Source organism: Nocardia terpenica (genome assembly GCF_013186535.1).
GTDB classification, from domain to species: Bacteria; Actinomycetota; Actinomycetes; order Mycobacteriales; family Mycobacteriaceae; genus Nocardia; species Nocardia terpenica.
On record NZ_JABMCZ010000001.1, the window covers coordinates 2000523 to 2114805 of the forward strand.

A 114283-nucleotide genomic window follows, 5' to 3' on the forward strand; every position below is an offset into this window, starting at 1 on the left:
GCCTTCGCGCCCGCGGGGCTGATGCTCATGTCCACCTTCACCGGCCTGCGCGACGCGGCCCGCGCGGTGTACCCGTTCCTGCCGTGGCCGGTGGTGCCCAACGCCTTTCCGAGCCTGGATCGGCTGCGCACGGTGCGCGCGCCCGTGCTGATCATGCACGGTGACGACGACGAACTGCTGCCGGTGCGCATGGCCCACGCCCTCTACGCCGCCGCCCCCGAACCCAAGCGGCTGAAGATCTTCCCCGGCGGCAAGCACAACGACCTGATCATGAAGCCGGACTGGATCACGACGGTGTCCGGCTGGGCGGGTCCGGTGCTGAGCCGGACGCACGCCGCGGCCGAGGAGTAGCGCGAGCGCCGCCGTGCCGGAGCGGGCGTGCGTAGCCTGGATCCATGTCGGATATCAGCGATATGGCGGCGCTGCTGGCGAGTCTGAAGGATGAGGACCTGCTGGCGGTCGTGGTGACGGCCACCACCGGGAAGCCCTCGCTCGAACAGCTGCACCTGGTGGCCGTGGAACTCAGTGCGCAAAGCGGTCATACGGTGCTGGAGCCCGATGTGAGTTCCGCCACCGAGCCGTCCGGCGGTGGCGGCGGCCACTCGCTTCCCGGCGCATACGGGCAGGTAGCCCCGGTCACCGGGATACCGGTACCGCCGACGGGTATCGGCGGGGTGGGCGGCTATACCGATTCCGGCGTCCCTACTTTCGAGTCAGTTCGCGATAAGGTCGAGCAGCGCTTCGGTACCGCGCAGGGGATGGGCGAGCTCGACCGCGACACCCCGGCGGGCCGCAGCGCCGACGAACAGTGGGAGGCGCGGCAGAAGTCCGCGCGGGAACGCCTGGATCGAATCCGGAAGTCGATGCGCCGCAACGACTCGGGATGATCGGGGCCCTCCGGGACGAACTGAGGGTGGATATCGATGACCGAGCCGCGGGAGATCGCAGAGCGACTGCTCGATGCCCAGGTGGATTTTCTGCTCGCCGAGGTGACCGGGGATCGGTTTGCCGAGGTGGTTGCCCGTGATGTGGAGGCGCTGATCGGTGTCGGCGACACCATCGTCTTCCGGGACGTGGTGACCGTCGAGCAGGCGCGGGAGACGGTGCGAAAGGTGGTGGACCGCAGTGGCGGCAGCCCGCTGCTGCGGGATCTGGTGGGCGTGCTGTCGGATGCGCTGTACGACCACATCGCCGCCAACGAGGATTACACGCTCGGTGAGGTGGTGGAGCGGGAGCCGGTCGAGGCGCTGCTGGAGAAGATCCTCGGCATGTACGGCGCGCAGGAGCGGCTGCTCGATCGGCTGAGCGAGGCGCCGCTGGCCGGGCCGGTGGCCTCCAAGTTCGCGGACATGCTCATCGACGACATCCTCGAGGCCAACAAGAAGATCGCCGGGCGGGTCCCCGGCATGTCCTCGCTCATGACGCTCGGCCAGTCGGCGGTGAAGTCGGCGAAGAAGGCCGCCGAGGGCAGTTTCGTCGGCAGCATGGCCGACCGGGGCACGCTGTACGCGCTGAAGCGGGTCACCAACGCCATTCGGGAAACGTTGCGCGAGGCCCCGGTTCACGGTGCGGCCCTCCAGTTCTGGGACCTGCACGCCGGAGAGCCGGTGAGCGGCCTGCGCGACTACCTGACCCAGGCCGACCTGCGAGAGCTGGTGCTGATCGTGCACCGCATCGTGGTCACCACGCGCAACAAGGAGTACGTGGGCCTGCTGCTGGACGAGGCGGTGGAGGTGTTCTTCGCCAAATACGGCGACCACACCCTGTCCGCCCTGCTGCCCGAACTGAACGTGACCCCGGACGATATCGCGGAGGAAATCCTGCGCTACGGGCCCGCGGTAATCGAGTCGGCCAAGCGGAACGGGGTGCTGGCGAAGCTGATTCGGGAGCGACTGGAGCCGTTTTATCTGTCGGATGAGGTACTGGGGATTCTGGCGGGGTGAGGGGGTTCCGGCTAGAAGCATGCCGGAATGACGAATGAGCCCGACCCTGTGCCGGAATGACGAAAGGGTCCCACCCTGTGCCGCAATGACGAAAGGGTCCTACCCTTCACCGTGATCCCGGCAAGCTTTCCTTCACCATGATCCCGGCGTGCTTTTGGCCGGGATCGCCCGGGAGATCCCGGCCAAAAGCACGCCGGGATCATGGTGGTTGCGAGCCGGGATCATGGTGGTTGCGAGCCGGGATCATGGTGGTTGCGAGCCGGGATCATGGTGGTTGCGAGCCGGGGTGATGGAAGGGGCTGGGCGGCAACCTCAGTCGACGATGGCGATGCCGTCGATTTCGACCAGCATTTCCTCGCGGGGCAGGCCGGTGAAAACCGTTGTGCGCGAGGGGAGGGCGCCATTGGTGGTGTTGGCCTCCACGAAGGCGCCGTAGGCGTCGTTCATGAGGGCGAAATCCTCGCGCTTGGTGAGGTAGACGCGCAGCATCACCACGTCGTCGAATGTGGCGCCGGAGGCTTCGACGATGGCCTTCACGTTCTGCAGGGTGCGGGTGGTCTGGGCGGCCACGTCGCCGGGGTGGAGGTATTCGTTGGTGGCGGGGTCGACCGGGCCCTGGCCGGATACCTGGACGAAGGGGCCCTTGCGCACGCCCTGGGAGAAGGTGTGGGCGGGTGCCGGGGCGTCGGTGGTGCGGACGGCGATCTTATCGGTCATGGTGGGCCTTTCGGGTGTCGGGGCTCGGGTTCCAGCCCAGCTCGGTGGAGACGGCGTCGGCGGTCGCGCGCACGCGCGGGAGCAGGCCGAGCACCTGGTCGTGGTCGAGCAGCATGTCCGGCACCGACACCGACACCGCGGCGACGACCGTTCCGGTGCCGTTGCGGATCGGGGCGGCGATGCAGTTGACGAAGCTCTCGTGCTCCTCGTTGTCCTCCGCGAAATCCTGGGCCGCAACGGTTTCCAGCTCGGCCAGGTAACGCTCGGGGGTGCGGATGGTGCGGTCGGTGAACGGGTGGTAGTCCAGCTTCTCGGCGATCGCGCGCCACTGCGTGCGCGGCTGCGCGGACACCAGCACCTTGCCGACCGCCGTGCAGTGCAGCGGCGCGGGCCGCCCGACCCGCGAATACATCCGCACGCTCTGGGTGGCGTCCAGCTTGTCGATGTAGATGGCCTCCCCGGACTCGTAGGTGGCCAGGTGCACGGTCTGCCCGGTGGCGGCATTGAGCGCCTCCAGGTGCCGCCGCGCCACGGTGCGCACGTCCCTTCGCTCCAGCGACCGGTTGGCCAGCTCGAACAGCCGCGCGCCCAGCGTGTACCGATGCCCGCTGTCGTGGGTGACGAACCGCTGCGCCTCCATGGTCTGCAGCAGCCGCAACACCGTCGACTTGTGCACGCCGAGCCGGGTCGCCAGCTGGTCCAGGGTCTTCGCGTCCTCGCCGAGCTCGACCAGGATCGTCAGCGCGCGCTGCAAACTCTGACTCATGCGGTCCCCTCTGTCATGACGCCACGTCCTCGGCGATCGCCGGGTATCGTATGCGCGCCCACTCCGAAGCCGGTGCGGCGGCACGGGATTCGAGGCGGGGCAGCGGCGGCAGCTCGGCGATGTCGCCGGTGCCGGTCAGCGCCGCGGCCGCGCACAGGTGGCCGAAGCGCAGCAGCTGCTCGTGCGGGCGGCTCAGCAGCAGGGCGCCGAGATAGCCGCCCGCGAAGGCGTCGCCCGCGCCGATCGCCTCGGTCACCTCGAGGCGCAGGGCCGGGACCTCCCGCTGCTGCGCGCCCAGGAATCCGGTGACCGAATGTCCCGCGTTCTTCACCACCAGATGCCGTGGCTGCGGGAACATCTCGCGCAGCCGCGCGGGATCGCCGCTGCCGAAGACCGTTTCGGCCTCGTCCGCGCCCAGGAACACCACGTCGCTGCCGCGCACCTGCCGGGCCAGGATGTCGGCGGCCGACTCCTCGCGCCGAAGCCACAGCGCCGCACGGTAATTGAGGTCGAAGCTGACCAGGCGGCCGCGGCGCGGCAGGGCCACCAGCGCGTCGGTGAGCGCGGTGGCGGTGGGGGACAGGGCGGTGGTGATGCCGCTGTAATGGATCAGCTCGCAGTGCCGGAGCACCTCGTCGGCGGCGATCAGATCCTCCGGCGCGAGCGCGCTCGCCGCGGAACCGGCGCGGTAGTAGAGCATCCGGCTGGCCCCGGCCGCGAGATCGGTTGCCGCGGTGGACCCGCCGCCGCGCTCCTTGACATAGATTCCGGTGGGCCGGGCGGGATCGGTGTGCACGGCCGTGGTGTCCACGCCGCGCTCGCGCAGCTGTCGCACCAGGTAGCGGCCGAAGCCGTCGTCGCCGACGCGGGAGATCCACGCCGCCGCCACGCCCAGCTGGGCCAGCACGACGGCGACATTCGCCTCGGCGCCGCCTGCGGTGCGTTCGAAGGCCGGGGAGTCCTCGAGCGGGCCGGGGCGCGCGACCAGCACCGCGAGCCCCTCGCCGACGGTCACCGCGCGCGGATGAGCCCGCGTCGGGCAGGTCACACCAACCTCCTTCGAATGCTTGCGGCTATCGGTCATCCCGTGCAGAATAACCACGGCAAACACAATACGCAATCGACGTTGCGAAATATGCAATAGACTTCGAACATGGATGACGCCGTCATGCGTATGTCGGTGAGACGGAGGAGAGGAGCGCCGTGGCCATCGACAGCGACGGGAACGCGGACCTGGCCGAGGGAATCGACACCGAGGCCGTGGCCGCCCTCGACGATTTGGTGCTGGGGCCGCAGCACAAATCCCTCCCGCCCACGGCGTGGGGCCGCACCGCGCGCGAATTCCTCGCCACCGCACCGTCTCTCGACGATCTGCAGACGCCGTTGCTGACGCTCGACCGCGCGGCACTGGATTCCAATCGCGCGGTGATGGCCGACTGGGCTGCGGCGGCGGGTGTTCGGCTGGCTCCGCACGGTAAGACGACGATGGCCCCGCAGCTGTGGGCCGAGCAGCTGGCCGCCGGAGCATGGGGCATCACGGTGGCGACGGGCTGGCAGGCGCAGGTGGCGCGGTCGTTCGGGGTGGCCCGCATTCTGCTCGCCAATGCGCTGGTCGATCCGGTCGGAGTGCGGTGGGTGGCGGCGGAATCCGCGCGCGATCCGGGGTTCGAATTCCTCAGCTGGGTCGACAGCGTCGCCACCGTCGAGCGGATGGAGCGGGCGCTCGCCGACGAGCCCGCGGGGGTGCGGCTGACGGTGCTCGTGGAACTCGGTGGGGCACACGGGCGTACCGGTGCGCGCGGGATCGACGCGGCGCTCGCGGTCGCCGAGGCGGTGCTGCGCTCGCCGCGGCTGGAATTGGCCGGTGTCGCCGGATACGAGGGGGCGTTCGCGCACGATCGCAGCCCCGAAGCCGTTGCCGCCGTGCGCGGTTACGTCGACGAGCTGGTGCGGCTGCATCGGGCGCTCACGGGCAGGTATCCGCGCGGCGCGGTGGTCACCTGCGGTGGCAGCTCGTTCCCGGACCTGGTGGTCGAGCAGCTGGCCGCGCTGGCGGACGAGGACGGCGCGCGCGGCGTTCCGACGACGGTGGTGCTGCGGTCCGGCGCCTACCTCGCCCACGACGACGGCTTCTACGCCGGGATCTCACCGCTGGCCGCCCCGCGCGCCCGGCGGCCGCTGCGCTCGGCCATGCACGGCTGGGCGCGTGCGATCTCGCATCCGGAGCCGGGGCTGGCGCTGCTCGACGCCGGCAAGCGGGACCTGCCGTTCGATGAGGGACTGCCGGTGCCGCAACGTCTTTCGGGAGCCGCGGACGCGGTGCCGGTCGGCGCGCACGTGTCGGCGCTCGCGGACCAGCACACCTTCCTGCGGCTCCCGGAGGGCGGGGAGGTACCGGTCGGCAGCGTGGTGCGCCTGGGTCTGTCGCACCCGTGCACGGCCTTCGACAAATGGCGGCTCGTCCCGGTGATCGACGACGCCGACGCCGCCCGGCCGCGGGTCGTCGGCCTCGTGCACACGTTCTTCTGAGACGGCGGACGGCATGAGACGCTTACTGTTTCGCGGAGTCGACATCGTCGACGGCTCCGGTGCGCCCCGCTACCGCGGCGATGTGGTGGTCGCGGACGGCCGCATCGCCGAGATCGCCGGGCCGGGTGTGATTTCCGGCGCCGACCGCGTCATCGACGGCGAAAATCTGGTGCTGGCACCGGGTTTCATCGATATGCACGCACATTCGGATCTGCATCTGCTCACCGAGCCCGGTCACTTCGCCAAGCTCAGCCAGGGCGTGACCACCGAGGTGATCGGCCAGGACGGCCTGTCCTACGCGCCGATCGACGAGCCGACCCTGGCCCTGGTGCGCCGCCAGATCGCGGGCTGGAACGGCAATCCCACCGATCTGGACTTCTCCTGGCGCAGCGTCGCCGACTACCTGGACCGGCTGGACCGGGGCATCACCCCGAACGCGGCGTACCTGGTGCCGCAGGGCACGCTGCGGCTGCTGGTCGTCGGCCCGGAGCAGCGCCCGGCCACCGCCGACGAGATCGCGCGCATGCGCGAACTTCTCGCGCGGGGACTGTCCGAGGGCGCGGTGGGCATGTCCAGCGGGCTCACCTACACGCCCGGAATGTACGCCGACACAGGGGAATTGGCGGCACTGTGCGAGGTGGTGGCGCAGTACGGCGGCTTCTACGCCCCGCACCACCGCTCCTACGGCGCGGGCGCGCTGGCCGCCTACGCGGAGATGATCGAGCTCGCCCGCACCACCGGCTGCGCCGTGCACCTGACCCACGCCACCCTGAACTTCGGCGAAAACCGCGGGCGCGCACCGGAACTGCTCGCCATGATCGACGCCGCGCTCGCCGACGGCTGCGATATCAGCCTGGACACCTACCCGTATCTGCCCGGCTCGACCACGCTGTCGGCGCTGCTGCCGAGCTGGGCGCACTCGGGCGGGCCCGAGGCCGCGCTGGCCCGGCTGGCCGATCCCGCCGAGCGGGCGCGCATCGCGCTCGACGTCGACGTCAACGGCTCCGACGGCTGTCACGGCGTGACCGTCGACTGGGAGACCATTCAGATCGGCGGCGTCGGCAATCCGGAGCTGAACTTCGCGGCCGGGCGCAGGATCACCGAACTCGCCGCGGCACAGGGCATTCCGCCGGTCGAGGTGTTCTTCGACCTGCTGCGCCGCGATCAGCTGGCCACCACCATCCTGCAGCACGTCGGGCACGAGGAGAACGTGCGCGCCATCATGCGGCACCCGCGGCACATGGGCGGCAGCGACGCCATCCTGGTCGGCGCGCGGCCGCACCCGCGGGCCTGGGGTACCTTCCCGCGCTATCTCGGCCACTACGTGCGCGAGCTCGGGGTGCTGGGCCTGGAGGACTGCGTCCACCATCTGACCGGCCGTCCCGCGTGGCGGCTGCGGCTGCGCGAGCGCGGGCTGATCCGCGTCGGCTACGCCGCCGACCTGGTGCTGTTCGATCCCGCGACCATTGCCGACACCGCCACCTTCGACGACCCGAAGCGGCAGGCGCACGGCATCGTGCACGTGCTCGTCAACGGCGAATTCGCGCTGGACGATGGCGCGCCCACCGGTCGGCTGGCCGGTCGCGCCCTACGCTTGGACCCCGCCCGGAAGGAGACCCGTTGACCACCGCACTGGATGTGATCCGTGCCGACCGCGTGCTGACCGTGGTGCGCGCCCCCCGCATTCCCGACCCGCTCGCCCTGGCCGAGGCGCTGGCCGGATCCGGAATCCGCACGGTGGAACTGACTTTCACCACGCCGGGCGTGCTCGACGCGCTGCGGGCGGCCTCGGGATCGGCGCGGGCCGTGCTGGGCGCCGGGACCGTGCTCACCGGCGATCAGGCCGCCGCCGCCATCGACAGCGGCGCGCGCTTCCTGGTCACCCCGGGCATCCGGGCCGAGGTCGCCGCGGTGGCGCTGCGGCGCGACATTCCGGTCGTCATGGGCGCTTTCACGCCCAGCGAGGTCATGCAGGCGCTGGACCTGGGTGCGGCGGCGGTGAAGATCTTCCCCGCCCGCGCGCTGGGACCGGGCTATCTGAAGGATCTGCTCGGGCCGTTCCCCGACACCGCGTTCATTCCCTCCGGCGGCGTGAACGCCGCCAACGCCGCCGACTTCCTCGCGCACGGCGCGGTGGCCGTCACCGCGGGCACCGATGTGGTGGCGCCCGCCGCCGTCGCCTCGGGCCGGTGGCCCGAGATCGCCGCGCGCGCAGCGGCATTCGTTCGATCCATGAATTGAGGTACCGCCATGGCCGTCAGCGTCGACTGGCTGCGCACGACCACCCCCGGGCTGCTGGTGCTGTGCGGTCTCGCGATCGCCGTCCTGCTGGTCGCGATCATTCGGTTCAAGCTCGAGCCGTTCATCGCGCTACTGCTCACCGGCCTGCTGCTGGCCCTGGCCGCCGGGCTGCCGGTGAACACCATCGTCGGCACCGCCCTGAAATCCGGTGACTCCCTGCTGGAAACCGGATTCGGCGGCATTCTCGGCCATATCGCGGTGATCATCGGACTGGGCACCGTGCTGGGCGCCATCCTCGAACGGTCCGGCGGCGCCGACGTTCTGACCGAGCGGCTGCTGAAACTGTTCGGCCCCAAGGGCGCTCCGGTGGCGATGGGTCTGCTGGGACTCATCTTCGGCATTCCGGTGTTCTTCGATATCGGTATCTTCGTGCTCGCGCCGCTGATCTGGGTGACCGCCAAGCGCGGCGGGCGGTCGCTGGTGCTGTACGCGCTGCCGATGGTGGCGGGCCTGTCGATGACGCACGCGTTCCTGCCGCCGCACCCGGGGCCGGTGTCGCTGGGCGGGCTGCTCGGGGTGAGCCTGGGGTGGCTGATCGTGATGGGATTGGTCTGCGGGCTACCGGGATTCGTCGTCGCCGGTCTGGTGTGGGGCAACTTCATCGGCAAGCGGATTCATATCGAGGTGCCCGAGGAGTTCCTGGTGCGCCCGGCCGACGAGGGCCGCGGAAACAGCCCGGTGCCCCGGGCCGGGCTGATCGAGACGGACGAGTCGGCGGCGAAGACCGACACGGGATCGACTGCGACGCTGGAGAAGTCGCTGCCCTCGGTCGGCACCATCGCGGTGATCATCGGCATCCCGCTGATCCTGATCCTGGGCGCCACCTTCGGCAGCCAGGCGCTGGCGAAGAACTCGACACTGCTGCAGGTGCTGACCTTTCTGGGCACGCCCGCCGTGGCGCTGCTGATCGCGGTGCTGGTGGCGTTCTACGTGCTGGGCATGCGGCGCGGCTCGACGGTGCAGGAGCTCGGCGCGATCACCGCCGAATCGCTGCGGCCGGTGGGCATGCTGCTGCTGGTGGTCGGCGCGGGCGCGTTCTTCGGCAAGGTCATCTCCGCCACCGGCATCGGAACGGCGTTGGCGCACACCATGTCCGAGGCCGGGCTGCCGGTGATCTTCCTCGCCTACCTGATCAGCTGCGGCCTGCGCATCGCCCAGGGCTCGGCCACCGTCGCCATCGTCACCACCGGCGGCATCGTGGCTCCCCTGCTCCCCGAACACCATTACTCACAGATGTCGCTGGCCCTGATCGCCATGGCCATCGCCGCCGGGTCCATCGTCCTCAGCCACGTCAACGACGGCGGCTTCTGGATGATCTCGAAGTTCTTCAACCTCACGGTGAAACAGACCCTGCAATCGTGGAGCGTGCTGGAAACCGTTCTGTCGGTGGTGAGCTTCGCGGTGGCGGCGGTGCTGTTCGCCCTCGTGAGCTGACGCGGCTCACGAATCGGTCACCAGGGCTTGCACATCCGCGTAGCTCGGGATGCCCGGCGGCAGCGAACCGCCGTCGCGGACGGCGCGGGCGGTGTCCACCGCCGCCGCGAGGGCGGCGCGGAAAGGCAAGCCACCCGTACTGATTCGGCGCACACCCAGTGCGGCGTATTCGGCCACCGAGGGGCCGCCGGGCAGGTACAGCATGTTGACGGGCAACGGCACCGCGGCCACCACCTCGCGGATGCGCTCCGGGTCGCGCACGCCGGGCACGAAAATGCCGTCCGCACCGGCCTTTCGGTACGCCCGCATCCGGTCCAGGGTCGAGGCGTGGTCGACATCGAGCCAGTAGGTGTCGACCCGGGCGTTGACGAACAGATCCGGCGCGCGCTCCTTGACGGCGGTGATCAGCTCCGCCTGGGCGGCCGGGTCGTGCAGCGTGTTGCCCGATCGGCCGTCCTCCAGATTGATTCCGGCGACACCGATGTCCGCGAGCGTCGCGGCGACCTCGGCCACCGCCCGCGCGTCCGCGCCGAAACCGGCCTCGATATCGACCGTGACCGGCACCGGCAGCCGGACCAGCAGGCGCGCCACGGCGAGCGTGACGTCGCGGGCGAGACCGGCGGCGTCCGCCAGCCCGGCCGCCGCGCTGACGCCCAGGCTGGTGGTGCCGATGGCGGGGAAACCGGCGGCGACCAGCGCCGCGGCGGAGGCGAAATCCCAGGCGTTGGGCAGCACGAGCGGTCGATCGCCGTGGTGCAGGCTGCGGAACAGGTCGGTGGCGGTCATCGCGATCCTTCGAGTATTCCGGCGGCCAGGGCGAGCGCGTGCTCGCGGCCGGGGCACGCGTGCGGGCCCGCCCCGAACGGTAGTCCGACGGCGGCGAGATCGAGTTCGGTTATCGCGCCGTCGATTACGCGGCGGGTGCGCACCGGCGGGGGATCGGTGGCGAGGACGCGATCGAGCACTTCCCCGGCGGAGCCCGTTGCGTCCGTGTTCCGGGCACGCTCGAGCAATGCGGTCGTGGCCGCGCAGGATTGGAGCAGCACCGCGATCCGCGCCGCCGTCACATCGTCGGCGCTCCCGCCGCAGGCGGCGACGAGTTCGCCGACGGCCCGGTCGGTCTCGGGAGTTAGGGGTGCGGGCGGCAGATACCCGGTTGCGGCGGTGGCCACCACTTCCGGCGAGATATTCTGCAACCCAAGTGATTCGGCGAGGATACGGACATGAGCGAGCGGTTGGTGGGCCACGGCGCGCACGCGCTCGCGCAGGTCTGCGGGCGAGACCCGGCGCAGCTCGGCCTCGATCAGCTCGCGCCGCCGGGTGTGCTCGGGGCCATGGCTGAAGCGAGCGACCCGGGACCGCAGCCACGCCATGCCCACCGCCGCCGCGGGCACCGGGGGCACCGGGGCCGTGTCGAGGGCGGCGCGGACCGCGATCGGATCGGACAGCACGGCCCGGGTCGGGCCGGTCACCGGAGGGGGACTGTCATGCATGCCCCGACCATAGGATTCGAATACTTCGGCGGGCGCCGAACAATTCCCGTTGGCAGGACAGGTGAACTCTCGAGGTCGACTTGCCCACCCGTGTGTGAATGAGCTTGCACGATCGTGCATAATCATCACATGGCGGATGCGAGTGGGCCCGGAGTCCGGGTCGCGGTGGCCGGTGCGAGCGGATACGCGGGCGGTGAGGTCCTGCGCCTGCTGCTGGGGCACCCGGCCCACCGATCCGGGCGCCTCGAGATCGGGGCGCTGACCGCGGGCTCCAACGCCGGTTCCCTCCTGGGCGAGCTGCAACCACACCTGCTGCCGCTGGCCGATCGCGTGCTCGCCGAGACCACCCCCGAGGCCCTCGCCGGGCACGATGTGGTGTTCCTGGGCCTGCCGCACGGCCAGTCCGCGGCCATCGCGCGGGCGCTGCCGGAATCGACCGTGATCATCGACTGCGGCGCCGACTTCCGGCTCACCGACGCCGCCGCCTGGGAGAAGTACTACCGGACCCCGCACGCGGGCAGCTGGCCCTACGGGCTGCCGGAGCTGCCGGGCGGGCGGGAGGCCCTGCGCGGCGCGACCCGGATCGCGGTCCCCGGCTGCTACCCGACCGTGTCGAGCCTGGCGCTGGCCCCGGCCGTCGCGGCGGGCATCGTCGAGCCGACCGTGCATGTGGTCGCCGTCAGCGGCACCTCCGGCGCGGGCCGCAAACTCGATGTGGGTCTGCTGGGTTCGGAGGTGATGGGCTCGGCGCGCGCCTACGGCATCGCCGGGGCACACCGGCACACCCCGGAGATCGCGCAGAATCTGACGGCGGCCGCCGGTACCGACGTGACGGTCTCGTTCACCCCGGTGCTCGCGCCGATGGCGCGCGGCATCCTCGCCACCTGCACCGCTCCCGTGCGCGTGGACGCCGCGCAGGCCCGCGCGGTGTACGAGAAGGCCTACGCCGACGAGCCTTTCGTGCATCTGCTGCCGGAAGGCGTACTGCCGCAGACCGGTTCGGTGCTCGGCTCCAATGCCGTCACCCTGCAGGTGGCCGTGGACGCCGCGGCCGGGCTGCTCGTGGTGGTCGGCGCGATCGACAATCTCACCAAGGGCACCGCGGGCGCCGCGGTGCAATCGATGAACCTGGCGCTCGGCTTCGACGAGACCGCCGGCCTTTCCACCGTAGGAGTGGCACCGTGACATCCACCGACAGCCCGGCAGACAGACTGGTGCGCAGCCAGGGCGTGACCGCCCCGCTCGGCTTCCGCGCCGCGGGCCTCGCCGCCGGTATCAAGAAGAGCGGAAAGCCCGATCTCGCACTGGTTTTCAACGAGGGCCCGGAGTACGCCGCGGCGGGCGTGTTCACCCGTAACAAGGTCAAGGCGGCGCCGGTGCTGTGGTCGCAGCAGGTGCTGTCCGGCGGGCACGTGCGCGCGGTGATCCTCAACTCCGGCGGCGCCAACGCCTGCACCGGACCGGGCGGGTTCCAGGACACCCACGCCACCGCCGAGGAGCTGGCGAAGGCGTTGAGCAACTGGGGCACCGAGACCGGCGCGGGCGAAATCGCCGTCTGCTCAACGGGTCTGATCGGCGACCGGCTGCCCATGGACAAGCTGCTGCCCGCCGTCAGCGAGATCGTGCACGAGATGGGCGGCGGGCTGTCCGGCGGCACCGACGCCGCGCACGCCATCATGACCACCGACACGGTGCCGAAGGAGGCCGCCTTCCACCACCGCGCCAAATGGAACGTGGGCGGGATGGCCAAGGGCGCGGGCATGCTGGCGCCGTCGCTGGCCACCATGCTGGTGGTGCTCACCACCGACGCCGTCGCGACCTCCGCGCAGCTGGATATCGCGCTGCGCCGGGCGACCCGGCTCACCTTCGACCGGCTCGACGTGGACGGCTCCTGCTCCACCAACGACACCGTGCTGCTGCTGGCCAACGGCGCCAGCGCGGTCGCGCCCACCCAGCAGGAGCTCGACGCCGCGGTGCTGGCGGTGTGCGACGATCTGGCCGCGCAGCTGATGGCCGACGCCGAGGGCGTCACCAAGCGGGTGCTGGTCACGGTCACCGGCGCGGTCAGCGAGGACGAGGCGCTGATCGGCGCCCGGGTCGTCGCGCGTGACTCGCTGGTGAAGACGGCGCTGTTCGGCTCCGACCCGAACTGGGGCCGGGTGCTGGCCGCGATCGGCATCGCGCCGATCGAGCTGGACCCCGACCGCATCTCGGTGTCGTTCAACGGAAATCCGGTGTGCGTCAACGGTGTCGGCGCACCCGGCGCCCGCGAGGTCGACCTGTCCGGCGCGGATATCCAGGTGCTCGTCGACCTCGGCCTGGGCGAGGGCTCGGCCACCATCCGCACCACCGACCTGTCGCACGGGTACGTGGAAGAGAATTCGGCCTACAGCTCATGAACTACGCACAGCGGCAATCACTGTCGGAGCTCGACGTGACGCTGCGGCTGTCGGCGGTGGACAAGGCGCACGTCCTGGCCGACGCGCTGCCGTGGTTGCAGAAGTTCCGCGACAAGGTCGTGGTCGTCAAGTACGGCGGCAACGCCATGGTCGACGACACGCTGAAGCGGGCGTTCGCCGCGGACATGGCCTTCCTGCGCACCGTCGGCGTGCATCCGGTGGTGGTGCACGGCGGCGGCCCGCAGATCACGGCGATGCTCGACAAGCTGGGCCTGCGCGGCGAATTCCGCGGCGGCTTCCGGGTCACCACGCCCGAGGTGATGGACGTGGTGCGGATGGTGCTGTTCGGTCAGGTCGGCCGCGAACTGGTGGGCCTGATCAACGCGCACGGTCCGTACGCGGTCGGCATCTCCGGCGAGGACGCGCGCCTGTTCACCGCCACCCGCCGCACCGTGCTCGTCGACGGCGCGCCCACCGACATCGGCCTGGTCGGCGACGTCACCTCGGTGAATCCGGAGGCGGTGCTGGATCTCATCGGCGCGGGCCGCATTCCGGTGGTCTCCACCATCGCGCCCGACGCCGACGGCGTGGTGCACAACATCAACGCCGACACCGCCGCCGCGGCCCTGGCCCAGGGCATCGGCGCGGAGAAGCTGGTGATGCTCACCGACGTCGAGGGCCTGTACACCCGCTGGCCCGACCGCTCCTCGCTCGTCACCCGAATCGACGCCGCGGCGCTGGCGGCCCTGCTGCCCAGCCTGGACGCGGGCATGGTGCCCAAGATGGAGGCATGCCTGCGCGCCGTCACCGACGGCGTCCCGACCGCCCACGTCATCGACGGCCGCATCCCGCACTCGGTGCTGCTGGAGATGTTCACCGGGGAGGGTATCGGCACGATGGTGACCCCGGCCGCCGATCAACAACCGCGTACCGCCACAGGAACGAGAACACCATGAGCACAAGCGAATTGCAGCAGCGCTGGGAGTCGGCGCTGATGAACAACTACGGCACGCCCAAGCTGGCGCTGGTGCGCGGTTCCGGCGCGGTGGTGTGGGACGCCGACGGCAAGCAGTACCTCGACTTCCTCGGCGGTATCGCCGTGAACATCCTGGGGCACGCGCATCCGGCGATCCTGGCGGCGGTGGCCGAGCAGCTCGGCACGCTCGGGCACACCTCGAATCTGTATGTGAACGAGCGGACCGTCGAACTGGCCGAACGGCTGCTGGCCCACTTCGGCAACGGCGACGGGCGGGCGTTCTTCTGCAACTCCGGCACCGAGGCCAACGAGGCGGCGTTCAAGATCGCGCGGCTGACCGGGCGGCGCAAGATCGTCGCCTGCGAGGAGGCGTTCCACGGCCGCACCATGGGCTCGCTCGCGCTGACCGGGCAGGCGTCCAAGCGGGTGCCGTTCGATCCGATGCCGCCCGGTGTGGTGCACGTGCCCTACGGCGACGCCGACGCGCTGGCCGCCGTGGTCGACGAGGACACCGCCGCGGTGTTCCTGGAACCGATCATGGGCGAGAGCGGCGTGGTGGTGCCGCCGCCGGACTATCTGGCGAAGGCCCGCGCCCTCACCGCCGACAAGGGCGCGCTGCTGGTGCTGGACGAGGTGCAGACCGGGATCGGGCGCACCGGACACTTCTACGCGCATCAGGCCACGGGCATCGTGCCGGATGTGATCACCCTGGCCAAGGGGCTGGGCGGCGGGCTGCCGATCGGCGCGACGCTGGCGAACGGCCGTGCGGCCCAACTGCTCACGCCCGGCCTGCACGGCACCACCTTCGGCGGCAACCCGGTCTGCGCGGCCGCGGCGCTGGCGGTGCTGCGCACCATCGACGAGTCCGACCTGCTGGCGCACGTGCAGGCGCTCGGCAAGACGCTGGTCGACGGCATTACCGACCTGGGGCATCCGCTGGTCGATCACGCACGCGGCGCGGGCCTGCTCATCGGTATCCAACTGACACAGGATGTTTCGGCGCGGGTGGAGGAATCCGCCCGGGCGGCAGGATATCTGGTGAACCCGGCCAAGCCGAATGTGATCCGGCTGGCGCCGCCGCTGAACCTCACCGAGGAGCAGGCGCAGCGCTTGCTGTCCGACCTTCCCGGCATCCTCGATGCCTCGACCCCCGAGGATGACCAATGACCGTCCGCCACTTTCTCCGCGACGACGACCTGTCCCCGGCCGAACAGGCCGAGGTCCTCACGCTGGCAGCGGAATTGAAGGCCGCCCCGTTCGCGCACCGCCCCCTGGCGGGGCCCCGCGGGATCGGGGTGATCTTCGAGAAGAACTCCACCCGGACGCGGTTCTCCTTCGAGATGGGTATCGCGCAGCTCGGCGGGCACGCCGTGGTGGTGGATGGCCGCGATACTCAGCTGGGGCGGGAGGAGACGCTGGCCGATACCGGGCGGGTGCTGTCGCGCTATGTGGACGCGATCGTATGGCGGACGTTCGAGCAGTACCGGCTCGATGAAATGTCTTCGGCCGCAACGGTTCCGGTGGTCAATGCGCTGTCCAACGAGTTTCATCCGTGCCAGGTGCTGGCGGATCTGCTGACGCTGAAGGAGCGTCTAGGTGACCTCACCGGCCGCACTCTGGCCTACTTCGGCGACGGCGCCAACAATATGGCGCATTCGCTGCTGCTGGGCGGCGTGACGGCCGGGTTGAACGTAACCATTGCCGCGCCAACGGGTTTCGAGCCTTACGACTGGGTGGTCGAGGCTGCTCGCAAGCGTGCGGCCGAGACGGGAGCGACGGTCACCGTCACCGACGATCCCCATTCCGCCGCTACCGGTGCGGACGCATTGGTCACCGATGCCTGGACATCGATGGGCCAGGAGAACGACGGCCTGGACCGCGTCGGCCCGTTCCGCCCCTTCCAGGTGAACGGCGACCTGCTGTCCCGCGCCGCCTCCGATGCCGCCGTGCTGCATTGCCTTCCGGCTCATCGCGGCGACGAGATCACCGACGAGGTGCTCGACGGCCCGCACAGCGTGGTGTGGGACGAGGCGGAGAACCGGCTACACGCGCAGAAAGCGCTACTGGTGTGGTTGCTGCGCAAGAGCGAAGGCGAGGCGGCGTGAGCAACGCCGGAAGTTCGACACCGGGCACGGGCAAATCCGGCCCGGTGATCGCCCGCACCCGCGCCGGCCGCCAGCAGCGAATCGTAGAGCTGTTGTCCGCCAACGCGGTTCGAAGCCAGACGGAGCTGGCCGCACTGCTGGCGGCGGAGGGGATCGAGACTACCCAGGCCACCTTGTCTCGGGATCTCGATGAGCTGGGGGCGGTGAAGCTGCGGGCTGCCGACGGGGGTGTGGGGATCTATGTGGTTCCGGAGGATGGGAGCCCGGTTCGGGGGGTGACCGGTGGGACCGGGCGTCTTTCCAAGCTTTTGGGTGATCTCTTGGTATCGACCGATCACAGCGGGAATATCGCGGTCCTGCGGACGCCGCCGGGGGCGGCGCATTTTCTGGCTAGTGCGTTGGATCGGGCTTCGCTGCCGGAGATTGTGGGGACTATTGCGGGGGACGACACTATTGCCGTCATCGCGCGGGAACCGCTGACGGGGGCGGAACTGGCCGCCAAGATTGAGGACTTGGCTTAGGGGCTCGGTTGGTCGGGTACGCGGCTCATTGAGATTCACTGGGCTGCAACCTCATCGGCGCGCGGACTGCCGAGATGCGTAATGGGCAGCAATGCGCCGAGAACGCCAAGGCCCGCAACGGGTATGAGATCCAGCGAGTCGACGGCCGATAACACACTCGCTACTGGCGCGACTGGGCTCCACCATGGCAGCCCCCGTGCCCGAACGAGCAGCACCGCCAGCACGATCAAGCCGAACCGACCGGATGTCGTGGTAGAACTCGCTCATGCGGGCGTCGCTGCCCGCCAGGGCGGCGGCTATATCGACACCGAATTGAATAACGGAGGCGCGACCTTCGTGTAATTTTCGTCGCTCCACGCATCCATCGCCTCGCGCATCCGCTCGGCCGCCGATTGGGCCAGTTGTCGGCCGTCGCGGTCCCATGGCGCTATTGCCGCTGGTGTCCTCTTCACTGGTTCTGGAGGCGTGACGTTGTGTCCACCATGGTCCCCGGCCGCCGATCAGCCGGGCCATGCTGCCCGGGCTCATCCTCCCTGCTGGCATACGGGATGCGCGCCCAATGGGCGGGTTGCCACCGCTTGCCCGGGTGGTGCGACGTGAGTCCGTCGTGGTAGAAAGTTGAACGATAGATCCATTTGTTTTCGCGGACGTCCGGACGCCGCACGTCATCCTGAGGAACGGGTTATCAATGCCAAACCCCTATCGCGAGATCTTCACCGCTCCGGGCGCCAAAGGGTTCAGCGCCGCGGGGCTCATCGCTCGGCTTCCCCTGCCCATGACGCATATGGGCATCCTGACGATGCTGTCGGAACTGACCGGCGCATATACGCTTTCGGGCTTGGTGGCAGGCACCTTCACGTTCTCCATGGCCTTCCTGGGACCGCAGGTCTCCCGGGCCGTGGACCGGCACGGACAAAGCCGGGTGCTACCGATCGCCGCTGGTCTCGGCGTGGTCGCACTCGGCGCGCTGATCCTGTGTGCGCACTCCGGGGCTCCCGCGTGGACACTGTTCCTCTTCGCGCTGTTGTCCGGGCTGATGCCGAGCATGGGGGCAATGGTCAGGGCTCGATGGACAGCGATCTACCGCGGAAAGCCCCAGCTCAATACCGCGTTTTCGATGGAGTCGGTGGTCGACGAGCTGACCTACGTCGTCAGCCCGGCGCTAGCGGTAGCGCTGTCCACCACGCTGTTTCCGCAGGCCGCCCCGATGGTCGCCGGTTTGCTCCTGGTTATCGGCGTCGCGCTGTTCGTTCCGCAGAGGAGCACTGAACCGCGGGTCAAACCGCTGGCGGATGGCATGCGTGCGGGGTCGGCGCTACGGTCCGGGCCGGTGTCCATGCTGGCGCTGACCCTCCTGTTCGGAGGCGGCATCGCAGGGACTGTGGACACGATGGGCCTGGCCTTCGCCGAGCAGCAGGGCAACAAGGTGCTGGCAGGGGTGGTCTTCGCCGTGTACGCGATCGGGTCCGGTATTTCGGGGCTCGCCTTCGGCGCGCTCGACGTGCGGGTTCCCCTTCCCACACTGCTGATCGTCGGGGTCGGTGGATCGACCCTGACCACGCTGCCGTTCCTGTTGGCCGATACCGTTGCGACGTTGGCAGCGGCGGTGTTCTTCGCCGGCGTGTTCTTCGCGCCGACCATGGTCGTGATCATGCGGATGGTCGAGCAGACCACTCCCGCACACGGTCTCACCGAGGCCATGACCTGGATGATCGCCGGACTGCAGAGCGGTGTCGCTCTCGGCGCCGCCATCACCGGAGTCGTCTTCGACCATTACGGCACGCGAGCGGGCTTCAGCGTGGCCGTCGTGTCGGGCGCCGTCGCCCTGATCCTCGCTCTGGCAAGCCTTCCCAAGCTGCGTTCGCACCTGCGGTATGCACGTCAGGCAACAGGGTCCGAGGCCGCGCCGCAGGGCGAGTGCATCGTCTGCTGATCGAGTCGTGAGGTATCCGACGGCCGCCGGTTCGTGGGCGGCCGGTCGGGAACGTCACGCAGGATCGGGCAACAATTCGCGCAGCATGAGCTCGAACTCGTCGACCGTGGCAGGCTCGTCGGACAGCAGACCTTGCAGTAACAATCCGTCGTAAGCGTTGACGAACAGCTTGACGCGTATCGGATCATCGGTGAACAAGCAGGCGAAATCGGCGAGTGTCTTCGTCCACCGGCGAGTGGATCGGCGTAGCTCCGGTTTCCGTACGGCCAGGAGGCACAGTTCGAACTCCGCCAGTAATCGGCCGGAGCCATCGATGGCCGCCGCCATCATCGCCGCCATCATCCTGCGTTTGTCGCTACCGTCGTCCGCCGCGAGGGTGAGTCGACGGATGCGCTCGATATCCTCGTCCATGCAGCTGACCAGCGCCGCGGTCAGCAATGCGTCGACACTGTCGAAGTAGTACGTTGCGGCGGTGTTGGGAACACCCGCCTCCCTGGCGACGGTGCGATGAGTAACGCCAGAGGCGCCATCGCGTTGAATAACGCGCACCGTGGCTTCGATCAACGCCTGCCGCCGACGTTCACCCTTCGCCCGACGGCCATCGGTAACCGGTACGTTCAGTGTGGCTCTCCCCTTTGTCCGAACCTGCCACAATCACGATAACAACCACGATTCGCCGGATACGGCCCCCTCCGCCGGATGTCGAGCAGGGCGGAGTTTTTTCCGGCGACTTGCGGCCACGGCGTCGGTGTAAAGCTCGCTCGTGAACTGATCGGGCGATACGCCGAGTGTGGTCAGGACGGTACGGAGATCGGCGAGTGCGCCATCGAGCGGTAGTCGAGTCGAGTGATGATCTGCTCCACCATGTCTCGTTGATCAACGTCCGTCCTCGGGCTTCGACCCGCTCTCAGGCTCGACTGCCGGACCCTTGAATGTAAGGAGGTGGCGAGTGAAACCGTCCTCACTGCGGATCGTCCAACCGCGTCGCCGTGTATGACGCACGGTGCAGCCGGTTCGGTCGGTTCATCGTGCTTCCGCTGTAGTTTTCTGTAGTGATCCAGGAACTCAGATGCCACCAGGTCACAGGCCGGTCGTCAACCACCGTCGGCTGCGGAAACGAGTCCACCGACTGTACTGTCGCAATACCGGATCGGTTGAGCCACTGTGAGATTCGAAGTCCGCGTTGGGCGGTCTCGAAGCTGTGCGGTCTACCGATCCTGGCCACGATCCTCCCCGGCAGCTCATGGACGGCATGGGAGCCGTCGCGGATCGTCACGGCACCTTCGGAGTCGATGCCGCTGAGTTTCGCCGCTCGGGTGAGCACTTCACGGGTTATAGCGGTCGGTCCTATGTGGTTCACGCCGGTTCCTCGAGATCTGTCAGGACGCTCATCCACCATCCTGGCGATTCTCCCAAGTCGCGGAGTCGGCAGGAACCACTGGCAGGTGCGGAGCTGGCCGCCAAGATCGACGACCGCGCTTGACCGCGGGAACCGAACAGGGTCCGTGCCCGTCTGCCACAATGCTCGCTATGTGCGCGGAGTACGTCGGACTCGTCGTCTGGGATGTCGATGGCACGCTGATTCCCGCCGACTTGCGTTGGCTCCGAAGGGCTGTCGCTCGGACGTATGCCATCCAGGAAGGCGAAATCGTGTTCCCGACGGCGCGCGTGCACGGCTACACGGACGAGTCCATCGTGGTGGATACGGCCGTTGCGTCGGGTGTTTCTCCGGATGAGGCGGAGCATGGGGTTACACGGTTTCATGAGGTGCTGGCGTCGGTGATGGCTGAAGGGGAGCAAGAGCTCGCACGGGACCAGCCTGCGTATCCGGGCGCGGCCGAGGCGATTGCTGCCTTGGACGACCATGGGTTCGTCCAGACGGTGCTGACGGGAAACCTCCGCACGGCTGCCGAATTCAAACTCAGGGTCGCCGGGCTGGACTCGCGCCTGGATCTGACTATCGGCGGTTTCGGTTCGGATGCGCGAGATAGGTTCGAGCTTCCTGCCGTAGTTGCCGAGCGCTTCGCCGCTCGGTACAGCGAGCCACTCGATGCCGGACGAGCGGTCGTCATCGGTGACGCGGCCAACGACATCGCCTGTGCCAGGCACGGCGGCTTTCGCGTCATCGCGGTTGCACATCGGCTCACTCGTGACGAGTTGGCTCAACACTCGCCGGATGCGATTCTGGATGACCTGGAACCGAATACGGTGGTCGCCACTGTGGAATCGCTGATCGGCGGCGATCATTGAGAATCCAGGCTCTCGATCCGCTCCCCGAGCTCGCGAACTGGTAGTTCGGTTTTCCAGCGGTCGAGCCGTCCGATTGCTTGCCGGGCACGCTCGATGCCTCGCTGGTTCCCCATTGCCGCCGAGCTGCCGTATGTGTCCCCGAGAATTCGGCAGCCCTCCTCCAGTTCGCCAGCTGATACATAGGCGCTGCCAAGGTCCACGCGTGCCGCGAGAGTGACATTCTGATTTCCTTCATCAGTCGCGCCCAATGCTTCATTAAGCGCTACAACCGCCTTCTGCGGCTCACCAAGGAACAGCCAGCACGTACCTTCATACACAAAGAGCCGCGTTGAGCTCCAATCGCTGAACAATCCGGTCCTGTCCGCATCATCGACCGACTCTATGTCCTGGCGTGCGCGCGTGAGCGCCTTGCGGCATTCTCTCGGTAGGTCCAGGACTGCGTACGCTTGGGCTTGCTCTGCGGCTATGCGAGCGCGAGCGGTGGGCGGCAGCAGGTCGGCGACGGCGGCCGCTTGGCCGAGCATTCGAAGCCCGTCCACGACATCGCCATCCGAGCTGATCAACGTGACGGCGTCCGAGCGGAGATTGCTCTCGAAAATGCATGCCATCCCGCCGAGTACGGGATTATTGATAACGCCTGCGAGTCGACGGGCGAACGCACAATTCGCGAGGGCCATCGCGCGGTCGCCTACTGCACTCCAGAGCCGACTGGCGACGATCGAGGTCTCGCCGAGCAGGAAGCCGAGTTGATTCTTGATACTCTCGTCCTGCGCGGACCGAAAGAGTGTCGCCACGGAATCTCGATGCGCCGCAATGAGGTTGAGAAGCGCGTCTGGTGCGATGTATTGTCTTTGACTCGCCAACAGTCTGGTCACGGCCATGAAGCTTGCAATCGCCCGGTCGGATATCGATTGCGAACGAACAAGTGCGCCAACGGGGTCAGTGTCTTGGAAAAGCCCGGGGTCGACCATGACCTGTCTGTCAGCTTCGATGGCTGCCGCACCGACAATACGTGGGTCCAGCGGCACCGGCAGTATCCGCCCGTTGATCACAACCGGCAGGACAACTGGACTGCCGCCCGAGGTTTTTGAGTCTGGTATGGCCGAAGGAGACGGTAGGCGAGTCCCTTGCAGATCGGCTTTTGCTTGAGCGCGGAGCGCGACCAGCGCACCGTCCGCGCCGAGCGCGCTGTCGATGGCGGCCACCAATTCTTTTGAGGGAAGGGTGGCGTCCTCCCATTCAGCCATCGAGACATACTGACGCGAATATTTGATTCTGGCAGCCAGTTCACGCTGGCTCAGACCAGCATCGAGTCTCCGCCGCTTGATCTCGCGCGCCAAGCGGTCGACAACGGTCTCTGGATGCCGTTCAGGTTCGGTGGCCGGGTTGTTCATCGGTGCCCCCTGCGCATGTGTTCATTCTTGCCCACAAGAAGGGTGTGGCAACGGACCTTTTCCACGACTTGCCAGCTCAATCGGGCCACCGACCCTATGCTGCCGAAAGTCAAGCCGCACACCTTCAACATGCTGAGAATCTTGGATGGGCGCGGTCTGACCAATCATGTTCTGGTGATCACCCGGTGGCGGATCGAGCCTGAGGACTGTGTGGTGCTGAACTCGATCAAGAATCTGAAAGTTACAGTGCTGGTTACGCATTCGGGTATCGAGGCTCCTCGCGTCGAGCCGGTGGATTCCGGCATCGCGGCTCGCTCGCTGGCAACAGCGTTCGGGAATGCCGACCGTTACCGAGCGGTGTTGTACTGGCGACCGATTGTGCCGGGCCTCAACGACTCCGGATTGCACCTGCGGCGAGCCCTGGAGCTGAGTCGCCATGTTCACGCAACGGTTTTCACCGGTCTGTTCTTCAAAGACCAGATCCGTGACTACTACCGGGCGCACGGCCTGCCCGAACCGTATCCCGAGGGTGCTCGCCGCAAGGTGCTTCCCGAGTCGCTCGAGTAACGAATTCTCCACGCCGCCAGCGTTGGTCGGCTGGGCTCACCGTTGTTCCGCAAGACCAGTTGCGCCGTTGCCTACGTTCATGCGCTCGCCGACTACAACGGCCATTACGGTGTCCGGGATTTGTGCGACATCTGCCCCTCGACTCAGGTGCGGCGGTGCGCGCGGGCGTGGCAGCGTCCGGACGAACGGCATGTCGCCGAGCTAGCGCGGGGAGCTGGGCGGCACGCTCGTAGAGGTCAACGACCGAGCCGTTGTCGTGGTTGGGCTCGATGAGCAGTGCCGCTACTACCTGCAACACGGCCACGGCTACCAGATCCACGACATCGACAAGCCGCACCACTTCCACCGACATGGCCGCGCCGATCTCGGCTGGCCCACCATCAACAAGGAGGCACGATGTCCGCTGCACTGCCTTTCCCGAACGCTCTGCACGACCGTCGGCTCGTCGTGGTCGATGTGGAAGGAAACGGACAGAATCCGCCCGAGATCATCGAAATCGCAGTCTTGCCGGTCGACGGACCGACGACACCTATCGCCTTGCGTTCATGGCTGATCAAGCCGAAGCAGCCGGTGACGTCGTTGGTTACGCGCAAAGTGCACGGTATCAAGAACGCCGACCTCGCCCACTGCCCGTCCTGGCACGAAGTCGCCGACGATATCGAGAAGGAGCTGAGCGGGCGTGTGCTGGTAGCCCACAACGCCACCGTCGAACGCCGGGTCCTCGCGGCGCATCTTCCGGACTGGAATCCGCCGCTGATCCTCGACACATTGCGACTGGCGAAATCCGTTTGGCGAGGACTTGATTCGTATGCGCTGGACAAGCTCATCGAGCGAGGCCAGCTGGACACCGACGCTGTGGCGGGACAGGGCTACCACCGTGCCGGATACGACGCCTGGGCGGCCTGGCAACTGTTGTGCGCTTTGATCACCGACGGGGACCTGGATTGGCCCGGTGTGGTCGAGGCGGCCGGGTTGTCGGAGTTCTTGTCGACGCCGGAACCGGAAGGCGGTCTGTGGTGAGTGTCGTCGAACAGCCGGTCACGATCGCGATAGTCGGCACCCATTCGACCGGTAAGAGTACGTTTCTCGCGCGGTTGGCCCATGAGTTGCGCAAATGCGGGCTTCAGGTGGCGACGGTGGCGGACCTCGGCGAGCAGGCACAGCGGATGGGGCTACCGATTCTCTGGAACCACACATGGATGTCCACGCTGTGGATCATCACGCGCGGGATCAGCAACGAACTGGAGGCCTGGCCGCATGGGGATGTCGTCCTGGTCGACCGCGCCGTCCCCGACGCGCTCGGCTACTACCGTGCGGCGCTTGAATATCGAGGCGAGACAGCCGATCCCAATGCGTGGGCCTATCTGGAAATGCTGACCCGGGCGCACAGCGACTGTTACAATTTGATCTTCCGAACTCAACTGAATCCGCAGATCCCGCTGGGCACCAATAAAATTCGAGATGGGAATCAGAGGTTCCGTGCTCTCGCCGACCACCATGTCGAGGCGATGTTGCGCGAGCTGGCCTTGCCATGGCTACCTCTATCTGCTGACGGACACAACACTGCCGTTGCCTTGGCTTGTGATTTCGTCGCCGGGCGACTGGGCGACTGTGCAGTATCCGATGAGGGTTTGTGGTCATGATGAAAATGCAAGCGATAGAGGTGGATGGACCACGGAGCGACATGCCGAAGGCTGTCGGCTTCGTGCGACCCGACGTGTCCGGGCTCGCAGCACCCCGGCACGTGACCGCAGTGATCGATCACGCCCAAGCGCGTGGATATCAGTACATCTACACGGTGCGCCCGCCGCACGATACCTCCGACCCGATTGGATACGTCCTGGGCATTGCCGCCGGGTTGGATGTCGAGGCAATCGTTGTCTACGACCTCGCGCACGAAGACAATCAACCGGCACGAATATGTGAGGACTTCGATCTCGAGACTGTGTGCCCCGCAACCACATGGGCGCGGGCCAGGTTTCAGTCACCACCAGGCGCCGTCGTCGGCGCGGCGGCTCCGCTCCTCTAAAATCCAATGCGTACCAGTGCCGAGATCGGAAGGGTCTGGTTCCGTCGAATATGCCGGGCCAAGACGCTTCGCGTCTGTAGCAGACCAAGAGAGCCGATCCCAGACGGGTCTTCGAGCACACTTGTATGCATCGACGTAGGGCGGCTCAATCGCCGTAGTGGCCGCGGCAGGCGATGATGATCACGCTGTTGTCGTCGGCGCGATAGACGATACGATGTTCGTGGTCGATGCGGCGCGACCACCACCCGGTCAGATTCTGGCGCAACGGCTCGGGTTTGCCTATGCCTTCGGCGTTTCCGTTACGTCTGATGTCATCGATGAGTCGGTTCAGCTTCTTCAGCGTTGGTCTGTCTTGCTGCCAGCTCAGATAGTCGGTCCATCCGGTGTCGGTGAAGGTGAGTTTGCGGCTCACGCGTCGGGGTCCTCGGTGACGTCGTCAGTGTCGATGAGTTCACGTGTCTCTGTCTGCCCAGCCTCTGCCTGGGCGATTCCCTTGGCGAGCCACGCCGCGTTGGCGGCGTTGGACAGCAGGTAGGCGGTTTCCTTCATTGCCTCCCACTCGCGCAGGCTGATGACGACGGCGGCTTCTTTGCCGCCGCTGCGTGTGATGACCACTTCGTCGTTGTCTTCGGTGGCGGCGTCGAGGACTGCGGCGAAGTTGGCGCGGGCCTCGCTGGCATGCATAGCTCGCATTGTCACCTCCAGGTTTCTGCTTCTACCGGCCCAGTCAACACCAAGTATACGACATCGCGTACGTCATCGAGTACGCGATTGGGGCCAGTGATCGGCTCCGATCAATCGTTCGGTTCCGCTGAGCGGAAGGTTTGGGTCATTTTGCCGATGTCTTCTACTTCCAGGTCGACTACGTCGCCGGGCTTCAGGTAGGGGTAGCGGCCCGAGAGGGCTACTCCTTCCGGGGTGCCGGTGTTGAGGATGTCGCCGGGTTCTAGGACGGCGAATTGGGATAGATGCCAGATCAAGTACGCCACGTCGAAGATCAAGTCGGCGGTTGAGGAGTCCTGGCGAGGGTCGCCGTTGACGAAGGAGCGGAGGTGGAGATTCTTCGAGTCCAGTTCCTTGGCGGGGATCAGGGACGGGCCCAGGGGGTTGAAGGTTTCGCAGCATTTGCCCTTGGACCATTGGCCGCCGGACAGCTCTAGCTGGAACTCTCGTTCCGAGACGTCGTTGGAGATGGTGTATCCCGCAACGTATTTCATTGCCTCGTCGGGGGAAGGGAGGTAGCGGGCGCGGCGGGCGATCACTACTGCCAGTTCTACCTCCCAGTCGGTGCGGGTGGAGCCACGGGGGATCAGGACGTCGTCGTACGGGCCGACGATCGTGTTCGGTGTCTTGAAGAACACCACCGGTTCTTGCGGTGGGGCGGAGCCGGATTCGGCGGCGTGGGCGGCGTAGTTCATGCCTATGCACCACACCGCTTGGGGGCGGGCTACCGGTGGGCCGATGCGTTGACCGGCGATGTCGATGGGGGACAGGCGGTCTGCGGTGAGCTCTGTTGCCACTCGCGAAAGGCCGTCTGCCGCAAGGAAATCACCGTCGATATCCCGGGTCAGTGGCGACAGGTCGTAAGCCTGGTCGCCGTTCACCACGATCGGCCGCTCCGCGCCGGGCTCGCCGATTCACTGAATCTTCACGTACTTTCTCCTTCACTGCGGGGGTGCCGAACGGTCGCGTCGGACAGCCGATACACGCGCCGGGCCGTGCCGGACAGCACGCGCTCGCGGTCGGCGGGGGACAGGTTCGTCAAGGTGCCCAGCGTCGTCCGCCACACTTCGCGGTACGAGGCGGCCGTCAGTGTGAACGGCCAGTCGCCGCCGAGCATCAGCCGGTCGGGGCCGAACACCGACAGGGCATGCTCCACATAAGGCTGCCAGTCCGACGCTGTGAAACCGGGCGCGGAAACCGTTGCCAGGCCGGAGATCTTGGCTACCACATTGGGTTGTTCGGCCGCCGAGGCCAGCAGGTCCGCCCACGGTTGCCAGCCCCGCTCGGCGATCGGTGGCTTGCCCAAATGATCGAGCACGACGGTGAGCGTCGGATGCGCGGCGGCGATCACCGGCACCTGTGCCAGCAGTTCCGGCCGCTCCGCCACTGCATCGAAACTCAGTCCCGCCCTTGCCAATTGATCCAGACTCTGCGAAACCTCCGGCCGCAGCAGCCAAGCCGGATCCGGATCGCGGTGGATCATGTGCCGCACGCCGACGAAGCCGGGATGCCGCAGCCGGGGCAGCAGGGTGGCCACCCGCTCCGGCTCGTGCAGCGGCAGCCAGCCGACCACCGTTGCCGGGCACGGGGCGCGTTGCGCGGCGTCGAGCAGGGCCTGGTTCTCGGCGAGCGAGTCCGATGCCTGCACCAGCACCAGCGCGCCCACCCCGTGCTCGGCCAACCGGGGCTCCAGTTGGTCGAGCGTATAGGTCTGGTATAAGACATCGGATGTATCCGTGAGCCAGTCGTATTCGACGTGGAATTTTCCACCGCCGATGTCCCAGATGTGGACGTGAGCGTCTACAGTCATCGGAGGCATGTGTTCACATCCTCGAGGGTGAAGGAAATTGGGTTGTCGGTCACGGACGATGCGATAGCGAAGATCAAGTCGATGATCGTGTCCGGCGAGCTCGAGCCCGGGTCGCGGCTGCCGCGGGAGGCCGATCTCGCCGCGGCGCTGGGGGTGTCGCGGAATTCGCTGCGGGAGGCGGTGCGGGCGCTGTCGCTGGTGCGGATCTTGGATGTGCGGCAGGGGGACGGTACGTATGTGGCCAGCCTGGAACCGAATTCGCTGCTGGATGCGATGAGTTTCCTGCTGGAGTTCCACCAGGACGACTCCGTGCTCGACATTCTCGGCGTGCGACGGATTCTGGAACCGGCCGCCACCGCGCTGGCCGCGCGGCATATGACAGACGCGGAATTGGTCCACCTGCGCACGCTGGTGGAGCCCGGCGGCACCACCGTGGCCGACCTGGTCGCGGTCGACCTGAGCTTCCATGCCGCCATCGCGGCCGCCTCGGGTAACAAAGTGCTTGCCTCCCTGCTGGATTCGCTGTCGATGCCGACGACGCGGGCGCGGCTGTGGCGCGGCGTCACCGAGGAGGGCGCGTTCGACCGCACCATTGCCGAGCATCGCGGCATCTGCGACGCGCTCGCCGCCCGCGATCCGGAACTGGCGCACGCGCGGGCGCTGGCGCATGTGGCCGGGGTGATGGAGTGGCTGGCGCGCGCCGCCGGGTGATTCACCACAGCGCGCGGTCCGCCAGCTCGGCCCAGAGTTCCTCCGGCACTTCGATATTCAGCATGGCCACGCTGTCCGCGATCTCGGCGCGGGTGCCGGAGCCGAGCACCACCCCGGCCACCGCCGGGTGCCGGGCCGGGAACTGCATGGCCGCCGCCCGTAGCGGCACACCGTATTTCGCGCACGTCCACTCCATGGCGCGGGCCCGCGCGACGACGGCGGGCGCGGCCGCGCGGTAGTCGAAGGTGGCCTGCCGCAACGGATCCGCCAGCACACCGCTGTTGAGCACGCCCGCGACCAGCACTCGCACGCCACGGCGCGCGCAGGCGGGCAGGAGCTCGGTCTCGGCCCGCCGGTCCAGCAGCGTGTACCGCCCGGCGATGAGCACGTGATCGATATCGGTGTCGCGCACGAACCGCAGCGCCACGCCGACATCGTTGACGCCCACGCCGATTCCGGTGGTCAGCCCCTCCGAACGCAGCCGCTCCAGGGCGGGCACCGCCTCGTCGAGGGCCTGGGCCATGTGCTCGTCGGGATCGTGGATGAGCAGGGTGTCGACCCGATCCACGCCGAGCCGGTCCAGCGATTCCAGCAGCGATCGGCGCACGCCCGCGGCCGAATAGTCCCGCCGCCGTGAGCGTTTCGGCGCACCGTAGAAGCCTTCCGCGCCGTCGGGGGCGTCCGGGTCGTCGTAGAGCAGGCGGCCGACCTTGGTGGACACGGTGAATTCGGCGCGCGGGCGGGTGCGCAGGAAGCGGCCGAGCCGTTCCTCACTGAGCCCGCCGCCGTAGTGCGGCGCGGTATCGAACTCGCGAATGCCCAGGTCCCACGCGGTGCCGAGAGCCGTTGCAGCCGAAGCCTCGTCGACCGCGCGGTACAGGCCCGCGTATCCGGCCCCGCCGAGCACCACGGACGCCGCGCCGCCGTCGTCCGCACCCGCGGCGGCCCGGCCACGGTGCGGGCTCGTCCGACCGCGGCGTCGGCCCGCCGAATGCTCCGCCGCGGCGGTCGAATCGGGACCCGGGGCATCGGATCCCGCGCGCAGTTCACGCATCGGGCTCCTCGTGCGCGGGATTCAGCTCCCAGACCACCGGCAGCGCGGCATCGGCCGCCGAATAGTCGTGCGGCACGGCCAGATACGTATCCATCCGCTGCTGCCACGCGATATTCACCGGCAGGCCGGAAAGCTGTTCCAGCAGGGCATGATACGAGTGGCACTCGATGACGTGGAACAGATCCGGTCCGCTGCGCCAGATCGTCCAGTCGGTGGCGCCCGCGGCGCGAATGGCGGCCTCGAGCTCCGGCGGCACCTCCCGGTGCGCCTGCCGATACTCCTCCGCCATGCCCGGTTTCAGCCTGGTGTGCAAGGCGATTCGCATGATCACTCCTGTCGGCGCCCGCTGGCGATTCGGGTGATGACGAGGGCGACGAGAATGAGCGCCCCATTGATGAACTTCAACGAGTCCGCGCTGACCCCGCCGTAGGACAGCAGCTTCTGGATCAGGGTGAGGATCAGGATGCCGAAGAACGCGCCCACCACCGAGCCGCGCCCGCCGTTGAGCGAGACGCCGCCGATCACGCAGGCGGCGAACACATTGAAGATCATGCCGTCGCCCTGGCTGACCTGGACGCTGGCGAACTGCCCGGTGTAGATGAGCCCGCCGATCGCGGCCAGCAACCCCGCGATCACCAGCACCGCGATCACCACGGTGTCGGTGCGGATACCGGCGGCCCGCGCCGCACCCTCGTTGCCGCCCACCGCGTACAGCGCCCGCCCGGCCGTGGTGTAGTTCAGCACCAGATAGCCGATCGCGAACAGCGCCAGGCAGAGCACGATGTTCACCGGCACTCCCAGCACCCGCGAATTGCCCAGCCACTCCACCGAATTCGGGATCCGGGTGAGGGTGAACCCACCGGTGAGGAACGTCAGCAGCCCGCGCAGCGCGATCAGCATGGCGAGCGTCACGATGAACCCGTTGAGGCCGAAGCGCACGATCAGTAATCCGTTCACCGCGCCGACCGCCAGCCCGGCCAGCAGCGCGAGCGGGATCGTCATCCACGGCGAGGCCCAGGTGAAGGCGCCCACCTTGGCGGTGCCCATGGTCGCCCAGATCGCCACGCCCGGCGCCAGCCCGAACGTCGACTCCAGCGACAGATCCATCCGCCCCACCACCAGCACCAGCACCTCGGCCAGCACCAGCAGCGAAATTCCGCTCATGGTGGTCAGCACATTGGTGAGATTGGCGGGCGAGACGAAACTCGCGTCGATGAAATAGCCCACCACCAGCACCAGCAGGATCGGCGGCACCAGCAGGAAGTCCCGGAATGTGGCCCAGCGCACCGGAACTCGCGCGCGCGGGACCGCAGCGGTGCCGGATCCGGTGACGGTCGGTGTCATGTCAGTCCTTCCATGGCGGCGACGAGTTCCCGGTCGTCCCAACCCTTGTCGTAGGTGGTAGTCAGTGCGCCCTGGACCATGACCAGCACTCGGTCGCAGTCGCGGAGGTCGTCGAGTTCGTCGGAGACGACCAGGATCGCGGTGCCGCGGTCGGCAGCGGCGCGGACCACGGCGCGCAGGGTTTCCTTGGAGCGCACGTCGACTCCGGCGGTGGGGGTGATGAGGACCAGGACAGCGGGATCGGTGGCCAGCGCCCGCGCGAAGACCACCTTCTGCTGATTGCCGCCGGACAGCTCGGCGACACCCTGATCGGGTCCGCCGGTCTTGATATCGAGCTCGCCGATCGCGGTGCGCACCAGCGTGTTCCGGGTGCGGCGCGACAGCAGGCCGAAGCGGCCGAGTTTGCGGGGCACGGTGAGGGTGGCATTGTCGGCCACGCTCATCGACAGCACCAGGCCCTCGTCGTGCCGGTCGCGCGGGACGAATCCGATACCGGCCTGGCGGGCGGCGCGAACACCGCTGCGGCGCACCGGAGCCCCGGACACCAGCACCGAACCCGCTGCCGCCCGGCGCAATCCGACAATGGTCTCGGCGACCTCGATCCGGCCGCTGCTGCCGCCACCGGCCAGCCCGACGATCTCCCCGCCCCACACGTCCAGCCCGATGTCGGTGAATTCGCCGGGGCGGGTGAGGTTTTCCACCCGCAGCACCGGGGCCGGGCCGCGATCGGGCGCCGTTCGTGGCGCCGCGGTCTCCAGCGCGACGGAATCGCCGGTCATGGCCGCGATGAGCTCCGGCTTGCCCAGCTCCGCCGCGGGCGCGGTGACGATGTGCCGGGCGTCGCGGAAAACCGTGATGTCGGAACAGATCTCGTAGGTCTCGTCCAGATGGTGCGAGATGAACAGGAAGGTCACGCCCTGCGCCTGGAGATCGCGGATGCGGGCGAACAGCCGTTTGATCGCGGGGCCGTCCAGCTGCGCGGTCGGCTCGTCCAGGATGATGAAGCGGGTGCCGTGCGACAGCGAGCGGGCGATCTCCACCAGCTGCCGATGCTCCACCGACAGCTCCCGGGCCACGGTGTCCACATCGACCGGCACCGACCAGGTGTCGAGCAGTTCCCGCGCCCGGGCGCGCAGGGTGTGCCAGCGGATCACGCGCCCGCCCAGGCCCTGCCGGTTCACGAACAGGTTCTCGGCCACCGACAGCTCGGGAATGATGGTCGAATGCTGGTACACGCACGCCACCCGGGAGCGCCAGCCGTCGCGGTCCGCGGGCGCCGGGGCGGGCTCGCCCTGGAATCGCACCTCGCCCTCGTCCGGAGTCGCGAGTCCGGTCAGGATCGACACCAGCGTGGACTTTCCCGCGCCGTTGCGACCCACCAGCGCGTGGGTGCGGCCCGCGGTGACCCGCAGCCCGACCCGGTCGAGTGCGGTGGTGCGGCCGAAGCGTTTGGTGACGCCGATCGCCTCGGCGATCGGGGTATCGGCCGGAATGTGTTCGGGCGCTGAGGTTTCGGTCACGATCGCTCCGCTCTCAGTGGGCGCGGCCCCACAGCCCGGGGTCGCCGCTCGCCACGGTGTCCAGGTCGCCGACCTTGCCGCCGGAGCGGGTGACCACCGGGGCGGGCAGCTGATCCTCGAGCTGGCCCGCGGTGCCGGTGTCGACGATGACCGAGCCGTGGTCGGTCGGGCCGGGCGTGAATTTCCGTCCCTCCGTGGCCGCCTTGGCGTAATAGGCCGCGTATTGCGCGTAGAGGTCGGCGGGCTGGGAGACCGTCGCATCGATGTCGCCGGAGTCGATCGCGTCCAGCTCGGCCCTGATGCCATCGTTGGACACGATCGTAATGTGGCCCGGCCGACCGGCTTTCACGAGTTTGCCGGTGCGGCGCAGCAGCGCCAGCGTCGGTTGCAGGAAGATGCCGCCCGCCTGCATGTAGATGCCGTTGATATCGGGATCGGTGAGCAGCTTGTCCTGCAGGCCGGACACCGCCTTGTCGCCCTGCCAGTCGGTCGGGATCTCGATCACCTTGATACCCGGGTACTTCGACCGCATGCAGTCGGCGAACGCCTCGGAGCGGTCGCGGCCGTTGATCGAGGCCAGATCGCCCTGGAACTCCACGACCTTGCCTGTGCCGTGCAGGGTTTCACCGAGATAGGTGCAGGACTTGGTGCCGTAGGCGCGATTGTCCGCGCGCACCACCATATATGCGCCGCCGCTGTCGGGGCGGGTGTCGACGGTGACCACCGGCACGGCGCGGGCGGTCGCGGCGGCGATCGCCGGTTTGACCGCGGCGGTGTCCTGCGGGGCGATGATGAGCGCCCGGACGTTCTTCGACAGCAGCGTGTCCACATTGGATTTGAGCCGGTTGGCATCGTTGTCGGAGGAGGTGTTCTCCAGCTTGATCCCGGCCGCGGCGGCCTTCGGACCGAGGTAGGCGGCGTAGGCGCTCCAGAAGTCGGAGTCCGAGCGCGGCTGATCCGCGCCGACGAGGACGCCGTTCGCGGCCCCGCCGCCGACGCTCGGCGCCGGGGCCGAACCGCGGCCCGGCAGCGGTTCGCGTGCGCACCCGGCCGAGGCGGTGACGAGGAGCGCCGCGGCCACCGTCGTGCCGATCATCCTGGTGTTCATGAGTTTTCCTGCTCCTTCGCGGAAAGCTGCGCTAGTGTCGCCGAACCCTGCCAGGCGGCGCCGGTGGGATAGGTGTGGTCGCGCAGCGACGCGGGCAGCAGCTCGGCGCTGAAACCCGGTGCGCGCGGGGCCAGATAGCGCCCGCCGACCACCCGCACCGGATCGCGGAAGTGCTCGTGCAGGTGGTCGACGAACTCGATGGCGCGACCCTCCTGGGTGCCCGAGATCGCCACGTAGTCGATCATCGCCAGATGCTGGACCAGCTCGCACAGCCCGACCCCGCCCGCGTGCGGGATCACCGGCACCCCGAACTTGGCCGCCAGCAACAGGATTGCCAGATTCTCGTTGACGCCGCCGACCCGCGCGGCGTCGATCTGCAGCACGTCCACCGCTCCGGCCTGCAGCAGCTGCTTGAACAGGATGCGATTGTGCCCGTGCTCGCCGGTGGAGATGCGCACCGGCGCCACCCGGCGGCGGATCTCGGCGTGCCCGAGGATGTCGTCGGGGCTGGTGGGCTCCTCCACCCAGGACAGCCGGGCCGGGGCCAGGCGCGAAATCCATTCCGCCGCTTCGTGAACGCCCCAGCGCTGATTGGCGTCCACGGCCAGGCCGACATTCGGGCCGATGGCCTCGCGGGCGATCGTCACCCGGCGCAGATCCTCGTCCACATCGCGGCCGACCTTGATCTTGATCACGGCGAAGCCGTCGGCGACCGCCTGCCGGGACAGCCGCGCCAGCTTGGCATCGGAATAGCCGAGCCAGCCCGGCGAGGTGGTGTAGGCCGGGTAGCCGGAGGTCAGCAGGTGCGCGGTGCGCTCGGCGCGGCCGGGGGCGGCGCGGCGCAGCATGGTCAGCGCCTCGTCCGGGGTGAGGGCGTCGGTGAGATAGCGGAAGTCGACCAGCGCGACGATCTGTTCCGGCGTGAGCTCGGACACCAACCGCCACACCGGTTTTCCCGCGCGCTTGGCCGCCAGGTCCCAGGCGGCGTTGATCACCGCGCCGATCGCCATGTGCATGACGCCCTTCTCCGGGCCCAGCCAGCGCAGCTGCGAGTCGTCGGTGAGCGCGCGGGCGAAACCGCCCAGGTCGCCGGTGATCTCGTCGACGGTGCGGCCCACCACCAGGTGCGCGAGCGCGTGAATGGCGGTGCGCTGCACGTCGTTGCCGCGACCGATGGTGAAGGCGAAGCCGTGCCCGTCGGGGGCGTGCGGATCGTCGGTGCGCAGGATCGCGTAGGCGGCCGAGTAGTCGGGGTCGGGGTTCATCGCGTCCGAGCCGTCCAGGTGTGCCGACGTCGGGAACCGGACATCGAACGTGTCGAGCGCGGTGATGTATGCCATGGGCGGTCCTCGTTCCCAGCAGTGATCTGGGTCACGACTATACATCCGATGTCTGGGAGCGCAAGAGGTCTGCGGGATCCGGTCAATTCCGGGCAATGCGAGCGAATCTCGCGTGCGGGCGGCGCGGTGATGCTATCTTCGCGACCGGTAAACATCGGATCAGTGCGGAGGGCGAGGCCGGATGGGGCACGGGGAGTTGGACGGGCTGGCGGCGGTGGTCACCGGCGGTGGGTCGGGTATCGGAAAGGCCGTGGCCGCAGCGTTTCTGGCCGCGGGCGCGCGGGTGGCGGTGCTGGACCTGCGGCCGGGCGCCGCGCCGGAGCCGGGTGGCCTCGCCCTGGAATGCGATGTGTGCGACGACGATTCGGTGCGGGCCGCGATCGCGGCGGCGGCCGCGGGGTTCGGGCGGCTCGACATCGTGGTCAACAACGCGGGCATCGGCGCGCAGGGCACCGTGGAGGACAACTCCGACGACGAGTGGCGGCGCGTGCTGGAGGTGAATGTGCTGGGCGCGGTGCGGGTTTCGCGCGCCGCGCTGCCGCACCTGCGCCGCTCCCCGGCCGCCGCCATCGTCAACACCTGCTCGATCGCGGCCACCACCGGCCTGCCCGACCGCGCCGCCTACAGCGCCAGCAAGGGCGCCATCCTCGCCCTCACCCGCGCCATGGCCGCCGACCACCTCCCCGAGGGCATCCGGGTGAACTGCGTCAACCCCGGCACCGTCGACACCCCCTGGGTGCAGCGCCTGCTGGCCGCCAGCGACAACCCCACCGCCGAACTGTCCGCCCTGCGCGCCCGCCAGCCCCACGGCCGCCTGGTGACCGCGGACGAGGTAGCCGCGGCCGTCCTGTATCTGGCCGGGCCACACGCCTCCTCGACCGCAGGCACCATGCTGGAGGTCGACGCGGGCATGCACTCCCTGCGCCTGCGCCCGGCCGAGAAGTAAGGAATGGTGTTTCGATGACGACTCGCCGAATTCCCAAGCCACGAGATCTGGCCCCGCTCATGAAGTTCGAGCGGCCGTTCGGGGGGCGGGGGCGGAAATTGGCTCGGGCGCAGACTATTTGGGATTTGCGGGAGATGGCGCGGCGGCGGACGCCCAGGGTTGCGTTCGATTACACCGATGGGGCCGCGGATGGGGAGGTGAGTCTGGGGCGGGCTCGGGAGGCGTTTCGGGATATCGAGTTTCGGCCCGCGATCTTGCGGAATGTGGCGGAGGTCGAGGTGGGGACCACGGTGCTCGGGAAGGCCGTGCGGCTGCCGTTCGGGATCGCGCCCACCGGGTTCACCCGCATGATGCATACGGCGGGGGAGATCGCGGGGGCGCGGGCCGCCGAGCGGGCCGGGATTCCGTTCACGCTGTCCACCATGGGCACGACCGCGATCGAGGATCTTGCCGCGGCCACCGGTGCGGGGGCGCGCAATTGGTTTCAGCTGTACATGTGGAAGGACCGGGACCGGTCGATGGCGCTGGTGGATCGGGCCGCGAAGGCCGGATTCGACACGCTGGTGGTCACCGTCGACGTGCCCGTGGCCGGAAATCGGTTGCGCGATGTCCGCAATGGCATGACGGTCCCGCCCTCGATCACGCTCGGCGGGGCGCTGGACGCGCTGCGCCGCCCCTGGTGGTGGTGGGACTTCCTGACCACCGAGCCGCTGTCGTTCGCCTCGCTGGACCGCTGGTCGGGCACCGTCGCCGCGATGCTCGACTCCATGTTCGACCCGACCGTCGACTTCGACGACCTGGCCTGGATCCGGTCGCGCTGGCCGGGGCAGGTGCTGGTCAAGGGCGTGCAGACCGTCGACGACGCCAAACTGCTGGCGAGCGTGGGCGTGGACGGCATCGTGCTGTCCAATCACGGTGGCCGCCAGCTGGATCGGGCGCCGGTGCCGCTGCATCTGCTGCCCTCGGTGGTGCGCGCGGTCGGCGACGACCTCGAGATCCACCTCGACACCGGCATCATGCACGGCGCGGACATCGTCGCCGCGCTGGCCCTGGGCGCGCGGTTCACCCTGATCGGCCGCGCGTATCTGTACGGCCTGATGGCGGGCGGCGAGGCGGGCGTGGACCGCGCCGTCGAGATCCTGCGCGACCAGATCGTGCGGACCGTCAAACTGCTCGGCGTCTCGTCGCTGGACGAGCTCGAGCCTGCCCATGTCCGGCTGCTGGAGCGCTACCGGCCGCACTGACTCCTGCCGCGCGACGGGTTTCGCTCGAGCGAATTGCGCATTCTCGCCCCCCGCTGCGCATTACTCGATAAAAATGCGCGGTATGTGCTCGTGGTGCTCGTTTCATCCCGTAAATCGAGCAGCCGCGATGCGCATTTCCACAGCGCGGAAGAACAGCAAAATTTGCCTCCGCGTATTTGTTTCGGATCGAATGTCCAGCCCTGCGATCCCGTTCGCTTGTAAGTTTTCCGAAACGTCCGCAAACGCCGTTCCGCGGCAATACCGAGATGCTATTTTCACTGCGTCGCTAGCGCACGAGGGCCCTGGTTATACACGCCTGATGAGGGGAAACCACGTGTTCAAGTCGTCTCTGCGGATATTGTTGTTCGTTTCTTCGGTCGCCGTCGCGACCGTGCTGGGTGGCGTCGCGAAAGAATCCGTCGCGAGCCCACCCGGCGTATCGCCCCCGCCGCAGCGAGCTACCGCGGCCGCGTTCTCGCCCTATGCCGACACCTCGATGTACCCGGCCTTCGATCTGCTGGCCGCGTCCTCGGCGAGCGGGGTCAACCATTTCAATCTGGCCTTCATCATCGAGGGCGGCCAGTGCGATCCGAAATGGGGCGGCACCACCGATCTGGGGCAGAACCCGACCGCGAATCAAATCGGCGCGCTGCGCGCGGCCGGCGGTGATGTGCGAATCTCGTTCGGTGGCGAGGCCGGTATCGAACTGGCCCAGTCGTGCGGTTCGGTGGCCGACCTGAAGGCGGCCTACGAAAAGGTGATCACCTCGACCGGCGTGCAGTCGCTCGACTTCGATATCGAGGGCGCGGCCGTCGCCGATCAGGCGTCGAACACCAAACGCAACCAGGCCATCGCGCAGATGCAGCGGGATTATCCCGGCCTGCAGGTGTCGTTCACGCTGCCGGTCATGCCCGAGGGATTGACCCAGGACGGGGTGAATCTGCTGAGCGACGCGGTGAGCAACGGCGTCAAGTTCACCGCCGTGAACATCATGACGATGGATTACGGCGGCGGCTACACCGGCGATATGGGCGCCTACGCCACCCAGGCGGCGACCGCGTCGCAGGCGCAGGTGGCGCAGGTGCTCGGCACCTCCGACGCCTGGGCCGAGATCGCGATGACCCCGATGATCGGCGTCAACGACGTGGCCGGTGAGACCTTCACCCTCGACGACGCGGCGACCGTGGCCGGTTTCGCGAGCTCGCACGGCCTGGCCTGGACCTCGATGTGGTCGGCCGGACGCGACAAGCAGTGCCCCAGCGGCATGGCCGCCTCGCCGTCCTGCTCGGGCGTGCCCCAGGACCCGTGGGCGTTCTCCAAGGCGTTCTCCGCCGCGGGGAGGCAATAGGACGGGGCGGGATGGGCCCGAAGCGCGGCGAGCCCACCCCGCTCACGGCTGTGCACCCGTTCTCCCCGGGACGGGTGCACAGCACTGCGCTCAACCCAGCGGATACTGCCCCGGCGGATACGCCCCGCCGCCGCCACCTCCGCTGCCCATGCCGATGATGTCGGAGATGAGCTGGATGAACGACTGCGCGATGGACAGCACGTCTTGGCCGATCGTGCCGAAGTAGGTTCCGTACATCGAATACCCCGTCCTTGGTCGTCGCCCACATGCCTGATCCTTCAAGGCTCCCACATCTGCCCGCTGGAAACGCCGCAATATCGTTGACCCCCTTGGGGTTTCGCGGCAATTGTCCAGATTTCCGGGTGTGCCCACCCCTTACGGCGCCGCAGATCGCTTCCCCCGGTTATGAATGAGCTTGCATCGTCATGCATAATCATTTGGAACGGGCTGCGGGGACGCGCACCGACACATCACCACACGTTGAGGAGCTACAGACATGGCCGAACGCGTCGTACTCGCCTACTCCGGCGGGTTGGACACCTCCGTCGCCATCAGCTGGATCGGCAAGGAGACCGGCGCCGAGGTGGTCGCGGTCGCGATCGACCTGGGGCAGGGCGGCGAGGACATGAACGTCGTGCGCCAGCGCGCCCTGGACTGCGGCGCCGTCGAGGCGATCGTGGTGGACGCCCGCGACGAGTTCGCCGATCAGTACTGCCTGCCGACCGTGCAGGCCAACGCCCTCTACATGGGCCGCTACCCGCTGGTCTCGGCCATCAGCCGCCCGCTCATCGTCAAGCATCTGGTCGACGCCGCCGAGTACCACAACGCCGACACCGTCGCGCACGGTTGCACCGGCAAGGGCAACGACCAGGTCCGCTTCGAGGTCGGCATCGGCGCGCTCGCCCCCGACCTGAAGGTGATCGCGCCGGTCCGCGACTATGCCTGGACCCGCGAGAAGGCCATCGTCTTCGCCGAGGAGAACCGTCTCCCGATCACCGTCTCCAAGAAGTCGCCGTTCTCCATCGACCAGAACCTGTGGGGCCGCGCGGTCGAGACCGGCTTCCTCGAGGACCTGTGGAACGCGCCGACCAAGGACGTCTACGACTACACCGTCGACCCCACGGTCAACTTCGAGGCCCCCGACGAGCTCATCGTCACCTTCGACAAGGGCGTCCCGATCGCCATCGACGGCCGCCCGGTGAGCGTGCTCGAGGCCATCACCGAGCTGAACACGCGGGCCGGACGGCAGGGCGTGGGCCGCCTCGACATGGTCGAGGACCGGCTGGTCGGCATCAAGAGCCGCGAGATCTACGAGGCGCCGGGCGCCATCGCCCTCATCGCCGCGCATCAGGAGCTGGAGGCCGTCACCATCGAGCGCGAACTCGGCCGGTACAAGCGGCAGGTCGAGCAGCGCTGGGGCGAGCTGGTCTACGACGGCCTGTGGTTCTCCCCGCTGAAGCGGGCGCTGGACGCGTTCGTGCAGTCCACCCAGGAGCACGTGTCCGGCGAGATCCGGATGGTGCTGCACGGCGGCAACGTGGTCGTCAACGGCCGCCGCAGCGAGGAGTCGCTGTACGACTTCAACCTGGCCACCTACGACGAGGGCGACACCTTCGACCAGTCGCTGGCCAAGGGCTTCGTGCAGATCCACGGCCTGTCGTCCAAGGTTGCCGCGCGCCGGGACCTGGGGAAGAAGAACTAGTAGCCTGCGGGGCATGCGAACCGACGACGACAGCTGGGACATCACCGAGAGTGTGGGCGCCACCGCCGTCGGCGTGGCGGCCATGCGGGCGGCGGAAACCCGCCGCCCGGACGCGCTGTTCCAGGACCCGTACGCGCAGAAGCTGGTGGACGCCGTCGGGTCGGGATGGAGTCGCCTCGCCCGGGGCGAGGTGACCGCGGCGCAGGCCCACAGCAGCGTGTACGGGCCGGTGGGCAGCTTCATGACCGCGCGCACCGTCTATTTCGACGATTACTTCCGGGCGGCGGCCGCCGACGGCATCCGGCAGATCGTGATCCTGGCGGCCGGGCTGGACGCGCGCGCCTATCGGCTCGAATGGCCTTCGGGCACCGTGATTTTCGAGCTCGATCAGCCCAAGGTGCTGGAGTTCAAGGCCACGGTCCTCGCCGACGACGTCCCGGCCGCCGACCGCCGCGAGGTGGCGGTGGACCTGCGCCAGGACTGGCCGAAGGCATTGCGGGACAGCGGTTTCGACCCCGCCGCGCCGACGGCCTGGCTGGCCGAGGGCCTGCTGCGCTACCTGCCGCATCAGGCGCAGGACCTGCTGTTCGAGAACATCGTGGCCGCCAGCGCGCCCCGCAGCCGGATCGCGCTGAACCTCGGGCTGGGGCAGCGGTACGCGACGGCGGAGACCAGGGCCGCGCGGGCGGACATCCTGGCACAGGCCGGGATCCGGGTCGACGCGGAGAGCCTGTGGTACCCCACCGAGGGCCGCGCCGATCCGCGCGAATGGTTCGCCGAGCACGGCTGGACCGTGACGCCGGGTGACGCCGTGGCCGTGCTGACCGGGCACGGCCGCGAGGTGCCCGAAACGGCTGTGCCCGAACTGAACCGACACATTCTGATGACCGCGACGCGAGGAGAAGACGACCGATGAGCCAGGGCGGCAGCACCAATCAGGGCGCGCTGTGGGGCGGGCGATTCGCGTCCGGTCCCGCCGCGGCGATGGCGGCGCTGAGCAAGTCGACCCACTTCGACTGGGCGTTGGCTCCCTACGACATTCGCGCGTCCAAGGCGCACGCCCGGGTGCTGCACAAGGCCGGGCTGCTGTCGGACGGCGACCTGTCGGACATGCTCGCCGGGCTGGATCGCCTTGCCGCGGACGTGGATTCGGGCGCGTTCGGGCCCGAGGACGCCGACGAGGACGTGCACGGCGCGCTGGAGCGCGGGCTGATCGAGCGGGTCGGCGCCGAACTGGGCGGGCGGCTGCGGGCGGGCCGCTCCCGCAACGACCAGGTCGCCACGCTGTTCCGGATGTGGCTGCGGGACGCGGCGCGGCGCGTGGCGGCCGGGGTGCTGGACGTGGTGGACGCGCTGGTCGCCCAGGCGGCCGCGCATCCGGACGCGGTCATGCCGGGCAAGACCCATCTGCAGGCGGCGCAGCCGGTGCTGCTGGCGCATCATCTGCTCGCGCACGCGCATCCGCTGCTGCGCGATATCGACCGGCTGCGCGACTTCGACAAGCGGGCCGCGGTGTCGCCCTACGGTTCCGGCGCGCTGGCGGGCTCCTCGCTGGGCCTGGATCCGGAGGCCATCGCGGCCGACCTGGATTTCGATGCGGCCGCGGCCAATTCGATCGACGCCACCTCCGCCCGCGACTTCGCCGCCGAGGCCGCCTTCGTGTTCGCCATGATCGCGGTCGACCTGTCGCGCATGGCCGAGGAGGTGATCATCTGGAGCACACCGGAATTCGGCTACGTCACGCTCGCCGACGCCTGGTCCACCGGCTCGTCGATCATGCCGCAGAAGAAGAACCCGGACGTCTCGGAGCTGACCCGCGGCAAGGCGGGCCGCCTGATCGGCAACCTCACCGGCCTGCTGGCCACCCTCAAGGCGCAGCCGCTGGCCTACAACCGCGACCTGCAGGAGGACAAGGAGCCGCTGTTCGACTCGGTGGCCCAGCTGGAGCTGCTGCTGCCCGCCATCGCCGGTCTGGTCGCGACCCTCACCTTCCACACCGACCGGATGGCCGCCCTGGCCCCCGCCGGGTACACCCTCGCCACCGATATCGCCGAATGGCTGGTCCGCCAGGGTGTTCCGTTCCGCGTCGCGCACGAGGCCGCCGGTGCGTGCGTGCGCGCCGCCGAGGCCCGCGGCGTCGGCCTGGACGAGCTCACCGACGCCGAATTCGCGGCCGTCGACCCGGCGCTGACCCCCGCCGTCCGCGAGGTGCTCACCGTCGAGGGCTCCATCGCCTCCCGCAACGCCCGCGGCGGCACCGCCGGGGTGCAGGTGGCCAAGCAGCTCGACGAGGTCCGCGCGGCGGCGGCCGAGGCCCGCGCGCGGTAGGGCCGCTCATCGACGATGGTTATTCTGCGGCAATGACATTGCTGCTGCTGGGGTTGGCGATCGTGTCCGAGGTGACGGCGACGGTATCGCTGAAGGTGTCCGAGGGGTTCTCTAAGGCGGTGCCGTCGGTCATCGTCGTGATCGGGTACGGGGCGGCGTTTTATTTCCTGTCGCAGGCGCTGAAGCGGGGAATGTCGATCGGCGTCGCCTACGGCGTGTGGTCGGCGATCGGGGTGGCGGCGGTGGCGACCATCGGGGCGTTGTTCCTGGGGGAGAAGTTGACCCTGGTGCAGGTCGGGGGGATCGGCCTGGTGATCTTGGGCGTGCTGGCGCTCGAGCTCGGCGGAGCCCACTGAGCGGCCCGCGCCGATGGGGATTCCTGCACGGCGGAGATGATCTTCGCCGAATCCGCCCCGGCGCGTCGCGCGCGAAACTACGATCGGCCGAAGCGGACGAGGCGTCCGTTCTGTCGAGGTAGCCGGGGTGAGAAGCAGATGCCTTCCGTGGTGTTGGAAGCCGAGGGGCTGGTCAAACGCTACGGCGGCGTGGAAGCGTTGCGGGGGGCCAACTTCCAGGTGTACGCGGGCGAGGTCGTCGCGCTCATCGGGGACAACGGGGCCGGGAAATCCACACTGGTGAAATGCCTCTCGGGCGCCGAACAGCCCGACGGCGGGCGCATCCTGCTCGACGGCGAGCCGGTGCGGATGGTCTCGCCGACCGCCGCGCGGCGGCTGGGCGTGGAGACGGTGTATCAGGACCTGGCCGTCGCCCCCGATCTCGATCCGGCCGCCAATCTGTTCCTCGGGCGGGAACTGTTCCGCCGCGGCCTCGCCGGTCGGCTCGGGATGCTCGACCGCAAGGCCATGAGAACCCAGGCGGCCGAGCACTTCCGGCGCCTGGGGGTGACGCTGCCGCGCGCCGACGTCCCGATCGGGGCGCTTTCCGGCGGCCAGCGGCAGACGGTGGCGGTGGCGCGCGCGGTGCTGTGGGCCAGCAAGGTGGTGTTCATGGACGAGCCGACCGCGGCCCTGGGCGTGGTGCAGCGCGAACGGGTGCTGGAGGTGATCCGCCGCGTCCGCGAACAGGGCATAGCGGTGGTCCTCATCAGCCACAATATGCCCGAGGTGCTGGCGGTCGCCGACCGCATCGAGGTGCTGCGCCTCGGCCGCCGGGTCGCCCGCCTCACCTCCGACGCGACGCTGGAACAACTCGTGGGCGCGATGACCGGCGCTCTCACCACCGAGGACGCCGCATGACCGAACAGACCGACGAACCCGTCGCGGCCGAACGCGCCGTCAACGGCACCGACATCCCCGCGCTGCCGAAACGCACCCTCCTGCAACGCCTCACGGGGGCGAGCACGGTGTGGATCGGGGCGGTGCTGGTGCTGCTCTACATCGCGTTCAGCATCGCGCGGCCGGACGCCTTCCCGACCCGGTTCACCCTGCAGACGCTGCTGATCGAGACCTCGGTGCTGCTGGTGCTGTCCATCGGCATGACGTTCGTGATCATCACCTCCGGCATCGATCTGTCGGTCGGGATGGTGCTCATCTTCTCCGGCGTGATCGGGTCGAAGATCATGGAGTGGCTCAGCCCGGGCCAGGACGCCACGCACGCCGGCTGGGGCATCGTCGCGGTCGGATTCCTGGGATCGATTGCGGGCGGGGCGCTCTGGGGCCTGATCAACGGAATCCTGGTGGCCAAGGCCAAGATTCCGCCGCTGATCGTCACCCTCGGCTCGTTCGGCGCGGCCCTGGGCGCCGCCCAGCTCATCACCGGCGGCGTCGACACCCGCACGGTGCCGGAAAAGCTGCGCGACTCACTGGGTTTCGGCACCCTGTTCGGCGGCATCCCGAATCTGGTGCTGGTCGCCGCGGTGGTCACGCTGATCGGCGCCTGGCTGCTGCACACCACCCGATTCGGCCGCTACACCTATGCCATCGGCTCCAGCGCCGAGGCCGCCCGCCGCTCCGGCATCGGCGTCACCCGGCACCTGGTCCTGGTCTACCTGATGGCCGGATTGCTCTCGGGGCTGGCGGGTTTCATGAACCTCGCGTACTTCGGCACCACCACCATCGGCGGGCACACCACCGACAATCTCGACGCCATCGCGGGTGTCGTGATCGGTGGCACCAGTCTGTTCGGCGGCACCGGGTCGGTGCTGGGCACCGTGATCGGGGTGTTCATCCCGTCGGTGCTGCGCAAGGGATTCGTCATCGTGGGCGTGCCGGTGTTCTGGCAGCCGATCGCGGTGAGCGTCGTGCTGGTGGCGGCCGTCTGGTTCGACCAGCTGCGGCGGCGGTCACGAGACCGGAAGTAACACAGGACCTTTCGAAGGTGAGGCGGAGATGAGAAGTGGTGGACGCGCCGCCGTGACGGTCGGCGTGCTGATCACCGCCGCGGCGGTGCTGGCGGGCTGCGGCGGCAAGGTGGGCAACACCGGCAGCGCGGACGACAAGAAGATCGTGCTCATACCGGGCGTCGCCAACGAGCCGTTCTACATCTCCATGCAGTGCGGCGCGCAGGACGAGGCGAAGAAGCTGGGCTATCAGCTGCAGACCCAGGCGCCCACCCAGTTCGACGCCTCGCTGCAGACGCCGATCGTCTCGGGCGTGATCGCCACCAAGCCGGGCGCCATCCTGATCGCCCCGACCCACGCCACCGCCATGGCCGCTCCGATGAAGCAGGCCAAGGACTCCGGCATCAAGGTGGTCGAGGTCGACACCCACCTCGACGACACCTCCGTCGCGCTGTCGTCGATCTCCTCCGACAATGCCAAGGGCGGGCAGTTGGCGGCGCAGACGCTGGCCAAGCTGGTGAACAACACCGGCCCGGTGCTGGTCATCAACACCAAGGCCGGAACGTCCACCACCGATCAGCGCGCCCAGGGCTTCGAGGACGAGCTGAAGAGCCACCCCGGCATGAGCTCGCTCGGCGTGCAGTACAACAACAACGACGCCGCGCAGGCCGCCTCCATCGTGACCGCGACCCTGGCCGCGCATCCGGACCTGGCCGGTATCTTCGCCACCAACCTGAGCTCGGCCGAGGGCGCCGCCACCGGACTGCGCAACGCGGGCAAGCTGGGCCAGGTGAAGCTGGTCGGGTTCGACGCCAGCCCCAAGCAGGTCGAGGACCTGAAGGCGGGCACGGTGCAGGCGCTGATCGCGCAGGATCCGGCCAAGATCGGGGCGCAGGGGGTGGACGAGGCGGCGGCCGCGATCGAGGGGAAGCCGGTGACCCGCACTATTCAGACCGACATGATCGCTATTACGCAGGCCGATATGGATGCGAATTCGCGGTATTTCTATAAGAGCAAGTGCTGAGGGGTCCCGGCCAAAAGCATGCCGGGATCTGGGGGTGGGCTGCGTCGGGATCTGGGGGTGGGCTGCGTCGGGATCTGGGGGTGGGCTGCGTCGGGATCTGGGGGAGCGGCGCCGGGCCCGGGGGAGCGGCGTCGGACTAGGTAGCGCTCATTCCTGAACCCGCACAACGTATCCCGCCTCGCGCAGGGCGTCCAGGACGTCCTCGCGGTGGGTGGGGCCGCGGGTTTCCAGGGTGAGGGCGACCTCGGCCTCGTCGACGGCCAGCCAGGCGCCGGTGCGGGAGTGGTTGATCTCGAAGACGCTCGCGCCGGTGCGGCCGATCTCGGCCAGCAGGCGGCCCAGGCTGCCCGGTCGATCCGAAATCGTCACGCGCAGCACCAGATAGCGGCCCGCCGCGCCCAGGCCGTGCCCGATCAGCCGGGTCAGCAGCAGCGGGTCGACATTGCCGCCGGACAGGATCGCGCACACCGGGCCCTCGAGGCCCAGTTGCTCCGGGGACAGCGTCATCAGCGCCGCGACCGCCGCCGCGCCCGCGGGTTCCACGATCAGCTTGGCCCGCTCCATGCACAGCAGCAGCGCGCTGGACAGCGCGTCCTCGTCGACGGTGACCACGTGCGTGGCGTACTCGGCCACGTGCGCGAACGGCACCGCGCCGGGCAGCCCGACCGCGATGCCGTCGGCCATCGTCGACATCCGGTCCAGCGCAACGGGTTTGCCCGCGGCCAGCGACCCCGGCCAAGCCGCCGCCTGCGCCGCCTGCACGCCCACCACCCGTACCCGCGGGGCCAGGTGGTGCAGCGCGATCGCCACCCCGGCCAGCAGCCCGCCGCCGCCGGTGGGCACCAGCACGGTGCCGACGTCGGGCTGCTGCTCCAGCAGTTCCAGTGCGGCCGTGGCCTGCCCGGCGACGATATCGGGATGGTCGAACGGATGGATCAGCGTCGCGCCGGTCCGCTCGGCGAATTCCAGTGCCGCGCCGAGGGATTGCTCGATCGTCTCGCCCACCTGGTACACCGTCGCCCCGTACGACCTGGTGGCCACCAGCTTCGGCAGCGACGCGCCGACCGGCATGAACACCGTCGAGTCGATGCCGAGACTGCTTGCGGCCCAGGCGACTCCCTGGGCGTGGTTGCCGGCGCTGGCGGCCACCACGCCGCGCTTCCGGTCGCGTTCGGGGAGGTTCGCGATGCGGTTGTAGGCGCCGCGCGGCTTGAACGATCCGGTGCGCTGCAGGTTCTCGCACTTGAGCCGCACCTCGAATCCGGTGCGCTCCGACAGCACCCGCGACGCCACCAGCGGCGTCCGCCGGATCACCGGCTCCAACAGCTTCGCGGCGGCCTCGAGACGATCCGGCCCGATCAACTCCATGGCGGCCATGCTGCCAGACAAGTCCTGCCCGAGAAGCCCGAGCGTCGCGGCCCCGGCGGGCTGCGCAACTACCGCCCGGTAGATCACGCCCCGCTGCGCACTTTGCCCAGCCGCGAGCCCGGATCACCGACAGCATCGGAGGCCGGAGCATCGGGCGTGTGTGCCGGGGCCGACGCGCGGAGCCCGCGGTAATGCCGGAGGCGGACACGCGGCCGGAACGCCGCGGCTGCCGGGTGGGGTGGGAGAGTAGCGATCACATGATCGTGCTTCATCCGTGGGCGACCGAAAGGTGAGGCCATGACGAGGTTCGGCAGGATGGCGGCGCTGCCGGTGATCGCGCTGCTGGCGGGTGCGGCGATGAGCGGGTCGGGCCCGGCGGCCGCGGAACCGCTCGGCCGATGCGACGGCGGCGAATTCCGCTGGACGGCCGCCGACGGGGCGATCACCATGACCCCGCAGTGGCTGACCTTCACCTCGGCCGGGACGCTGCGCGACTGCGCGGGGGTGGTCCCCGGCATCACCGGCGGGACCTTCACCGGCGTGCACACCGCGTGGTCGGACTGCATGCACCCGGCCGACGGCCCGATCACCCTCGCCATCACCTGGTCCGACGGCGAGACCAGCACGGTGGCGGGCCCGTGGCCGGTGGCGATGGCGCAGCCGACGACCGGCACACTCGAGGTGACCGACGGGCTGGGCCGCGGCCGCCGCGTCCGGATCACGGTCGCCTACGACATGGTCACCCCGGAGACCGTCGGCGGCTGCCTGGGCGCGGGCGTGCGGACGGGCACCGGCCGCATTCTCGGTACGATGTTCGAATAGCCTCCCGCACAATTCCGTACCGCTCGGAACGATATATGTTGTGCGCAATATCGGGGCAATAAACGGGCAATGCCCGGGCAATGGCCGGATCGTAGCGTCGGTGCTTCTGTCACGAATTCGGATCGGACGCACCATGACCGAGACCATTCCCCCGGCCACCGCGGCGCGGGCCACCGGCTACGACCCGCGCCTGACGAACGCCGATCTGGCCCCGCTGCGCGAACAGCGGTGGGGCACATACAATATCGTCGCCTTCTGGATGTCGGACGTGCACAGCGTCGGCGGCTACGTCACCGCGGGCAGCCTGTTCGCCCTCGGCCTGGCCAGCTGGCAGGTGCTGCTGGCCCTGGTGATCGGGATCGGCATCGTCTACGGCCTGTGCAATCTGGTGGCCGCGCCCAGCCAGCGGGCCGGGGTGCCGTATCCGGTGGTGTGCCGCAGCGCGTTCGGCGTGCTGGGCGCGAACATCCCCGCGATCATCCGCGGCCTGATCGCGGTGGCGTGGTACGGCATTCAGACCTATCTGGCCTCGGCCGCGCTGATCGTCGTCGCGGTGAAACTGTTTCCGGGCCTGGCCCGGTACGCGGTGGTCGGCGACTACGGCTTCCTGGGGCTGTCGCTGCTGGGCTGGGGCGGATACCTGCTGCTGTGGGCGGTGCAGGCGTGCGTGTTCTGGCGCGGCATGGAGTCGATCCGGCGGTTCATCGACTTCTGCGGTCCCGCAGTGTATGTCGTGATGTTCGCGCTGTGCGGGTACCTGATCGCGAAGGCCGGGTGGGGTGCGATCGACCTGAATCTGGGCCGGGTGCGGTACTCGGGAGTGGACTCGATACCGGTCATGCTGGGCGCGATCGCGCTTGTGGTGTCGTACTTCTCGGGGCCGATGCTGAACTTCGGCGACTTCTCCCGCTACGCCCGATCGATGCGCGCGGTGCGGCGCGGCAACCTGCTGGGGCTGCCTGTGAACTTTCTCATGTTCTCGCTGCTGGTCGTCATCACCGCCGCGCTGACCGTGCCCGTCTACGGCACGCTGATCACCGATCCGGTGCAGACCGTGGCCCGCATCGACAACACCTTCGCGATCGTGTTGGGCGCGTTGACCTTCACCGTCGCGACCGTCGGCATCAATATCGTCGCCAACTTCATCTCCCCGGCCTTCGACTTCTCGAACGTGCGCCCGCAGCAGATCGGCTGGCGCGCCGGCGGCATGCTCGCCGCGGTCGGATCGGTGCTGATCACGCCGTGGAATCTGTACAACAACCCGCAGGTCATCCACTACACGCTGGAGGTGCTGGGCGCGTTCATCGGCCCGCTGTTCGGGGTGCTCATCGCCGACTACTACCTGGTGCGCGGGCGGCGCATCGTCGTCGACGACCTGTTCACCCGGTCCGAGCGCGGAAGCTACTGGTATCGGCGGGGATTCAACCCGGCGGCGATCGTCGCGACCGTCGTCGGCGCGGTGGTGGCGGTGATTCCGGTGCTCGCCACGCGGGTGCCCGGCATGTATACGGCCGCGCAATACAGCTGGTTCATCGGCTGTGGCCTGGGCCTCATCGTCCATCGGTCGTTGGCGGGCCGTTATCGAGTTCGTAGGTGACTCACAGCCGAGAATCACGCTCATTCCAGTCGGAAATAAGTAGCGTGGGGGTATGCAGCTCTCCCGGTTTACCGATCTCGGCCTTCGCGCGATGATGCGTCTCGCGGTCAGCCGGAGCGGTGACGAACGCGTTACCACCAAGCTCATTGCCAGACAGATCAACGCCTCGGAACACTATGTCGCCAAGGCGGTGACCAAATTGTCGGACCTCGGCCTGATCGCCGCGCAGCGCGGCAGAGCCGGGGGAATCGTGCTCACCGAGCGGGGGCGTTCGGCCTCGGTCGGCGGGATCGTGCGCGAGCTCGAGGGTGGTTCCGCGGTCGTCGATTGCCACGGGGACCAGCCGTGCCCGCTGGCGGGCGCGTGCCGGTGGCGGCACGCGCTGGCCGACGCGCAGGAGGCGTTCTACCAGGAACTGGACAAATACACGCTCAGCGACCTGATCGACCGGCATGTGATCGACGTGCTGCTGGCGCCGCCCGGCGATCAGTCGCTGACGATCGGCGCCAGCCCGCTGGCCCTGCCCTGCTCGGCGGCGGCGAGCACACCGGCCAGCCAGGGCGTGTAGTCGGCGGGAGCGGCGGCCAGCGCCTCGGTGAGCGCCTGCGGGCGCACCCAGGCGTGGCCGTCGATCTCGCCCGGATCGGGCTGCGGCGGAACGCCTTCGAAGCGACCGATCAGCACGTGATCCCACTCGGATTCGACCCGCCCGGTCGCCGGATCCTCGGCGCGGTACCGGTAGACGCCGACCTCGGTGAGGTCGGCCGGGTCGGCCTCCACCCCGAGCTCCTCGGCCAGCCGCACGGCCGCCGCGGCCGCGACGGACTGGCCCGGCGCGGGATGCCCGCAGCAGGCGTTGGACCACCGCAGCGGGAACCGGGTCTTGACCGAGGCGCGCTGCTGCAGCAGCACGCGCCCCTCGTCGTCGTACAGCAGCACCGAGAAGGCGCGGTGCAGGTGTCCGGGCGCGGTGTGTGCCTCGGACACCGTGCACGATCCGATCGGGTGGCCCTGTTCGTCGACCAGTTCCACGAGCAGGGCCTCACGGCCGGAGGGGGGCGTATCGCAGTCGGCGCTCACGACCCCACTTTATCGGCGGCGATCAACAGATACTGGAAACTTCCGTCCCGATAGGAGGACAGGAACGGTTTCTCCACGCCGGTGGCGAGTTCGGAGTGGGTGCGCAGTTCCCAGTAGGGGATGGTGGCGGGGGTGAGGTCCACGACGGCGATCGGTACCAGGTTGTGTGCGGCCAGGGCGCGGAAATACTCGCCGCGCGGATGGATCATGCAGCCGTAGTGGGCGTCGATCCAGCTCACCGCCGCCGAGCGGCCGCCGGTGACGTCGTTGGAGCAGCCGGTGATGCACACGTACCGGCCGCCCGGCGCCAGCACCCGGGCGAACTCGGCGAACAGGTCGAACAGGTCGACGTACATGGTGGTCTCGTTGGTCCAGATCCCGCGCCGGCTGCCGGAGTCGAAGCCGGTGTCGAGCATATTGCGGAAGTGGAACCGCACCCGCTCGGCCACGCCGCGCTCGCGGGCCTGATCGTTGGCGAAACCCGCCTGGTACTCCGAGATCGTGACGCCGTCCACCTGGCAGCCGAACCGCTCGTTGGCCATGAAACTCGTTCCGCCGCGGCCGGATCCGGCGTCCAGCAGCCGATCGCCCGCGGTGACCGGACCGAGGTGGTCGAGCAACAGGTCGGCCTGCGCGGTCTCGAGCCGGTGCAGTTCGCGGACGATGCGGTCCTCGCGGGTGTCGGCGGGGCCCTCGAGCACCGAGAGGTCGGGTTCGCCGATGCCGTAGTGGTGGTGGTACAGGCCGTCGACCTCGCCCAGCTTGGTATTGACGCGGTCGTCGTTGGGGTTGTCGTTCCAGTAGGCCGCCACGGAGCGCTGATAGCTGGTGCGCAGAACGCTGTCGGTAGGGGAGTCCAGCGTGGTCATGACGGATCATCCTCTCGCTCGAAGGGTGTCACTCGGTTTCGCGATATCGGCGGCTGTCCGCGTGCCAGGCGCGGTTGCCGCCCATCCAGGCCCACAGCCCGGCGAGGAAGCGGCGCAGCTGCGGGCTCGCGGTCGCCGCCAGCACCGTGGCCTCGCGTTCGAAGCGGTGCACCAGCTCGTCGTGGACCGCGGCGGTGTGCCCCACCGCCTCCCGGCGCGAGCAGTTCTCCTCCGCCGCCAGGACGGTGGGCAGGTTGAATTCCCGTCCGCCGGACAGGTCTTCGCGTGCCATCGAGTACAGGTCGTTGACCATCTGCGCGGCCAGCGCCGCCGTCGTGACCACCCGGCGCACCGCGGGATCGGTGTAGTCGGCGGCCCCGAGCTCGTAGCCGCCGACGGCGTCGATAGGGGCCATGCACGGCAGGAAACTGTGCGGTTGCCGGTTGGTCAGGTACTCCCACACCGGCGGCATCCGGCCCGCCGCCCGCCAGCCCGCCTCCGCGCCGAGCGCGATGAACCAGCCGCCGATCTCGGTGCGCAGCCGCGCCAGCTGGGCGGGCGTGGCGTAGTGCGCCAGATGATCGAAGGAGGTGCGGAAGGCCCGCAGGATCGGATCGGCGTCCAGCGCCCGTTCGAGCTGGACCTGGTAGCGGTCCGGCAGATGCACCGGATCGATGGCGGCCATGGCCAATTCGAGCCGCGGGCCGAGCTCGGCCTCGGCGCTGGAGGGGCTGCCGTCGGGTGCGCGGTCGTCGGCGTCCTCCTCGCAGTAGTAGTCGTCCACCGACCACTCCGACACGGCGCATTTCGCCGCGGCCAGCAGCCGGTCGGGGTCGTCGCAGTCGGGATGGGCGAGCATGATCAGCCGACCGAAGTCGGCCCGGTGCAGCTCGTCCAGGCGCCCCTCGTAGAGCCCGATGGCCTGGGCCCAGGAGATGATTCCCGCGTTGACGGCCTCGGCCAGGGCCGGGTCGTCCCGGACCGGCGGCGGGCAGTACAGCGGCGGAATCGCCGAGCCGGTCGCGGCCGCGGGCGACTCGCGCGCGCCGCCGGGCGGTTCCACCAGCAGGCTCGCCGCGCCGAGCCCCACCGGACCTAATAGTCGCCGGGGCACGGCGCGCGCGACCATTCCCGACAGCAGGTTCGAATCGAACCGGGGGACAGCGGCTTCCGCCTCGGTCGACAGCGACAGCTCGGGGGCGGGCGCGCCCTCGAGATTGGTCAGCAGCGCCGCGATCACATCGGCCACGTCATCGGTGGCCGGTGGCGCCGCGACGCGGGACAGCACCGACATGGTTGCCCTTCCGGTCAGTCGGAGTGCCGGGCGACGAGGACGTTGTCGAGAATGCCCAGCGCGTCGGGGACCAGCACGGCGGCGGAGTAGTAGCAGCTGATCAGGTAGGAGATGATCGACTGGTCGTCGATGCCCTTGAAGCGGACGTTGAGGCTGGGCTCGTATTCGTCCGGAATTCCGGTCTGGTGCAGGCCGATTACGCCCTGGTCCTGCTCGCCGGTGCGCATGGCCAGGATCGAGGTGGTCTGGGTGTCGCTGACCGGGATCTTGCTGCACGGGAAGATCGGCACCCCGCGCCAGGCCGGGACGCGGCTCCCGTCGACCTCGACCGGATCGGGGTACAGCCCGCGTTTGCTGCATTCGCGCCCGAACGCGGCGATCGCCTTCGGGTGCGCCAGAAACAGTTTCGTGCTGCGCCGCATGCTCAGCAGCTCGTCCATGTCGTCCGGGGTGGGCGCGCCGGTCTCGGTGTGGATCCGCTGCTTGAGATCGCAGTTGTGCAGCAGCCCGAAGTCGGTGTTGTTCACCAGGTCGTGTTCGCGGCGTTCGTAGAGGGCCTCGATGGTCAGCCGCAGCTGCTGTTCGATCTGGTTGTGCGGCTCGTTGAACAGGTCCGCGACGCGGGTGTGGATGCGCAGCACGCTCTGCCCGAGGCTGAGTTCGTACTCGCGGGGGTTGGCCTCGTAGTCGACGAAGGTGCCCTGGATCAGCGGCTCGCCGGAGTGCCCGGAGGCAATGTCGATCTCGGCCTCGCCGTGCTTGGTCTGCGGGCGGGCGGGCCCGGCGGCGACGCGGTCCAGATGCTCGCGCAGGGCCGGCGCCTGGTCCAGCACGCGTTCCAGCCCGGCCCGGGACAGCACCAGCAGCGTCGTCGGGGTGAGGGTCCGCACGGTGAACGGCCAGATGGCGTCCCGGTCGACCAGCATGCGATCACCGGCGTGCATGCCACCGGCCAGCACGCCCAGCCCGAGGGTCTCGCCGTACTCGCCCGTGCCGAGCTTGCTGAGCTTGCCGTGCACGACCAGGACCAGCTGATCCATCGGGTTGCCGAATTCGGCGACGATCTCGCCGGGGTCGAGGTCGCGCTGTTCGAAACTTCCGGCGAGGGCGCCCAGGATGTCCTCGTCCTCCATGTCCCGCAGCTGCGACAGCTCGCGCAGCTCGACCGGGATGACGCGGGCCTGCGGGCCGTCGACGTCGAACTCGATCTCACCGTTGCCGAGGGTGTAGGTCAGTCGCCGATTGACCCGGTACACACCGCCTCTGACCTCGGTCCACGGCAGCCTGCGGGTCAGCCACCGGGAGGTGATGCCCTGCATCTGCGGCTCGGACTTGGTGGTGTGCGCCAGATTGCGCGCGGCGCCGGTGGAAAGGCTCTTACGAACATGGTTTTCGATCTGGGGTGGAAGGTCGATCGTCATGCTGCGTCCTCACGTGGAGACGGCCACCGCCGAGTCGGGGTGGCGAATGCTGACAGCTGTGCGGCAGGCATGCAGAAATAAGCCTGCGATCGAGACATGAGCGAATTGGCAAGCGCGACAGTGCGTTCCGGCGAATATGCTAGGGCACCCGGAATGCGCGTCGTGGTGGAATCGGGGAAACTGGTGGTGAAATCCGTTGAGCTGTCACGACTTCGCAACGATTCGGGGTGTGGACAGATCCAAGGGCGGTTGTGCCCGTCGGATCCTACGCTCTGGATTGCCGGTCGGTTGCCGAAACTCCGGTGCGCGCATGCGACACGTCACAGGGCGTCGCGTTAGGCTGGGGATGTGGCAAGCTCGACAGCACCCGCAGGGGTCTGTGGTGGGTGTCACGCGCTGGGTTGAGGGCTGGGAGCTACCGTGAAGTTCGATACGAGGACCGTGGTGGGGTCGGTGCAGCGGTTGCTGGCAACCGCGCAGAACGGGCTGGAAGTGATCCGGTTCGGCGGGCTGACCCACGACGTCGAGTCCTCCCCGTACGAGGTCACCGAGCGCAAGCGGATGTACCGGCTGCGGCACTACTTCCCCGACGACACCACCCCGGGCCGCCCCGTCGCGCTGTTCGTGCCGCCGCTCATGGTGAGCGCCGACATCTACGACGTGAACGCCGAAGGCGGTGCGGTGGGCATCCTGCAGCGCGCCGGGATCGACTGCTGGGTCATCGATTTCGGCTCTCCCGCCACGGAAGAGGGCGGCTGGAAGCGCGACCTGGCCGACCACGTGCTGGCCCTGTCCAGCGCCATCGATACCGTCACCGAGCTGACCGGGCGCGGCGTGCACCTGATGGGATATTCGCAGGGCGGCATGTTCGCCTACCAGACCACCGCCTACCGCTTCGGCAAGGGCGTGGCGAGCATCGTGACCTTCGGCAGCCCGGTCGACATCGTCGCCGGACTGCCGTTCGGGCTGCCGCAGGGCCTGGTGTCCGACGTCGCCGATTTCGTGGCCGATCACGTGCTCAACCGGCTGCCGATCACCGACTCCATGGTGCGCATCGGCTTTCAAATGCTGGATCCGGTCAAGACCGCCAAGGCCCGCGTCGACTTCCTGCGCCAGCTGCACGACCGCGAGGCGCTGCTGCCCAAGGAGCGGCAGCGCCGCTTCCTCCAGCAGGACGGCTTCGTCGGCTACGCCGGTCCGGCCGCCGCCGACCTGCTCAAGCAGTTCGTCGCGCACAACCGGATGATGCTGGGCGGGTTCGTGATTCGCGATCAGCCGGTGTCGCTGGCGGAGCTGAGGTGCCCGATCCTGGCGTTCGTCGGCGAGGTGGACGACATCGGGCAGCCGGTCGCGGTGCGCGGCATCGTGCGGGCCGCGCCGAACGCCGACGTCTACGAGGCCAGCCTGATGGCGGGCCATTTCGGCCTGGTCGCGGGCAGCACGGCCACCACGCGGACCTGGCCGCTGGTGCGCGACTGGATCCGCTGGATCGGTGGCGGGGGCGAGCGGCCCGAGGGTATCGAGCCGATGGACGAGCCCGCCGACGCCGCCCGCCGGCGCACGGCCGCCACCCGCGTCGTGCACACCGCCGCCGCGCTCGCCGAGGCCGGCGCCGGGATCGGCCAGGCGCTCACCGACATCGCGGGCAGCACGCTGCGCGGCTCGGTGGAGCTGACCGGCGAGGCGGCCCGCGCGCTGCCCCGCCTGACCCGGCTGGGCATGATTCAGTCGCACACCCGAATCTCGTTGGGGCGCTTGCTCGACGAGCAGGCGCGGCGGGCGCCGCTGCGGGAGTGCTTCCTGTTCGACGACCGCGTGCACACCAATGCCGCGATGAACGTGCGCATCGACAACGTGGTCCGCGGGCTCGTCTCCGAGGGCGTGCGCCCGGCCGCCCGGGTCGGGGTGCTCATGGAGACCCGGCCCAGCGCGCTGGTCGCGGTGGCGGCGCTGTCGCGGATCGGCGCGGTCGCCGTGCTGCTCGCGCCGGGAGGCGAACTACAACGAGCGATGGAAATAACCGGCGCCCGCACCCTCGTCGCCGATCCGGAGAATCTGCGGGACGCGGCCGCCACCGGCGCCCGGGTGCTGGTGCTCGGCGGTGGCGACGCGCGCGGCCTGGACCTGCCGCACGACGGCGAGGTGGTCGACCTCGAGCAGATCGATCCGGAACAGGTGCGCCTGCCCGGCTGGTACCGGCCGAATCCGGGCCTGGCGCGCGAACTGGCGTTCGTGCTCGTCACCGGCACCGGCGACAAGCTCGACATCAAATACATCACCAACCACCGCTGGGCGCTGTCGGCGTTCGGCACCGCGACCGCCGCCGACCTGGATCGCCGCGACACCGTGTATTGCCTTGCGCCGCTGCATCATTCGTCCGGGCTGTTGGTGAGCCTGGGCGGCGCGGTGGCGGGCGGCAGCCGGATCGCGCTGGCGCGCTCGCTGGATCCGGCGCGGTTCGCCGAGGAGGTGCACCGCTACGGCGTCACCGTCGTCACCTACACGTGGACGATGATGCGCGACATCCTCGACGCCGACTCCTTCCCCGACGGGCGCCCGCATCCGATCCGGCTGTTCATCGGGTCCGGCATGCCCGCCGGGCTGTGGCGGCGCACCACCGAAAGGTTCGCTCCCGCACGGGTTCTGGAGTTCTACGCCTCCATCGAGGGAGATGTGGTGCTGGCCAACGTGTCCGGCTCGAAGACCGGCTGCAAGGGCCGCCCGGTGCCCGGCACCGCCAGGGTGGAGCTCATCGCCTACGATTCGGTGACCGGCGAGATCCGTACCGACGCACAGGGTTTCGCGCGCCGCGCCGCCGACAACGAGGTGGGCCTGCTGATCGGCAAGGCGTCGGAGACCGTCGACATCTCCCTCGGCGGCCTGCGCGGGGTGTTCACGCCGGGCGATGCCTGGATGCCCACCGAGAACCTGTTCCGCCGCGACGGCGACGGCGACTACTGGCTGATGGACCGCCGCGACACGGTGATCCAGACCCCGCACGGCCCGGTCTACACGCAGCCGATCGTGGACGCGCTCAACGACATCACCGCGGTCGACCTGGAGGTGGCGTTCGGCCTGCCCGCCGGTGGCACGACCCTGGCGGTCGCCGCGGTCAGCCTCCGCCGGGGCTACCGGCTCGAGCCCAAGGACGTCACCGAGGGCCTGCGCGCCCTCGATCCGGCCCAGCGCCCCGACCTGGTGTACGTGGTGGACGAGATTCCGCGCAGTTCCACCTACCGCCCCTCCACCCGCGCCGTCCAGGCCGCGGTCCGCCTGCAGCCCGGCGAGAAGACCTGGTACTTCGACCGCACCACCGAGACCTACGAGCCGCTGACTCCCGAGGTGCTCGACCAACTGCTCCGCCGGACCACGCGGTGATCCGCCCGGCACGCGAGGCCGACCTGCCGGGTCTGCGCGAATTGGAGCGGGCGGCGGGAAAACCGTTCGCCGACATCGGAATGTCGTCGGTCGCCGAGGACGAGCCGCCCTCGATCGAGCAGCTGCGGGCCTTCGCCGACGACGGCCGCGCCTGGGTGATCGCCGACGCGACCGACACTCCGATCGCCTACCTCATCCTCGACGTGGTCGACGGCAACGCCCACATCGACCAGGTGTCGGTGCATCCCGATCACGCGGGCAGGCGGCTGGGTCGCGACCTCATCGAGTACGCCGCGGAATGGGCCGTCGCGCGCGGGATTGCGGCGCTGACCCTGACGACGTTCACCGAAGTCCCCTGGAACGGACCGTATTACGAGCGCCTCGGCTTCCACCGGCTGCCCGTCGCACAGGAGACACCCGGCCTGCGTGCCGCGCGCGCCGCCGAGGCCGCGCACGGCCTGGACGCCTGGCCGCGCGCCTGTATGCGCCGCGAGCTACCGCGAACCCCCGAATAACAAGATCGGGGATGTCCCGGATGTGTTATGACCGTGCGGGTTCTACGCTCGATCGGTGCGAACAACGCGACTCGTGAGGTCGATCCTGTCCGTGGCGCTGCTGGCGGCGGTCTGCGCGGCCTGCGGATCCGGCTCCAAGAGCACCACCCCCGCCGCGCCGCCGATCGCGTGGAAGGCGTGCCCGCCCGCGTACGGCACGCTCGTCCAGTGCGCGGATATCGAGGTCCCGCTGGACTGGGACAAGCCCGACGGCGACAAGATCACGGTCGGGATCGATCGGCTGCCCGCCTCGGACCCGAGTCACCGGATCGGCGCCCTGGTCGTCAATCCGGGCGGGCCGGGCGGGGTGGGGACCGAGCTCGTCGCGGGCGAAAGCACCCACCCCGGCGCATTGTTCCCGCCGGAATTGCGGGCCCGGTTCGACCTCGTCGGGCTCGATCCCCGCGGCATCGGCACCAGCCGCCCCGCGGTGCGCTGCGATCCCGACCTGCAGAACAAGCTCACCGACATCTTCCCCGCCGACGAGGCCGCCTATCGGGCCATGGTCGCGGCGAATCGGGCCTACGGCGACAGTTGCCGCACCCGCACCGGCCCGCTGCTCGATCACGTGGACACCGTCGCGGTGGCCCGGGACCTGGACGTGATCCGGCAGCGCCTCGACGCGGGCCCGCTGAACTATCTCGGGCTGTCCTACGGCACCGAGATCGGATTCGAGTACGCGCGCCTGTTCCCGACCGGCAGCCGCGCCCTCGCCCTGGACGGCGCCCTGGTGCATTCGCTGCCACCCAGCTCCATGCACGTGTACGAGGCCGAGGCGTTCGAGGACAGCCTGCACCGCTTCGCCGACTGGTGTCGCGGCGCGACCGACTGCGCCCTGGGCACCGACGATGCCGTCGCCGTCGTCCACGACCTGGCGACCCGCGCCCGGCAGGCCCCGCTCCCCGCACCCGGCTGCGCGGCCTCCCACCAGTGCGCCCCCCAGGTCGGCGCGGGCGACCTGCTGTCGCAGATCCAGGACGGCCTGCTGTTCAAGCCCGCGCGGTCCGCGTCCGGAACCGGATGGGCGGGCCTGGCCACGCACCTGGATCAGGCACGCCCCGGCGACGCCAGCGGCCTGTCACCCCAGGCGGCCACCGAGACCGGCAATGCCGGACAGGCCGTCGGCTGCGCCGAATTCCGCGCCGACTACGACACCTACGCCGCGTTCAAAACCGAGCAGATCCTCGGCGAAACCATCGCCCCCGACACCCTGGGCGCGGGCCAGTCCTACGGCTACCTGGCCCAATGCCAAGGCTGGCCGGGCGCTTTCAGCAACCCACCGCACACCGCACTCGCGAAACCGACGATCACACCGCTCCTGATCAACGCCACCCACGACCCGTCCACCTTCTACGGCTGGGCCCAACTCCTGTCCACCGAGATCCCCAACGCGGTCCTGCTGACCCGAAACGGCGACGGCCACACCTCGTTCCTGATCCCCGGCCAGACCCGAGACGCCATCACCCGCTACCTGATCGACGGCACTCTCCCCGCCCCGGGAACGGTGCTGCCGGACTGACTTTCGAGGCTCACACCTCGAAGGCGGTGACCGCCTCGAGGACGCGCTGGACCTGGGCATCGCTCAGGCCCGGCCACAGCGGCAGGCGGACCAGGGTGCCGGAGAATTCGGCGGTGCGCACGCACGGGTGCGGGGTGCGGCCCAGTTTCAGGCCCGCGGGGCTGGAATCCAGGGGCACATAGTGGAACGGGGCCGAGATGCCCCGCTCGCGCAGGTGCGCGATGAGATCGTCGCGGCGGTCCTCGGTCGGCGTGCGCAGGTAGTACAGGTGGGCGGTGTGCTCGCGATCCGGCGGAACCTGCATGAGGCGAATGTCGTTGCGGCGCGCCCAATCCGGCAGCCCGGCGGCGTAGGCGTTCCACACCCGGAACCGCCCGGCCTGGATCGTATCGAACTCGGCCAGTTGGGCATCCAGCACCGCGGCGTTCAATTCGCTGGGCAGATAACTGGATCCGATGTCCTGCCAGGAGTACTTGTCCACCGCGCCGCGCAGGAAGCGGGCCCGGTCGGTGCCCTTCTCCCGGATGATTTCCGCACGCGCCATGAGGATTTCGTCGTTCAGCAGCAGCGCGCCGCCCTCGCCGCAGTGAATGTTCTTGGTGTCGTGGAAACTCAGCGCCCCGGCCGTGCCGATGCTGCCCAGCGGCCGCCCGCGCCAGGTGGCGCCGAGCGCGTGCGCGGTGTCCTCCACGATCGCGATGCCGTGCGCGTCGGCGATCTCCTGCAGCCGGTCCATCTCCGCGGCCACGCCGCCGTAGTGGATGAGCGCGATCGCCTTGGTGCGGGGAGTGATCGCCGCCGCCACCGACTCCGGATCGATATTGCCGCGCTCGTCGATGTCCACGAACACGCAGGTGGCCCCGCGCAGCGCCATGGCGGTCGCGGTCGAGGTGAACGCGAAACTCGGGACGATCACCTCGTCGTCCGGGCCGAGTTCCAGCAGCAGCCCGGCCATCTCCAGCGCGTGCGTGCACGAGGTGGTCAGCAGCGCGTAGGGCGCGCCGGTGATCGCCTTCAGCTTCGCGGTGGCCGCCGCGGTGAAGGGTCCGTCGCCGTGGCTGTGATCGGAGGCCAGCACCGCCTCCAGATTCGCGAGCTCCCCGGCGGCGCGGTGGGGGCGGCTGAAGATGATGCGGTCAGTACTCACCCGGGTTGTTCCCCCCGATCGCTGCGGACGTGGTCAGTGCCGGCGTCTCGGCGTCGGGGCGCGGCGTGGGCGAATCTACCGTCAGATACAGGGGTTTGCCCACCAGAATATGCAGCGCCACACCGAGATACTCCGCGATCAGCCCCAGCGAGAACAGGATCGCGCCCGAGACCAGCAGCAGCACCACGATGGTGGAGGCCCAGCCCTCGGGGTTGTCGCCGTGCCCGAACATCTTCTGCCACACGATGATCGCCGCGTACACCAGGCCGCTGGCCGCCAGCGTGACGCCCAGCATGCTCACCACCCGCAGGCCGCGAGTTCCGCTGCACAGCACCATCTTCCAGAACAGCGAGAACAGCCGCCGGTAGTTGTACCCGGAGTTCTCCCGGCCCTCGGCGCGCAGCAGTACCGGCGCCTGCGCGGTGTTGTCGACCACCCAGGTCAGCGCCACGTCCAGATACACGCCGTTGGAGGCGACCTCGGCCAGCTGGCGCCCGATATCGCCGCGGATCAGCCGGTAGCTCTCGAACCGGGTCGAATCCGGGAAGGCGAACAGCGTGGCCAGCACGACCTTCGACCCGCGCGAGGTGAGGTTGCGCAGCACGCCGTGCGGGCGGGTGTTGGTCGGCTTGGAATACACCAGATCGGCCCGCTGCGACAGCGCGGTATCGATGAACGTGCCGATGAATCCGGGATCGTGCTGCCCGTCCTCGTCCATGGTCACGATCCACTCGCCGCGCGCGGCGGCCATCCCGGCGATGGTGGCGGCGTCCTGACCGAAGTTGCGACTCAGCCACACCACGCGGACCTGCTCGTATTCGCGGTCGAGCCGTTGCAGCACCAGGTCGGAACGATCGGGGCCGTGGTCGTGCACGAGCACGATCTCGTCGACGACGAAGGCGGTGCCGCCCGGCGTGGTGGTGGGCCGCGACAGCTCGTGCAGTTCGGCGACGAGACCGGCGATGGTGTCCTCGCCGCGATACACCGGCACGACCACCGAGACCGCGTGCGCCCGGCCCGGGTGCCCGCCCGCGCGCGCATGCGCGACGGGTATGCGGTGGTGCGAGCGAGCGGAGGGAATCGGCATCAGCTGGTTCGACTTTCGAAGACGGTGCGCACCGGACCTGGTGTCCTGCCGGAGCCCGGATCGGGGTGAACTCTAACACGGTGCAGGTGGTCGGTTTCGGAGGCTGTGAAGTAGGGTCAGGAACTCGTGGGCGACAGTGCAGTGTCTGAGGCGGCGCCGGAACATGCCGCGTCCGGGTCCGATCCGAACGCCGTGGAGCAGTCGCGCAGAGACGTGTATCGCTGGGGCTTGCTCACCGTCGTCGGGGTGATCGCCGGATATATCGCGGTCCTGCTGGCCAACTTCCGCCACTTCTACACCGACGACAGCGAATCCCAGTACACCCCGCTGTGGGTGTGGCTGGGCCGCCAGTTGCGCGAGGGTCATCTGCCGCTGCTGAATCCCGAGCAGTGGATGACCGGCAACTACACCATGGAGGAGGCGGGCCTGTTCAACCCGCCGCAGCTGCTGATCGATCTGATCGCGCCCTCCGTCGACAACCTCGTGGTGCTGGCCACGGTCGTGAAGCTGGTGTTCTCGATCATCGCCGCGCTCGGCGTGTATCGGGTGTGTCTGGCCTACGGCGGCCGGGTGCAGTGGGCGGCGGTGGCGGGCATCGCCTTCCCGCTCACCGGCTGGCTGCTGTTCTTCGACGAGGCCAGCTGGGTGACCTCGCTGACCGGCACCGCCTGGATGGTGCACGCGTGGGCGGCGTCGGTGCGATACGCCCGCGGCAGGGGCGGGCCGATCCCGGTCTTCGTCTTCCTGTATCTGGCGATTTCGGTCGAATACGTCTTTCCCGCCGTGGAATCCGCGCTCATGCTGGTCGCGGTCGCCGTCGGCGAACTGATCTACCAGCGCCGGTGGCGGCCGGTCGCGCGGCTGGCCGCGGTGGCGATGTGCGCGGGCCTGGCCGGTCTGATGACCTACCTGCCGAGCATGCTGTCGGCGAAGGTGAGCTGGCGCGGCACCTCGCAGATCAATAACGACCAGTTCCTGACGGTGCCGTGGTCGGAGTCGCTGAACGCCAGCCTGCCGTCCACGCTGCCCGCGTTCAATTCGTGGTGGGGCTACATCCAGCCGCTGCCGATGACCTATATCGCCTGGTTCCTGATTCCGGCGCTGGCGTTCGTCGACTGGCGGCGGGCGCGCGGGGCGTGGCGGGAGCTGACCGCGGTGGCGCTGTTCGCGGTCATGTTCCTGATGTGGACCGCGGGCCCCGGCACGGTCGGCCCGCTGCGCTGGCCCGCGCGGGTGCTGCCGATGCTGGCGCTGGGCCTGCTGGTGCTGGTGTGCGTGCTGCTGGGCCGGTTCGGCACGGTGGCGAACCGGCGCAATCGCGGCCTCGCCGCGCTGGTGCTGATCGGGCTGCTGTGGGTGCGCACCTTCTCCGCCGACCCGCACGATGTGGTCTGGCACCTGGGGTCGGCGTTTGCGGTGGCGGCGCTCGGCGCGATCGCGGTGTGGCTGGGCCACACTCGCGGCACGGCCGCCGCCGCGCTGCTCACCATCGTGGCCATGTTCCCGATCGCCTACGTGCAAGTGCATGCGGCGCAACCGAATCCGATGAGCTGGAACCTGCCCGCCAGCCGGTCGCAGGCGCAGGCGGCGTTCCCGGCGTTCGACGGCATCACCATTCAGCTCGGCGATCGCGCCCTGGTGCAGCCGGGGGAGAAGAACCTCGCGGGCGCCTACGGCTCGCTGGTCTTCGGCAACTACGCCAAGGACCTGCGGCTGCACTACGTCAACGGCTACACCCCGAACGGGCACTACTGGTTCGGCGAAACGCTGTGCATGCGCTGGGATTCCAGCGTCTGCCCCGACGCCTACCGGCGGCTGTTCACCCCCGAGCCGACCACCGGGCGCACCCTGGTGGACCTGATGAAACTGGACCGAGTCGTGTTGCAGCGGGCCATGTTCCCCGACGCGGGCAACCATCCCGCGCCCGCGGGCTGGAAGTGGGTCGACTATCCGGGCCACGAGCGCTACATCTGGGTGCTCGAGCGGGTCGACGGCCCGATCTCCGGCGTGAACGGCCGCGTCGCCGACGCCGCCGGGGTCACCGCCACCTCCCTCGGGGAGTCCGATACGACCAGCCGGGTGCGGGTGTCGTCGAGCACCGGCGGCCGGGTCGTGTTCGCCCGGCTCGGCTGGCCCGGCTACCGGGTCACCCTGAACGGGCGCGACATTCCGCACACCACCATCTCCAAGTCCTTTGTCGCCGTGCCCATTCCGCCGGGCACCGAGAACGCCGAGCTGATCGTGTCGTGGCGCCCGCCGGGCTGGAAGGTCGGCATCGCCGCCGCGATCGGCGGTCTGATCGGCCTGGGCCTCATGCAGTGGCTGTACCTGCGCACCCGCCGCCGCGACGACGAGCCGGACGGCCCGACACCCCCCGCCGATCCCGACGCGGCGAAGCCCGAACTGGCGGAAGCGGTTTCATGAACGCGGGCCGGGGTTCGGATGCTGCGCCGGGTTCGGCCGTGGCGGATCCCGCCGCCGAGCCGACGCCCGGCCCGCTCCTGCGCCTGATTCGCCGCCAAGAGGTGGCCTTCGCGGCCGTCGGCGGCGCGAACACCCTGCTGGGCATGGCCCTGACCGTCCTGTGGCTGAAGGTGCTCCCCGAATCCTGGCCCCCCGCCCTGGCCGTGGTGCTGGCCTACTGCGTCAGCATCGTCTTCGCCTTCGTCGCCCACCGCACCCTCGTCTTCCGCGTCCGCGGCCACCTCCTCCGCGACTTCACCCGCTTCGTCCTCGTGAATTCCGGTGGCCTCCTACTGAATGCGACAGGCGTCCAACTCACCGTAGCCACCCTCCACCTCCCCAAAACCCCCGCCACGATCACCGTAATGGCGCTGGTAGCCATCGCCAGCTACTTCGGCCACCGCCACTTCTCCTTCCGCCGCACCTAAGCAGGCAGCCGAAGCTCTCCTCGCCTTCCCGGCTTGCCTCTTCTGGCCTTCCCGGCTTGCCACCTCTCGTCTTCCCGGCGTGGCTCTTCTGGTCTTCTCGGCGTGGCTCTTCTGGTCTTCTCGGCGTGGCTCTTTTCGTCTTCCCGGCATGTCTCTTTTCGTCTTTCCCGGCATGCTTTTGGCCGGGATCTCCCTAGCCGACGAGATTCAAGAATGCCGGGACCGGTAGGTTGTCGGCATGGCCGAGGAAATCCTGGATCCCACCCTGCTGAGTCTGCTGGCCTGCCCGCAGGACAAGGGGCCGCTGCTGCCGGTGCGCGATAGCGCCGGGGCGGGCGTGCTCTACAACCCGCGGCTGCGGCGGGCCTACCCGATCGACAACGGGATTCCGGTGCTGCTGATCGATGAGGCCCGCCCGGTGAGCGACGAGGAGCACGCGGCCTTCACGGCAGCGGCAGATCCCCGGTGAGATAGCGCTGCAGATTCGGCCCGACCACCGCGGCCAGCTCGTCCACCGGCATCGAGGCCACCGGCTCGATCCCGACGATCTTGCGCGCCACCAGCAATCCGATCATCTGCGAGACCGCCAGCACCACACGGGTGGGCCCGGTGCCCGGCGGCGAATCCACCCGCTCGCGCACATCGCGCAGCGCCACCTCCAGCAGGAACGCGCGGGCCAGTTCGCCCTCGGCGCCGGTGAGCAGGCTGCGGAACGCCGCCACCGCCTGCACCCCGACCGAGGAATCCCAGACGCTCACCACCACCCGCACCACCGTCTCCCCGATCCGATCCAGCGGCACCGCGGCGACCTGCTCCCGGATCACGTTCGGATCGATCGGCAGATCCATTGCGGCGGTGAGCAAATCCTGCTTGGTGCCGAAATAGTGGTGCACCAGCGCGGGATCCACCCCGGCCGCCGTCGCGATCGAGCGGATCGACGCCTTGTCGAACCCCACCTCGGCGAACCGGGTGCGGGCCGCGGTCAGAATGGCCTCCCGCGTCCCGGACCGGCCGGGCCGCCGCCCGCTGCGCCCGCCGTTGTCCTCGGGTTCGCCGGTGTCGGTCATGCCGTTCTCCTCCGCAGCGTGGCCGCGCCCAATCCCAGTGCGACGGCGGCGAATACGGCCACGACCCCCACATCGCGCCACATCAGCCCGGTGGCCCCGGGATACCGCGCCACCTGCTGCAGGGCGTCGACGGCGTAGCTCAGCGGCAGCACGTCGCTGATGATCTCCAGCCAGTGCGGCAGCTGACCGCGCGGCACCAGCAGCCCGCACAGGAAGAACTGCGGTCCCACGATCAACGGCATGAACTGCACGGCCTGAAACTCGGTGCGCGCGAACGCACTTGCGAGCAGACCCAGCGCGACCCCGAGCACCGCGTCCAGCACCGCGATCAACAGCACCAGCCACACGCTGCCCGCCGAGTGCATGCCCAGCAGCCCGAACGACACCAGGCACGCCAGGCCCGCCTGCCCGGCGGCGGCCACCGAGAACGCGGTGCCGTAGCCCGCCAGCAGATCCGGCTTGGACAGCGGCGTGGTCATCAGCCGCTCCAGCGTGCCCGAGGTCCGCTCGCGCTGCATGGCGATGGCGGTGATCAGGAACATCACGATGAACGGCAGGATGCCCAGCATGCTGATGCCGACCCGGTCGAACAGCGTCGGCATGCCCGGCACGCTCGGCGTGTCGTGATACACGTAGTACAGCAGCAGGATCAGCAGCGACGGCACCAGCAGCAGCATCGCGACGGTGCGGTGATCGGCGCGCAGCTGCCGCAGAATGCGGACGGTGGTGGCGGTGTAGCAGCGCAGCGGGTGCGCGACGGCGGTCGTCATCGCGGGTCTCCCATCCTGATCAGCGCGAGAAACGCGTTCTCCAAACTGGTTTCGCCGGTCTCGGTGCGCAGCTCGTCCGGGCTGAGCTGGGCCAGCAGGTGGCCCTCGCGCATGAGCAGCAGCCGGTCGCAGTGCTCGGCCTCGTCCATGACGTGGCTGGACACCAGCAGCGTGCGGCCCTGGGCGGCCAGGGCGTGGAACTGATTCCACAGCTCCACGCGCAGCACCGGATCCAGCCCGACGGTCGGCTCGTCGAGCACCAGCAGCTCCGGATCGGCCACCAGCGCGCAGGCCAGCGACGCCCGGGTGCGCTGCCCGCCGGACAGCTGATTGCCCCGCTGCCGCGCGTGCTCGCCCAGCCCCACCGCCGAGATGGCCGCGGCGACATCGGAATTCGACCGCCCGTAGAGCGCGCCGAAGTAGGCCACATTGTCGGTGATGCTGAGATCGTCGTAGATGCTCGGCGCCTGCGTCACATAGCCCACCCGCGACCGCAGGCCCGTGCTGCCCGCCGGTTCGCCCAGCACCCGCACGCTGCCCGCGGCGATCAACTGGGTGCCGACGATGCTGCGAATGAGCGTCGTCTTCCCGCATCCGGAGGGCCCCAGCAGCCCGGTGATGCGACCGCGCGGCACCGTCAGCGAGAGGTCGTGCAGTACTTCCCGTCCGCCGCGTTGCACCCGCAGATGTTCGACCTCGACAGCCGGGGGAGAGTTCGACACCGCCATGGATCACTCCTGTTCATCGAGTGTTGAATTCATTACGCGTTGAATTCTGCGCCCGCGCGGAACGGAACGCAAGCCCCTCGGCCGCGCGATTGCGGCCCGTTCGCTCGTCACCCTTACGATCGGCCCGTGACCAGCGAAACCGCGGACGTGGCCGAGGGCGGTCAAGTCCGCGCCTCGACCCTGGAACTGTTCTTCGATCTCGTCTTCGTCTTCACCATCACCCAGCTCACGCACGCCTTCAGCGAGCACGCGAGCTGGGCGGCGCTGGGCCGGGTGGCCCTGATGTTCGGCGTGATCTGGTGGATGTACAGCGGCTACGTCTGGCTGACCAACGAGGTGGCGCCCAACAGTTCGGCGCGCCGGACGGCCCTGCTGATCGGCATGCTCGGGTTCTTCATCCTGGCGGTCGCGGTGCCCGAGGCGGCCGAGGGTTCCGGAATCGCCTTCGGCGTCGGATATTTCGTGGTGAACACCGTGCACACGGCGCTGTTCTACCTCGGCGGGGGAGCGTCGGCGACCTCGGCGATCCTGCGCATCGCCCCGCCCAACGCCGCCTCCGCGCTGCTGGTGCTGGGCGGCGGTTTCGTGCACGGCTGGCCGCGCTACCTGATCTGGGGCGCGGCCTTCGCCCTGCAGGTGGCGACGCCCTACATCGCCGGGACCGGCGGATTCGTGGTGCGCCCCAGCCACTTCTGCGAGCGGCACGGCCTGGTGCTCATCATCGCGATCGGCGAATCGGTGGTCGCGATCGGCGCCGGGCTGGGCGGCGAGCACCTCGACGCCGGACTGATCGGCATGATCGCGCTCGGCCTGTGGCTGGCCTATGTGCTGTGGTGGGCCTTCTTCGGGCTCGACGACGAACGCGGCGAACACGCCATGAGCGCACTACCCGGCCCGCAACGCACGCGCCCGGCGGTGGTCGCCTACGGGTACTCGCTGTATGTCATGCTGCTGGGCATCATCCTGACCGCCGCGGGCATCAAGATCTGCATCGCCGACGGCACCCGGCCGATGCCCCTCCCCGCCGCCCTGTCTCTCGCGGGCGGCGTCGGCGTGTTCTTCCTGGGCCAGTGCCTGTTCCGCCTGACACTGCGGCTCCCACGCCCCTGGTGGCGGCTGGCCGCGGCCGTCGCCGCCGTGGCGACCACCCCCCTCGGCGTCGCCGCGGCGGCCTGGATCCTCTTGGCGGCCTTGATGATCGTGGCCTACGCGTTCATCATCGCCGACGACGTCCTGAGCATGCGCTCGGGAGACCACAGCGCGTACCTGTAGGCCCGGCACCCCATGATTCCGGCATGCTTTCGGCCGGAATCTGGGGCGTCAGCAACGTGATTCGACGAGTAGTTGCCGGACCATCGTCGCCATGCGCAAAATCAAACGGCGTGATCTCGACCTGACGGCCCGACTGTTCCCCACCGGGCGCCCTTCGCGACAATGGGGCACTGTGTCTGCCGAGGAACTCGCCGTCGAACCATTGGCCGCCGCGCATCGGCTGCTCGGGGCCACCCTGTGGTCCGGGCCCGTCGGGGTGCGCATCGTCGAGGTCGAGGCGTACGGGGGTGACCCGGCCGGGCCCTGGCACGACCCGGCGGCGCACTCCGGGCGCGGCCGAACCCCGCGCAATGCCGTCATGTTCGGGCCCGCTGGTCGACTCTACGTGTATTTCAGCTACGGCATGCACGTCTGCGTGAACGTCACCTCCGGTCCCGACGGCCTCGCCAGCGCGGTCCTGATCCGAGCGGGCGAGGTGATCGCCGGGCTCCCCGCCGCCCGCGAACGCCGCCCCGCCGCCCGCGCCGACGCCGACTTGGCCAGGGGCCCCGGCAATCTCGGCAGCGCCCTCGGAATCACCCTGGGCGACTACGGAACCGACCTGTTCGACCCGGCCGCACCCATCCGGCTGGAACTGGGCCCGGAAATCACCGACACCTCCCTGATCGGCGTCGGCCCCCGAGTCGGCGTCAGCCTCGCCGCCGACCGCCCGTGGCGACTGTGGTTGCGCGATTCCCCCGCCGTCTCGGCCTACCGCCGCAGCCCCCGCGCACCACGGGCGGAGAAGTCGGCCTGACCTGGCCCTCCTGGTCCCGGCATGCCGTCGGCCGGGACCAGGGCTGTGCGCGTGGCCTAAACTGACCGGTAATCACTCCTCAGACAAGTAGAGAGGCGCGCAAGCTTTGGCGCACGTGCAGAGGCATCCGCTGGCCGCGCAGGCCGCGCAATTGCTCCTCGATCGGATCCGCGCCGGCGAATGGCAGCTCGGGCACAAACTCCCCGGCGAGACCACCCTGGCCGCGCAGCTGGGCGTCGGCCGGTCCACGCTGCGCGAGGCCGTTCGCGAGCTGTCCGGGAAGGGCGTCCTCGAAAGCCGCCAGGGCGCGGGCGTTTTCGTCACCGCCGTCGACGTCGTCGAGGACTGGGACACCGTGCTGCGCCGGGCCGACATCATCACCGTCATCGAGGCCCGCATCGCCATCGAGGTGGAGGGCGCCGCCCTGGCCGCCCGCCGCCGCACCCCCGCCGACCTGCGGGCCATGGGGCGCGCCCTGACCGCCCGCGCCGAGTCGGGCGCGTCGGTGGCCGAACTCGTCGATGCCGACACCGAATTCCACCGGACCGTGGTCGCCGCCGCGCACAACGACGTGCTCAACGGCATGTTCGACGCCTTCGTCCCGCGCTCGCGGCACGCCATGATCGACATGCTGCGCATCCGCCCGCTCGACCCGCACGCCGACCATCGCGCCCACGAGGTCCTGCTCGACGCCGTCCGCCGCAGCGACCCCGATGCCGCCGCGGCCGCCAGCCGCGTCCACCTCACCTCATTGAAAGAGGCATTCGAATAATCCCTCGACCCCCACGCCGCCGCTCGCCATCATGAGGGTCGGAACCTGCATGTTTGCCCGGTAATCGAGTGCGGAAAGATGGGAAGGCGTGAGCGTCGACATCATCGAGGAACTGACCTGGCGTGGCTTGATCGCGCAGTCCACCGACCTGGACGCCCTGCGCGCCGAGCTGGCCGAGGGCCCGATCACCCTCTATGCCGGCTTCGATCCGACCGCCGCCAGCCTGCACGCCGGTCACCTGGTTCCGCTGCTCGCGCTGAAGCGTTTCCAGCGCGCCGGCAACCGGCCCATCGTGCTCGCGGGCGGCGCGACCGGTCTCATCGGCGACCCCCGCGACGTCGGCGAGCGCGCCATGAATTCGACCGACACCGTGGCCGCCTGGGCCGAACGCATCCGCGGCCAGCTGCAACGCTTCGTCGACCTGGACGACCCGAAGACCGGCGCGATCATCGCGAACAATATGGACTGGACCGGCCCGCTGACCACGGTCGAATTCCTGCGCGATGTCGGCAAGCACTTCTCGGTGAACGTCATGCTGGCCCGCGACACCGTCAAGCGGCGGCTCGAGACCGACGGCATGTCCTACACCGAATTCAGCTACATGCTGTTGCAGGCCAACGACTACGTGCAGCTGCGCCGCAAGCACGGCTGCCACCTGCAGGTCGGCGGCTCGGACCAATGGGGCAACATCATCGCGGGCGTCGAACTGAATCGCCGCCTCGACGGCGAGCACGTGCACGCGCTGACGGTCCCCCTGGTGACCTCCGCCGACGGCAAGAAGTTCGGCAAGTCCACCGGCGGCGGCAGCCTGTGGCTGGACCCGGAGATGACCAGCCCCTACGCCTGGTACCAGTACTTCGTGAACACCGGCGACGCCGACGTGGTCCGCTACCTGCGCTGGTTCACCTTCCTCGAGCGCGAGGAACTGGACGAACTACAGAAGGCCACCGAGGAACGCCCGCACGCCCGCGCGGCACAGCGCCGACTGGCCGCCGAGATGACCACGCTCGTGCACGGCGAGGCCAACACCCGCGCGGTGCAACTCGCCAGCCAAGCCCTGTTCGGCCGCGGCGACCTGCACGAACTCGACGAGTCCACGCTCGCCGCCGCTTTGTCCGAGGCCGCCGCCGACGGTGAAGTCGCGCAGGCGCGCACCGATTCGACGATCGTCGACCTCCTGGTGGCATCGGGCCTGTCGGACAGCCGGGGCGCGGCCCGCCGCGCGGTGAACGAGGGCGGCGCATCGGTGAACAACACCCGCATATCCGATCCGGAATGGACGCCCGCCGATTCCGATTACCTGCACGGACGCTGGCTCGTCCTGCGCCGCGGCAAGAAGAACTTCGCGGGAGCTCGCCGCGCCGAATGACACGGTTGCCATGACCTGGGTCACATTGCCGCGACCCAGGTCGGGCAACCGCCCGAAGCGAGGCCCCTGACCAGCGAAAACGCCTGCTGTCTTGGGGATTTGACGTTCCGTTATCCAACACGTAACTTATTCCAGGTCAGAGCGACACGGACACCGACCCGGGGCCGAGAGGCCAGGGAGAACGAGGCTGGACGAGGAGCGCCTGACCATCAGCAAGATCGAATTACGCCTCGGACTTGACTCTGCGGGTTGGTTCGGTTAGGCTGGAAAAGTTGCCTCCGAAGAAGGCCGGATATCCGGTTGGATGCGGAGTGCGCCTGTTCTTTGAGAACTCAATAGTGTGTCGATGAATGTCAGTGCCAAATATTTACATTTGGTTCCGGTGCTTACACCCCCGTGTGAGCGCCGGGATATTTAGTCAGCAAATACTTTTGCTGGCGTTTGATTTTGCCAAGGTTTTCGGACTCTGGTTAATTCTTCCGATTACGTCTTCGGACGCAATTGAGAGTCTTCAACGGAGAGTTTGATCCTGGCTCAGGACGAACGCTGGCGGCGTGCTTAACACATGCAAGTCGAGCGGTAAGGCCCTTCGGGGTACACGAGCGGCGAACGGGTGAGTAACACGTGGGTGATCTGCCTCGTACTCTGGGATAAGCCTGGGAAACTGGGTCTAATACCGGATATGACCACGCATTGCATGGTGTGTGGTGGAAAGATTTATCGGTGCGAGATGGGCCCGCGGCCTATCAGCTTGTTGGTGGGGTAACGGCCTACCAAGGCGACGACGGGTAGCCGACCTGAGAGGGTGACCGGCCACACTGGGACTGAGACACGGCCCAGACTCCTACGGGAGGCAGCAGTGGGGAATATTGCACAATGGGCGGAAGCCTGATGCAGCGACGCCGCGTGCGGGATGACGGCCTTCGGGTTGTAAACCGCTTTCGACTCCGACGAAGCGCAAGTGACGGTAGGAGTAGAAGAAGCACCGGCCAACTACGTGCCAGCAGCCGCGGTAATACGTAGGGTGCGAGCGTTGTCCGGAATTACTGGGCGTAAAGAGCTTGTAGGCGGTTCGTCGCGTCGATTGTGAAATCTCACGGCTCAACCGTGCGCTTGCAGTCGATACGGGCGGACTAGAGTACTGCAGGGGAGACTGGAATTCCTGGTGTAGCGGTGAAATGCGCAGATATCAGGAGGAACACCGGTGGCGAAGGCGGGTCTCTGGGCAGTAACTGACGCTGAGAAGCGAAAGCGTGGGTAGCGAACAGGATTAGATACCCTGGTAGTCCACGCCGTAAACGGTGGGTACTAGGTGTGGGTTTCCTTCCACGGGATCCGTGCCGTAGCTAACGCATTAAGTACCCCGCCTGGGGAGTACGGCCGCAAGGCTAAAACTCAAAGGAATTGACGGGGGCCCGCACAAGCGGCGGAGCATGTGGATTAATTCGATGCAACGCGAAGAACCTTACCTGGGTTTGACATACACCAGAAAGCTGCAGAGATGTAGCCTCCCTTGTGGCTGGTGTACAGGTGGTGCATGGCTGTCGTCAGCTCGTGTCGTGAGATGTTGGGTTAAGTCCCGCAACGAGCGCAACCCTTATCTTATGTTGCCAGCGCGTGATGGCGGGGACTCGTGAGAGACTGCCGGGGTCAACTCGGAGGAAGGTGGGGACGACGTCAAGTCATCATGCCCCTTATGTCCAGGGCTTCACACATGCTACAATGGCCGGTACAGAGGGCTGCGATACCGTGAGGTGGAGCGAATCCCTTAAAGCCGGTCTCAGTTCGGATCGGGGTCTGCAACTCGACCCCGTGAAGTTGGAGTCGCTAGTAATCGCAGATCAGCAACGCTGCGGTGAATACGTTCCCGGGCCTTGTACACACCGCCCGTCACGTCATGAAAGTCGGTAACACCCGAAGCCGGTGGCCTAACCCCTCGTGGGAGGGAGCCGTCGAAGGTGGGATTGGCGATTGGGACGAAGTCGTAACAAGGTAGCCGTACCGGAAGGTGCGGCTGGATCACCTCCTTTCTAAGGAGCACATAGCATTTCGAGGACGAGTGTTCCTCGGTGTTGCTCATGGGTGGAACGCTGACATGTGCCCCGTGAGGGGATGTAGTCGACACACTGTTGGGTCCTGAAAGAACAGACGTTCTTTCCAGGCAAGAAACGATCCGCCCGGATCTCTTGTGAAACCAGCCTCCTCGAGGGGTCGCGGTCCTTGATTCGATTCGGTGCGGGTGTGTTGTTTGAGAACTGCACAGTGGACGCGAGCATCTTTGTTTGTAAGTGTGTAAGAGCGTACGGTGGATGCCTTGGCACCGAGAGCCGATGAAGGACGTAGGAGGCTGCGATAAGCCTCGGGGAGCTGTCAACCGAGCTGAGATCCGAGGATGTCCGAATGGGGAAACCCGGCACGAGTGATGTCGTGTCACCCGCATCTGAATATATAGGGTGTGTGGAGGGAACGTGGGGAAGTGAAACATCTCAGTACCCACAGGAAGAGAAAACAATAGTGATTCCGTGAGTAGTGGCGAGCGAAAGCGGAAGAGGCTAAACCGTGTAGATGTGATAGACGGCAGTCGTTGTCTATGCGGGGTTGTGGGATCATTCTTCTCACTTCTGCCGAAGTGAGCGCAAGTCAGAAAAGAACTCGTTAGCTGAATTGGTCTGGGATGGCCGACCGTAGACGGTGAGAGTCCGGTAAGCGAAAACGTGTTCTCTTGTGTGGATGTTTCCCGAGTAGCAGCGGACTCGTGAAATCTGCTGTGAATCTGCCGGGACCACCCGGTAAGCCTGAATACTACTTGGTGACCGATAGCGGACTAGTACCGTGAGGGAAAGGTGAAAAGTACCCCGGGAGGGGAGTGAAATAGTACCTGAAACCGTGCGCTTACAATCCGTCAGAGCCCTCCTATGGTGGGGTGATGGCGTGCCTTTTGAAGAATGAGCCTGCGAGTCATCGGTGTGTGGCGAGGTTAACCCGTGTGGGGGAGCCGTAGCGAAAGCGAGTCCGAATAGGGCGGTTGAGTCGCACATCATGGACCCGAAGCGGGGTGATCTACCCATGGCCAGGGTGAAGCGACGGTAAGACGTCGTGGAGGCCCGAACCCACTTAGGTTGAAAACTGAGGGGATGAGCTGTGGGTAGGGGTGAAAGGCCAATCAAACTCCGTGATAGCTGGTTCTCCCCGAAATGCATTTAGGTGCAGCGTCGCGTGTTTCACACTGGAGGTAGAGCACTGGATGGCCTAGGGGGCCTACAAGCTTACCGAAGTCAGCCAAACTCCGAATGCCGGTGTGTGAGAGCGCGGCAGTGAGACTGCGGGGGATAAGCTTCGTAGTCGAGAGGGAAACAGCCCAGATCGCCGGCTAAGGCCCCTAAGCGTGTACTAAGTGGAAAAGGATGTGGGGTCGCTTAGACAACCAGGAGGTTGGCTTAGAAGCAGCCACCCTTGAAAGAGTGCGTAATAGCTCACTGGTCAAGTGATCCTGCGCCGATAATGTAGCGGGGCTCAAGTACACCGCCGAAGCCGCGGCACTCCAGCATGTACCCAGGCACTTGGTGTCCAGGGGTTGGGGTGGGTAGGGGAGCGTCCTGTAGCCAGGGAAGCAGCAGTGTGAACTAGTTGTGGAGGCTACGGGAGTGAGAATGCAGGCATGAGTAGCGAAAGACGAGTGAGAAACTCGTCCGCCGGATGACCAAGGGTTCCTGGGCCAGGTTAATCCGCCCAGGGTGAGTCGGGACCTAAGGCGAGGCCGACAGGCGTAGTCGATGGACAACGGGTTGATATTCCCGTACCCGTGTATCCGCGCCCAATGGCGAATCAGTTGTGCTAACCGTCCAAAAGCGGACCTATCACCTTCGGGTGAAGAGAAGTGGCTGCACGGGACCCTGATTGTAGTAGTCAAGCGATGGGGTGACGCAGGAAGGTAGCTGGGCCAGGTGATGGATTACCTGGTGTAAGCCTGTAGGGCGTTGTGTAGGCAAATCCGCACAGCATCAAGCCTGAGAGGTGATGCGTAGCCGGTTGAGGCGAATTCAGTGATCCTATGCTGCCGAGAAAAGCCTCTAGTGAGTTGGTACACGGCCCGTACCCCAAACCGACACAGGTGGTCAGGTAGAGAATACTAAGGCGATCGAGAGAACTGTGGTGAAGGAACTCGGCAAAATGCCTCCGTAACTTCGGGAGAAGGAGGGCCCGGTCTGGTGAACATCCTTGCGGTGGGAGCTGGGTTGGGTCGCAGAGACCAGAGAGAAGCGACTGTTTACTAAAAACACAGGTCCGTGCGAAGTCGTAAGACGATGTATACGGACTGACGCCTGCCCGGTGCCGGAAGGTTAAGAGGACCGGTTAGTCCGTAAGGGCGAAGCTGAGAATTTAAGCCCCGGTAAACGGCGGTGGTAACTATAACCATCCTAAGGTAGCGAAATTCCTTGTCGGGTAAGTTCCGACCTGCACGAATGGCGTAACGACTTCTCTGCTGTCTCCACCGCAGACTCGGCGAAATTGCAGTACGAGTAAAGATGCTCGTTACGCGCGGCAGGACGAAAAGACCCCGGGACCTTTACTATAGCTTGGTATTGGTGTTCGGTACGGTTTGTGTAGGATAGGTGGGAGACTGTGAAGCTTGGACGCTAGTTCGGGTGGAGTCGTCGTTGAAATACCACTCTGATCGTATTGGACTTCTAACCTCGGACCATGATCTGGTTCAGGGACAGTGCCTGGTGGGTAGTTTAACTGGGGCGGTTGCCTCCTAAAGTGTAACGGAGGCGCCCAAAGGTTCCCTCAGCCTGGTTGGCAATCAGGTGGTGAGTGTAAGTGCACAAGGGAGCTTGACTGTGAGACCGACAGGTCGAGCAGGGACGAAAGTCGGGACTAGTGATCCGGCACCGGCATGTGGAAGCGGTGTCGCTCAACGGATAAAAGGTACCCCGGGGATAACAGGCTGATCTTCCCCAAGAGTCCATATCGACGGGATGGTTTGGCACCTCGATGTCGGCTCGTCGCATCCTGGGGCTGGAGTAGGTCCCAAGGGTTGGGCTGTTCGCCCATTAAAGCGGCACGCGAGCTGGGTTTAGAACGTCGTGAGACAGTTCGGTCTCTATCCGCCGCGCGCGTCAGAAACTTGAGGAAGGCTGTCCCTAGTACGAGAGGACCGGGACGGACGAACCTCTGGTGTGCCAGTTGTCCCGCCAGGGGCATGGCTGGTTGGCTACGTTCGGAAGGGATAACCGCTGAAAGCATCTAAGCGGGAAGCCTGTTCCAAGATGAGGTTTCTCACCACTTCGAGTGGGTAAGGTCCCCAACAGACCATTGGGTTGATAGGCCGGAACTGGAAGCCAGGTAACTGGTGCAGGTGACCGGTACTAATAGGCCGAGGACTTACCAACAAAGCTGCTACGCGTCCACTGTGCGGTATCTGAAACAACACACGACCCCCCGTGGAGGGTGTGGATAGTTTCATAGTGTTACGGCGGTTATAGCGGTGGGGAAACGCCCGGTCCCATTCCGAACCCGGAAGCTAAGGCCACCTGCGCCGATGGTACTGCACTCGCCAGGGTGTGGGAGAGTAGGACACCGCCGGACAATCCTTCGAAATGGGGGCCCATACCGTGGGCCCCCATTTTGCGTTTCAGGGCCTGTGCCGCGTGGACGCCGGACCGTCCGCACGTGATTGAATCTGGGTCGTACGGACCGCACGTCACGTGGGCGAGAGCGCCGCGACCGGGCATCGATAGCAACAGCGACGACAGAGAGAGGGAGCACCGTGTCGGAGCAGAACGACGGCAGGAAGCCCTTCCGCCGCAGCGGCGCCGGTCAGGGCCCGGGCGGCTCCGGCAAACCCCCGCGCGAGCGGTCCGGTGGTGACCGGCCCTACCAGCCACGGAGTGACCGCAACGAGGGCGGCGACGCCCGGGGAACCGGCGACCGCCGTTCGGGCGGTTTCCGCCGCGACAACTCCGGCCGCGATCGCGAATTCGGCGACCGCCGTGGGAATTTCGACGACCGCCGGGGCGGATCCGACGATCGTCGTGGCTACGGCGACCGTCGTGGTGATTCGGACAACCAGCGCGGTGGATTCGGCGACCGGCACGGTGGATCCGGCGAGCGGCGCGGTTTCGATGGTTCCCGTGGTGGTTCCGACGGCCGCCGCGGCGGATCCGATGATCGCCGTGGTGGTTTCGGTGAACGGCGCGGTGGGTCCGATGACCGTCGTGGTTTCGGTGATCGCCGGGGTGGGTCCGATGATCGCCGTGGTGGTTTCGGCGAGCGTCGCGGCGGTTCCGATGATCGCCGGGGCGGTTTCGGTGAGCGTCGCGGGGAGTTCGGTGAGCGGCGGGGTGGTTACGAGCGTGGTGGTGCGGAGCGGAGATCCGGTGGGCCGCGGGGGGATTCCGATCGTGGGGATTTCCGGCGTGGGGAGGAGCGGTCGGATCGTTGGGGCGGCGAAGGTCGCGGCGGGTTTTCGCGGGATCGGCGCGAGGGGGATCGGCCCGCGCGTGGTGAGCGTGAATTCGGTGGTGACAGAAGGGAATTCGGTCGGGGTGGGGATGCCGGTCGGCCGGAGGAGCGGCGGCGTGGTGGCGAGGGGGTCGGGCGGGGACAGGAGCGTCGGCCGGGGCGTCCCGATGAGCCCGCGCTGCCCGAGGATGTTCAGGCGAGCGATCTGGAGCCGGTGATCCGGCGCGATCTGCTCAGCCTGGACAAGGGCAATGCCGAGACGGTTGCCCGGCACCTGGTGATGGCGGCCCGGCTCCTCGACGAGGATCCCGAGCTGGCCCTGGCGCATGCGCGGGCGGCGCGGCAGCGCGCCGGGCGGATCGCGGTGGTTCGCGAAACCGCCGGTGTCACCGCCTATCACGCGGGTGAGTGGGCCGAGGCGCTCTCCGAGTTGCGCACCGCGCGGCGGATGTCGGGCGGCTCCGGTCTGCTCGCGGTGATGGCCGACTGCGAACGCGGTCTCGGTCGCCCCGAGCGCGCCATCGAACTGGGGCGCAGCGACGAGGCCCGGGGCCTGCGCGGCGACGAGGCCACCGAGTTGCGCATCGTGGTCGCGGGCGCCCGCATGGATCTGGGCCAGTACGACCAGGCCGTGGTGACGCTGCAGACCCCCGATCTCGACCCTGCCCGTACCGGTTCCGCCGCGGCCCGACTGTTCTATGCCTACGCGGAGGCCCTGCTGGCCGCCGATCGTGGCGACGAGGCCCTCCAGTGGTTCCTCAATGCCGCCGCCGCGGACATCGACGGCGAGACCGATGCCGAGGAGCGTGCCGACGAGCTCGCCGGTGGTGCGGTCGCGGATTACGACGAGGCCGAGGATTCGGGCGGCGATGACGAACCGTCGGACGACACTCGGTAACGGAGCTAGGTGGAGGCTGCTGTGACGCGCTTGCGGGATCGGTTCGGGGCACTGCTGCTGGATCTGGACGGGACGCTGTATCGGGGTAATGCGGTGATTCCCGGTGCGCCCGAGGCGCTTTCGGCGGGGGAGCAGGTGTTGGTGTATGTGACCAACAATGCGAGCCGGGCCGCGGGAGCGGTGGCGCGGCATCTGGCCGAGCTGGGGTTCGCGGCCGGTGAGGGCGATGTCGTCACCAGTGCGCAGGCGGCGGCGCATGTGCTCGCCGGGCGGCTCGAGCCGGGGGCCGCGGTGCTGGTCGTCGGGACCGACGATCTGGTGGCGGAGATCGATCGGGTCGGGTTGCGGCCGGTGCGGCGGTTCGACGGCGAGGCGCCCGCGGCGGTGGTGCAGGGGCATTCGCCGCAGACAGCGTGGCCGGACCTGGCGGAGGCCGCGTATGCGCTGCGCGCCGGGGCGCTGTGGGTGGCGACCAATACCGATGCGACGCTGCCCAACGAGCGGGGACTCGCGCCGGGGAACGGCTCGATGGTTGCCGCGCTGCGAGCCGCGACCGAACTGGAGCCCTTGGTCGCGGGCAAACCCTATGCGCCGCTGATGGAAGACGCGCTCGAGCGAGCGGCCACCCGCGCCGCATTGGTGGTCGGCGATCGCCTCGATACCGACATCGACGGCGCCCACTGCGTGGACCTTCCCTCCCTGCTGGTCTTGACCGGCGTCAGCACCCTCACCGACCTCCGCAAACAACCCGCCGACCGCCTCCCCACCTACCTCGCCGACTCCCTCGATGCACTGAACCACCCTGTGGCGCAGACTGTTTCGGTCGATGACGCGACGGATATCGCGGACGCCCTCGCCGACCTCCTGCGCGCGCATCCTGGCCGAGCAATCGAGATTGCGCAGTAGCCCACGCCTGATCCCGGCGTGTGGCCCTGCTCTTGATCTCGGCGTGTGGCCCTGCTCTTGATCCCGGCGTGTGGCCTACTCCAGGTCTCGGCGTGTGGCCTACTCCAGGTCTCGGCGTGTGGCCTACTCCAGGTCTCGGCGTGTGGCCTACTCCAGGTCCCGGCGTGTGGCCTACCCCAGGTCCCCGTGTGGCCCACCCCAGGTCCCGGAGTGCCGCCCTACTCCTGATCCCGGCGTGCTTTTGGCCGGGATCCTCCGCAGGATTCCGGCCAAAAGCACGCCGGAATCAGGTGGCTGGTGTCGTCGTGGTGTGGTGGTGCTGTTGTCGTCATGATGTGGTGGCGCTGGTGTCGTCGTGGTGTGGTGGCGCTGGTGTCGTCGTGGTGTGCTGGCTGCCAGGCGGTTATCCGTGGCGGAGTAGTGCGTGGCCCGCGCGGCGGCGGGCTATTGCGGTGAGTTCGTAGGCGGCGGTGGGGATTTTGAGCCACCAGCGTTCCAGGGGGCGGTAGTCGTCGGTGGGGGTTAGGCGGGGGGCCAGGTCGGGGCGTTGGAGGGTGAGGTAGCGGCGGGCTCGGGCGGCGTGCATGGGGTCGGAGGCTATGAGGATGCGGTCGGCGTGTTCGATCAGGGGGAGGGTGAATTCGATGTTTTGCCAGGTGCTTTCGGACTTGGTTTCGGTGGCCGTGCGGGATTCGGGGATGCCAAGGGACTCGTGGGCGTAGCAGGCCATGACGTCGGCCTCGGCCTGGTCGCGCTCGACCGCGCCGCCGGTGAAGACGATGATGTCGGTGCGGGCGGGGTCCAGCGATCGGGCCGCGATTTGGCAGCGCCAGCGCTGCATGGGATGCGGTTGCCCGTTCTTCTTGGCCGGACAGCCCAGCACCACAACGGCTTCGGTGCCGTTCGGGGCGCTCGGGTCGGCGGGGGCGAAGCCGCGCCGCGACGCTCGCCGGTGCAGTAGCTCGGACACCGCGACGATCGTGGCCAGCGTCACCGCCACCCGCAGCATTGCCCGCCGCCCGACAGCATCGACTCGATCAGCTCGCACCGCCACATTCTGCCAAGGGCGGGCCGGATGCGCCCCACCGCCGCGCCCGTGCTGTGGCGCAGTCGGTACGTGTGTTCGAATGCGAACTCCGGTAGCGTGGTCGACACCATGACTACGCCGATGCCTCGTCCGCACGCGCCCGGGCCGAACGCCCGCCCGGGTGTGCCGCTGCCCGGTCAGCACCTGCCGGGCGCGACCCCGGCGGAGTTCGCCGATCCGCAGCAGGTGCGCGCGGAGATCGACGCGCTGGTATCGGAACTGGCTGCCGGAACACACAATTCGGACCCCGACCGTGCGGGCGTCGACATCACCCGGCGGGCCCGCATCCTGGAGCAGGCGCACGAGGTGCTGGTCCAGGCCCTGGCGACGGTGGACAAGATCTGAGGTGGCCAGGCGCGCTCGGGTGGACGCCGAACTGGTTCGCCGCGGATTGGCGCGATCGCGGGAGCACGCGGTCGAACTGATCGGCGCGGGCCGCGTCCTCATCAACGGAACGGTCGCCGCCAAACCCGCGACGGCGGTCGAGGCGGGCACGCCCCTGGTCGTTCGGGAGGAACCCGACGAGGTGCGGTGGGCCTCGCGGGGCGCGCACAAGCTGCTGGGCGCGCTCGCGGCGTTCGAGCCGCAGGGTGTCACCGTCGAGGGGCGGCGCTGCCTGGATGCGGGCGCGTCGACCGGCGGTTTCACCGATGTGCTGCTGTCGCGCGGTGCGCGCGAGGTGGTTGCCGCCGATGTCGGCTACGGCCAGCTGGTGTGGCGGCTGCGCACCGACGAGCGGGTGCACGTGCTGGATCGCACCAATGTCCGTGCCCTGACCGCCGAGCAGATCGGCGGCCCGGTCGAGGTGGTCGTGGCCGATCTGTCGTTCATCTCGCTGGGCCTGGTGCTGCCCGCGCTCGCCGCGTGTTGCGCGCCCGATGCCGATCTGTTGCCCATGGTGAAGCCGCAATTCGAGGTCGGTCGGGAGCGAGTAGGCTCCGGCGGTGTGGTGCGTGATCCCGGGCTGCGCGCGGAGGCGGTGCGCGAGGTCGCGGCCGCCGCTGCCGGGCTGGGTCTGCACACGCGGGGGGTCGTGGCCAGTCCGCTGCCCGGGCCCTCCGGCAATGTCGAATATTTTCTGTGGCTGCGTAAGGGCGGGGAACCCGTGGACGATGTGGCGGCGTTGGTGACACAGGCGGTCGAGGAGGGACCACAGTGAAGCGGGAGATCCTGCTCGTCGCGCATCCCGGTCGGCCGGAGCTGACCGAGACCGCGCATCGGGTGGCGAAGATCTTCGCCGAGGCCGGGATCGGCCTGCGCGTGCTGGCCGACGAGGCGTACAGCACCAGGCTCGACTGCGACGAGCAGGGCGAGCCGGACGGTTATCCGGTGCAGACGGTCGAGCACGGCCCCGACGCCGCGGTGGGCTGCGAGATGGTGCTCGCGCTGGGCGGTGACGGCACCTTCCTGCGCGCGGCCGAGACGGCGCGCCCGGCGCGGGTGCCGGTGCTGGGAATCAACCTGGGGCGCATCGGATTTCTCACCGAGGCCGAGGGCGAACACCTCGACGACACGCTCGCCCAAGTGGTGCACGGCGACTATCGCATCGAACAGCGGATGACGATAGATGTCAGCGTCCGCGTGGATGATGTCGTGGTGGACCGCGGCTGGGCCCTGAACGAGGCCAGTATCGAGAACGCCGCCCGCATGGGTGTGCTCGAGGTGGTGCTGGAGGTGGACGGCCGCCCCGTCTCGCAGTTCGGCTGCGACGGGGTCCTGGTAGCGACGCCGACCGGCTCCACCGCCTACGCGTTCTCCGCGGGCGGGCCGGTGGTGTGGCCGGAACTCGAGGCGCTGCTGGTGATTCCGAGCAATGCCCACGCCCTGTTCGCGCGTCCGCTGGTGACCAGCCCGGATTCCCGCATCGCCGTGGAGACCGTGGCGACGGGCCATGACGCGGTCGTCTTCCTGGACGGCCGCCGCACGCTGCCGCTGCCGAAGGGCGGGCGGTTCGAGGCGATTCGGGGGAGTGAGCCGGTGCGATGGGTGCGGTTGGATTCCGCCCCGTTCGCCGACCGGATGGTGCGCAAATTCCAGTTGCCCGTGACAGGTTGGCGGGGCCGACGGTGGACGGAGACCACGAGTGCTGACCGAGATCAGGATTGACGGCCTGGGCGTCATCTCCACCGCCACAGCGCAATTCCACGAGGGGCTGACGTGCCTGACCGGTGAGACCGGCGCCGGAAAGACCATGGTGGTGACGAGCCTGCACCTGCTCGGCGGCGCCCGCGCGGACGCCGGGCGGGTGCGCCGGGGCGCGGCGCGCGCGGTGGTGGAGGGCCGATTCACCCTCGATGAGGCGCACGACGGCGCGCGCGACGAGGTCGAGAAGGTGCTGGAATCGGCCGGGGCGCAACGCGACGACGACGGCAGCGTCATCGCCGTGCGCACGGTCGGCAGCGACGGCCGCTCGCGCGCGCACCTGGGCGGACGCAGCGTGCCCGCGGCGGTGCTGTCGGATTTCACCGCGCCGCTGCTGACCGTGCACGGGCAGAACGACCAGCTGCGGTTGCAGCGGCCCGACCAGCAGCTGCGGGCGCTGGACCAGTTCGCGGGCGAGTCGATCGCCGCGCTGCTGCGCAAATATCAACTGGCGCGGCGCGGTTGGTTGCAGGCGCGCACCGAGCTGCTGGAACGCACCGCGCGCGGCCGGGAACTGGCGCTCGAGGCCGACCGGCTCAAGTACTCGCTGGACGAGATCGACGCCGTCGCACCGGAACCCGGCGAGGACGAGCGCATCGTGGCCGAGGTGCTGCGGCTGTCGGATCTGGATTCGCTGCGCGAGGCCGCGACCGCGGCGCACGACGCGCTGGCCGGACCCGCCGACGCGCCCGGCGAGGGCGCGGGAGCACTCGATCTGCTGGGCACCGCGCGCGCCCGGCTGGATTCGGCGGAGGACCGGGCGCTGGCGGAGCTGGCGCCGCGGCTGGGCGAGGCCATCTCGGTGGTGGTGGATCTGACGACCGAGCTGAGCACGTATCTGTCGGATCTGCCGTCGGATCCGGGCGCGCTGGATTCGCTGCTGACCCGGCAGGCCGAGCTGAAGGCGCTGACCCGCAAGTACGCGCCCGACATCGACGGCGTCATCGCCTGGGCCGACGACGCGCGAGGCCGCCTGGATTCGCTGGACGTGTCCGACGAGGCGCTGGCCGCGCTGGCCAAGGAGGTCGACACGACCGCCGAGCAGGTGCGCGAGGCCGCCAAGAAGCTGACCGCCGCGCGGACCAGGGCCGCCAAGAAGCTCGCCGCCGCGGTGAGCGCCGAGCTGGGCGGGCTGGCCATGGGCCGCGCCAAGCTCGAGGTGCAGGTGCGGCCGGTCGCCGCGAGCGCGCAGGATTCGGCGCCGATCACGGTGGACGGCAAGGAGGTTCACGCCGGGTCGACCGGCGTCGACGAGGTCGAGTTCCGGCTGTCGGCGCATTCGGGCGCGCAGTCGCTGCCGCTGAGCAAGAGCGCCTCCGGCGGTGAGCTCTCCCGGGTGATGCTGGCGCTGGAGGTGGTGCTGGCCAGTTCCGAGCACGGCACGACCATGGTGTTCGACGAGGTCGACGCGGGTGTCGGCGGCCGGGCCGCGGTCGAGATCGGCCGCCGCCTGGCCCGGCTCGCCCGCACCCACCAGGTGATCGTGGTGACCCACCTGCCGCAGGTCGCGGCCTTCGCCGACACCCACCTGGTGGTCGACAAGGTCGACGACGGCAAGGGCGTCAACAGCGGCGTGCGCACCCTGGCCACCGACGACCGGGTCAAGGAGCTGGCGCGCATGCTCGCGGGGCTCGACGACACCGAGACCGGCCGCGCGCACGCCGAGGAACTGCTGGCGACCGCCCGGGCCGAGAAGGACGCCACCGCCGTCGGCTGACGGAGAGTTCCCTACTCCGCGGCGGCCTTGCGGGCCGCCGAGAGGAACGGGGTGATGAGACCGCGCAGGAACAGTTGCGTGAGGCGGTCGGGGACAGGGAGTTTCGGGAAGGACTCCATGCGGTAGGAGACCAGGGTGCCGCCGTCGGGGGCGTCGGCGAAGGTGATGGTGCCGGTGTGGCTCTTCACGGGGGCGCCGGCGATGATCTTGTACTCCATGCGCTCGCCCGGGACCAGGGCGGTGGTCTCCTCGGTGATGCCGAATCCGCCTCGGCCGACGCGATAGCGCGCGCCCACGCCGGTGGGCTCGGGGGAACCGGGCCGTTGCAGCGTGAAATTGATCGGCAGATAGGCGTTGAGACTGTCGCGCTGGGTGAACAGCCGGTAGACCCGATCCCGCGGAGCGGGGATGACGGCGTCGACGGTGGTGCTGGACATGGCGGTCTCCCTTCGGATTGTGAGGCGCAGCATATCCATACCGGTTGCATTGCTCCGATGCCGAGTTGCTCGCATCACAGTGACGAATGTGGTAGCGCGGGCGCGGCGCGCCTCCACCACAGGTTGAGGGTTAACGACCATCATCGGACCTCATGAAGATGCTGGCGTTGTTGTCGAGAAACACCGAAACGCTGCCCGGACTGACCGGGATGGCCCGGGTGGACCGCAACACCCGGCGTCTGCTCAAGCGGGTCGGGCTCGGCGATATCGTCGTGCTCGACGAGATGGACCTGGACCGACTCACCGCCGACCGGCTCGTCGAGGCCGGTGTGGCCGCGGTGATCAACGCGTCGCCGTCGATCTCCGGGCGGTACCCGAACCTGGGCCCGGAGGTGTTGGTGGCCAACGGCATTGCCCTACTGGACGCCCTGTCCTCCGATGTTTTCGGTGCCATCAAGGACGGCACGCGGGTGCGCCTGCACGAGGGTGTCGTCTACGCGGACAAGCTCACCAAGAAGGAGCCGGAGGCCCTGCTGCGGGGCGCCGAGCTGAGCGAGGCCACCATCGCCGAGCGGATGATCGAGGCCCGCAACGGGCTGGCCGATCATCTGGAGGCGTTCGCGGGCAACACGATCGAGTTCATCCGCAGCGAGAGCGCGCTGCTCATCGACGGGATCGGGGTGCCGGAGCTGGAGTTGTCCATGCACAACCGGCAGGTGGTGGTGGTCGCCGACGGGCCGGACCATCGCGAGGATCTGCGGTCGCTCAAGCCGTTCATCAAGGAGTACGCGCCCATTCTGGTCGGCGTCGGGGTGGGCGCGGATACGTTGACACGCAGCGGATATCGGCCCGACCTGATCGTCGGCGATCCCGACGAGATCACCGCGACCACGCTGAAGTCCGGCGCCGAGGTGATCCTGCCCGCCGATACCGACGGCCACGCCAAGGGGCTGGAGCGCATCCAGGACCTGGGCATCGGCGCGACCACCTTCCCGTCGTCGGGGTCGGCGGCGGATCTGGCGCTGCTGCTGGCCGATCATCACGGCGCGGCGCTCATCGTCACCTGCGGGGCCGCCGCCTCGCTGGACGACTTCTTCGACCGCAGCCGCCGCGAATCCAATCCGGCCACCTTCCTCACCCGGCTCAAGACCGGGGCGAAGCTGATGGACGCGAAAGCGGTTGCGGTGCTGTACCGCAACCGGACATCGGGCTGGGCGGTCGCCCTGGTGGTGCTGGCCGCGCTGGTCGCATTGATCGTGGCGGTGCTGGCCTCGCACCTCGGCGGGGAGGCGCTCGACTGGGCGGCGGCCACCTGGCACCACGCAGAGGCGTGGGTGCGCAATTTATTCCACGGAAATCGCTAGGGGCCGCTGTGATCTCGTTACGCCAGCATGCCGTCTCGATCGCCGCGATCTTCTTCGCCCTGGCCCTCGGACTGCTACTCGGAGCGCAGGGGCTCAGCGGCGGCGTCCTGGCGTTGCTGCGGTCGGATCACGGTGCGCTGCAACAGCGCAACAACGCGCTCGCCGCGGAGAACACCCGGCTCACCGAGGAGGTCGCGGCCGCGGACGGCTTCGTCGCCCGATCGGCGCCGCGGCTGCTGGGCGGCACCCTCGCCAATCGCAGCGTGCTCCTGTTCACCACGCCCGACGCCGATCCCGGCGATGTGGACGCCGTGGCCAAGGCGCTGGGCGCGGCGGGGGCGACGGTGACCGGAAAGATCGCGCTCACGGACTCGTTCGTCGACTCCGCGCAGGGCGACCGGCTGCGCACCGCGGTCACGAACATGATTCCGGCGGGCGGGCAGCTACAGACCGGGGCGGTCGATCAGGGCAGCCTCGCGGGTGACCTGCTCGGCCTGGCGTTTCTCACCGATCCCGGGAGCAACCAGCAGCGCGCCACGCCGCAGGAGCGCGGCCTGATCCTGGACACGCTGCGCAACGGCGGATTCGTCGCCACCGGCGAGGTGCAGCCCGCGCAGCTGGCGGTGGTGCTGACCGGTGCCGGTGCGAGGTCCGAGCAGAACAACCAGGGGTCGATCATCGCGCGCTTCGCGGGCGGGCTGCGCGGCCGCGGCGCGGGTGTGGTGCTCGCCGGGCGGGGCGGTGCGGCCGACGGTGCGGGACCGATCGCGGTGGTGCGCGCCGACGGACACCTGGCGTCCACGGTCACCACGGTGGACAATGTGGATCGCGAAATCGGGCGGCTCACCACGGTTCTGGGCCTCGGCGAGCAACTGGGCGGCAAGACCGGCGGGTACGGCACCGGGGCGAAGGCGACGGCGCTGAGTGTGGCGGCGATGCCGGGGTAGGGAACCCTTGGGCTGCTGTGCGGTAGCCAGTGGGTGCGAGGCTGACGGGTCGGCTGGGACCGATGTGACGAAACGGTGGGTTGTCACGACACGGAAGGTGCGCGTGGCATTCGATTCGCAACCGTTTTTCGTGTTACTGTGAAGTCCCGTGGGTCAATCACGGATTCCGGCGCGTTCCCCCCATCAGACGACCGCCACCAAACACATCTTCGTCAGCGGCGGTGTCGCCTCGTCCCTCGGTAAGGGACTGACGGCCTCCAGCCTCGGGCAGCTGCTCACCGCGCGTGGACTGCGCGTCACCATGCAGAAGCTCGACCCGTATCTGAATGTCGATCCCGGCACCATGAACCCCTTCCAGCACGGTGAGGTGTTCGTGACCGAGGACGGCGCCGAGACCGACCTCGACGTCGGCCACTACGAGCGGTTCCTGGACCGGGAGCTGACCCGCGACGCGAATGTCACCACGGGGCAGATCTATTCGACGGTCATCGCCAAGGAGCGCCGCGGTGAATACCTCGGCGACACGGTGCAGGTGATTCCGCACATCACCGACGAGATCAAGCATCGGATCCTGGCGATGGCCGCGCCCGATCGGGACGGGCAGTCCCCGGACGTGGTGATCACCGAGATCGGCGGCACCGTCGGCGATATCGAGTCCCAGCCGTTCCTCGAGGCGGCGCGGCAGATCCGGCACGAGGTGGGCCGCGAGAACTGCTTCTTCCTGCACGTCACGCTGGTGCCCTACCTGGCGCCGTCGGGCGAGCTCAAGACCAAGCCGACCCAGCACTCGGTCGCCGCGCTGCGCAATATCGGTATCCAGCCCGACGCGCTGATCCTGCGCTGCGACCGCGAGGTGCCGCAGCCGCTGAAGAACAAGATCGCGCTGATGTGCGACGTGGACGTGGATGCCTGCATCTCGACCCCGGACGCGCCCTCGATCTACGACATCCCGCGCGTGCTGCACCGCGAGGGCCTGGACGCCTACGTGGTGCGCAAGCTGGGCCTGCCGTTCCGCGACGTGGACTGGACGGTGTGGGGAGACCTGCTCGACCGGGTGCACAACCCGCGCGAGGAGGTCACCGTCGCACTGGTCGGCAAGTACGTGGACCTACCCGATGCCTACCTGTCGGTGACCGAGGCGCTGCGCGCGGGCGGATTCGCCGCGCGCGCCAAGGTGAACATCCGCTGGGTGCAGTCCGACGAGTGCGAGACCCCGGCCGGCGCGCAGCAGCACCTGCACGACGTGGACGCGGTGCTCGTGCCCGGCGGCTTCGGCATCCGCGGCATCGAGGGCAAGGTCGGCGCCATCCACTTCGCCCGCACCCGCGGCATCCCGCTGCTGGGCCTGTGCCTGGGCCTGCAGTGCGTGGTCATCGAGGCGGCCCGCGCGGTCGGCCTCGACGACGCCAACTCGGCCGAATTCGAACCCGACACCAAGCATCCGGTCATCTCGACCATGGCCGACCAGGAGCAGGCCGTGGCCGGGGAGGCCGACCTCGGCGGCACCATGCGCCTGGGCGCCTACCCCGCGGTGCTGGAGAAGGGGTCGGTCGTCGCGCAGACCTACGGCGTCACCGAGGTGTCCGAGCGGCACCGGCACCGCTACGAGGTCAACAACGCCTACCGCGCCAAGATCGCCAAGAGCGGCCTGCGGTTCAGCGGCACCTCCCCGGACGGCCACCTGGTGGAGTTCGTCGAGCTGCCCGCCGACAAGCACCCGTACTTCGTCGCCACCCAGGCGCACCCGGAGCTGAAGAGCCGGCCCACCCGGCCGCATCCGCTGTTCGCCGGGCTCGTCGCCGCCGCGCTGAAATACAAGGCGGCCGAACGACTTCCGGTGGAGATCCCGGGCGAGATCGGGGCCGAGGTCGCCGAGGGGGAGCGGGTCTCGCCGTGACCGCCGAGGGTCCGGGCACCCACGAGTTCGAGACGGTGTCCAGCCGCACCGTGTATTCGGGCGCCATCCTGGCGCTGCGGCTGGACCAGGTCGCGATGCCCGGCGGGCGGGTGGTCGAGCGCGAGGTGATCGAGCACCACGGCGCCGTCGCGGTCGCGGCGGTGGACGACGACGGAAATCTGGTGCTGATCAACCAGTATCGGCATCCGATCGGTCGGCGGCTGCTGGAATTGCCCGCGGGCCTGCTCGACAAGCCCGGGGAGGATCCGCTGGTCGCGGCGCGGCGCGAGCTGGCCGAGGAGACCGGGCTGGCCGCCCGCGACTGGGCGGTGCTGGTGGATGTCGCGCTCTCGCCCGGCTTCACCGACGAGGCGCTGCGCATCTACCTGGCCACCGGGCTGTCCGAGACCGACCGGCCGGAACCGGAATTGGAGGAGGCCGACATCCAGCTCGTGCGGATGCCGGTCGAGGAGGCGGTGCGGGCGGCGCTGGCGGGGGAGATCGTCAACGCCACCGCCGTGGCCGGGGTGCTCGCGCTGGCGACGGCGCGCGGCGGGCAACTGCCGCTGCGCCCGGCCGACGCGCCGTGGCCCGGCATGCCGACCGCGTTCGTCGAGCGCAAGGTCGCCGAGGGCGCGGGACGAGCGTAATCTCGTCCCGCGCACGCGGTTCCCCGAAAGGTGTCCCGCTCTGGTAAGCACAACGGTATGAGCGAGGCGACCCGGGCGGCGGGTTCGAGGACGCATGCGACGCGGTGAGGTCTGGCGATACTGCCCCACGCTGCTCGACGGCACCCCGTTTCCCCGCCGTCGCACGGTGGTGCTGGTCTCGGATCCGGCGGTGATCGCCTCGCCGTATCGGTGGTTGCATGCGGTGCGCCTGGCCGACGACGACCCCGGCCACATTCTCACCATCCGCACCAGCCACGGCTGGGCCGACGCCGTGCATCTGCTGCGCGTCTACCGGATGTGGTTGGCGGAGCAGACCGGTGAGCTGAGCGTGGACGAAATGGAATCGCTGGACACCCGATTGCGCGCGGCGCTGAGCTTGTGAGTTCGCGGCCGCGTGCCATGATGTGAGCCGTGTTGCAGCGGCAGATCGACGCGTATCTCGACCACCTCACGGTCGAGCGCGGTGCCGCGCGCAACACGCTGGGGGCCTACCGGCGCGATCTGGACCGGTATCGGAACTTCCTCGAGCAGCGCGGAATCGGCGGCCTGGACGCGGTGACCGAAAGCGATATCGCGGATTTCGTGGTGTCGCTGCGCGCGGGGGCCGACGGCTATCCGCCGCTGGCCGCCAGCTCCGCCGCGCGCGGGCTGGTCGCGGTGCGCGGGCTGCATCGGTTCGCCGCCGCCGAGGGCATCACCGCGGGCAATGTCGCGCACGCGGTGAAACCGCCGACCCCGGCCCGGCGGCTGCCCAAAGCGCTTCCCTACGACCAGGTTTCGCGGCTGCTGGAGGCGGCGGGCGGATCCGGTGAGGGGCCCCGCGGGGTGCGCGACCGCGCCATGCTCGAGCTGCTGTACTCCACCGGGGCGCGGATCTCGGAGGTGGTCGGCCTCGATGTCGACGACATCGATGTCGGAGAGCGCGCGGTCGTGCTGCACGGCAAGGGCGGCAAGCAGCGCATGGTACCGATCGGGCGCCCCGCCCTGTCCGCCCTGGACGCCTACCTGGTGCGCGCCCGGCCCGCGCTGTCGCTGCGCGGCAAGGGAAATCCGGCCCTGTTCCTCAATGCGCGCGGCGGTCGGCTGTCCCGGCAGAGTGCCTGGCAGGTGCTGCAGGACGCCGCCGAACGTGCCGGGATCGCCGCCGCGGTCTCCCCGCACACGCTGCGCCACTCGTTCGCCACCCACCTGCTCGACGGCGGCGCGGACGTGCGCGTGGTGCAGGAACTGTTGGGCCACGCCTCGGTAACGACGACGCAGATCTACACGTTGGTCACGGTGAATACGTTGCACGAGGTGTGGGCGACCGCGCATCCCCGGGCGCGGTGACGATCCGGCTCGATGTCCATTCATGATTCCGGCGTGCTTTCGGCCGGAATCCCGTGAGGTCCCGGCCAAAAGCGTGCCGGGACCAGTGAGGGAGTGTGCCGGGACCAGTGAGGGAGTGTGCCGGGACTAGTGAGGGAGTGTGCCGGGACCAGTGAGGGGGCGTGCCGGGATCGATGAGGGCGCGTGTCGGTGTGGCTGCGGGCGGGTTCACAACGCGTGTCCGATCGTGGGTCTTGCGCTCGGAGACGGTAGCGTCTATGTGGGTCCTGGTGCTCCGGACAGGGGACACCGGGTGGGAATTGCCCCGCTGCGCTGGGCGGGGCAACGGGCAGGAAATATCGAAGGAGCAGCGGATATGACGACAGCCGGTGCGGCCGAGCCGCCGATGCGCGCTGCGGCAGAACCGCTTTCGAGCACCCGATCGGGCCCGCGGATAGAGCAGGCGGCTCAGACCTTGTGGGAGGCGAAGGACATCGTGGCGGACGGCGCGGAGATCGGACCGACCGGACGCCCGCTTCGCGACATTCCCGATCCGCCGCCCGTCTCGCACGAGGGTGACGCGCTGGTCGTGGCGATGTGCAACCAGAAGGGCGGGGTCGGCAAGACGACCTCCACCATCAATCTCGGTGCCGCCCTGGCCGAACACGGCCGCCGCGTGCTGCTGGTCGACCTGGATCCGCAGGGCGCGCTGTCGGCGGGGCTCGGCGTGGCGCATCACGATCTCGATCTCACCGTGCACAATCTGCTGGTCGGCAATCGCGCCACCGCCGCGGACGTGCTGCTGCACACCAAGGTCGACGGGATGGATCTGCTACCCAGCAACATCGATCTGTCCGCGGCCGAGATCCAGCTGGTCAACGAGGTCGGCCGGGAACAGACCCTGGGCCGCGCGCTGGCGTCGTTACGCGGCGACTACGACTACATCCTCATCGACTGCCAGCCGTCGCTGGGCCTGCTCACCGTCAACGCGCTCGCCTGCGCCGACGGCGTGGTCATTCCCATGGAGTGCGAGTACTTCTCGCTGCGCGGGCTCGCGCTGCTCACCGACACCGTGGAGAAGGTGCGGGACCGGTTGAATCCGCGACTGAGCCTGTACGGCATCGTGGTCACCATGTTCGATGCGCGGTTGCTGCATTCGCGGCAGGTGATGGCCCGGGTCGTGGAGGTGTTCGGGGATCTGGTGTACGACACGGTGATCGCCCGGACCGTCCGTTTCCCCGACGCCAGCGTCGCCGGTGAGCCGATCACCACGTGGGCGCCGAAATCCGGTGGCGCGGAGGCGTATCGGGCCATGGCACGGGAAGTCATCCACCGGTCGGGCCGGTGAGCGAACCCACTGCCGACAATCCGGACAGATCGCCGGGATTTCATCTGCGGCTGAGCAACTTCGAGGGCCCCTTCGATCTGCTGCTGCAACTGATCAGTCAGCGCCGCCTCGATGTCACCGAGGTGGCGCTGCACAAGGTCACCGACGAGTTCATCGCCTACACCAAGGCGCTGACCGCGGGCCTGGATCGGGACACGACGCTGCGCGCGGACAAGATCCTCGATCAGACCACCGAGTTCCTGGTGGTGGCGGCCACGCTGCTGGATCTGAAGGCGGCCCGGTTGCTGCCCGCGGGCGAGGTCTCCGACGAGGAGGACCTGGCCCTGCTGGAGGCGCGCGACCTGCTGTTCGCGCGGCTGCTGCAATACCGGGCGTTCAAGCAGGTGGCCGAGTTGCTGGGCGAGTTGGAACAGGCGGCGCTGCGGCGCTATCCGCGGGCGGTATCGCTCGAGGATCGCTATCTGGACCTGCTGCCGGAGGTTACGCTGGGTGTCGACGCCGAGCGCTTCGCCGTGGTCGCGGCGACGGCGTTCCGGCCCCGCCCGGCGCCCAAGGTGGGTCTCGATCATCTGCACGCCCACGCCATCTCGGTCGCCGAGCAGGCCGCGCTCGTCTTGGACATGCTGAAGATGCGGGGGCCGGGCGGCTGGACGACCTTCCGGGAACTGTGCGCCGACTGCGACGTGCCGATCCAGATCGTCGCCCGCTTCCTGGCCTTGCTGGAGCTGTACCGAGGCAAGACGATCGAGTTCGACCAACCCGACCCGCTGGGCCCCCTGGCGATCAGCTGGATCGGCGACGAGGCCGGCGACACACCGGCGACGATCGAGGAGGACTACGGGTGACGATGGCACCGGACGACATGGTCGAGCAGGCCCTTCCCGACCGGCTCGACGACGCCGAGTTCCGGGCGGCGCTCGAGGCGATGCTGCTGGTCGTCGACGCGCCCGCCCCGGCCGAGCTGCTGGCCTCGGCGCTGGGCGACGACGAGTCGCGGGTGGTGCGGACGCTGCGGGAGATGTCGGCCGAGCTGACCGCGCAGGGGAGTGGTATCGATCTCAGATTCGTCGGCGACGGATGGCGTTTCTACACCCGTACCGAGTACGCGCCCTACGTCGAGCGCATGTTGCTCGACGGCTCGCGGTCCAAGCTCACCCGGGCCGCTTTGGAAACTCTGGCGGTTATCGCCTATCGTCAACCGGTTACGCGAGCACGGGTGAGCGCCGTGCGCGGGGTGAACGTCGACGGCGTGATCCGCACCCTGGTGGCGCGCGGACTCATCGCCGAGGCCGGGACCGATCCCGAGACCAGCGGCACCCAGTACGTCACCACCGAGCTGTTCCTGGAACGGATCGGGCTCGCGTCGCTGGCGGAACTTCCGCCGTTGGCGCCCCTGCTGCCGGGCGTCGACCTGATCGATGAGATCAACGAGAGCCTGGAGACCGACCCCCGGTACACCAGGCTGAAGAGACCCGCCGAGGCCGACCTCGACCTCGGCGCCGAGGATTGACAGGACCCGTGAACAGACCCGCTCGCCGAGATGGCACACCGGATCGTAGGAACTATGGCGCCGCAGGCCGCGGCGCGCAGGACGGCCGCGGGCGCACCGGCGCCCAGGGAGCCGCACGAGGGCGCAGAGACGCCAAGGACGGCCGCGGCGATTTCGCCCCGGGCCGCGGGGGACGCGACGACTTCGGGGGGAACCGCGGTCGGCGTGAGGACTTCGGCAGAAGCCGGGGTGGGCGCGATGACTTCGGTGGAAGCCGGGGCGGGCGCGACGATTTCGGGGGAAGCCGTGGTCGTGACTTTGGTGGAAACCGCGGTGGCCGTGAGGACTTCGGTGGAAGCCGTGGTCGCCGTGACGATTTCGGCGGTGGCCGCGGTGGCCGTGACGATTTCGGTGGAAATCGTGGTCGGCGTGATGATTTCGGCGGTAGCCGACGTGGACGTGAGGACTTCGGTGGTAGCCGTGGGGGCCGTGACGATTTCGGTGGGAACCGTGGTCGGCGTGACGATTTCGGTGGTAGCCGCGGTGGGCGCGAGGACTTCGGTGGGGGCCGGAGCGGGCGCGACAGCTTCGGTGGAAGCCGGGGCGGCCGAGGGGAGTTCGCATCGGGGCGTGGCGGTCGTGGCGATTTCGGTGGGAGCCGGGGCGGGCACGGTGAATTCGGTGGCCGTGGGGGTCGGGACGATTTCGGTGGGAACCGTGGTCGGCGTGAGGACTTCGGTGGGGGCCGGGGTGGGCGCGACGGGTTCGGTGGAAGCCGGGGTGGGCGTGCGGAATTCGGCTCCGGGCGCGACTCTGCCAAGGGGCGCGGTCGTGGCGTGCCGGGCAATCTGCCGGGGCGCGGGGAGAGCCGGTCGATCGGCGCCAAGCACACCGGCATCGGTGGCGGGCGTCCGCTCGGGCCCAAGCCCGCACCGGGGCGTAAGCCGAAGCCGCAGCGCAAGACCAAGCAGCCGACCATTTTGAGCTTCGCCAAGCCCGCGCGGCACCAGAACGCCGAACCGGCCGAGGCCGCCGGGCCGAAGAAGCTGCCCTGGGGCGAGGGCGAACGCCTGCAGAAGGTGCTCGCCAAGGCCGGTGTGGCCTCCCGCCGCGCCGCCGAGGAACTCATCGAGCAGGGCCGCGTCGAGGTCGACGGCCTGGTGGTGCGCGAGCAGGGCCTGCGCATCGACCCCGAGACCGCCGTGGTCCGGGTCGACGGCGTGCGGGTCGTGGTCCGCGACGAGCAGGTCTACCTGGCGCTGAACAAGCCCAAGGGCTTCCAGTCGACCATGTCCGACGAACTCGGCCGCCCGTGCGTCGGCGATATCGTCGCCGAGCGGGTGATGGCCGGGCAGCGCCTGTTCCACGTCGGCCGCCTCGACGCCGACACCGAGGGCCTGCTGCTGCTCACCAACGACGGCGAGCTCGCCCACCGGCTCATGCACCCGTCGTTCCAGGTGTCCAAGACCTACCTGGCCACCGTGAACGGCGAGGTCCAGCGCCACATCGGCAAGCAGCTGCGCGACGGCGTGGAGCTCGAGGACGGCCCGGCCAAGGTCGACCAGTTCCAGGTGCTCGAGGTCGGCGAGGGCCGCTCGCTGGTGAAGGTGGTGCTGCACGAGGGCCGCAAGCACATCGTGCGCCGCCTGCTGGACGCGGTCGGCCACCCGGTCACCGCGCTGGTGCGCACGCATATCGGCCCGGTCGCCATCGGCGACCAGCGCCCCGGCACCCTGCGTGTGCTGGGTCGCGACGAAATCGGGAAGCTCTACGAGGCGGTGTCGTTGTGAACGGTGTGGAAATGCTGGGAGGAGCCGTCGCCGTGGAACGTGCCAAGCTGTCCGGATCGGAGCCGCTGACGGTCGCGATGGACGGTCCGTCCGGGACCGGTAAGTCGAGCGTGTCCCGGCGGCTCGCGACCCGGCTGGGTGCGCGCTACCTGGACACCGGGGCCATGTACCGGGTCGCGACGCTGAGCGTGCTGCGCGCCGGGGTCGACCTGGCCGACCCGGCCGCCATCGCGACCGCGGCGAAGGACCTGCCGCTGCGCATCGGCACCGACCCCAGCCGCGAGCTGGTCGAGCTGGACGGCGTGGACGTGTCCGTCGAGATCCGCGGCAACGAGGTCACCCGCGCGGTGTCCGCCGTGTCGGCGGTGCCGGAGGTGCGCGAGCAGCTGGTCGCGCTGCAGCGCGAGATCGCCGCGGCCGCCGGGCGAATCGTGGTCGAGGGCCGCGATATCGGCACCGTCGTGCTGCCCGACGCCGACGCCAAGATCTATCTGACCGCGTCCGCCGAGGCCCGCGCCGACCGGCGCAATCAGCAGAACATCGCCGAGGGCCGCGGCGACGACTACGAGGCGGTGCTGGCCGACGTGCAGCGCCGCGACACCCTGGACTCCACCCGCGCGGTGTCGCCGCTGCGTCCGGCCGCGGACGCGGTGCCGGTCGACACCAGCGAGCTGACCATGGACCAGGTCATCGACGAGCTGTATCGCGTTGTCGCGCAGCAGGTTTCGGCAGGAGGCGCGCTGTGACGCAGGAGACGTTCGCGACCGACGGCGTCTGGGCCGACGAATCCGATTGGGAGATCGCGGATCTGGAGGGCGACGCCGAGGCGCAGGACCATGTCCCGATGCCGGTGGTGGCCGTCGTCGGCCGCCCCAACGTGGGCAAGTCGACCCTGGTGAACCGCATGCTGGGCCGCCGCGAGGCGGTGGTCGAGGATGTGCCGGGCGTGACCCGCGACCGCGTCACCTACGAGGCGAGCTGGTCGGGCCGCCGATTCCTGGTGCAGGACACCGGCGGTTGGGAGCCCGACGCCAAGGGCCTGCAGCAGTCGGTGGCCCGGCAGGCCGAATTGGCCATGCGGACCGCGGACGCCATCCTGGTCGTCGTGGACGCCACCGTCGGCGCGACCGCGACCGACGAGGCCGTGGCGAAGACGTTGCGCCGCTCCGGGACTCCGGTGATCCTGGTCGCCAACAAGGTCGACAGCGAGAAGCTGGAGGCCGAGGCGGCGGTGCTGTGGTCGCTGGGTCTGGGTGAGCCGCGGATGATCTCGGCCGCGCACGGCCGCGGCACGGGCGATCTGCTCGACGACGTGTTGGCCGTGCTGCCGGAGCTGCCGCGCGAGGACGTCGTCCGCACCGGCGGCCCGCGTCGGGTCGCCCTGGTCGGCAAGCCCAATGTCGGCAAATCGAGTCTGCTGAACAAGCTTTCGGGCGAGGAGCGGTCGGTCGTGCACGACGTGGCCGGAACCACCGTCGATCCGGTGGACTCGCTCGTCGAATTGGGCGGCAGGATCTGGCGTTTCGTCGATACCGCGGGCCTGCGCCGCAAGGTCGGCAATGCCGGTGGGCACGAGTTCTACGCGTCGTTGCGCACCAAGGCCGCGCTGGAGGCCGCCGAGGTCGCGATCATGCTGATCGATGCCGCGCAGCCGATCACCGAGCAGGACCTGCGGGTGATCAGCATGGTGGCCGATGCCGGGCGGGCGCTCGTGATCGCCTACAACAAGTGGGATCTGGTCGACGAGGACCGCCGCGAGCAGCTCGAGCGCGAGATCGATCGGGAGATGGTCCAGGTGCCGTGGGCGCTGCGGGTCAATATCTCCGCGCACACCGGCCGCGCGGTGCAGAAGCTGGTGCCCGCCATGGACACCGCGCTCGAATCCTGGGACAAGCGCATTCCCACGGGGCGGCTGAACAATTGGCTCAAGGAGGTCATCGCGGCCACCCCGCCGCCGATGCGCGGCGGGCGGCTGCCGCGCGTGCTGTTCGCCACCCAGGCGACCACGCGCCCGCCGACCTTCGTGCTGTTCACCACGGGCTTCCTCGAGGCCGGTTACCGCCGCTTCCTGGAGCGCCGCTTGCGCGAGGAGTTCGGTTTCGACGGTTCCCCGGTGCGGATTTCGGTTCGCGTGCGGGAGAAGCGGGACTGGAAGAAGAAGTAGTCGCGCGGCGAACGCCCCCGCCGTCGTTCGGCACGTCCCCTGTGATTCCGGCGTGCTTTTGGCCGGAATCTACCGTGAGATCCCGGCCAAAAGCGTGCCGGGATCAATGAGTGGGGGCGTGCCGCGAACGAGGCTTGGTCGTCCGCCGCGGCAGCAGGGCGTCTATCGCCGCCCGCAGGTGGGTGCGGGCTTGCTCGGTGGTCAATTCGCCTGTGAGCCAGCGGGAGGACAGGCCCTCGGTGAGGGTGGTGATGATCAGGGCGGTCTCGTCGGGGTCGACGGTGTCGGCGATGTCGCCGACGGCCTGGGCGACCCGGATGGCGTCGGCGACCTCGCCGTTCCACTGCCGGGAGGTGCGGGCCAGGGGTTCGCGCAGCGGCCGCTCGTAGACGGCGGCGGCGCGAAGTTCGTTCCAGGCCAGCGAATTCTCCAAGACCTCGGGGGTGTCCTGGATCTCGGCGAGCAGATGGTTGACCAGGCGGTCGCGCGGCGAGCCGGTGCCGTCGGCCGCCGTGCGGTAGGCGCGGGCCTGATCGTTGATGTAGGTGAGCGCCGCCGACAGCAGGCCGTCACGATCCTTGAAGTGGTAGTAGAGCAGCCCTGGGGACACGCCTGCCACCTGGGCGACATCGCTGACCCGCAGGCCGCGCACGCCGCGCTCGGCGATGGCGGTGGCGCTCGCCCGCAGGATCGCTTCCCGCCGCTCACTCATGCCCGCGCCACCGGCTGCTGCTGGGTGATGCAGTGGATGCCGCCGCCGCGGGCGAAGATCTCCCGCGCGTCCACGGTGACCACCCGTCGACCCGGGTAGGCGTCGGCGAGGATGCCGCGGGCGACGGCATCGTTCGAATCGTCGAAGCCGCAGCAGATTACGCCGCCGTTGACGACGAGATGGTTGATGTAGCTGTAGTCGACCCAGCCCTCCGCGTCGCGCAGCACGCGCGGGGCGGGCACCTCGACGATCTCCCACGGCTTGCCGTGCGCGTCGTGGCTGTCGCGCAGCACCGCGAGGATCTCGGCGCTCACGTGCGCGTCGGGATGCGACGGGTCCTGCTGGGCGTGCATGAGCAGCCGCCCGGGCGCGGGAATCGCGGCCACGATGTCGACGTGCCCGCGGGTGCCGAAGCGTTCGCTGTCGCGGGTGAGCCCGCGCGGCAACCAGATCACGTGCCGGGCGCCGATCGTGCGAGCCAGCTCGGCCTCGACGGCCGCCCGGTCCAGCCCGGGATTGCGGCCCGGGTCGAGCTGCACGGTGCGGGTGACCAGCACGGTACCCTGCCCGTCGACCTGGATGCCGCCGCCCTCGTTCACCAGGGGCGAGGCGACGATCTCGGCCCCGGCGCGCTCGCCGACGAACCGGCCGATGTGCCGGTCGCGGTCCCAGCTCGCCCACTCCTGGCCGCCCCAGCCGTTGAACACCCAGTCCACCGCGCCCAATCGGCCGTCCTCGTCGTGGACGAAGGTGGGCCCGATATCGCGCATCCAGGCATCGTCCAGCGGCGCCTCGATCACGTCGACCTCACGAGAGACATACTGCCGCACCACCTCTCGATCGGCCGGGTCGACGACCATGGTGATCGGCTCGAAATCGAGCACGGCGTGGGCGACCGCCGCCCACGCGGTGCGCGCCCGGTGCGCCGAGTCGGCGTCGGCGAACGCGGTCGCGCCCAGCGGCGGGAACGCCATCCAGATCCGTTCCTGCGGAGCGGTTTCCGCGGGCATCACCCAGCTCACGACGCACCGTAGGGGTGGTCGGCGTCGACCGGCGCGGTGAGCCGGGCGTAGGTGTCGGGGCGACGGGTGGTCAGGAACGGGAACAGCCCCAACCAGTCTCGGCGCTGGTCCAGGTCCAGATCGGCGACCAGCACCGCGGCCTCGTCGCGTGGGGCCTGGACCAGCACGCGGCCGTAGGGATCGCTGATGAACGACGATCCGTAGAAGTGCACGCCGCCCTCATCGCCGAACCGGTTCGGCACCACCATGAAAGTGCCCGCGGTAATGCCGTTTCCGACGATGACGTGCTGCCACAGCGGTTGGGTGTCGAAGGCGGGGAAGGACGGCTCCGAGCCGATCGCGGTGGGGTACACCAGGATTTCCGCGCCGCCCAGCGAATACATCCGGGAGACCTCCGGGAACCACTCGTCCCAGCAGGTGGGCATGCCGATCGCGGCGCCGTCCAGGGCGGCGGGCCGGTAGATCGGGTAGGCGTCGTCGGCCGGGCCGGGCCGGAAGTAGGTGTCCTCGTAGTAGCCGTCGCTGATCGGGATGTGCAGTTTCCGTGTGCGGCCGAGCAATTCGCCGTCCGGCGAGACGAGGATGGCGGTGTTGAAGCCCAGCCCGTCGGCGGCCTCGGCGCGCTCGTACAGCGAGGCGTGCACCGCGACCCCGGTCTCCTTGGCGGCCTGCGTGGCGAAGGTGAAGGTGGGGCCGGTGCGCAGATCTTCCGCGCGCGCACCGGGATTCGCCCCGGCCCGCACGTCGGCGGGATAGCGCGACAGCGTGAGTTCCGGCAGGAACACGGCTTTCGCGCCCAGGTCGGCGGCGCGGCGGATGCCCTCGGCGAGGGTGGCGCGCAGTTCGTCGGCGTCGGCGAGCCAGCGGTGCTGGACCAGGCCGACCCGCAGCGGGGCGCGCTGCGGCGGCTCGGCGCGGGCGAACGAGGGGGGCGGGGTGAAGGCCGTCTCGACGACGAAGGATCGGGCCATGGTGCGGGGTACCTCCTTGTACAGACGAACTGAAAACTCAGTCAGTAATGAATTTACTCCGTCGGCGCCGTGAGCGCAGCGGTTTCCTCGTGGCGAGCCGCCGCCCGCCGGGGCGCGCCCGACAGCCGCAGCGCGATCGGGTAGATCACGGCGGTGACCAGGGCCGAGCCGAGGGTGCTCACATCGATCCCCCCCGCGATGCCCGCGAGCGGGCCGGTGTAGAGCGTGGTGTCGACGGTGAGGATGCCGAAGATCGATCCGGCCGCCCAGGCCGCGGTCGCGGGCACGTTCCAGCCGCGGGTGAACCAGTAGCGTCCGCCCCGGCGGCCCTGTGCGAACGCTTGCAGATCCACGGTGTCGAAGCCGTCGCCGCGCTGCCGCAGCACCCCGCCGACCAGCACCACGATCCACGGTGCGGCAACGGCATTGAGCACCACGGTCATCGCGGTCACGGCGTCGGCGGCGTTCACCACGAACACGCCGACATACAGCAGCACGATCGAGACGGTGGCGCTGATCGTCGTGGTCTGCACCCGGCGCAGGCGGGGGAGCAGGCCCTCCAGATCGAGGCCGCTGGCGTAGATGTTCATCACGCCCTGCCCGAGCCCGCCCGCCAGCGAGATGACCAGGATCGGCAGCAGGTACCAGGCGGGGGCGGCGGCGACCACGTCGTGCAGGAAAGATCCGGTGCGCGTGGTGAATCCGGTCGCGATGTACGCGCCGAGCAGCGCGGGCAGCTGGCCGACGAACAGGGCGATGCCGAAAGCCGCGACGATGGTGCGGCCGCGGTGGCGGCGCGCCGAGATGCGCCGGGAGTAGTCGCCGACGACCGGCGCGTACGACAGCGGGCCGCCGGCGGCCAGCACCGCCGACAGCATCCAGGTCTGCCAGTGCCCGCCCAGCCGGTAGGGGCCGAAAGTGGCGCTCGGAGCGAACCTTCCGGCGAAGGCGACCAGGCCCACCAGCATGAGCACGCCGACCACGGGAACCACGACCTGCTGCACCGCCACGATGGTCCCGTGCCCGAACAGGGCGACGGTCACCATCGCCGCGGCCACCAGCGCGTAGGCGAGCGCGCGCACCCCGTCGTTCTCCGGTGTCTCGAGCAGCCGGTGCGCGGCGGCGACCAGGGCGTCGCCGCTGGTCCACACCGTGACCGCGCCGTAGGCGAGGGCGAAGGCCAAAGCCAGTGCGGAGCCGATGAACCGGCCGCGGATGCCGAACCAGGCCCCGCTGGCCACGGTCATATTGGTCCCGGTCCGCGGCCCGACGACCGCCAGCGGCGCCACCAGCACCGCCCCGGCCAGCGCCCCCACCACGATCGCCGAGGCGGCATCGGCGAAATCGAGTCCGAACGAGATTGCCAGCCAGCCGAATACGACCACGGTCCAGGTCAGATTGCCGCCGATGAAGACCGCCGCCAGATTACGGGGCCGGGAATCGCGCGCCTGCTCGGGAAGGAATTCCACACCGGCCTGCTCGATCTGCCCGACCCGATCGGCGTTCGGGTCCACGTACTCCGTCACAGCTGTGACCGTAACCACAACTGAAAATTCAGTCAATGGTTGTTTCCGGCGTGCAATGCCTGTTCCCGGCATGCTTTTGGCCGGGATCGTCTCGAGTGGCGGTGTGAGTCGGGTCACGCTAAGTTGAAACGCGTTCTGTACCAACCCTTTGGGGGACCTGTATGTGGATTATCGCGGTCATCTCCGTGATCAGTGCCGCCGTTATCGCCTACGGCTTCAAGATCTCGTTTCCGGAGTAGGTGGGATGACGGTGACCGGGCCGACCTCGGTGGGGTGAGCCGCGCCAAGCGGGTGCGGACGCGAGGGTGATCTACAGTCGGAAGATGGCCTTCACTGCCGCAGATGCCGTTCGGACCGCGCTGACGAATGTGCGAATCTTCGACGGGCGCAAGCTTTCCGAACCGACCACCGTGGTGATCGATGGGTCCGTGATCGCGACCGATGCCACCGGCGCGCGGCGGATCGACGCGGGTGGTGCGGTGTTGCTGCCGGGATTTATCGACTGTCATGTTCATGTGGCGGGGCCCGAGACGCCGGAATCGTTGGTGGCGCACGGGGTTACGACCGCGCTGGACATGGCGGCCTGGCCGCTGTCGATGCTGGCGGCGGTGCGTGCGGTGCGGGATTCGGCCACCGTGCGCAGTGCCGGGTTGCCGATCATCGGCCCGGGTGGTCCGCATGCCGGATTGTCCGGTCTCGCCGAACTGAGCGTGATCGGCGGGCCCGCGGAGGCGGAGCCCGCGGTGGCGGCGCGGGTGGCCGCGGGGTCGGACTACATCAAGCTCGTGCTGGAGGCTCCCGGCGACGGCGGGCCCGATCCCGAGACCGCGAAAGCCGTTGTGGCCGCGGCCCATGCGCGCGATCTGCTGGTGGTCGCGCATGCCACGACGGTCGGGGCCTATGCGCTGGGCCTCGACGTCGGCGTCGATGTGATCACGCACGTCCCGACCGATGCGGTCCTGCCGGACGCCGATAACGCCCGCATGGCCGCCGGGTCGCAGGTCGCCGTTCCCACCCTCACGATGATGAAGGGCATCGGCGAGCTGACGGGTCGCGCCGAGGTGTTCGACGCCGCACTGGCCACTGTCGGCGCCCTGTACGCCGCGGGCATTCCCGTGCTGGCCGGAACCGATGCCAACCACACTCCCGGCATCCCGTATCAGCCTCCGTTCGGTGAGTCCATACACGGTGAGCTCGAGCTCCTGGTCGCCGCGGGTCTTCCGGCCGCGGCGGCCCTCGAGGCCGCGACGGCGCTCCCCGCCAGGCACTTCCGTCTCCCCGATCGCGGCGCCATCACCCCCGGCCACCGCGCCGATCTGATCCTGCTCGACGGTGACCCGCTCGCCGATATCCGCGCGACCCGCACCATCACGCGAATCTGGTGCGGCGGAATCGAATACGCACCGGCGGGCGCATAGGGCCGTGCTGACTGTTTGCCCGATGGGCATTGTGCGGGCTGGTGGTCGGTAGGACCCGTTTGCCGGTTGCGTCTGTTATGCGGCGGCGGCGGCGTAGCGGTAAAGGTCACATTCCGGTAACGGAAGGGTAGTGGGCGGCGACATGTGGCGCGACAACGCACAGCGCGGCTCACGAAAGGCATTGCTTCATGCGATTATCGCGCCGTCGGCCGGGGTTCGGCCGGAACAGGACGTCGTTCGGGCGGGCCGTGCTCGCGCTGGTATTGGCCGTGCTGATGCCGGTCGGCGCGGCGGCGGTCGGCGGCGGGGCGACGGCGTCGGCGGCGTTCGACCCGGACGGTTTCGACTTCTGGGTGGATTCGAGCATGGGCCCGATCAAGTCGCGGGTGTTCCGCGCCGCGGACGGCAATACCGATCGGGTGGTGTACGCGCTCGACGGCATGCGCGCCCGCCAGGATCTCAACGGCTGGGAGATCGAGACCGAGGTCGCCCGCGAGATGACCAAGTGGAACATCAACGTGGTCATGCCGGTCGGCGGTCAGTCCAGCTTCTACGCGGACTGGAACGCGCCGTCGAGCTTCGTCGGCATCGCGCCCGGTTCGGGGTCGTCGTCCGGGTCGTCGTCGGGCTCGTCCTCGGGTTCCGGTGGGATGCAGGTGTTCTCGGGCGGGCCGGGCAAGTCCTACGCCTACAGGTGGGAGACCTTCCTGACCCAGGATCTGCGCACTGCGCTGCGGGATCGGCTGGGCTTCAACCCGAATCGCAACGGCGTGTTCGGCCTGTCGATGGGTGGCAGTGCGGCGCTGACGCTGTCGGCCTATCATCCGGATCAGTTCAGCTTCGCCGGTTCGTTCTCCGGCTACCTCAATATCTCCGCGCCCGGCATGCGCGAGGCCATCCGGGTGGCCATGATCGATGCCGGTGGCTACAACGTGGATTCGATGGCGCCGCCGTGGGGTCCGCAGTGGCTGCGGATGGACCCGTTCGTGTTCGCGCCGCGGCTGATCGCCAACAACACCCGGCTGTGGATCTCGGCCGCCAGCGGACGCCCCACCGCCACCGACGGACCGAATATCAACACCGTCTACGGCATGGGTCTCGAGGCGCTGGCGCTGGTGAACACCCGCGCCTTCCAGGTCCGGATGATGTCGCTGGGCGCGCGGAACGCCACCTACGACTTCCCGGCCTTCGGCGTGCACGCCTGGAACAACTGGCAGGACGAGGCATACCGCATGCTGCCGGACCTGTCGGCCAACATCGGCTGACGCCGACGTCCAGATTGTGGGCGGGCCGACGTCCAGATTGTGGGCGGGCCGACGTCCAGATTGTGGACGGGCCGACGTCCAGATTGTGGACAGGCTGACGTCCATGATTGTGGACAGGCCGGTCAGTCGGCGACCTTGATCACCAGTTTGCCGAGGTTGCGGCCGACGAGCAGGCCCCGGAACGCCTCGACGGCGTTGTCGAGACCGTCGACGACGTCCTCGAGGTATTTCATTCGCCCCTCGGCGATCCAGCCCGCGGTGTCGGCGAGGAAGGCCGGGTACTGCTCGGCGGCGAACTCGGTCTGGATGAAGCCGCGCACGGTCAGGCTGCGGCGCAACACCATCGACATGAACAGGCCCAATCGGTCGGGGCCGGGCGGCAATTCGGTGTCGTTGTATCCGGCGATCAAGCCGCACACCGGGATTCGGGCGTACCGATTGAGCCGCGGCAGCACGGCATCGAACACCGCGCCGCCGACGTTCTCGAAGTAGACGTCGATGCCGTCCGGCGTGGCGGCGGCCAGCTGCTCGGCGAAGTCGGGGGCGCGGTGGTCGACGGCGGCGTCGAAGCCGAAGTAATCGCGCAGCAGCGCAACCTTTTTCGGTCCGCCCGCGATGCCGACCGCCCGCGCGCCCCGGATCTTGGCGAGCTGGCCGACGGTCGCGCCCACCGGTCCGGTCGCGGCGGCCACGACGACGGTCTCGCCCGGTTGCGGCCGCCCGATGGTGAGCAGGCCGGAGTACGCGGTGAAGCCCGGCATGCCGAGCACGCCGAGGGCGGTGCGCGGCGGCGCGGCCGCGGGGTCGAGGCGGCGCAGAATGCGCACCGGCTCCACCGAATGTGTCTGCCAGCCACCGTATCCGAGCACGATATCGCCGGATCGCACGGTGTCGTCGGTGGTTTCGAGGACCCGGGAGACGGTGGCGCCGACCATGGGCTGCCCAATCCGCACCGGCGGGGCGTAGGACGGGGCGTCGCTCATCCGCCCGCGCATGTACGGGTCCAGCGACAGGTACAGCGTCTGGAGCAGGGCCTCGCCGGGTGCGAGGGCGGGCAGCTCGACGGTCTCGGTCCGGAAGTTCTCCGCCGTCGGCATGCCGGTCGGGCGGGAAGCCAGCACGATTCGGGTGCTCTGCATCGGTCGTCGGCCTTTCGGTCGGGGGCGTAGGGCAGTGTGCCACGTCGCGCGCCCCCGGCCCGGGATCCACCGGTCCGGCGGGCTGATCAGTCGGTGGGGCCGATGACGAAGATCGAGGACCAGTAACCGGCCGTGTCGTTACCGAGTAGCGGCTGTAGCAGGGCGTACAGGATCGTGGACATGGTCGTGCTCCCTTCGGGTGGCGGCAAGACTCCGATCGCGACTACTCACGATCGGAAGAACTGCTCCAGCAACCTTTCCCCGCCGTACAGCAGGAGAAACCACCCGTAGTAAATCTGCATCATCGCTGCATTCTCTCCCGGATGGTAACGATGTGCGACCGGACGGTTCTATTCGGCGGGATGCACGCAGGCCGCGGTGAGCAGCGCCGTGATCCGGTCGGCGGGCATCGGACGGTGGAACAGCCAGCCTTGCGCGGTGTCGCAGCCGAGGTCGAGCAGCCGGTCGGCCTGATGGCCGGTCTCCACGCACTCGGCGGTGACGGTAAGCCCCAGGCCGTGGGTGAGGCCGATGATGGTTTCCAGGATGAGCAGATCGCTGCGGTCGGCGGTGCCCGCGCTGCGGATGCGGTGGATGAACGGCCCGGCCAGCTTGACCACGTGCAACGGAAGTCGGCCCAGATAGGCGAGGTTGGAGTAGCCGGTGCCGAAATCGTCGATGGCGATGCGGACTCCGGCCTCGGCGAGGGTGCGCAGCGCCTGCAGCGGCCGCCCGGTGGCGTGCATGAAGGTGCGCTCGGTCAGCTCCAATTGCAGTCTGGCAGGGTCGAATCCGGTGTCGGTGATGATCCGCTGCACCCGGTGCAGCCAGGCCGGGTCGGCGACCTCGGCGGCGGAGACGTTCACGCTGACCACCGGGGTGTGCGCGCCGAACTCGTCGTGCCAGCGGCGGCCGTCGCGGCACGCCTGCTCGAGCACCACCGTGCCGAGCGCGGCGATGTGCCCGCTGTCCTCGGCGAGGTCGACGAATCGTGCCGGGCTGAGCACGCCGAGCGCCGGATGCCGCCAGCGCACCAGCGCCTCCACGGCCAGCGGGCGCTGGTCGGCGAGCGCGACGATGGGCTGGTAGTCGAGGTAGAACTCGCCGCGTGCGAGCGCCGCCGGCATGGCCGCGGTCAGCTCGGCGCGGGTGTGCTCGCGGCGGCGGCGATCCGGGTCGAAGATCGAATAGCGGGCGCGCCCATCGGTTTTCGCCCAGTACATGGTGGTGTCGGCGGCCTGCAGCAGCTCGTCGGTGGTGGTGTGGGCGGTGCGTTCGATCATCACGCCGACGCTGGCGGTGACGGTCAGGCGGTGGCCGAGGATGTCGAAGGGCACGCTGAAGGCGTCGACCACCGTGCGGGCCAGCTCGGCCAGTTCGCCGGAGTTGCGGGCGCGCGGCACCAGGATGATGAATTCGTCGCCGCCCATCCGCGCCACCAGCTGATCGGGGCCGCACGCGCAGGCGGTCAGGCGCGCGGCGGCCTGGGTGAGCAGCACGTCGCCGACGGCGTGACCGAGGGTGTCGTTGACGGTCTTGAAATGGTCCAGATCCACGTAGCACAGGCCGACCCGGGCGGTCGGATCGGCGAAGGCGGTGGTGAGGGCGTCGAAGAAGCGGGATCGGTTGGCCAGGCCGGTGAGCGGGTCGTGGAGGGCGCGGTAGGTCAGCCGCTCGCGCAGGGCGCGGCGCTCGGAGATGTCCTCCACCAGGACCAGCGTGTACTGCGGCAGGCCCTGTTCGTCGCGGATCAGCGAGACGTTGATATTGGTCCACACGGTGTGGCCGTCGCGGTGGCGGTACGCCTTCTCCAACTGCACGCTGTCGTGCTCGCCGCGCAGCACGCCCGCGTAGAGCTCCCACATGCCGGGCGGGTCGTCGGGGTGGGCCAGGTCGGTGACGGTGAACCGGGTCATCTCCTCGGGGCGGTAGCCGAGCATGGTCGCGAACGCGGTGTTGACCTCGATGATCCGGCCGCTCATATCCGACAGGCCGGTGCCGATTCCGGCCTGGGAGAACACCGCTCGCAACCGGGCCTCGCTGCCGCGCAGCTGCTGCTCGACCACGCGGCGGGCGGCGATGTCGGCGGCGCGCACGCTCTCCTGTTCGGCGAGCAGCCAGGCGCGGAAGGCGCGCACGTAGCCGGAGGCGAACGCGCCGAGCACGGCGGCGGGGCAGGGCGCGCCGGTGTCGGCGAAATAGCGCTCCAGGACGGCGATGCTGCGGCCGAGGACCTCGTCGCCGACGAAGTGCGCGCGGGCCAGTTCGGCGCCGAGTTCGGCGGCGCGGGCGGGGTCGCCGGTGTGGGTGGCGGTGACGAGGTCGGCGGCGAGACGGGTCAGCAACTCCCGTGTCTCGCTCGCGCTCAACGGCACGACGTGATCGCGAGCGCCGCCGCCGAGCGCGGCCGCCCACCGCTCGGCCAGTTCCGCGTGCGGGCCGTCGAGATCGGACCCATCCCACGCCATGAAGATCGATCGTAGCCGGGTCGGCGGCAACATGTGAACCGCAACCATTTCGCAGATGCTCGAATACGATTGCGGTGCCTGGCCTTCCGGCGGGGCGCGGTAGCGGAGAGAGCGGGAATGACCAGACCTGATTGGGCGCCGGAGGGCATCGACCTGGACCGGCCCAGTGCCTCCCGGGTGTACGACTACTTCGTCGGCGGGATGCACAATTTCGAGATCGACCGGGCGCTGGCGCGCCAGATCGAGGCGTTCACACCGAATGTCGCCGAAACCATGCGCGCCAATCGGGATCTGCTGCGGCGGTGTGTGCGGCTGCTGGTGGACGCCGGGATCGATCAGTTCCTCGATCTGGGGTCGGGGATTCCGACGGTCGGCAACGTGCACGAGGTGGCGCAGGCCCGCAATCCGGGGGCGAGCGTGGTGTATGTCGACATCGATCCGGTCGCCGTGGCGCACAGCCGCGCCATCCTCGCGGACAATCCGGGCGCGACGGTGATTCAGGCGGATGTGGCCGAGCCCGAGGCGATTCTGGCCGAGGCGGCGGCGACGGGGCTGCTGGATTTCCGGCGGCCGATGGCGGTGCTGCTGCTGGGTGTGCTGCATTTCGTGCCGGAGGGGGCCGACCCGGCGGCGAGCGTGGCGCGGCTGCGGGAGGCGGTGGCGCCCGGCAGCTATCTGGCCATCACCCACGCGACCGCCGACGGGCAGCCCGCCGAGGTGCTGGCGGCGCAGAAGCTGTCCGGACGCACCTCGACCGAGATCGTCCTGCGGTCGCGGGAACAGATCGGCGCCTACTTCGCCGATTGGACGCTGCTCGCGCCGGGGCTGGTGCCGCTGCCGCTGTGGCGGCCGGACGATCCGGCGGATGTGGGGGAGTGCCCGGAGATGTCGGGGGCGTACGGCGGGGTGGCGCGTAAGTACTGAGTGGCGTTGTGTACCAACGTATTCGCGAGCCAGGGTGCGCGCATGGGCGCGGGCGTCGGTATGGTGTGAGCGCCCGGCCGTCGGCCGTGGTGATCCAGGGATACGGAAGGACTGTGGTGCGTACACCTTTGCTGATGGTCGCGTTCGGCGTGGCGCTCGCCGCCGGTGGCACGAATGCGGTGGCGTGGGCCGATCCGGCGGCCGGACCCGCCGTCGCGACGCCGATCTCGGAACCGATGATCGTGGGTACCGACGCGGACGGACAGACGGTGACGCTGACCGTCGGCCAGGAGCTGGCCATCGCCCTCCCCGACAACCCCTCCACCGGATACCGCTGGCAGCTGGCCGATTTCGACCAGGGCGTCATGCACCAGGAGGGCGACCCCCAATTTCGCCCGACCAACATCATGCCCGGCTCCCCGGGAACGTCGGTGTGGACATTCACCGCATCCGCCCCCGGCAACACCCGCCTCGACCTGGTGTCACTGCCGCCCGCCTGGCAGCCGGGCACACCCCCGCCCCAACACTTCTCGGTGAACGCATCGGTTCACTGAGCGCGCTCGGGGCTTTGTCGATCCCGGCGCGCCGGACCCGCTGATCCCGGCGTGCCGGACCTGTCGGTCCTGGTGTGCTGGGCCTGTTGGTCTTGGTGTGCTGGGCCTGTTGGTCCCGGCGTGCTTTTGGCCGGGATCGCACACCATATTCTTCGTTATCCACCACGTTGCCCGGTGACCCGTGGTGTGCGATTCTCGGTGGAGCCCCTTCCGGGGGGAAATTCTTCGTCTGAGGGGGCTCGAATGCGGATGATGTCCAGGGTGGGCGCGGGGGTTGCGGCGTTCGGTGTGGTGGTCGGGGTCGCTTGTGCTGCACCCGATGCTGTGGCGGATGTGACTGCGGTCGAGGTTGCGCCGGGGATGAGTTTCGGGAGTTCGGGGGTGTATGGGACCGGGTGTTCGTACACGATTACCGCGACCGCGAAGCCGGGGACCTCGGTGTTGTTCATCGATGAGGTCGGTGGGGTTCGTACGCAGGAGACGTTGCGGCCGCCGGGGGCGCCGACCGGCGATACCGGGAAGGCTCAGACCGTGTGGACGCCCGATCGGGCGGGCGTGCACACGATTTGGGCGGGTGAGTATCCGACGCCGGGGGCGGCGATCGTTACCTCCGAGGTGAACGTGGGTACCGGGATCAACCTGGGGCCCGCCTGCCTGGTGCTGCCGTAGAACGCCCGTATTGCCTTGCGGTGCAAGGGGATCGGTCAGTCCTGTCGGCCGAGGTCGGCGACGATCTGTTCGATGTGATCGTGCCATGTAGCCAGAGCTTCGGCGGTCTCCTCGGGGGTCAGCTGCGGTGCGGTGTCGGTGAGGGTGATGCGCGCACCGCCGGGGCCGGGGCGGAGTTGCCAGCGGATGGTGTGGGGATTCGTTGTGGCGGTATGGAATTCGAGGAGTGATGGGGGATCGACGGTGCGAGCCGGGCCGGTGGGGAGACCGGCCGGGGCGAAGGGCGCCGGGGGTTCGGCGCCTGCGGTGGGGGTGTGCCCGGCGGTCAGGGCCTGCCAGACCTCGTCGACGGGGTGCATCATCAGCTGGCGTTCGAAGCGGATGATTGTGGCGGTGTCGGTCTGTTCGGCCGTGCCCTCGTCCAGGCCGAACTGCCGGACGTACCGCTCGTGCTGCTGGGGCCAGGAGAAATCGGGGTCGGCGGAGGTGGGGGCGTCGGTGCGGGAATCGGCGAGTGCGTCCAGGCAGCGGTGCCAGCCGGTGGCGAAGCTCGCCGCGCCGGGGCGGTCGCCGAAGGTGTGCAGGAAGACGAGGCGGCAGCCGGTCGGGAGCGGGTGCAATTCGAAACGGAGAGTGCGGATTTCGTCGAATCCGGCCAACCCGACCGCGGAGGAGTCCATGCGGTACTCCAGGACGTGCGGCGGCTCCAGGGCGGTCACGACGCCGTGGATGGTCACCGCCTGCTCGCCCGCGCCGTAGACCTCGCGCACCTTGCCGCCGACGACCGGCTCCAGCTCCCTTTCGGCCGCCGGATACCAGTGCGCCAGCCGGTCGGAGTCGAAGACGGCCCGCCACACGGTCTCCACCGGGTGGGCCAGTTCGCGTTCGAAGCGCAGCTCCCAGCGGTCGCCGTCGCGGCGCAGGGTTCCGGTGCGGCTCATGACGTTTCTCCTCGTTCGGGATTCGCGGGCTCCGGCGGGGCGTCGAGATGGCGTTCGAGGGTGTCGAGACTGTCGGCCCACAACCGGCGATAGGGCGCCAGCCAGGCATCGAGCTCGGCCAGCGGCGCCGGATCCAGCTCGTACCAGCGGCGCTGCGCGTCGACCCGGACCCGGACGAAACCGGCCTCCCGCAACACGCGCAGATGTTTCGAGGTACCCGGCTGGGACAACCCGAGCCGAGTGGCCAACTCGCCCACCGACTGCGGCCGCTGCAGCAGCAAATCCAGAATGCGGCGGCGATTCGGCTCGACGAGAACGTCGAACGCTACTGTCACAACCGCCAGTGTGCCTCTTTGGTTATATTCCCGTCAAGGCATATAGGGCCGTCAGCCCACGCCGCCGTCGCGTTCGCGGGTGGCGGCCAGGAGGTCTTCGCGGGCGCGGGCGATGCGAGAGCGGACGGTGCCCACGGGGCAGCCGCAGACCTCGGCGGCCTCCTGGTAGGACAGGCCCAGGACCTGGGTGAGGATCAGGGCCTCGCGGCGTTCGGGGTCCAGGCCGTCGAGCAGCATGCGGATCTCGACGAGGTCCTCGAAGGTGCGGCCGGTGCGCTGCACGGCGGCGCGCTGTTCGGCGGCGGACTCCCAGTCGTCGGTGTCGTGCAGGCGGGGGCGGGCGACCGCGGAGCGGATGGAGTCGACCACCACGCGGCGCGCGATCGACAGCAGCCAGGCGCGGGCCGAGGCGCGGCCCGCGAATCGGGGCAGGCTGCCGTAGGCGCGGACGAACGTCTCCTGGGTGAGGTCGTCGGCCGCGCCGGGGCCCGCGCGATAGGCGTGGAACCGCCAGACATCGGCCTGCATGGCGCGCACCCATTGTTCGAATGCCCGCCGATCGCCGCGACCCGCGGCCAGGGCAAGCGCGGTCAGCTCGTCGTCTTTGTCACCGGGCACGGTTCGTCAGGCTACTACATGCTGTCGTGGAAGCTTGCATACCGTGGCGGGAACTCTTCGGCGGGTCTGCGCGACCATAGGGACATGAGGTGCGAAACGGTCCGCGAAGCGTTGTCCGCGCGTATCGACGGCGAGCCGGAACCGATCCGGGCCGCGGTGGTCGATCGGCATGTGGTGGGCTGCGCGGGCTGCCGGGACTGGTACCGCCGCGCCGAAGAGCTGCGCCGGGCGACGATTCTGCATCCTGCGCCCGCGGTGCCGGACCTGACCGCGCGGATCATGGCGGCCGTGCCCGAACAGACCCGCGAGCCCGTCGGGCTGCGGGCCGCGCTGGCCGTCGTCGCCGTCGCGCAGACCAGCCTGGCGCTGGCCCAGCTGTTCGGCGCCGACACCGGCATGGGGCATGCGGCGCACGGCGCGTTCATGATGGGCCACATGAGCCACGAGAGCGCGGCCTGGAACCTGGCGATCGGCATCGGGCTGGTGTGGGCGGCGCTGCGCACCCGCACCGCGGCCGGGCAGCTGCCCATGCTGAGCGTGTTCGTCGGCGTGCTGACCGGGGTCTCGCTGCTCGACATCACGCGCGGGGATGTGACTGCGGCCCGGCTGATTTCGCATGTTCCGGTGCTGCTCGGGGTGGCGCTGCTGTATCTGGTGTACCGCCGACACCGCGACGATGATCGGCCTATCGGAGACCGAATGGATACCGGGCGTGAGCGTTTCGCGGACGAGGTGCCGGATATCGATGTGGCGCACGAGGATTCGATCCTGCGGTTCCGGCATCGACGTCCGGCCAGTCGTCATCGCGCCGCGTAGGTCGAGTGCGGCACATGGATTCCGGCCAAAAGCATGCCGGAATCATGAGTGGCAGCACGCCGGACTGACGGGTGGCCGCTTGCCGGAGTGACGGGTGGCAGCCTGCCGGAATGACGAGTGGACGCTTGCCGGAGTGACGGGTGGCAGCCTGCCGGAATGACGAGTGGACGCTTGCCGGAGTGACGGGTGGCAGCCTGCCGGAATGACGAGTGGACGCTTGCCGGAGTGACGGGTGGCAGCCTGCCGGAGTGACGGGTGGCAGCCTGCCGGAATGGCGAGTGGACGCTTGCCGGAGTGACGGGCGGTAGCCTGCCGGAGTGACGGGTGGCAGCCTGCCGGAATGGCGAGTGGACGCTTGCCGGAGTGACGGGCGGTAGCATGCCGGAATGACGGTGCGGCCTAAGCTGTTTCAGTAGCCGGACTTGGCGTTGACGCGCATGGGCCAGTACCGCTCGCCGTCGGCGGGGGTGTAGTTCGGCCAGCGGGGTGGGTTGCCCTCGGGGTGGTCGCCCAGGACTGTGACGCGGCGGCCGCGGCGGGGCTCGTCGTAGTCGTTGACCGCGTAGTGCTGGGTGACGCGGTTGTCCCAGAGGGCTACCGCGCCCGGCTGCCAGCG

107 protein-coding genes, 3 rRNA genes and 1 pseudogene (2 of these 111 only partly in view) are annotated in these 114283 nt (G+C 68.8%); 70 read left to right on the plus strand and 41 right to left on the minus strand.

The features are described 5' to 3' along the window. The 3 genes in view from HPY32_RS09240 to HPY32_RS09250 are tightly spaced (at most 44 nt apart) and all read left to right on the plus strand, a layout consistent with a single transcriptional unit that may run on beyond the window. Positions 1-351, plus strand: the end of a protein-coding gene (locus tag HPY32_RS09240; protein WP_067591275.1) for an alpha/beta hydrolase. 432 nt of this gene lie to the left of the window's left edge; the window shows 351 of its 783 coding nt (coding positions 433-783); its start codon lies off the left edge, out of view; its stop codon occupies positions 349-351. A 44-nt stretch (positions 352-395) separates the two neighbouring features. Next, positions 396-887 carry a PspA/IM30 family protein gene (locus tag HPY32_RS09245; protein WP_067591272.1) on the plus strand — a complete coding sequence of 164 codons (492 nt, stop codon included), beginning with the start codon at positions 396-398 and terminating at the stop codon, positions 885-887. Between the two features lie 36 nt (positions 888-923). Continuing rightward, positions 924-1943, plus strand: a complete 1020-nt coding sequence (locus HPY32_RS09250) for a hypothetical protein (protein ID WP_067591270.1) — start codon at positions 924-926, stop codon at positions 1941-1943. Positions 1944-2255: 312 nt separating this feature from the next. On the opposite strand, the gene HPY32_RS09255 is transcribed toward HPY32_RS09250, so the two are convergent. From HPY32_RS09255 to HPY32_RS09265, 3 genes are read right to left on the minus strand one after another with little or no spacing between them, the layout of a single operon-like run. Further along, complete coding sequence (locus HPY32_RS09255) at positions 2256-2660, minus strand: RidA family protein (protein ID WP_067591267.1); 405 nt, start codon at positions 2658-2660, stop codon at positions 2256-2258. Continuing rightward, complete coding sequence (locus tag HPY32_RS09260) at positions 2650-3426, minus strand: IclR family transcriptional regulator (protein WP_067591264.1); 777 nt, start codon at positions 3424-3426, stop codon at positions 2650-2652. Before HPY32_RS09260 ends, HPY32_RS09255 begins: the two co-directional genes overlap by 11 nt. A 13-nt stretch (positions 3427-3439) precedes the next feature. Then, on the minus strand, positions 3440-4474 hold the full coding sequence (locus tag HPY32_RS09265; RefSeq protein WP_231951759.1) for a sugar kinase: 1035 nt from the start codon (positions 4472-4474) through the stop codon (positions 3440-3442). Between the two features lie 161 nt (positions 4475-4635). Here HPY32_RS09265 and HPY32_RS09270 point away from each other — a divergent pair, with 161 nt between their 5' ends. The 4 genes from HPY32_RS09270 to HPY32_RS09285 are packed head-to-tail and all read left to right on the plus strand — an operon-like array spanning position 4636 to position 9690. After that, on the plus strand, positions 4636-5955 hold the full coding sequence (locus tag HPY32_RS09270; RefSeq protein WP_067596069.1) for a type III PLP-dependent enzyme domain-containing protein: 1320 nt from the start codon (positions 4636-4638) through the stop codon (positions 5953-5955). 13 nt (positions 5956-5968) lie between these two features. After that, positions 5969-7579 (plus strand): N-acyl-D-amino-acid deacylase family protein, encoded by a 1611-nt coding sequence (locus tag HPY32_RS09275; RefSeq protein ID WP_067591261.1) that lies wholly within the window; start codon positions 5969-5971, stop codon positions 7577-7579. Beyond that, positions 7576-8196, plus strand: coding sequence for a bifunctional 4-hydroxy-2-oxoglutarate aldolase/2-dehydro-3-deoxy-phosphogluconate aldolase (locus HPY32_RS09280; protein ID WP_067591258.1), 621 nt, complete (start codon positions 7576-7578; stop codon positions 8194-8196). Before HPY32_RS09275 ends, HPY32_RS09280 begins: the two co-directional genes overlap by 4 nt. Before the next feature lie 9 nt (positions 8197-8205). Further along, the gene (locus HPY32_RS09285) at positions 8206-9690 is read left to right on the plus strand and encodes a GntP family permease (protein WP_067591254.1); all 1485 of its coding nucleotides are present in this window, start codon (positions 8206-8208) and stop codon (positions 9688-9690) included. Between the two features lie 6 nt (positions 9691-9696). Here the strand turns inward: HPY32_RS09285 and HPY32_RS09290 are convergent, their stop codons facing one another. Together HPY32_RS09290 and HPY32_RS09295 are read right to left on the minus strand one after the other, a co-directional pair. Then, positions 9697-10476, minus strand: coding sequence for an isocitrate lyase/PEP mutase family protein (locus tag HPY32_RS09290; protein WP_067591251.1), 780 nt, complete (start codon positions 10474-10476; stop codon positions 9697-9699). After that, complete coding sequence (locus tag HPY32_RS09295) at positions 10473-11183, minus strand: cytochrome P450 family protein (RefSeq protein WP_197696567.1); 711 nt, start codon at positions 11181-11183, stop codon at positions 10473-10475. The genes HPY32_RS09290 and HPY32_RS09295 overlap by 4 nt, the downstream gene beginning before the upstream one ends. 129 nt (positions 11184-11312) lie before the next feature. Here HPY32_RS09295 and argC point away from each other — a divergent pair, with 129 nt between their 5' ends. The 7 genes from argC to HPY32_RS09330 all read left to right on the plus strand — a co-directional run bounded on the left by argC (position 11313) and on the right by HPY32_RS09330 (position 19117). Beyond that, positions 11313-12368 (plus strand): N-acetyl-gamma-glutamyl-phosphate reductase, encoded by a 1056-nt coding sequence (gene argC / locus HPY32_RS09300; protein ID WP_067591248.1) that lies wholly within the window; start codon positions 11313-11315, stop codon positions 12366-12368. After that, positions 12365-13582: a bifunctional glutamate N-acetyltransferase/amino-acid acetyltransferase ArgJ gene (argJ, locus tag HPY32_RS09305; RefSeq protein WP_067591245.1), complete on the plus strand. Its 1218-nt coding sequence runs from the start codon at positions 12365-12367 to the stop codon at positions 13580-13582. Before argC ends, argJ begins: the two co-directional genes overlap by 4 nt. Then, entirely contained in the window at positions 13579-14538 is a 960-nt protein-coding gene (argB, locus tag HPY32_RS09310; protein ID WP_067591242.1) for an acetylglutamate kinase, read from the plus strand. The genes argJ and argB overlap by 4 nt, the downstream gene beginning before the upstream one ends. Then, positions 14535-15725: an acetylornithine transaminase gene (locus HPY32_RS09315; RefSeq protein ID WP_067591239.1), complete on the plus strand. Its 1191-nt coding sequence runs from the start codon at positions 14535-14537 to the stop codon at positions 15723-15725. The genes argB and HPY32_RS09315 overlap by 4 nt, the downstream gene beginning before the upstream one ends. Continuing rightward, the gene (gene argF / locus HPY32_RS09320; protein WP_067591236.1) at positions 15722-16663 is read left to right on the plus strand and encodes an ornithine carbamoyltransferase; all 942 of its coding nucleotides are present in this window, start codon (positions 15722-15724) and stop codon (positions 16661-16663) included. Before HPY32_RS09315 ends, argF begins: the two co-directional genes overlap by 4 nt. A gap of 44 nt (positions 16664-16707) precedes the next feature. Continuing rightward, positions 16708-17184: an arginine repressor gene (locus HPY32_RS09325; RefSeq protein ID WP_156674868.1), complete on the plus strand. Its 477-nt coding sequence runs from the start codon at positions 16708-16710 to the stop codon at positions 17182-17184. 688 nt (positions 17185-17872) lie between these two features. Further along, on the plus strand, positions 17873-19117 hold the full coding sequence (locus HPY32_RS09330; RefSeq protein WP_067591230.1) for an MFS transporter: 1245 nt from the start codon (positions 17873-17875) through the stop codon (positions 19115-19117). A 54-nt stretch (positions 19118-19171) separates the two neighbouring features. Here the strand turns inward: HPY32_RS09330 and HPY32_RS09335 are convergent, their stop codons facing one another. Continuing rightward, on the minus strand, positions 19172-19681 hold the full coding sequence (locus tag HPY32_RS09335) for a TetR/AcrR family transcriptional regulator (RefSeq protein WP_216675899.1): 510 nt from the start codon (positions 19679-19681) through the stop codon (positions 19172-19174). A 397-nt stretch (positions 19682-20078) separates the two neighbouring features. Beyond that, positions 20079-20516 carry a hypothetical protein gene (locus HPY32_RS09340; RefSeq protein WP_156674593.1) on the minus strand — a complete coding sequence of 146 codons (438 nt, stop codon included), beginning with the start codon at positions 20514-20516 and terminating at the stop codon, positions 20079-20081. Between the two features lie 131 nt (positions 20517-20647). Here HPY32_RS09340 and HPY32_RS09345 point away from each other — a divergent pair, with 131 nt between their 5' ends. Next, the gene (locus HPY32_RS09345) at positions 20648-21367 is read left to right on the plus strand and encodes an HAD family hydrolase (protein WP_067596066.1); all 720 of its coding nucleotides are present in this window, start codon (positions 20648-20650) and stop codon (positions 21365-21367) included. Here HPY32_RS09345 and HPY32_RS09350 read toward each other — a convergent pair. Continuing rightward, a complete protein-coding gene (locus HPY32_RS09350; protein ID WP_082871591.1) occupies positions 21361-22761 on the minus strand; it encodes a helix-turn-helix domain-containing protein in 1401 nt (466 codons plus the stop codon). The genes HPY32_RS09345 and HPY32_RS09350 overlap by 7 nt on opposite strands. A gap of 96 nt (positions 22762-22857) precedes the next feature. Between HPY32_RS09350 and HPY32_RS09355 the strand changes: the two genes are divergently transcribed. From HPY32_RS09355 to HPY32_RS09370, 4 genes are all read left to right on the plus strand, one after another. Then, on the plus strand, positions 22858-23328 hold the full coding sequence (locus HPY32_RS09355; RefSeq protein WP_067591224.1) for a hypothetical protein: 471 nt from the start codon (positions 22858-22860) through the stop codon (positions 23326-23328). A gap of 396 nt (positions 23329-23724) precedes the next feature. Next, on the plus strand, positions 23725-24348 hold the full coding sequence (locus HPY32_RS09360; protein ID WP_067591221.1) for a 3'-5' exonuclease: 624 nt from the start codon (positions 23725-23727) through the stop codon (positions 24346-24348). Beyond that, the gene (locus HPY32_RS09365) at positions 24345-24971 is read left to right on the plus strand and encodes an AAA family ATPase (RefSeq protein WP_171982764.1); all 627 of its coding nucleotides are present in this window, start codon (positions 24345-24347) and stop codon (positions 24969-24971) included. Before HPY32_RS09360 ends, HPY32_RS09365 begins: the two co-directional genes overlap by 4 nt. A 41-nt stretch (positions 24972-25012) precedes the next feature. Beyond that, positions 25013-25357, plus strand: coding sequence for a hypothetical protein (locus tag HPY32_RS09370; protein ID WP_156674592.1), 345 nt, complete (start codon positions 25013-25015; stop codon positions 25355-25357). Positions 25358-25502: 145 nt separating this feature from the next. Here the strand turns inward: HPY32_RS09370 and HPY32_RS09375 are convergent, their stop codons facing one another. The 4 genes from HPY32_RS09375 to HPY32_RS09390 form a co-directional block, all read right to left on the minus strand. After that, the gene (locus HPY32_RS09375) at positions 25503-25769 is read right to left on the minus strand and encodes a Txe/YoeB family addiction module toxin (protein ID WP_067591212.1); all 267 of its coding nucleotides are present in this window, start codon (positions 25767-25769) and stop codon (positions 25503-25505) included. Then, positions 25766-26041 carry a type II toxin-antitoxin system Phd/YefM family antitoxin gene (locus HPY32_RS09380; protein WP_197696566.1) on the minus strand — a complete coding sequence of 92 codons (276 nt, stop codon included), beginning with the start codon at positions 26039-26041 and terminating at the stop codon, positions 25766-25768. The genes HPY32_RS09375 and HPY32_RS09380 overlap by 4 nt, the downstream gene beginning before the upstream one ends. Positions 26042-26151: 110 nt before the next feature. After that, positions 26152-26964: a fumarylacetoacetate hydrolase family protein gene (locus tag HPY32_RS09385; RefSeq protein WP_231951755.1), complete on the minus strand. Its 813-nt coding sequence runs from the start codon at positions 26962-26964 to the stop codon at positions 26152-26154. A gap of 41 nt (positions 26965-27005) precedes the next feature. Beyond that, a complete protein-coding gene (locus HPY32_RS09390; protein WP_067591202.1) occupies positions 27006-27890 on the minus strand; it encodes an amidohydrolase family protein in 885 nt (294 codons plus the stop codon). Between the two features lie 42 nt (positions 27891-27932). On the opposite strand from HPY32_RS09390, the gene HPY32_RS09395 reads away from it, so the two are divergent. Then, entirely contained in the window at positions 27933-28601 is a 669-nt protein-coding gene (locus HPY32_RS09395) for a FadR/GntR family transcriptional regulator (protein WP_067596064.1), read from the plus strand. Position 28602: 1 nt separating this feature from the next. Here HPY32_RS09395 and HPY32_RS09400 read toward each other — a convergent pair whose 3' ends face one another. Genes HPY32_RS09400 through HPY32_RS09425 form a run of 6 tightly spaced genes read right to left on the minus strand, consistent with a single transcriptional unit; the run spans position 28603 to position 34967 of the window. Continuing rightward, entirely contained in the window at positions 28603-29655 is a 1053-nt protein-coding gene (locus HPY32_RS09400; RefSeq protein ID WP_082871589.1) for an aldo/keto reductase, read from the minus strand. After that, positions 29648-29980 (minus strand): L-rhamnose mutarotase, encoded by a 333-nt coding sequence (locus tag HPY32_RS09405; protein ID WP_067596063.1) that lies wholly within the window; start codon positions 29978-29980, stop codon positions 29648-29650. The genes HPY32_RS09400 and HPY32_RS09405 overlap by 8 nt, the downstream gene beginning before the upstream one ends. Positions 29981-29982: 2 nt before the next feature. After that, complete coding sequence (locus HPY32_RS09410; protein WP_067591199.1) at positions 29983-30999, minus strand: ABC transporter permease; 1017 nt, start codon at positions 30997-30999, stop codon at positions 29983-29985. Continuing rightward, complete coding sequence (locus HPY32_RS46110; RefSeq protein ID WP_171982765.1) at positions 30996-32519, minus strand: sugar ABC transporter ATP-binding protein; 1524 nt, start codon at positions 32517-32519, stop codon at positions 30996-30998. The genes HPY32_RS09410 and HPY32_RS46110 overlap by 4 nt, the downstream gene beginning before the upstream one ends. A 13-nt stretch (positions 32520-32532) precedes the next feature. Then, entirely contained in the window at positions 32533-33627 is a 1095-nt protein-coding gene (locus HPY32_RS09420) for a sugar ABC transporter substrate-binding protein (protein ID WP_067591196.1), read from the minus strand. Next, positions 33624-34967 carry an enolase C-terminal domain-like protein gene (locus tag HPY32_RS09425; protein WP_067591193.1) on the minus strand — a complete coding sequence of 448 codons (1344 nt, stop codon included), beginning with the start codon at positions 34965-34967 and terminating at the stop codon, positions 33624-33626. Before HPY32_RS09425 ends, HPY32_RS09420 begins: the two co-directional genes overlap by 4 nt. 181 nt (positions 34968-35148) lie before the next feature. On the opposite strand from HPY32_RS09425, the gene HPY32_RS09430 reads away from it, so the two are divergent. The 3 genes from HPY32_RS09430 to HPY32_RS09440 all read left to right on the plus strand — a co-directional run bounded on the left by HPY32_RS09430 (position 35149) and on the right by HPY32_RS09440 (position 38505). After that, entirely contained in the window at positions 35149-35913 is a 765-nt protein-coding gene (locus HPY32_RS09430) for an SDR family NAD(P)-dependent oxidoreductase (RefSeq protein ID WP_067591191.1), read from the plus strand. 14 nt (positions 35914-35927) lie between these two features. Further along, on the plus strand, positions 35928-37157 hold the full coding sequence (locus HPY32_RS09435) for an alpha-hydroxy acid oxidase (RefSeq protein ID WP_067591187.1): 1230 nt from the start codon (positions 35928-35930) through the stop codon (positions 37155-37157). Between the two features lie 334 nt (positions 37158-37491). Beyond that, positions 37492-38505, plus strand: a complete 1014-nt coding sequence (locus HPY32_RS09440; RefSeq protein ID WP_197696565.1) for a chitinase — start codon at positions 37492-37494, stop codon at positions 38503-38505. A 90-nt stretch (positions 38506-38595) separates the two neighbouring features. On the opposite strand, the gene HPY32_RS09445 is transcribed toward HPY32_RS09440, so the two are convergent. After that, positions 38596-38742, minus strand: coding sequence for a hypothetical protein (locus HPY32_RS09445; protein ID WP_156674591.1), 147 nt, complete (start codon positions 38740-38742; stop codon positions 38596-38598). A 259-nt stretch (positions 38743-39001) separates the two neighbouring features. Between HPY32_RS09445 and HPY32_RS09450 the strand changes: the two genes are divergently transcribed. The 7 genes from HPY32_RS09450 to HPY32_RS09480 all read left to right on the plus strand — a co-directional run bounded on the left by HPY32_RS09450 (position 39002) and on the right by HPY32_RS09480 (position 45858). Next, positions 39002-40207 carry an argininosuccinate synthase gene (locus HPY32_RS09450; protein ID WP_067591181.1) on the plus strand — a complete coding sequence of 402 codons (1206 nt, stop codon included), beginning with the start codon at positions 39002-39004 and terminating at the stop codon, positions 40205-40207. Positions 40208-40220: 13 nt separating this feature from the next. Further along, positions 40221-41123 (plus strand): class I SAM-dependent methyltransferase, encoded by a 903-nt coding sequence (locus HPY32_RS09455; RefSeq protein ID WP_067591178.1) that lies wholly within the window; start codon positions 40221-40223, stop codon positions 41121-41123. After that, a complete protein-coding gene (gene argH / locus HPY32_RS09460) occupies positions 41120-42535 on the plus strand; it encodes an argininosuccinate lyase (protein ID WP_067591175.1) in 1416 nt (471 codons plus the stop codon). Before HPY32_RS09455 ends, argH begins: the two co-directional genes overlap by 4 nt. A gap of 32 nt (positions 42536-42567) precedes the next feature. Next, complete coding sequence (locus HPY32_RS09465; RefSeq protein ID WP_067591172.1) at positions 42568-42891, plus strand: DMT family transporter; 324 nt, start codon at positions 42568-42570, stop codon at positions 42889-42891. Positions 42892-43029: 138 nt separating this feature from the next. Continuing rightward, positions 43030-43791 carry an ATP-binding cassette domain-containing protein gene (locus HPY32_RS09470; RefSeq protein ID WP_067591169.1) on the plus strand — a complete coding sequence of 254 codons (762 nt, stop codon included), beginning with the start codon at positions 43030-43032 and terminating at the stop codon, positions 43789-43791. After that, positions 43788-44855, plus strand: a complete 1068-nt coding sequence (locus tag HPY32_RS09475) for an ABC transporter permease (protein ID WP_082871587.1) — start codon at positions 43788-43790, stop codon at positions 44853-44855. The genes HPY32_RS09470 and HPY32_RS09475 overlap by 4 nt, the downstream gene beginning before the upstream one ends. 28 nt (positions 44856-44883) lie before the next feature. Further along, a complete protein-coding gene (locus HPY32_RS09480) occupies positions 44884-45858 on the plus strand; it encodes an ABC transporter substrate-binding protein (protein ID WP_067591166.1) in 975 nt (324 codons plus the stop codon). A 147-nt stretch (positions 45859-46005) separates the two neighbouring features. On the opposite strand, the gene ilvA is transcribed toward HPY32_RS09480, so the two are convergent. After that, positions 46006-47235, minus strand: a complete 1230-nt coding sequence (gene ilvA, locus HPY32_RS09485; RefSeq protein ID WP_067591163.1) for a threonine ammonia-lyase — start codon at positions 47233-47235, stop codon at positions 46006-46008. A gap of 288 nt (positions 47236-47523) precedes the next feature. On the opposite strand from ilvA, the gene HPY32_RS09490 reads away from it, so the two are divergent. The 3 genes from HPY32_RS09490 (at position 47524) to HPY32_RS09500 (ending at position 50213) form a co-directional block, all read left to right on the plus strand. Then, positions 47524-48048: a hypothetical protein gene (locus HPY32_RS09490; RefSeq protein ID WP_156674590.1), complete on the plus strand. Its 525-nt coding sequence runs from the start codon at positions 47524-47526 to the stop codon at positions 48046-48048. 133 nt (positions 48049-48181) lie between these two features. Then, positions 48182-49645, plus strand: a complete 1464-nt coding sequence (locus HPY32_RS09495) for an NCS1 family nucleobase:cation symporter-1 (RefSeq protein ID WP_067591157.1) — start codon at positions 48182-48184, stop codon at positions 49643-49645. A 52-nt stretch (positions 49646-49697) separates the two neighbouring features. After that, the gene (locus tag HPY32_RS09500; RefSeq protein WP_067591154.1) at positions 49698-50213 is read left to right on the plus strand and encodes an RrF2 family transcriptional regulator; all 516 of its coding nucleotides are present in this window, start codon (positions 49698-49700) and stop codon (positions 50211-50213) included. Here the strand turns inward: HPY32_RS09500 and idi are convergent. The 4 genes from idi to HPY32_RS09520 are packed head-to-tail and all read right to left on the minus strand — an operon-like array spanning position 50132 to position 54309. Then, positions 50132-50725 carry an isopentenyl-diphosphate Delta-isomerase gene (gene idi / locus HPY32_RS09505; protein WP_231951754.1) on the minus strand — a complete coding sequence of 198 codons (594 nt, stop codon included), beginning with the start codon at positions 50723-50725 and terminating at the stop codon, positions 50132-50134. The genes HPY32_RS09500 and idi overlap by 82 nt on opposite strands. Continuing rightward, positions 50722-51594 carry a geranyl diphosphate 2-C-methyltransferase gene (locus HPY32_RS09510; protein WP_067591151.1) on the minus strand — a complete coding sequence of 291 codons (873 nt, stop codon included), beginning with the start codon at positions 51592-51594 and terminating at the stop codon, positions 50722-50724. The genes idi and HPY32_RS09510 overlap by 4 nt, the downstream gene beginning before the upstream one ends. A gap of 28 nt (positions 51595-51622) precedes the next feature. Further along, complete coding sequence (locus HPY32_RS09515) at positions 51623-52888, minus strand: family 2 encapsulin nanocompartment cargo protein terpene cyclase (RefSeq protein WP_067591148.1); 1266 nt, start codon at positions 52886-52888, stop codon at positions 51623-51625. A gap of 14 nt (positions 52889-52902) precedes the next feature. Then, entirely contained in the window at positions 52903-54309 is a 1407-nt protein-coding gene (locus tag HPY32_RS09520; RefSeq protein WP_067591145.1) for a family 2B encapsulin nanocompartment shell protein, read from the minus strand. A gap of 420 nt (positions 54310-54729) precedes the next feature. Here HPY32_RS09520 and HPY32_RS09525 point away from each other — a divergent pair, with 420 nt between their 5' ends. The 3 genes from HPY32_RS09525 to HPY32_RS09535 all read left to right on the plus strand — a co-directional run bounded on the left by HPY32_RS09525 (position 54730) and on the right by HPY32_RS09535 (position 59760). After that, complete coding sequence (locus HPY32_RS09525) at positions 54730-57687, plus strand: AMP-binding protein (protein WP_067591142.1); 2958 nt, start codon at positions 54730-54732, stop codon at positions 57685-57687. Next, positions 57684-58202 (plus strand): GNAT family N-acetyltransferase, encoded by a 519-nt coding sequence (locus HPY32_RS09530; RefSeq protein ID WP_067591138.1) that lies wholly within the window; start codon positions 57684-57686, stop codon positions 58200-58202. Before HPY32_RS09525 ends, HPY32_RS09530 begins: the two co-directional genes overlap by 4 nt. A gap of 73 nt (positions 58203-58275) precedes the next feature. Next, on the plus strand, positions 58276-59760 hold the full coding sequence (locus HPY32_RS09535) for an alpha/beta hydrolase (RefSeq protein ID WP_067591135.1): 1485 nt from the start codon (positions 58276-58278) through the stop codon (positions 59758-59760). A 10-nt stretch (positions 59761-59770) separates the two neighbouring features. Here HPY32_RS09535 and rffA read toward each other — a convergent pair whose 3' ends face one another. Both rffA and HPY32_RS09545 read right to left on the minus strand, forming a co-directional pair. Beyond that, positions 59771-60907: a dTDP-4-amino-4,6-dideoxygalactose transaminase gene (rffA, locus tag HPY32_RS09540; RefSeq protein WP_067591132.1), complete on the minus strand. Its 1137-nt coding sequence runs from the start codon at positions 60905-60907 to the stop codon at positions 59771-59773. Further along, positions 60897-61994, minus strand: coding sequence for a glycosyltransferase (locus tag HPY32_RS09545; RefSeq protein WP_082871585.1), 1098 nt, complete (start codon positions 61992-61994; stop codon positions 60897-60899). The genes rffA and HPY32_RS09545 overlap by 11 nt, the downstream gene beginning before the upstream one ends. A gap of 213 nt (positions 61995-62207) precedes the next feature. On the opposite strand from HPY32_RS09545, the gene HPY32_RS09550 reads away from it, so the two are divergent. The 3 genes from HPY32_RS09550 (at position 62208) to HPY32_RS09560 (ending at position 65354) form a co-directional block, all read left to right on the plus strand. Beyond that, a complete protein-coding gene (locus tag HPY32_RS09550; RefSeq protein ID WP_067596058.1) occupies positions 62208-64418 on the plus strand; it encodes a hypothetical protein in 2211 nt (736 codons plus the stop codon). After that, positions 64415-64885, plus strand: a complete 471-nt coding sequence (locus tag HPY32_RS09555) for a GtrA family protein (protein ID WP_156674589.1) — start codon at positions 64415-64417, stop codon at positions 64883-64885. The genes HPY32_RS09550 and HPY32_RS09555 overlap by 4 nt, the downstream gene beginning before the upstream one ends. Positions 64886-65123: 238 nt before the next feature. Next, a complete protein-coding gene (locus HPY32_RS09560; protein WP_067591126.1) occupies positions 65124-65354 on the plus strand; it encodes a Trm112 family protein in 231 nt (76 codons plus the stop codon). On the opposite strand, the gene HPY32_RS09565 is transcribed toward HPY32_RS09560, so the two are convergent. The 3 genes from HPY32_RS09565 to HPY32_RS09575 are packed head-to-tail and all read right to left on the minus strand — an operon-like array spanning position 65329 to position 67450. Beyond that, the gene (locus HPY32_RS09565; protein WP_067591122.1) at positions 65329-65952 is read right to left on the minus strand and encodes a TetR/AcrR family transcriptional regulator; all 624 of its coding nucleotides are present in this window, start codon (positions 65950-65952) and stop codon (positions 65329-65331) included. The two genes, HPY32_RS09560 and HPY32_RS09565, sit on opposite strands and share 26 nt — an antisense overlap. After that, positions 65949-66722: an ABC transporter permease gene (locus HPY32_RS09570; protein WP_067591119.1), complete on the minus strand. Its 774-nt coding sequence runs from the start codon at positions 66720-66722 to the stop codon at positions 65949-65951. The genes HPY32_RS09565 and HPY32_RS09570 overlap by 4 nt, the downstream gene beginning before the upstream one ends. Next, on the minus strand, positions 66719-67450 hold the full coding sequence (locus tag HPY32_RS09575; protein WP_067591116.1) for an ABC transporter ATP-binding protein: 732 nt from the start codon (positions 67448-67450) through the stop codon (positions 66719-66721). Before HPY32_RS09575 ends, HPY32_RS09570 begins: the two co-directional genes overlap by 4 nt. 126 nt (positions 67451-67576) lie before the next feature. On the opposite strand from HPY32_RS09575, the gene HPY32_RS09580 reads away from it, so the two are divergent. From HPY32_RS09580 to HPY32_RS09620, 9 genes and pseudogenes are all read left to right on the plus strand, one after another. After that, positions 67577-68722, plus strand: a complete 1146-nt coding sequence (locus tag HPY32_RS09580; RefSeq protein WP_067591113.1) for a low temperature requirement protein A — start codon at positions 67577-67579, stop codon at positions 68720-68722. 172 nt (positions 68723-68894) lie between these two features. Next, positions 68895-69518: a DNA-3-methyladenine glycosylase gene (locus HPY32_RS09585; RefSeq protein WP_067596057.1), complete on the plus strand. Its 624-nt coding sequence runs from the start codon at positions 68895-68897 to the stop codon at positions 69516-69518. Between the two features lie 106 nt (positions 69519-69624). Beyond that, complete coding sequence (locus tag HPY32_RS09590; protein ID WP_067591111.1) at positions 69625-70290, plus strand: FadR/GntR family transcriptional regulator; 666 nt, start codon at positions 69625-69627, stop codon at positions 70288-70290. Positions 70291-70378: 88 nt separating this feature from the next. Next, entirely contained in the window at positions 70379-71659 is a 1281-nt protein-coding gene (gene tyrS, locus HPY32_RS09595) for a tyrosine--tRNA ligase (RefSeq protein ID WP_067591106.1), read from the plus strand. A gap of 511 nt (positions 71660-72170) precedes the next feature. Next, a 16S ribosomal RNA gene (locus tag HPY32_RS09600) occupies positions 72171-73689 on the plus strand. Positions 73690-73941: 252 nt separating this feature from the next. Next, positions 73942-77052: ribosomal RNA gene (locus HPY32_RS09605) — 23S ribosomal RNA — on the plus strand. Positions 77053-77131: 79 nt separating this feature from the next. After that, positions 77132-77248 (plus strand): 5S ribosomal RNA (gene rrf, locus HPY32_RS09610). The 16S, 23S and 5S rRNA genes sit together here, the layout of an rRNA operon. A gap of 730 nt (positions 77249-77978) precedes the next feature. Then, positions 77979-78950: pseudogene (locus HPY32_RS44500) on the plus strand (hypothetical protein); the annotation flags it as partial. 93 nt (positions 78951-79043) lie between these two features. Next, positions 79044-79928, plus strand: coding sequence for an HAD-IIA family hydrolase (locus HPY32_RS09620; RefSeq protein WP_067591103.1), 885 nt, complete (start codon positions 79044-79046; stop codon positions 79926-79928). 403 nt (positions 79929-80331) lie between these two features. On the opposite strand, the gene HPY32_RS09625 is transcribed toward HPY32_RS09620, so the two are convergent. Next, a complete protein-coding gene (locus HPY32_RS09625) occupies positions 80332-80976 on the minus strand; it encodes a YdcF family protein (RefSeq protein ID WP_171982766.1) in 645 nt (214 codons plus the stop codon). Positions 80977-81084: 108 nt separating this feature from the next. On the opposite strand from HPY32_RS09625, the gene HPY32_RS09630 reads away from it, so the two are divergent. From HPY32_RS09630 to recN, 4 genes are read left to right on the plus strand one after another with little or no spacing between them, the layout of a single operon-like run. Beyond that, on the plus strand, positions 81085-81360 hold the full coding sequence (locus HPY32_RS09630) for a hypothetical protein (RefSeq protein ID WP_067596055.1): 276 nt from the start codon (positions 81085-81087) through the stop codon (positions 81358-81360). 1 nt (position 81361) lies between these two features. Then, positions 81362-82174: a TlyA family RNA methyltransferase gene (locus HPY32_RS09635; protein ID WP_067591100.1), complete on the plus strand. Its 813-nt coding sequence runs from the start codon at positions 81362-81364 to the stop codon at positions 82172-82174. Further along, positions 82171-83121: an NAD kinase gene (locus tag HPY32_RS09640; protein WP_067591097.1), complete on the plus strand. Its 951-nt coding sequence runs from the start codon at positions 82171-82173 to the stop codon at positions 83119-83121. Before HPY32_RS09635 ends, HPY32_RS09640 begins: the two co-directional genes overlap by 4 nt. Continuing rightward, entirely contained in the window at positions 83099-84874 is a 1776-nt protein-coding gene (gene recN, locus HPY32_RS09645; RefSeq protein ID WP_067591093.1) for a DNA repair protein RecN, read from the plus strand. The genes HPY32_RS09640 and recN overlap by 23 nt, the downstream gene beginning before the upstream one ends. A gap of 11 nt (positions 84875-84885) precedes the next feature. Here recN and HPY32_RS09650 read toward each other — a convergent pair whose 3' ends face one another. Next, the gene (locus tag HPY32_RS09650; RefSeq protein ID WP_067596054.1) at positions 84886-85311 is read right to left on the minus strand and encodes an SRPBCC family protein; all 426 of its coding nucleotides are present in this window, start codon (positions 85309-85311) and stop codon (positions 84886-84888) included. Between the two features lie 152 nt (positions 85312-85463). On the opposite strand from HPY32_RS09650, the gene steA reads away from it, so the two are divergent. From steA to der, 12 genes are all read left to right on the plus strand, one after another. Then, positions 85464-86675: a putative cytokinetic ring protein SteA gene (gene steA / locus HPY32_RS09655; protein WP_067591091.1), complete on the plus strand. Its 1212-nt coding sequence runs from the start codon at positions 85464-85466 to the stop codon at positions 86673-86675. Positions 86676-86683: 8 nt separating this feature from the next. Further along, positions 86684-87622: a copper transporter gene (locus tag HPY32_RS09660; RefSeq protein ID WP_067591088.1), complete on the plus strand. Its 939-nt coding sequence runs from the start codon at positions 86684-86686 to the stop codon at positions 87620-87622. A gap of 148 nt (positions 87623-87770) precedes the next feature. Beyond that, the gene (gene pyrG / locus HPY32_RS09665) at positions 87771-89519 is read left to right on the plus strand and encodes a CTP synthase (RefSeq protein WP_067591084.1); all 1749 of its coding nucleotides are present in this window, start codon (positions 87771-87773) and stop codon (positions 89517-89519) included. Further along, on the plus strand, positions 89516-90169 hold the full coding sequence (locus HPY32_RS09670) for an NUDIX domain-containing protein (RefSeq protein WP_067591081.1): 654 nt from the start codon (positions 89516-89518) through the stop codon (positions 90167-90169). Before pyrG ends, HPY32_RS09670 begins: the two co-directional genes overlap by 4 nt. Positions 90170-90263: 94 nt before the next feature. Beyond that, complete coding sequence (locus HPY32_RS09675; RefSeq protein ID WP_067591078.1) at positions 90264-90572, plus strand: hypothetical protein; 309 nt, start codon at positions 90264-90266, stop codon at positions 90570-90572. Positions 90573-90601: 29 nt separating this feature from the next. Then, positions 90602-91519, plus strand: a complete 918-nt coding sequence (gene xerD / locus HPY32_RS09680; protein ID WP_067591075.1) for a site-specific tyrosine recombinase XerD — start codon at positions 90602-90604, stop codon at positions 91517-91519. Positions 91520-91874: 355 nt separating this feature from the next. Continuing rightward, positions 91875-92846, plus strand: a complete 972-nt coding sequence (locus HPY32_RS09685; protein WP_195118779.1) for an AAA family ATPase — start codon at positions 91875-91877, stop codon at positions 92844-92846. Further along, positions 92843-93691: a segregation and condensation protein A gene (locus HPY32_RS09690; RefSeq protein ID WP_067591072.1), complete on the plus strand. Its 849-nt coding sequence runs from the start codon at positions 92843-92845 to the stop codon at positions 93689-93691. Before HPY32_RS09685 ends, HPY32_RS09690 begins: the two co-directional genes overlap by 4 nt. A gap of 2 nt (positions 93692-93693) precedes the next feature. Then, positions 93694-94356, plus strand: a complete 663-nt coding sequence (gene scpB, locus HPY32_RS09695; RefSeq protein WP_067591069.1) for an SMC-Scp complex subunit ScpB — start codon at positions 93694-93696, stop codon at positions 94354-94356. A gap of 815 nt (positions 94357-95171) precedes the next feature. Then, positions 95172-96125 carry a pseudouridine synthase gene (locus HPY32_RS09700; RefSeq protein ID WP_231951751.1) on the plus strand — a complete coding sequence of 318 codons (954 nt, stop codon included), beginning with the start codon at positions 95172-95174 and terminating at the stop codon, positions 96123-96125. A gap of 11 nt (positions 96126-96136) precedes the next feature. Next, positions 96137-96871 (plus strand): (d)CMP kinase, encoded by a 735-nt coding sequence (cmk, locus tag HPY32_RS09705; RefSeq protein WP_067596051.1) that lies wholly within the window; start codon positions 96137-96139, stop codon positions 96869-96871. After that, complete coding sequence (gene der / locus HPY32_RS09710) at positions 96868-98289, plus strand: ribosome biogenesis GTPase Der (RefSeq protein WP_067591066.1); 1422 nt, start codon at positions 96868-96870, stop codon at positions 98287-98289. Before cmk ends, der begins: the two co-directional genes overlap by 4 nt. Positions 98290-98392: 103 nt before the next feature. On the opposite strand, the gene HPY32_RS09715 is transcribed toward der, so the two are convergent. From HPY32_RS09715 to HPY32_RS09730, 4 genes are read right to left on the minus strand one after another with little or no spacing between them, the layout of a single operon-like run. Continuing rightward, the gene (locus HPY32_RS09715; protein ID WP_067591063.1) at positions 98393-99001 is read right to left on the minus strand and encodes a TetR/AcrR family transcriptional regulator; all 609 of its coding nucleotides are present in this window, start codon (positions 98999-99001) and stop codon (positions 98393-98395) included. Then, positions 98998-100023 (minus strand): agmatine deiminase family protein, encoded by a 1026-nt coding sequence (locus HPY32_RS09720; protein WP_067591060.1) that lies wholly within the window; start codon positions 100021-100023, stop codon positions 98998-99000. Before HPY32_RS09720 ends, HPY32_RS09715 begins: the two co-directional genes overlap by 4 nt. Next, the gene (locus tag HPY32_RS09725; RefSeq protein ID WP_067591058.1) at positions 100020-100994 is read right to left on the minus strand and encodes a nitrilase-related carbon-nitrogen hydrolase; all 975 of its coding nucleotides are present in this window, start codon (positions 100992-100994) and stop codon (positions 100020-100022) included. The genes HPY32_RS09720 and HPY32_RS09725 overlap by 4 nt, the downstream gene beginning before the upstream one ends. 53 nt (positions 100995-101047) lie before the next feature. Continuing rightward, positions 101048-102520, minus strand: a complete 1473-nt coding sequence (locus tag HPY32_RS09730) for a purine-cytosine permease family protein (protein ID WP_231951750.1) — start codon at positions 102518-102520, stop codon at positions 101048-101050. 323 nt (positions 102521-102843) lie between these two features. Here HPY32_RS09730 and HPY32_RS09735 point away from each other — a divergent pair, with 323 nt between their 5' ends. Next, complete coding sequence (locus tag HPY32_RS09735) at positions 102844-103938, plus strand: amidohydrolase family protein (RefSeq protein WP_067591055.1); 1095 nt, start codon at positions 102844-102846, stop codon at positions 103936-103938. 188 nt (positions 103939-104126) lie between these two features. Then, complete coding sequence (locus HPY32_RS09740) at positions 104127-105203, plus strand: alpha/beta hydrolase (protein ID WP_067591052.1); 1077 nt, start codon at positions 104127-104129, stop codon at positions 105201-105203. 122 nt (positions 105204-105325) lie between these two features. On the opposite strand, the gene curA is transcribed toward HPY32_RS09740, so the two are convergent. Further along, a complete protein-coding gene (curA, locus tag HPY32_RS09745; RefSeq protein WP_067591049.1) occupies positions 105326-106342 on the minus strand; it encodes an NADPH-dependent curcumin/dihydrocurcumin reductase in 1017 nt (338 codons plus the stop codon). A gap of 350 nt (positions 106343-106692) precedes the next feature. After that, entirely contained in the window at positions 106693-108810 is a 2118-nt protein-coding gene (locus tag HPY32_RS09750; protein WP_082871892.1) for a putative bifunctional diguanylate cyclase/phosphodiesterase, read from the minus strand. A 117-nt stretch (positions 108811-108927) separates the two neighbouring features. Here HPY32_RS09750 and HPY32_RS09755 point away from each other — a divergent pair, with 117 nt between their 5' ends. From HPY32_RS09755 to HPY32_RS09765, 3 genes are all read left to right on the plus strand, one after another. Beyond that, positions 108928-109734: an SAM-dependent methyltransferase gene (locus HPY32_RS09755; RefSeq protein WP_067591046.1), complete on the plus strand. Its 807-nt coding sequence runs from the start codon at positions 108928-108930 to the stop codon at positions 109732-109734. Positions 109735-109850: 116 nt separating this feature from the next. Next, positions 109851-110288, plus strand: coding sequence for a protease inhibitor I42 family protein (locus tag HPY32_RS09760; protein ID WP_156674586.1), 438 nt, complete (start codon positions 109851-109853; stop codon positions 110286-110288). A gap of 438 nt (positions 110289-110726) precedes the next feature. Continuing rightward, positions 110727-110957, plus strand: a complete 231-nt coding sequence (locus tag HPY32_RS09765; protein ID WP_156674585.1) for a hypothetical protein — start codon at positions 110727-110729, stop codon at positions 110955-110957. Positions 110958-110992: 35 nt separating this feature from the next. Here the strand turns inward: HPY32_RS09765 and HPY32_RS09770 are convergent, their stop codons facing one another. From HPY32_RS09770 to HPY32_RS09780, 3 genes are read right to left on the minus strand one after another with little or no spacing between them, the layout of a single operon-like run. Beyond that, positions 110993-111898 carry an SRPBCC family protein gene (locus HPY32_RS09770; RefSeq protein ID WP_067591037.1) on the minus strand — a complete coding sequence of 302 codons (906 nt, stop codon included), beginning with the start codon at positions 111896-111898 and terminating at the stop codon, positions 110993-110995. Beyond that, the gene (locus HPY32_RS09775; RefSeq protein ID WP_067591034.1) at positions 111895-112233 is read right to left on the minus strand and encodes an ArsR/SmtB family transcription factor; all 339 of its coding nucleotides are present in this window, start codon (positions 112231-112233) and stop codon (positions 111895-111897) included. Before HPY32_RS09775 ends, HPY32_RS09770 begins: the two co-directional genes overlap by 4 nt. Positions 112234-112284: 51 nt before the next feature. Further along, positions 112285-112851, minus strand: a complete 567-nt coding sequence (locus tag HPY32_RS09780) for a sigma-70 family RNA polymerase sigma factor (protein WP_067591031.1) — start codon at positions 112849-112851, stop codon at positions 112285-112287. A gap of 84 nt (positions 112852-112935) precedes the next feature. Between HPY32_RS09780 and HPY32_RS09785 the strand changes: the two genes are divergently transcribed. Then, complete coding sequence (locus HPY32_RS09785; protein ID WP_156674584.1) at positions 112936-113667, plus strand: zf-HC2 domain-containing protein; 732 nt, start codon at positions 112936-112938, stop codon at positions 113665-113667. A gap of 409 nt (positions 113668-114076) precedes the next feature. Here the strand turns inward: HPY32_RS09785 and HPY32_RS09790 are convergent, their stop codons facing one another. Then, on the minus strand, positions 114077-114283 hold the 3' end of the coding sequence (locus tag HPY32_RS09790; protein ID WP_067591028.1) for a TauD/TfdA dioxygenase family protein. The gene runs 648 nt beyond the window's last position; 207 of the gene's 855 nt are visible here — the last part of the coding sequence; its start codon lies beyond the right edge, outside the window — the gene reads right to left on this strand; its stop codon occupies positions 114077-114079.

Bases quoted from the DNA above. Each gene is read 5' to 3' on its own strand.
- HPY32_RS09350 (WP_082871591.1), bottom strand. From the start codon at position 22,761: ATGAACAACCCGGCCACCGAACCTGAACGGCATCCAGAGACCGTTGTC.
- HPY32_RS09425 (WP_067591193.1), bottom strand. From the start codon at position 34,967: ATGGCATACATCACCGCGCTCGACACGTTCGATGTCCGGTTCCCGACG.
- argF (WP_067591236.1), top strand. From the start codon at position 15,722: ATGACCGTCCGCCACTTTCTCCGCGACGACGACCTGTCCCCGGCCGAA.
- HPY32_RS09370 (WP_156674592.1), top strand. From the start codon at position 25,013: ATGCCGAAGGCTGTCGGCTTCGTGCGACCCGACGTGTCCGGGCTCGCA.
- HPY32_RS09750 (WP_082871892.1), bottom strand. From the start codon at position 108,810: ATGGCGTGGGATGGGTCCGATCTCGACGGCCCGCACGCGGAACTGGCC.
- HPY32_RS09490 (WP_156674590.1), top strand. From the start codon at position 47,524: ATGACGAGGTTCGGCAGGATGGCGGCGCTGCCGGTGATCGCGCTGCTG.
- HPY32_RS09500 (WP_067591154.1), top strand. From the start codon at position 49,698: ATGCAGCTCTCCCGGTTTACCGATCTCGGCCTTCGCGCGATGATGCGT.
- HPY32_RS09565 (WP_067591122.1), bottom strand. From the start codon at position 65,952: ATGACCGACACCGGCGAACCCGAGGACAACGGCGGGCGCAGCGGGCGG.
- HPY32_RS09685 (WP_195118779.1), top strand. From the start codon at position 91,875: ATGACGACAGCCGGTGCGGCCGAGCCGCCGATGCGCGCTGCGGCAGAA.
- HPY32_RS09275 (WP_067591261.1), top strand. From the start codon at position 5,969: ATGAGACGCTTACTGTTTCGCGGAGTCGACATCGTCGACGGCTCCGGT.
- HPY32_RS09435 (WP_067591187.1), top strand. From the start codon at position 35,928: ATGACGACTCGCCGAATTCCCAAGCCACGAGATCTGGCCCCGCTCATG.
- HPY32_RS09290 (WP_067591251.1), bottom strand. From the start codon at position 10,476: ATGACCGCCACCGACCTGTTCCGCAGCCTGCACCACGGCGATCGACCG.
- HPY32_RS09515 (WP_067591148.1), bottom strand. From the start codon at position 52,888: ATGTCGGTGCTGTCCCGCGTCGCGGCGCCACCGGCCACCGATGACGTG.
- HPY32_RS09405 (WP_067596063.1), bottom strand. From the start codon at position 29,980: ATGCGAATCGCCTTGCACACCAGGCTGAAACCGGGCATGGCGGAGGAG.
- curA (WP_067591049.1), bottom strand. From the start codon at position 106,342: ATGCAGAGCACCCGAATCGTGCTGGCTTCCCGCCCGACCGGCATGCCG.
- argC (WP_067591248.1), top strand. From the start codon at position 11,313: ATGGCGGATGCGAGTGGGCCCGGAGTCCGGGTCGCGGTGGCCGGTGCG.
- cmk (WP_067596051.1), top strand. From the start codon at position 96,137: ATGCTGGGAGGAGCCGTCGCCGTGGAACGTGCCAAGCTGTCCGGATCG.
- HPY32_RS09400 (WP_082871589.1), bottom strand. From the start codon at position 29,655: ATGCGTGAACTGCGCGCGGGATCCGATGCCCCGGGTCCCGATTCGACC.
- HPY32_RS09285 (WP_067591254.1), top strand. From the start codon at position 8,206: ATGGCCGTCAGCGTCGACTGGCTGCGCACGACCACCCCCGGGCTGCTG.
- HPY32_RS09390 (WP_067591202.1), bottom strand. From the start codon at position 27,890: ATGACTGTAGACGCTCACGTCCACATCTGGGACATCGGCGGTGGAAAA.
- HPY32_RS09250 (WP_067591270.1), top strand. From the start codon at position 924: ATGACCGAGCCGCGGGAGATCGCAGAGCGACTGCTCGATGCCCAGGTG.
- HPY32_RS09255 (WP_067591267.1), bottom strand. From the start codon at position 2,660: ATGACCGATAAGATCGCCGTCCGCACCACCGACGCCCCGGCACCCGCC.
- HPY32_RS09380 (WP_197696566.1), bottom strand. From the start codon at position 26,041: ATGCATGCCAGCGAGGCCCGCGCCAACTTCGCCGCAGTCCTCGACGCC.
- ilvA (WP_067591163.1), bottom strand. From the start codon at position 47,235: ATGGCCGCCATGGAGTTGATCGGGCCGGATCGTCTCGAGGCCGCCGCG.
- HPY32_RS09510 (WP_067591151.1), bottom strand. From the start codon at position 51,594: ATGACCACGCTGGACTCCCCTACCGACAGCGTTCTGCGCACCAGCTAT.
- HPY32_RS09555 (WP_156674589.1), top strand. From the start codon at position 64,415: ATGAACGCGGGCCGGGGTTCGGATGCTGCGCCGGGTTCGGCCGTGGCG.
- HPY32_RS09420 (WP_067591196.1), bottom strand. From the start codon at position 33,627: ATGAACACCAGGATGATCGGCACGACGGTGGCCGCGGCGCTCCTCGTC.
- HPY32_RS09360 (WP_067591221.1), top strand. From the start codon at position 23,725: ATGTCCGCTGCACTGCCTTTCCCGAACGCTCTGCACGACCGTCGGCTC.
- HPY32_RS09475 (WP_082871587.1), top strand. From the start codon at position 43,788: ATGACCGAACAGACCGACGAACCCGTCGCGGCCGAACGCGCCGTCAAC.
- HPY32_RS09770 (WP_067591037.1), bottom strand. From the start codon at position 111,898: ATGAGCCGCACCGGAACCCTGCGCCGCGACGGCGACCGCTGGGAGCTG.
- HPY32_RS09315 (WP_067591239.1), top strand. From the start codon at position 14,535: ATGAGCACAAGCGAATTGCAGCAGCGCTGGGAGTCGGCGCTGATGAAC.
- HPY32_RS09735 (WP_067591055.1), top strand. From the start codon at position 102,844: ATGGCCTTCACTGCCGCAGATGCCGTTCGGACCGCGCTGACGAATGTG.
- HPY32_RS09675 (WP_067591078.1), top strand. From the start codon at position 90,264: ATGCGACGCGGTGAGGTCTGGCGATACTGCCCCACGCTGCTCGACGGC.
- HPY32_RS09430 (WP_067591191.1), top strand. From the start codon at position 35,149: ATGGGGCACGGGGAGTTGGACGGGCTGGCGGCGGTGGTCACCGGCGGT.
- HPY32_RS09725 (WP_067591058.1), bottom strand. From the start codon at position 100,994: ATGGCCCGATCCTTCGTCGTCGAGACGGCCTTCACCCCGCCCCCCTCG.
- HPY32_RS09520 (WP_067591145.1), bottom strand. From the start codon at position 54,309: ATGACGATCGACCTTCCACCCCAGATCGAAAACCATGTTCGTAAGAGC.
- scpB (WP_067591069.1), top strand. From the start codon at position 93,694: ATGGCACCGGACGACATGGTCGAGCAGGCCCTTCCCGACCGGCTCGAC.
- HPY32_RS09455 (WP_067591178.1), top strand. From the start codon at position 40,221: ATGCGAACCGACGACGACAGCTGGGACATCACCGAGAGTGTGGGCGCC.
- HPY32_RS09470 (WP_067591169.1), top strand. From the start codon at position 43,030: ATGCCTTCCGTGGTGTTGGAAGCCGAGGGGCTGGTCAAACGCTACGGC.
- HPY32_RS09450 (WP_067591181.1), top strand. From the start codon at position 39,002: ATGGCCGAACGCGTCGTACTCGCCTACTCCGGCGGGTTGGACACCTCC.
- HPY32_RS09345 (WP_067596066.1), top strand. From the start codon at position 20,648: ATGTGCGCGGAGTACGTCGGACTCGTCGTCTGGGATGTCGATGGCACG.
- HPY32_RS09495 (WP_067591157.1), top strand. From the start codon at position 48,182: ATGACCGAGACCATTCCCCCGGCCACCGCGGCGCGGGCCACCGGCTAC.
- HPY32_RS09465 (WP_067591172.1), top strand. From the start codon at position 42,568: ATGACATTGCTGCTGCTGGGGTTGGCGATCGTGTCCGAGGTGACGGCG.
- HPY32_RS09650 (WP_067596054.1), bottom strand. From the start codon at position 85,311: ATGTCCAGCACCACCGTCGACGCCGTCATCCCCGCTCCGCGGGATCGG.
- HPY32_RS09245 (WP_067591272.1), top strand. From the start codon at position 396: ATGTCGGATATCAGCGATATGGCGGCGCTGCTGGCGAGTCTGAAGGAT.
- HPY32_RS09630 (WP_067596055.1), top strand. From the start codon at position 81,085: ATGACTACGCCGATGCCTCGTCCGCACGCGCCCGGGCCGAACGCCCGC.
- HPY32_RS09260 (WP_067591264.1), bottom strand. From the start codon at position 3,426: ATGAGTCAGAGTTTGCAGCGCGCGCTGACGATCCTGGTCGAGCTCGGC.
- HPY32_RS09785 (WP_156674584.1), top strand. From the start codon at position 112,936: ATGAGGTGCGAAACGGTCCGCGAAGCGTTGTCCGCGCGTATCGACGGC.
- HPY32_RS09340 (WP_156674593.1), bottom strand. From the start codon at position 20,516: ATGGTGGATGAGCGTCCTGACAGATCTCGAGGAACCGGCGTGAACCAC.
- HPY32_RS09480 (WP_067591166.1), top strand. From the start codon at position 44,884: ATGAGAAGTGGTGGACGCGCCGCCGTGACGGTCGGCGTGCTGATCACC.
- HPY32_RS09410 (WP_067591199.1), bottom strand. From the start codon at position 30,999: ATGACACCGACCGTCACCGGATCCGGCACCGCTGCGGTCCCGCGCGCG.
- argH (WP_067591175.1), top strand. From the start codon at position 41,120: ATGAGCCAGGGCGGCAGCACCAATCAGGGCGCGCTGTGGGGCGGGCGA.
- HPY32_RS09740 (WP_067591052.1), top strand. From the start codon at position 104,127: ATGCGATTATCGCGCCGTCGGCCGGGGTTCGGCCGGAACAGGACGTCG.
- HPY32_RS09715 (WP_067591063.1), bottom strand. From the start codon at position 99,001: ATGAGTGAGCGGCGGGAAGCGATCCTGCGGGCGAGCGCCACCGCCATC.
- HPY32_RS09545 (WP_082871585.1), bottom strand. From the start codon at position 61,994: ATGCCGATTCCCTCCGCTCGCTCGCACCACCGCATACCCGTCGCGCAT.
- HPY32_RS09330 (WP_067591230.1), top strand. From the start codon at position 17,873: ATGCCAAACCCCTATCGCGAGATCTTCACCGCTCCGGGCGCCAAAGGG.
- argB (WP_067591242.1), top strand. From the start codon at position 13,579: ATGAACTACGCACAGCGGCAATCACTGTCGGAGCTCGACGTGACGCTG.
- steA (WP_067591091.1), top strand. From the start codon at position 85,464: ATGAAGATGCTGGCGTTGTTGTCGAGAAACACCGAAACGCTGCCCGGA.
- HPY32_RS09755 (WP_067591046.1), top strand. From the start codon at position 108,928: ATGACCAGACCTGATTGGGCGCCGGAGGGCATCGACCTGGACCGGCCC.
- HPY32_RS09560 (WP_067591126.1), top strand. From the start codon at position 65,124: ATGGCCGAGGAAATCCTGGATCCCACCCTGCTGAGTCTGCTGGCCTGC.
- HPY32_RS09570 (WP_067591119.1), bottom strand. From the start codon at position 66,722: ATGACGACCGCCGTCGCGCACCCGCTGCGCTGCTACACCGCCACCACC.
- HPY32_RS09575 (WP_067591116.1), bottom strand. From the start codon at position 67,450: ATGGCGGTGTCGAACTCTCCCCCGGCTGTCGAGGTCGAACATCTGCGG.
- HPY32_RS09295 (WP_197696567.1), bottom strand. From the start codon at position 11,183: ATGCATGACAGTCCCCCTCCGGTGACCGGCCCGACCCGGGCCGTGCTG.
- HPY32_RS09445 (WP_156674591.1), bottom strand. From the start codon at position 38,742: ATGTACGGAACCTACTTCGGCACGATCGGCCAAGACGTGCTGTCCATC.
- HPY32_RS09355 (WP_067591224.1), top strand. From the start codon at position 22,858: ATGCTGCCGAAAGTCAAGCCGCACACCTTCAACATGCTGAGAATCTTG.